A 115,343-nucleotide genomic window follows, 5' to 3' on the forward strand; every position below is an offset into this window, starting at 1 on the left:
AGCGGCCGCGTACATGATTGGCTCGCATCTGTCGCAGGAGCAGGGGCATGCGATGCTGCTGCGCAAACTGGGACTGTCGCCCATGATTCAGCTCGATATGCGGCTTGGCGAAGGCACGGGTGCCGTGCTGGCCTTTCATTTCGTCGATGCGGCCGTGGCCGTCATGCGGGAAATGGCGACGTTCGAGAGTGCGGGCGTATCACGGGAATAGCGCGAGATCAAGAGCGAGGTGAGGGCATGGCAGTTTTCATAACGGGCGGCGCAAGAAGCGGGAAGAGCGGGTTTGCGGAAGCATACGCCGCGAAGCTCTCGGAACGAGGCATCTACATCGCAACGGCCCAAGCCTGGGACGAAGAAATGAAGGAGCGGAGAGCGCATCATCGGCTCGAGAGGGAGCGTTCGGGTTATGTCTGGCAGACGGTTGAAGAACCGCTTGCGCTGGCGGAGCTGCTTGTGTTTCTGGAAACGGAGCATCGGTCGGCTGCAGGACGGCCTGCGGTTCTCGTGGACTGTATGACATTATGGCTGACGAATTGGATGCTCCGAACGGATCAAGCCGCTGAAGGGCAGGAGTCGAATGCATCCGCTGAATTAGAAGCGGAAATCGGGAAGCTGCTTGCCGCCGTCACGGCTTATTCGGGGCCGCTGCTGCTCGTCACGAACGAGGTCGGCAGCGGCATCGTGCCCGCGTACCCGCTCGGGCGGCGATTCCGGGACGAAGCGGGACGGTTGAACCGCAAACTGGCTGCGCTATGCAGCGAGGCTTATCTCGTGGTGGCCGGGATACCGCTCGATCTTAAGAAGCATGCGTTCGCGTTCGAGGTGGACTGACTGGTTTAGAATATCACGGAGGTGCTTGCGGTTTGGTTACGGCTATTCTGAAACGCGAACTGCAAGCGGCAGGCGCGGCGTTTCAACTGTTAACGCGCATTCCGATCCCGGTCGCGATTCCGTTCACGCCGGAGCTGCTGGCGCGAAGCGTCGTCTATTACCCCGTAGTAGGCGTCGTCATCGGGGGTATCGTCGGGGCTGCGGCGGCGGGCTTGGACGAATATGTCCCTTCGATGCCCGCGTCGGTCATTCTCTTGGCATTGTGGCTGCTCTTAAGCGGCGGACTGCATATGGACGGTCTGATGGATACGGCCGACGGGGTCCTCAGTCACCGCTCGCGCGAGCGAATGCTGGAGATCATGAAGGACAGCCGCGTCGGTGCGATGGGCGTGCTTGCGGCGATCATTTTGACGATGTTCAAATTCGCCTTGCTCGGCGCATGGCTCGACGGAGGCAAGGATTGGCTCGCGGAGATTCCGCTGTTCGCATTGGCATGCGGACTGAGCCGATTGTGGGTCGTCATTGCCATGGCATGCTGGCCGTTCGCGCGGCCGGAGGAAGGTCTCGCTTCCATGTTCAGACTGGTCCGGCCGCGGCAAGCGGTGCTTGCCGCGTTGGTGCAGGCGGTACTGACGGCAGGCTGCGCATGGGCGTTTCCGTCTGCTTCATTTGGCGCGCTGCCAGCGTATCTGCTCCAGGCGGGACTCGCACTCGCTGTCGGCATCTTGCTGTCGGCGTGGCTGAACCGCAAGCTTGGAGGGCTGACAGGAGATACATACGGTGCGATGACCGAGGTCATCGAAGCAGCGTTGCTGCTGGCGCTTCTGATGGGATTGCAATCGCAGTGACGAGAGTTTTCGATTATGTTCGGCGTTTAGGCGCGCGACCTCTGAGGTGCGCGTTTTTGTTTTCTTATGAAGCAGAAGTCTTCGCCGCAATGTCGTTTCAGAAGCTGGAGATTGGCTTCAATGAAGGCATCGGGCCGATGGATCTGGATGGTATGCCTGTCTATAGTAGGTGTTGGGGCATGGATAAACTCGCCGGAGCGGCATCACGGAGAGGACGTTCGAACCTGTTCTTTGACGGCTTAAGCGTCCAGTCCCTATAATGAAGCATAGGAAAAGACAAGACAGGGGAATTAAGATGAACGAACAAGACGCTATGCATATTGGGCCGGACGCCGGACGGCTGCCGATCGACAGTCTGCTGCCGGAGCTTCGCGCGACGCTTGCCGAGCGGAACTCGGCGGTGCTCGTGGCGGCGCCGGGCGCGGGAAAAACGACCCGCGTGCCGCTGGCCCTTCTTCATGAGCCGTGGCTGGCCGGTCGGCGCATCCTCATGCTTGAGCCGCGGCGCCTGGCTGCCCGCGCGGCAGCGCGCTTCATGGCGGCATCGCTCGGCGAGCAGGCTGGCGGAACGGTCGGCTATCGCGTGCGCATGGACACGAAGGTCGGCCCGAGCACGAGAATCGAAGTCATCACGGAAGGCGTTTTAACGCGCATGCTGCAGCAGGATCCATCGCTTGACGGCGTCGGACTCGTTATTTTCGACGAATTCCATGAGCGGCATCTGAACGGCGATCTCGGGCTCGCGCTCTGCCTGCAGACGCAGTCGGTATTCAGGGAAGAGCTGCGTCTGCTCGTGATGTCGGCAACGCTCGAAGCCGAGCCGGTCGCGCGGCTGCTGGGCGGAGCTCCTCTTCTCGTTAGCGAAGGCCGGGCTTATCCGGTCGAAACGTACTATGCGCCGAAGCCGATCTCCGGCCGGCTGGAAGACGCCGTCGTTCGCTGCACCATCGAGGCCATGCGCAGCCATGACGGCAACGCGCTCGTGTTTCTGCCCGGCATCGGCGAGATTCGCAGGGCGGAACATTTGCTTCTCGCCGCTCGTGCCGGCAGCGGCGGTCTGGGGGCAGACATCATGATCCTGCCTCTGTACGGCGCGCTGACGGCTGAAGCGCAGGATCGCGCGGTTTCCGCGTCGGCTGGCGGCGAGCGGAAGATCGTGCTCGCCACGTCCATCGCGGAATCCAGCGTTACCGTTCGCGGCGTGCGTATCGTCGTCGACGGCGGCCAGAGCCGTGTGCCCCGGTTCTCGCCGCGCACGGGAATGGCGCGGCTCGAAACCGTGCCCGTATCGGCGGCATCCGCCGACCAGCGGCGCGGACGCGCGGGCAGGGAGGCGCCGGGCGTCTGTTACCGGCTGTGGACGGAGGGAGAGCACCGGCAGCTGAAGCCGCAGAGCGATCCGGAGCTGCTCGGGGCGGACCTCGCGCCGCTTGCGCTGGAGCTCGCGATATGGGGAATTAACGACCCTAGCGAGCTGGCGTGGCTGACGCAGCCGCCGGCAGCCGCATACGCCCAGGCGCTCGTGCTGCTGCGGGAGCTGAACGCGCTTGACGCCGAGAGCCGCCCAACGGCGCACGGGCAAGCGATGGCGGAGCTCGGGATGCATCCGCGGCTCGCGCATATGGTGCTGGAGGCGAAGCCCCTCGGGCTCGGCGCGCTGGCCTGCGAGCTTGCCGCGCTGCTCGGCGACCGCGATCCGCTGCGGAGCACGCGCAGCATCGACATGCGGCTGCGCCTCGATGCGCTGCACGGGCGTGCCGCCGGAGATGCCGCGGATCCCGCGGCCATCAAGCGGCTTGCCGCGGAAGCGCGCGAGTGGATGCGCGCGGCGGGCATCGCTTCGTCTGCAGCCGCGAGCCGCGCGGATGACGCCTGCGGGCTGCTGCTCGCGCTTGCCTACCCGGACCGCATCGCGCAGCGGCGCGGGGATGGCCGCTTCCTGCTGCGGGGCGGCCGGGGCGCCGCCGTCCAAGAGCTGCAGCCGCTCTCGACGGCCGCGTATCTGGCTGCCGCCGAGCTGGAGGACAGCGGCACGGACAGCCGCATTTTGCTGGCTGCCCCGATTTCGTTGGAAGCCGTCGAACGATACTTCGCCGATCAGATTCAGGACGAGAAGGAAGTGAGATGGGATCGCCAGGCGGAAGCCGTCCGGTCGCGCCGCCGGCTCCGGCTCGGAGCGCTCATCCTGAAGGAATCGCAGCTGGCCGATCCGGATCCGGCGCTTGTCGCCGAAGCATTGCTGGGCGGCATCGCCGAGCAGGGACTGGAGCTGCTGCCATGGTCCAAGCAGGCGAGGCAGCTTCGAGACCGCATGAATCTGATGCATGCGCATAATCCGGAATGGCCGGACGTGTCCGATGAAGCGCTGATCGCCTCGCTTCCCGAATGGCTTGGCCCCTACGTCGGGGGCATGCGCAGCAGAAACGACCTGACGCGTCTGTCGATGGCCGCCATCATGGAATCGCTGCTGTCGTGGCAGGAGCGCCAGCGATTGGAGGAGGAGGTGCCCACACATCTTACCGTTCCGAGCGGCTCGCGCATTCCGCTGGATTACGGCGATCCGACCGCGCCGGTGCTGGCCGTCCGGCTCCAGGAGCTGTTCGGTCTCCGGGAGACGCCCCGCATCGCGGGCGGCAAGCTGCCGGTGACCATTCACATGCTGTCGCCCGCGCATCGTCCGGTGCAGGTGACGCAGGACTTGGCAAGCTTCTGGCAGCATGCGTATTTCGACGTGAAGAAAGACCTCAAGGGCCGGTATCCGAAGCATTATTGGCCGGACAACCCCCTTGAAGCGCCGGCGACGAATCGGGCAAAGCCCCGGCCGTCCAACTAAGCGGCTCCAGCACCGCCTGCCTAACCACCTGCCCATCCAGTCGGCGGCAGGCTTATTTCACTGGGTATCTAAGCAGCTGCACGCCATCCGCCTATGAAAGGAGAACCACTATGTCACCGATCGAGAAGCTGGTCGCACTTTATCTCGTTATCATGAACGTCTATGCATTCGCGCTGATGCGCATCGATAAGATCCGCGCGGTGAAGGACCGCAGGCATCGAATACCCGAACGCAGGCTCCTCGGAGCCAGCGCCCTAGGCGGTTCGCTCGGGGCCTTCGCCGCCATGCGGATGTTCCGACACAAGACGAAACACGCGGCCTTCGCGGCAGGCATTCCCGTTATGCTGGTCGTACATATCGCGCTCCTCATTTGGCTCGAAAGCTTATGATTCGCACGCACGGCTTACCTTCAAGCGAGCACTCAAGGCCGTCGGCTGCATACGCTCAGGGAGCGGATTATCGGCTGTATCCGGCCAATTGACAGTCTTTTGCCAACTATGCTATAGTGTTCACTCATGCTCCGTGCGAGCACTAGTATCCATACACTTATACGAACAGACCAAGCCGCATGCGAATGCGGCTTTCGCCGCCTTCACTGCGCTTATCGGAGGCTGCGCGGGCCGCAGATGAGCTGGGTTTGCAGTCGCAGAGGGAGGTAACTGACTTGACCGTTCAAAGTGCCTTTCAAGAAGAGGCGAAGCGCATCGACGAGGTGCTGGACAATATCCGCAGGCAGCTGCGCGAGATCGGACCGCGATATACCGGCAACGATTTCACGGAGCAGATGTTGGAGGTCCAGCGCGAGCAGCGGGAGCAGCGGCTCACCGTCGCGGAGCGCGAGCCTTATTTTGGCCGTATCGATTTTCAGGAAAACAAATTGCCCGAACCGAAGCCGCTCTATATCGGCAAAGCCGGCGTCGCGCATGGGAACACGAACGAGGTGCTGGTCGTCGACTGGCGCGCGCCGGTCGCCAGCCTGTTCTATGCGTTCAGCGGCGGCGAAGCGCCGGTCGTCTATGAATCGCCGGACGGCGACGTGGAAGGAACCGTGCATCTGAAGCGCAACCTGATGGTGCGCGACGGCAAGCTCGAGCGCGTCGTCGACAGCTATGTCCGCGGCCAAGAAGACGAGAGCGTCACGGACGAATTCCTCCTCTACCGGCTGGGCGAGAGCAAGGATAATAAACTGCGCGACATCGTATCGACGATTCAGCAGGAGCAGGATCGGATCATTCGGACGGATAAGAACAAAGCCGTCTTCATCCAAGGGGTGGCGGGAAGCGGGAAGACCACCGTCGCCCTGCATCGGCTCGCTTACCTGCTGTACCGCTATGCCGGCAGCATCCGGGCGGACCGAATGGTCATCTTCGCGCCTAACCGCATGTTCCTCGATTATATTTCAGGCGTCCTGCCGGAGCTCGGCGTCGGCGACATTCAACAGACGACGTTCGCGGATTGGGCGCTGGAGCAGCTCCAGCAGGCCGTCCGCCTCGACGAAGCCTACGATCCGATGGCCTATTGGTTCGAGCAGCCGCGGACGCGGGAAGAGCTGATGGCGTCTACCGGCCGAATCAAGGGCAGCCTGGCGTTCAAAGCGCTCATCGACGCCCAATTGATGCATACGGAAGCTTCGCTCATTCCCGAAGAATCGTTCGACCCCGCGGCCGGCTGGCGCGTGACGCCGGCGATGATCACGGAATGGCTCGCGACCGACGACGTCGGGGAGCCGTACATGAAGCGCCGCGCCCGCCTGGTCAGCCGCCTCAAGCGCTGGCTGGAATCGGAGTGGAAGACGCGCCGCTTGACGGACTCCAAGCTAAAGTCGAAGCTGACTTCCAAGCTGAACGCGTACACGAAGAAAATTCCCGCGCCGACCGCCGCTCAGCTGTACACGGAGCTGCTGGGCAGCGCGAGCGCCCAGGCGCTGCTGCCGGCCAAGAGCTGTGCCGCGGCGATCAAGCTGTTGAAGGGCAAGCAGGCCCGGCCGGAGGATTTGGCCCCGCTTGTGTATATTCAAGTTCGCCTAAACGGATTCGACGGCTCGCCGTACGACCACATCGTTATCGATGAGGCGCAGGATTACTCGCCGTTCCAACTGGAAGCCTTGAAGCAATGCCAGCGCCAGCCTTCCATGACGGTGCTCGGCGACTTGCAGCAGGGGATCCACGGCTACGCCGGCATTCACAGCTGGACGGAGCTGACGACGCTGTTTCCGGAGGCGGATACGGGTTATTTCGAGCTCGATCGGAGCTACCGGTCCACGATGGAAATTATCGATTTCGCCAATCGCGTGCTCGGCGGCATGGGCGACGGCGTAAAGCCGGCCGTGCCCGTGTTCCGGAGCGGCGAAGCCGTCGACGTCGTGCGCATGGAGAACGATGACGTGCGGCTGCAGGACGTTGTCCGGACGGTGCAGGAATGGCAGCAATCCGGCCATTACCGCACGATTGCCGTACTGGGGCGCAATATTCAGTCCTGCGAAGCGATCGCGCAAGCCTTGTCGCAGGACGGCATCGCGGCCGCGCTCGTGCAGAGCAAGCAGGAAGCATACGGCGGCGGTTTGACGGTCGTGCCGGCCTATTTGGCCAAAGGACTGGAGTTCGATGCGGTCTTGGTGGCGGACACCGACGCCGAGAGCTTCGACGGCAACGATGCCAAGCTGCTCTATGTCGCCTGCACCCGGGCGCTGCATAAGCTGAAGCTGCTCTACTGCGGCGAACTGACTTCGCTTGTCGCGGAGCCGGCCGCAGTGTAGCTTGAATTTTCATCTGCGGTGAAGCGTCGTCAGCTAACCAGGAGCCGCAAGCCCGTCTGCCGCAAGCAGGCGGGCTTTTTTACATGCTACGATCCTGAAAATAAGAAAGATCGCGGCGGAATTGTTTCTCTTTTTCATAAACGGTTATTCCGGTATCGTCCAAGAGAGCGGATGGATGCAGAAAGCTGCCGCCAGAGCTGGAATCGTCTCGGATGCTCACGACAGCCAGAGTTGATTATGCTATGCTATAGGCTTGGAATTCTATCGAACGCGCAAGCGGATTATACAGGCAAAAGGGGTTATCGACCGAATGGATTTTATCGTGGAATACTTGTCGTTTTTCGTTATCCAAGGTGAAGGCGGCGACACGAACGCCGCCAAGACGTTTTCGCACTATCAAACGATGGATCGGTACGACTACGCCGACAGCGAGCTGAAATCGTTCCTGGACGGCGAGTTCGCGCGCATCGTGAAACGCAAAGCGGAGCGGCATCCGAATACGGACGCGGCACCTACCAAGATCGGCCGGTTCATTACGGAGCCCGGCTACGAGCTCGACAGCAATCCGAACTATAATACCTTCCAGCGGCTGCGCACGGCGGAGTCGGCGACGGAATTTCACGGCTTTGCCGACGAGCTTGTCCGGCTTTACATGGAAGCGGCGGCGGTTAGGGGCGGCGCTTTTATCGTCGTGCACGCCACGCCGAACCGGTACACGGATCAGCCGATTCTATTCGTGCTGAAATGCGACTTCGAGCCGAAGATCGCGCGGATCACGGACGAGCGCAACTTGATCTCGCATGTGGAGATGGCGATCAGCGCGCGCAATATGAAGTCCATCCAATATCCGCATATGCCGGAAGAGGGGATGCTGGAATACTGGGAGCTGAAGATTCACCAGGCATCGCATGCCCGTTATTTCGAGGACTTCCTGCGCTTCATCAGCTATGAGAAGGCAATGCCGGAGCTGCTCAGCGATCAGGTCTTGACGATGGTCCATGAATATATGGAGGACAAATGGCAGGGACACGAAGGCGAGGAGCGTCAACAAGAGGCGCAGCAATTCGAAGTCTGGGCCGCCAGCGAGAAGCGCGAGCTGCAGGAGTCCTGGCCTCAGGAGCGGGTAGTCGCCGCGGCAGAACGGCTCGTGGAGCTGCAGCCGAATCTTAGCGTGGCGTTCAAGCTGGGCGATGTGTCGGTGAAGGGACCGCTGTCCGACTTCGGGCAGACGATACATTTCGCAACGTATAACGGGAAATATATCGCGCTGATCGAAGGAGATTTCTTCCAGTTCGACCGCGGCATGTCGCCGGTAGAGCTTCTGCAGCCGCCGGACTTGCTGGAAGTGCTGGAGCAAGTAGGCCGCAGCAAAGAGAAAGAACAGCCGAAAGACAACCTGCCGTACTAGCAAGAAGGGGCGTCATTGGAATCAGGCTGGCAGGAGGTTAGCAAGATGGCGAGGCGACGAACGATAGACAGCGCCGGACGCGGCTTGAAGAGAATCGGTTACGGGATTGCGATGGTTGTTGCGATCGTACTGGGGCTTGCCTCCCGGCACTATGCTGATCGGCTGCCGGCGTGGCTGGCGAGTCATGCAGGCGACGCGCTGTGGGCGGCGATGATTTACGTTGGCTTTCGCTTGCTATGGCCGCAGCGACGACTGCTATTCTCGGCAATCGGCGCACTCTTGTTCAGTTATGCGATCGAGTGCAGCCAGTGCTACCAAGCAGACTGGTTGAACCGAATCAGGGCGACGACGCTCGGCGGCCTCGTTCTTGGTCATGGCTTCCTGACGGTTGATTTGGCCAGGTATACGGTCGGCATCGCCGCGGCATTCCTGGCGGATGCTGCCGTACGGCGAATTGCTCGCCGAAAACGTCCGTAGTCCATGAAAAGGAGCGGTGTGCATGTGGACAGACAAGCGATTCGATACTGAAATGCTTCGCCTTCGGATTCCCGAGCTGAACGGTACGTCCGATCTCGTTCGCCTCGACAAAGGTTATTCCAGCGATGTCAAATACGCGGTGTACGGCGCCGGAAGTCAACCGGTCCAAATCCTGCGTACCTTCGATCATGGACAAGAAGCCGGCAAACGCATCGAATACGAGAACCTTCAGCTCGCGGCCGGTCATGGCGTGAAGTGTTCCGAGCCGATCGCGTTCGGGATTCTCCCGGATTTGGAGCTTGGCTATATTCTCGTTTCCTATATCGAAGGGGACGAGGCTTCCGAAGCGCTTCCGAGATTAAGCGAACGTGCACAGTTCGATATCGGCTTGCAGGCTGGCGAACAGCTGAAACTTATGAATAGCATCGACTGTCCCGTGCAGATGGCTTCTTGGCAGGATCGGATCATGGCCAAGTATCGGAGATACCGGAGCGACTATGCCGACTGCGGCGTGTCTATTCGTAGGGAATCCGAGCTGTTCGCCTATATCGACAAGCATCTGTCAGGGCTAGAAGGTCGGCCGAACCGGTTCCAGCACGACGATTTTCATCCTGCGAACCTGATCGTGAAAGACGGCGCCTTGTCCGGCGTCATCGACTTCAACCGGTGCGATTGGGGCGATCCCGTCCATGAATTCGTCAAAGTCGGGATGTTCGGCAGCGAGGTCAGCGTGCCGTTCTCGGTCGGGCAGATCCGAGGTTATCATGGCGGACGGGAGCCTGCCGAGGAATTCTGGCGATTATACTCGTTGTACTTAGCGACGACGATGATATCTTCGGTCGTATGGACGTTGAAGGTCGTTCCGGACCAAATGGAAGAGATGCTGGGGCGTATTCATCGCGTACTCGAAGAGGATCATGACGGTTTCGCCCAAATGATGCCGAAATGGTATCGCGAGGCGGATTTCGCTTGACTTTTGGCAGCGGCATTCACTATGATTTGGAATAATCAGAAAATTCAACTGGCGATGAAGAGAAGAGTACCTCGGCCAAACGTCTTTGAACAGAGAGCTCCGGCAGCTGAAAAGGGGCAGGGACGAACCGAGGGAACATGGTCTCCGAGCTGCGCACCGAGACCGCTAAGGTTGTAGGCTGCGCCGGGTTCCGCACCCGTTACCGTGCTAGGGTATACCCGCATTCCTGCCTGGCATGCGTCGTACCTGAAGAGGTTCGTGCCGCAAGGCATGATCGAAGTTGGGTGGTACCGCGCGAGCACAGCTCTCGTCCCTTTGGGATGAGGGCTTTTTTGCGTTCCGCTGCCAATACTATTGAAGATGCCTGGAGGTAGCGGCGCTGCTTCGCACAAAACTAAGCCTATGCTTCCGATGTCAGTTTTGTTTAAAGCGCCCGTCAACGCGGCGCTGCTTCGCACAAAACTAAGCCTATGCTTCCGATGTCAGTTTTGTTTTAGGCGCCCGTCAACGCGGCGCTGCTTCGCACAAAACTTTTAGGAGGGAAACCACCATGCCAAAAATCTTTATCGGCGGCGCTTGGCCTTATGCGAACGGTTCGCTGCATCTCGGACGGCTGGCCAGCCTGCTGCCCGGCGACGTGCTGGCACGTTATTATCGCTTGAAAGGCGAAGACGTGCTGTACGTCTCGGGCAGCGACTGCCACGGAACGCCCGTTGCCGTGCAGGCGCTGCAGGAGGGCGTGCCGCCGAGCGCGATCGCGGACCGTTACCATGCGGAATTCGCCGCATGCTTCGAACAGTTGGGATTTACGTACGACCTGTATACGCGGACGGATCAGCCCTTTCACCACAACGTCGTCAGGCAGCTGTTTCTCGACTTGCTGGCGAACGGTTACCTCTACAAGAAAACGACGCTGCAAACGTATTGCGAGACGGATCGGCGGTTCCTGCCCGACCGGTACGTGGAGGGGATATGCCCGGTATGCGGCAGCCGGGCGCGCGGAGACCAATGCGACACCTGTTCGACGCTGCTCGATCCGTCGGATTTGACGGACAAAACATGCAAGCTATGCGGCAATCCGCCCGTCGAACGAGAGACCGAGCATTATTATTTGGCGCTGTCCAAGTTTCAATCGGCCTTGTCCGAGTATGCAGCGAAAGCCCGGGGCTGGAAAGACAACGCGGTGCAGCAGACGAAACGATATCTCGAGGAAGGCTTGCAGGACCGGGCCGCTACAAGGGATTTGACATGGGGCGTCGACGTGCCTTTGGACGGCTTCGAAGAGAAGAAAATATACGTATGGATCGAAGCGGTCAGCGGCTACTTGTCGGCCTGCAAGCAATGGAGCGAACAGACCGGTGGCAGCTGGGAGGATTTTTGGCTGGACGGCCCTGACGGCATCTTGGCCTATTACGTGCATGGCAAGGATAACATTCCGTTCCATTCGCTGGTATGGCCGGCTATTCTGATGGGTGCCGGCGGCTATCATCTGCCTGATCGAATCATTTCAAGCGAATATATGACGCTGGAAGGGAAGAAGTTTTCCACGAGCGGTAATTGGGCCGTATGGGTGCCGGACGTGCTGAGCCGTTACCAGCCGGACTCGATTCGTTATTTCCTGCTGGCGAACGGCCCCGAGAAGCGGGATACGGATTTTTCGTGGCGGGAATTCATTCACAGCCACAACGGCGAGCTGCTGGGCGCATTCGGAAATTTCGTCAATCGAACCCTTGCTTTCGTGGACAAATCCTTCGAAGGCATTATCCCCGAGGGGAGCTTGAGCGAGGAGTGGCGGCGCAGCATCGAAGCGCTGTATGCGACGGTAGGCTTACTCATTGAACAAGGCCGCTTCAAGGAAGCGCTCGAATCGATCTTTGACTTCGTCCGCAGCTGCAACAAATTTTACGATGAACGGAAGCCGTGGGTGCAGATCAAGACCGATCCGGCAGCATGCGGGGATACGCTTCACGTCTGCACGCAATTCATCGTCAACCTGTCCCGGCTGCTCTCGCCGTTCCTACCGTTTGCCTGCGAGCGAATTCGGACGATTCTCTCTCTCGGCGAGGCAGCATGGGAACCCGTCAGCATTCCGGCTGGCAGACGCGTCGAAGGCCTGACGCTCCTGTACCAGCGCATCGACGCCGGCCGAATCGAGGAAGAAACCGGCCGCTTGGATGGACGGCGATAAAGACCTCTAAATCGCTGCTGCTTATGTTACAATTACTGGATAATGGCGAACGCAGCAACTTTATACAAGGAGGCAGCACCATGTCGATATTTCGCAAAACCGCCGTCATCACCGGTACTTCGAGAGGCATAGGGGAGGCGTTGGCCGCCGCGCTGCTCGCGCAGCAGTATCGCGTATACGGATTATCCCGGACTGCATCGGTCCGATTGGCGGAACTGAAGGGTTTTACGGCTGTTCCTTGCGATCTAACGGACGCTGCGCATACGGGAAGCTACTGCCGATCGATTGTTCCGCGACCTTGCCGCCGGCGCGGGCGAAGAACTGCTGCTCATCAACAATGCGGCGATGCTCGAGCCGCTCGGTCCGATCGAAACGCTGGCCGCAGCGGCTATGTCGGCGCATCTGCAGACCAGCCTGACCGCCCCGATGATTCTATGCGGCGCGTTCGTCCGGCATGCGCAGCGGCTTCCGATCGCCAAACGCATCGTAAACGTCACGTCGGGCTTGGCCGTCCATTCCGCACCGTCGATGAGCCTGTATTGCAGCAGCAAGGCGGCGCTGAACATGCTGACGCGCTGCATTGCCGACGAGCAGCGGGAGCGGCCGTATCCGGTCTTCGCGTATGCCTTGGACCCGGGAATGACGGATACGCGGATGCAAACGACGGCCAGAACCAGAGATGCGGCCGAATTTCCGCTGCAGCGCTTCTTCGCGGAGAGCTTCGAGCAGGGCAAGCTGCAGTCGCCCGAACGGGTTGCAGCCGAGACGCTTCGTCTTCTGGAAGACGACCATCCGAACGGAGCCGTGCTTCGAGCCTACGCCTGACCTTGGATGCAGGACGGGGCTGTTCATATTCCGTTCACGTAACGATTCTATAGTAGCTGGTATAACGTCCGCGAGAAGCGGGCGGTCAAAGGATTCGAGGTGGAGAGCATGGCAGTGACAACGATATTGGTCGTGGATGACGATCCGCATATTCGTGAGCTCGTGCGGCTGTTTCTGACGCGCGAAGGCTTTCATATCCTAGAGGCGGAAGACGGCGAGGACGCCCTGCGCGTCCTAGAGCATACGCCGGCGCAGCTAGTTATTCTCGACGTGATGATGCCGAACATGGACGGCTGGGAGCTCTGCAGGGAGCTTCGCCGGGATACCGAGCTTCCGGTGCTGATGCTGACGGCCAAGAGCGAGACGAGCCAGAAAATCAAAGGCTTCGATCTCGGGGCGGACGACTATCTCGTCAAGCCGTTCGAACCGCTCGAACTGGTGGCGCGGGTTAGAGCGCTGCTGAAGCGTTACCGGATCGCGACCTCGCAGAGCGTACAGGCCGGCAACGTGCTGCTGAACCGGGAAACCTACGGGGTTAGCTTGGACGGGGAATCCATGTCGCTTCCCCTGAAGGAGTTCGAGCTGCTCTTCAAGCTGGCCAGCTATCCGGGCAAAACGTTTTCCCGCGAACAATTGATCGAGCAGCTGTGGGGGTTCGATTACGAAGGCGACGAACGCACCGTCGACGTGCATATCAAACGGGTACGGGAGAAGTTTCCCGAGGAGCGGAGCGGGCTGCGCATCCAAACGATTCGCGGCCTCGGTTACCGGCTGGAGGTCTGATCGATGAACGAGCCTCCCAATAGCAAGCGGAATAGGGCCGACCGGGCACATAGACGCAACGACGGGGATCGCGGCCATGGTCATGTCAACGGTAATCATAGCGGCGACAACGACAGCCCCTCCAACCATAAAAGCAATCGCAAGGACCGCAAGGACCGAAAGGACCAGGGAAACAACCGCGGCCGTGACGCGAACGCATCGAGCAAGAAGCCTGCGCTTTGGCTGCAGACGCTGAAGATCATCGCAGGCATGCTTCTGATGAATCTGATGACGTATTTTTGTTTTAGCGTTTCTTATACGGTCGTCGGTGTCGTTCACGAGAAAAAAGGACATACGCCGGTGACGGAACGGCAGCTGCTGGACGGGCGCTTGATTGCGTCCGCCTATGAAGGGAAGCCGGAAACGGCGGAATTGACGAAGATGCTTCAGGCCTTGTCGAAGGAACGCCGCTATACCGTGACGTTCGCGACGGCGGACGGCAAACCGGTGGTTATTGCGCCGGCCGGCGAAACGAAGACGGTCAGCAAGCTCACCGAACAAGATAAAGAGCAGGTGCTCGGCGGCTCCGAAGTAAAGCATGTTTATCGAAAATATCCGTTCTCCGAAGGCACGGCAGTCGCCGGGGTTCCGATTACGGTCGGAGGCGAGCGGCATGCGATTTTCCTGGAAGAGAAAGCGCCGAGCCTGTATCAAGGCTTCTGGCAGCAGGTCATGACCGTCTTCTTCGGGTTCCTGCTCATGTTCATTCTCATGCTGCTCATCGGACGACCGTGGCGGGAGAGGGGCGGCGTCTACGTCTACATTTCGGCCATTCGGAAGATGTCCAAGGGAGATTTCACGGTCATGATCGACAAACCGGAGCGGATGCACGGGCATTTCGGAGAGCTGGCGACCAGCATCAACGATATGGCCATGGAGCTGAATCAGATGGAGCAGATGCGCCAAGCGTTCATCTCGAACGTCTCGCACGAAATCCAATCGCCGCTGACTTCGATTCGGGGGTTCGCCCGCGCGCTTCAGCAGGATGGACTGGAGGAGCAGCAGCGGCAGCATTATGCCGGCATCATCGAATCGGAGAGCGTTCGGCTGTCGAAGCTGAGCGACAATCTGATGAAGCTGACGACGCTCGAGGCAGATCAGCAGAGCCTCCATCCGAAGTCTTACCGGCTGGATCATCAGCTGCGCTCCACGATTCTCGCGCTCGAGCCGATCTGGACGGAGAAGGACATCTTGATGGACGTTCATCTCGAGGAGCGCGTGCAGTTAAACGGCGACGAGGAGCTGCTCTCGCAGGTTTGGATGAATTTGATCGCCAACAGCTTGAAGTTCACGGACGTGGGCGGAAGCGTTTCGGTCGAGGTCAAGCGTATGCCGGAAGGGGCAGTCGTTGTCGTATCGGATAACGGCATCGGAATCGCGGAGGAGGATCTGCCGCATATCTTCGAGCGTTTCTTCAAAGCGGATAAATCGCGCAGCAGGCGGGAGAACGGAAGCGGGCTTGGACTGTCGATCGTCAAAGTCATCGTGGATATGCACGGCGGGCAGTTAACCGCAAGAAGCAAGCTGGGCGCAGGAACGACGATCACCGTCGCGCTGCCGAACTTGGCGGCCGGGCAGGCCGGTGCCGAAATCGATCGCTGATAGCCCGGCCTCGCAAGCGCATTGCGCGTCGGCGCTGGAATTGCGCGCTGGACTATGCTATAACATGAAGACGGCGAATTCCGGTTCGCTGTCCGATCGTTATAGCTATTTTGCGTCCTTCGCGCGTTCGTTATGTATCATGCCGCCATTGGATTCGGTTAATAAAAGGCATTGCCGCCAATAAAACTCGTCCTGGCATGCGCTTCCCCGCTACATGGTTCACTTCCTTGCGGAACAACCTATGGAGCGTGTCAGTCATTCTATTGCAGAGGCAGGGATCGCATCAAATATGGCGAAATTATTGTACATTACCGCGCATCCGCATGATCATCAAGTGTCCATTAGCATGGCTGTAGGACAAGCGTTCATCGATGCTTACCGCGATTCTCATCCTCAGGATGAAATCAAGCATTTGGACCTGTATAACATGAATATTCCGCATATCGACGCCGACGTGTTCAGCGGCTGGGGCAAGCTTCGGGGCGGCAGCCAATTTACGGAATTATCATCCGGGGAACAGCAGAAAGTAAGCCGGCTGAACGAGCTCGTCGATGAATTCGTCGCCGGCGACAAATACGTGTTCGTCACGCCGATGTGGAACTTTTCCTATCCGCCGATCATGAAGGCCTATATCGATTCCATCTGCGTCGCCGGCAAAACCTTCAAATATACGTCGGAAGGCCCGGTCGGGCTGCTGCCGGACAAGTCGGCGATTCATATTCAAGCGCGCGGCGGTATATATTCTGAAGGTCCTGCCGTCGGCATTGAATCCGGTCACCGCCATTTAGCGAGCATTATGTCGTTCTTCGGCATCACCGATTTCAGCGGCATATTCGCCGAGGGCCACGCGGCGGCGCCGGATAAAGCGGACGCTATCAAAGCCAAGGCAATCGAGGAAGCGAAAAAAGCCGCGGTCAGCTTCGGCAGCGCAAAAGTCAAGGCATAGCATAGCGGATCCCGGCTCCCCTTCCGTCCTTCGTCATGCACGAAGGATGAAGGGGAGTCGTATGTATACATAACGAATTTCGAGCGAGGATATAGGAAAGGGTGTTGCAGGTGAGCGAGAAAGAATCCGAATGGACAGCCGAGCAGGAGCGCGTGGATCTCGTCGTGGGGCAGGTCGAGACACGCATCGCGGGCCTTGAGCTGCAGACGTCCGACATGTACTCGGAGATGGTCGATATCCGCAAAAACTTCTGGGATGACGTCACTGTCAATTTCGAGGATTCGGTCGAAATGGCCGAGTCGTTCGCGAGCTTGAAACAGCAGGCGGAAGTCTTGTCCGAACGGGAGCGCACGCATCGCCATGCCGCCAGGCAGCTGAAAACGCTGCGAAAGCTGAAATCGTCGCCGTATTTCGGCCGCATCGATTTTATGGAGAACGGCGAAACGGCAGCGGATCAAGTTTACCTCGGCATCGCTTCCCTGCGCGATAGTGCGGACGAGGCGTATTTGATTTACGATTGGCGGGCGCCGATTGCCAGCTTGTATTACGACTATCCGCCAGGGCCCGCTCAATTGCGGACGCCGGCCGGACTCATACAAGGCGAGCTGCTGCTAAAGCGGCAATTCGTCATACGCGACGGCGAAATCGTCAGCTTATTCGACACGGGCGTGACCATTGGCGACGAGCTGCTGCAGGAGGTGCTGGGCAGGCACTCGGATGCGCAGATGCGCAGCATCGTCGGCACGATCCAGCGGGAGCAGAACCGGATCATCCGCAATGAACGAAGCCGGCTATTGCTGGTGCAGGGGGCCGCGGGAAGCGGCAAAACCTCAGCGGCGCTGCAGCGCGTCGCGTATTTGTTATACCGCTTTCGCGGAACGCTGAGCGCCGATCAGATCGTCTTGTTCTCGCCTAATCCGATGTTCAACAGCTACGTATCCACCGTGCTCCCGGAGCTCGGCGAGGAAAACATGCAGCAAACGACGTTCCAGGATTACTTGGCGGCCCGGCTCGGCCATTCCTTCAAGCTGGAAAATCCGTATGCGCAGCTCGAATACGCGCTCAGGGCGGAGAAAGAGCCTGGCTATGAATCCAGAATGGCGGGAATTCGTTACAAAGCGACGACGGGTTTCGTTCGGCTGATCGACGGGTATCTCGGCGTCTTGGCGTCATACGGAATCATTTTCAGAGACGTGCGGTTCCGGGATGAGCTGCTGATGTCCGGCGAGGATATCCGTTCTTACTTCTACGGGCTCGATCGCTCCATCGCGGTACCGAACCGGATGCGCTTGACGGCGGAATGGCTGCTCGGACGGTTGAAAGAGCGTCAGAAGAGTGCGCTGAAGGAAGCCTGGGTCGACGAAGCTGTGGAGCTGCTGGATAAGGATACGTATCTGAAAGCCTACCAGACGCTGAAGCGTCAGAACCGAAAGCTGAAAGACGATTCCTTCGACGATTTCGACCGGGAGCGCGAGCTGCTGGGCCAGTATATCGTCCTGGAGGCAGTGAGACCGATACGATCGCGGATCAAGAAACTGACCTTCGTCGACGTCCGCTCGACGTTCCTCAAGCTCTTCTTGGATTCGGAAATGGCGGCGGCCGCGGCCGCGCATGCAGGGATCGAGCTTCCCGAGAAGTGGGAGACGATCTGCAAGGATACGATCGACCGCCTGCTGCTGAAGAAAATGGCTTACGAGGATGCGACGCCGTTCCTCTATGTCGTGGAGCGGATTCGCGGTTTCCAGACGAATACGTCCGTGAGGCATGTGATCGTCGACGAAGCGCAGGACTATACGGCGTTCCAGTTCGCGTATATGCAGCGATTGTTCCCGTTCAGCCGCATCACGGCGCTCGGCGATCTGAATCAGTCGATACAGGCGCATGCGGTTAATAACGATTCCGATACCGGCTTCGCGGCGCTTGCAGCGTTATTCCCGGCATCGGAATCGGAAACCATCGTGCTCAGGCAAAGCTACCGTTCCACGCGTCCGATCGTGGAGTTCACGAGCATGCTCATTCCGGGCGGCGAGGGAATCGAGCCTTTCAACCGCGATGGGATGAAGCCGATCCTGACGGTCGCCCAAGACCGCGATGATCTGCACCGCTCCATTCGAGAACGGCTGCTTTCGCTCGCGGAGCAAGGGAACCGCACGATCGCCGTCATTTGCAAAACGGCCGCGCAAAGCTTGATGGTGCATGAAGCGCTTCTCGGCGTCGGACCGATCCGGCTCGTCGAATCGGAAACCTCGACGTTCGAGCCGGGGATCGTCGTCATTCCGTCCTATCTCGCCAAAGGCGTCGAGTTCGATGCGGTGCTCATCTACGACGCTTCGGGCTCGCAGACCGGCTACGGCAAAGAAAGCGAACGTCGATTGTTCTACACCGTGTGCACCCGAGCCATGCACGAACTGCACATCTTTGCGCTGGGAAGCGCAGGGCCGTTCCTGCAAGGGCCGGTCGAGGCTTATTATGGTACCGCAGCCGATTCCGCGGATTTGCAACCGAACGAACGTACGTGATTCGACGAGAAAGAGAAAGAGGTTATTGAAGTGGACTATATACGCGTTACATCGCAAGACTTGCTGGAAGAAGCGATTGCCGTTCGTTTTACCGTGTTCGTCGACGAACAGAAGGTGCCTGCGGATTTGGAGCGGGACGAATACGACGATTCGCCTGCCGCCTGCCATCATTTCGTGGTCAAGGATAATGGCAAAGCCATTGCTGCTGGCAGATGGAAGGAATACGAGCCGGGCATTGCAAAGCTGCAGCGAATCGCCGTCCTGCTTCCTTACCGGGGTACCGGCGTGGGACGGAAGCTGATCGCCGCCATGGAAGCCGATGCGAAGGAAGCCGGATATACGGCATCCATACTCGGCGCGCAGTGTACGGCGGAGGGCTTCTATCATAAGCTTGGCTATGAGACGGAGCCGGGCGAGCCGTTCCTGGATGCGGGCATTCCGCATGTGAACATGCGCAAGACATTATAACCGATTAAGGACGAGGCAGTATGGGCTGCTTCGTCCTTTTTTGCTTGTGCCTCCCCAAGACCGTTTTCGTTCTCATTGTCATCCTAACGCCGCTTCTTCCATGCGGAGCAAAACGTTATAATGGATTCATAGGTTCTATTCGAAAGCGAATAGAGGATGTCGAATGACGATTGAGGCTGATGCTGGACCATGGACCAAGGAGGCAACTCAAGCAAGGTCAAGAAAGCTTGGCGGCGATGGCTGCCGCTTCCCGTATATCTCGTTATGCTTGTCGCTGTGTGGACGAATAAGACCGAGCTGCTGGATTGGCTGCGGTCGGGCGACGTCTCGCCGGAGATTCTGCTGCTCTGCGTGACCGTGTTAGCCTGCGTGCCCGTTATTCCGTTCAGCGTCGTGATCGGCACGATGGGATATCTGTACGGACCGCTTGCGGGCGCGCTGATAAGTTTGGCCGGCGCATGGCTGGCGGCGCTGCTTATGTACGCGCTGTTTCGCTACATGCTGCGTGACCGGGCGCGCGCGCTGCTTCGGCGCTATCGGGTGACGGAACGCTGGACGGCCCTGGTCGAGCGGTATCCGTTTCGATCGATCCTGCTGGCGCGGCTGATACCGATCGTCTCGCAGCCGGCGGTGAATGCCTACGCGGCTGCGGTGGCGATTCCGTTCCCGGTCTATGCTGCAGGCTCGCTGCTCGGCAAACTGCCGGCGATGTTCGTATTCGCTTTTATCGGCGGCCGGATATCGGGCGATCGTCGGTCGCTGCTGGCGGCCGTCGCGGTGTATGCAGCCTTCCTGCTGCTCGTGTATGCGGGGAATCGGCTGTGGCTGCGGAGGGGAAGGCCGGAGCGGAAGCAGGGAGACTGAGATTTACTCCATTCTTCTTATTTTCCAATATTTAGAATGCCGCTATAATAGGAGAGTACGAATCGAGAGATGGAAGAGTTCGAGGTGGATGCTATGAAACGGTTGATTACCGGTGGATTGATGATGTTTGGCGGGATTGCGTTGTATATTTCATCGACAAATGCAGCCGTTCACTATTTGCCTTTGGTTACCGAGTGGCGTTCGTCGGTATTTCAAGAAGCGCTTCGCAAGACGGGCGGAGCCGGGGCTCATACGGCCGGTATATGGCTGATCGCGGTTGGATTGCTGATTCTTCTCTATGTCAGTTTCTTCGAGGGCGTTATTCGACGTTACGCCGGCGCGTCGATGCGCAAGATGCACGAAGCGAACGAAGACTGGGAGAAGCGGGATACGAACTCGAACGTCGGCCCTTAGCCATGTCCGAACGAAACGGAGGAGAAAGATCATGTTGAATTTGAAGCTGCCCAGGGAAGAAAAGGAAAACCTCATTCAGAGCGTTCAAGCGTATTTCGAGGAGGAACGTTCCGAATCGATCGGATCGATCGGCGCGGAGGCGTTGATCGATTTTATGCTGAAGGAACTTGGGCCCTATGCGTATAATCAAGCCCTCGCGGATGCCAGGAAAGCCATTCAGGATCGAGCGGCTCAACTCGAGGATGACCTGTACGGGCTTGAAAAACCGATCCGCCATCTTCGTTAAGGCGTGAGGCAGGAAACGGCGGAATGCTGGAAGGGAGGCATGGGGATGTTCTCGCAGCGGGCCTTAAGGGACGATGATCTGGAGACGATCGCTTCGTTCCCGCAATCGGCGGACGAATTGTTCTATATGGGGCCGAGGTTTGTTTATCCGCTCACGGCAGAACAGATCGTACGGAAGCTTGAAGATCGACATGCGCCTACCGTCGTTGTCGATGAATCGACGGAATCCGTCGCGGGCTACGCCAATCTCTACGATTGCAGCGAGGAGCAATGCTGGCTCGGCAACGTCGTCGTTGCGCCTGAATATCGCGGCACGGGCGCGGCGGACCGCCTGATCGAGACGATGAAGCAAAACGCCCGAACGAGGTTCGGCGCGCGGCGTCTGGTGCTCTCGTGTCATCAAACGAACGCGCGCGGGCTGGCGTTTTATCATAAACGCGGCTTTAAACCGTATGACCTGAAAATCATCCCATTCGAAGGCAGAGGCATGGTCATCACGATTCAGATGGGCATTGATCTCTGAAGTGGAAGGGATCGGTCCGATGAACCCTGCACCGCAAATGATCGCGTACGGCCGAACGGCGGAAGTATTCGCGCATAAGGACTGGCGCGCCCAAGGAGGATCAAGATGAGACAATTAGATCGTAATCGCTACGCGACCTTGGCTTCGCCCGTGGATTGGGGGCCCGTGATCGGGCGATTTACCCTGCACGAGGAGGCTGGCGACGAATCCCTCGTCAGCAATGTCAGTATGATCCCGTTCGTCGGCAGCCAGGTCGTCATGATGCAGGTAGACAACGGGCGGTGGGAGCTTCCCGGTGGTACGCTTGAGGCTGGCGAACATTACTTGGACGGCTTGAAGCGCGAACTGATGGAGGAGCTGGGGGCAGCGCTGATCCATTATCGGATCTTCGGCTCATTCCATTGCGAGTCCAGCGCATCGGCGCCGTATCGGCCTTATATCCCGCATCCTTATTTCCGGCGGCTGGTCGGGTATGGCGAAGTGGAGATCGTCGGGTCCCCCCTTAATCCGGAAGATGGCGAGCAGGTGACGCGCGTGGAGACGGTCGAGATCGAGGAGGCCGTGCGAAGATTTCAAGAAGGCGGCCGCTATGATTTGGCCGAACTCTTTCTCCTCGGCTATACGTGTCGAATGGAAGATTCGGAGCGGAGCGGTTGAGAGGGGAAGAAGGATGAAAAAGCGCTGGCGCACGATATCCGCTGGAGCAGCGATAGCGGTCCTATTTCCCGGGATTGCCTATCTGGCGCTCCTCGGCATTCAAACCGTGCTGCAGCATGACCCAGGAGATTTTCAATATCGCGATAGTTACTTCTTGGTCGTGCATTTCGGCTGGGCAGGTTATTTACTAAGTACGGCGGCAATGGCGTTATTGTACACGGCCGTCTGCGTATTGCATGCGGCCCTAAGGAGGATAAAATCATGAAAGAACAGGTTGTCATCGTTCCCTATGATTCGAATTGGCAAGCCGAGTTCGCGCAGATCGGCGCATCGCTTAGGCAGGCGCTGGGCGAGAAGGCGCTGCGAATCGATCATGTCGGTTCGACCTCCATCGTTGGCTTGGATGCCAAGCCCGTCATCGATATTCAGATTTCCATCGCAACGTTCAATGAACTGCATGCCATTTCGGATCCCTTGGCAGCGCTTGGTTATGCGCAGCGGGAAGACAATCCGGATCTAACGAAGCGATATTTCAGGGAAGCCGAAGGCATGCGAAGAACGCATATTCATGTCCGGGAGCTTGGAAGCTTCACCGAACAGGTATCGCTTCTGTTCAGGGATTACGTGCGTACCCATGCGCACGAGGCCAAACGTTACGCAGCCGTCAAGCATTCGCTGGCAAAGTCGCTTCGCCATGATCGCGATCGTTATACGGAGGAGAAGGAGCCGTATATTTGGGATATCCTGCGCAGCGCGAGCAAATGGAGCCAGAAAATCGGCTGGAAGGCCGGAGCTTCGGATGTTTGATCGATCCTGCGGTCTTCGTTCCGGATCTTCGAAGGGACGGGGGCTGCCGACATGACCGCACTGTCAGAGGCTGTCGCGCTTCGAGAACAAGGCCGGTTGGAGGAAGCGCGTACGGCACTTCGTTCCTTGATCGACATGGAGCCGGACAATCCGGAAGTCTGGTATCACTATGCATGGGTGCATGACATGATGGAATTGGAGCGGGAAGCGGTTCCTTATTATGAGAAAGCGCTTCGGTTGGGACTTGCGGGCGAAGCGCGGCAGGGCGCCATGCTCGGACTTGGCAGCACGCTTCGTACATTAGGCCGTTACGAACAGGCGAGAGAGGTATTGGAAGCGGCGATCGAGGCGTATCCCGATCGGCGGGGATTTCAAGCTTTCTATGCCATGGTACTGTACAACTTGAAGGAGCATGCGGCATCCATGCAAATTCTGCTGCATCTGGTCGCCGAGACGAGCGGTGATGAAGGAATACTGGCCTACCGCAAGGCAATCGGCTTCTATGCGGACAAGCTGGACCGCATTTGGGAGACCTAGGAGACTAAGAGAGGGCGAGGGTAGAGCATGACGAATGCACAGCGAAAGCCGGAACCCGCGCGTTCCCAGGAGGAGAGCGCCTATGTGCGTAATCAGCTCATCGCCTATAACGCAAGCCGGCTGCCGGAGTCGATTCGAGACCGTTACGAAGAGATTCATCTCATTCAACGGGATGCGGAAGGCACAATCGTCGGCGGATTGCTAAGCGAGTACTGCTGGCAATGGATCGAAGTCCATATTCTATGGGTAGACGAGAATTGCCGGCGCGAAGGGCACGGTACGGCGCTGCTGGAAGAGATCGAGCGCATCGCGCGCGAGAAGCAGTGCAGCTTCATCAAACTGAACACCTTCTCGTTTCAGGCGCCGGATTTTTATAAGAAACACGGCTATGCCGAATTGGCGGTCATCGACAATGCCCCGTTAGAACACCGGCATTACTATTTCATCAAACGGATCAGCTAACAGAGGAGACCTTCAACCATGAGTCCTTTAGTCGCAGCCTTCGTTCCATTCCTCATGTTCATCATGCTGATTGGCTGGCTATGGAGAAACCAACGGAAAAACAAACGATTGACGAAAACCAAGCCGCAGGGATTCCCGCTCTATCCCGTAAGCTTCGAGGATGCGCCCGACATGCCGAGGCCATTCGGCTACAAAACCCAATGGTTCGCAGTACGAACGACAGATACGCGGGTGGTGGCAGATGCCCTGCGTCTCGGGCAGCTGCGGCGAGCGAACTGGCGGACGGGGATGGCCGGCGCCGAGGCCGGCTACTACTATGTCTCGCCGCCCGTTCAGGGGTGGACGCTGGTCGTGAATCCGTATATGCCGGATCTTGGCGGATCGGAGGAGAGGGGTCCGATTCAAGTGCTGGAGCAGCTCAGCCTTGCTTTCGGCGAAGCCTGTTATTTCGCTTCCCACCGCATCATCGGCTATTACGCTTGGATAAAGGCGCAGCAAGGCGCTATCGTCCGCGGTTACGCGTACATCGGCGAGCGGGGAGAGACCATTCTCGACCAGGGCGGCCTTAGTCCCGCCGAGCGCGAGGCGAATCTGGCTTTCGCCGAATCCGATGCCGAAGATCCTTCGCTGCCGGACGAAGAGGACGTGCTCGTGATGGCAAGGAAATGGACCGTGGATCCAACGTTCGACAGCAACGGCAGCGAAGCGGGGACGGGGCTTGCCGGCGTTCTCGAAGCGGCGGAGTAACGGATCGGAATGAAGGAGGGGATTCAGGATGTGGGTCTTCGTGATTTGGCTGTTGAGCGTTTTCTTTGGCTGCTTTCTGCTCAACTGGATCATCCGTTCGGCCATCGACGGCTCCGTAATCGGCTCGATGTTTACCGAATTGCAGACCATGAGCAGCAGCATCCAGCGCGAACAGCAGGAGATGAGGAAGCAGATGGCGGAGTTATGCGCATTCATTCATGCGCAGAACGAGGTTATTACATCCATGAGAGCGAATGAAAGCAGCGGAACCGGAAGCTCTTCTTCAAGCCGAACGCCTTCAATTATCGAACCAACGAGCCAAGATCCTTCAAGCCATGATCCATCCAGCTTATAGCTGATGCAGGCTGGACATTGCCGCGTATCAACAATTCATCCCCTAATTCGAAGGCAGGAAAAGCGATGGAGCGTATTGCTTATATTCGAGCGCAGGAGAAGCGCTATCATGATGCGTGTTACTCGCGGCATAAGTTATTTGAACCCGGATCCTGGCTGCATAAGCCTGTACGTACTGTAATGGAGCTGCTGGCCGAATTCGAGGGTTACGATGAATTGCGAGTGCTCGACCTGGGATGCGGCATCGGCCGCAATAGCATCCCGATCGCGCAATCCTTGCTAGACCGGCGGGGCAGCGTCGTATGCGTGGATCTGCTGGAATCCGCTATGGCGAGCCTTGCCGTATATAGCAGGCAGTACGGTGTGGAATCCTATATTCGGCCCATCCACGCGAGCATCGAGGATTATAGAGTCGAGCCGGAGAACTTCGACTACATCGTCGCCGTATCCGCGCTGGAGCATGTCTGCTCGCAGAAGGCGCTTCGGGATAAGCTTGCCGAAATAACGCGCGGTACGAAGCCGGGAGGCATTAATTGCCTCATCATCGGTACGGGATCGACCGAAACGGCGGCGGATACCGGCGAAATGCTCGATCCGTTGTTTGAAGTCAATCTGCCGACGGCGGAAATGCTCCGACTGCTCGATGAACAGTATGCCGGGTGGGAGTTCTTGCTCCGAACGGTGAAACCGCTCGTATTCGAGATCGACCGCCAGGGAAGGCCTGTCAAGCTGGCATCGGATTGCGTAACGTTCGCAGCGAGGAAGCCCGCGGTCTAGGGTGGTCGGACCGATCGGCCCGCTCTTCATACGGCTTAGAAGTAACGGTTCCTAAAGCGCGCTGCTTATCTCGCAGCGCGCTTTTTTTGTCGTGCGAGGCAGTGCGGACGCAGGCGATCCACTAAAATATGGGTTGCTTTTTTCGGGTTATACAGTATACTTTAATCATTAGGTATATTGATTGTATGGTTTTCCTGAAAATCAGTATACTTATTACACGAAACGACAAAGACTTACACCAATCGTCAAGGGGAACGTCATGGAAGCGAGGGATGCTGTAGAAGTGTCGGAAAGCATGATCGTATTACTGTTTTTGTAAGCGTATACAAGTTTGGTCGACAATCCACGATGAGGTGAAAACATGCCAAAGAGAAGGATTCGAAAGCTTTCGATGGTGTTGGTCTTTTGCCTAATGGCAACGCTGCTTTATGCATGCGGCGGCAATAACTCCAACAACGCAAACACAACGACGACAAACGACGCAAACAGCAATGCGAATACCGCCACGAACAACAGCACTACGCCGGCCGATACCACTAACGACACCGCTAATAATGACGCGGCTGCGAATAATGGTTCGGGTAACGAACCTGCGGAGCCGGCCGCCGAATGGCAGGGCGAGATCAACATCAACGTCAGCAGCACGAACAAAGCCGGATGGAACGCCGTTGCGGCTGCCTATACGGCCAAGAATCCGAAAGTGAAAATCAATGTCGACCTGAAGCCTGACGGCTACGCGGATTGGCTTCGCGCCCAGCTGACGTCGGCAACGCCGACCCCTGATATCGTTAACGGCAACGTCGTTGCCGATCTCATCAAGACGAAATTCCTCGGATACAACTCCTACCTGCAGCAGCTTAATCCGTACACCAATAACGTGTGGATCGATGATTTCAAAGATTTCGCCACGCAAAGCAAGGACATTACGACAGGCGATTATTACAACTTGAACTTGGAGACGGTCCAAGTAGCCTGGTTCTATAACAAGTCGATTTTCGAGAAGGTCGGCGTTACGCCGCCTACGACGTGGGATGAACTGGTCGAGGTTTCCAAGAAAATCAAAGCGGCCGGCTATATTCCGATCGCGCTCGAAGGCGACTATGACAGCTTCTGGTCCGGTTCGGTCGGCTGGCTGATGCGGATTTACGCGGATTCCTACCTGCGCAGCAAGTTCAAGGACGTTCGCTGCCAGCCTGGCGATTTCTGCTACGACGAAGAGGTCGACGGCACTTGGCAGGAGAACATCGCCGATCCGCATAACGACGACGATGCACTGGTTAACAAGAATCCGCTCCGTCAATGGAAAGCCATTCAGGATCATACGCTGAACGTTACCAATGACGATTACAAAGAAATGTACACGAATTTCAAGAAGCTCATTCCGGAATACGTGGAGAACGGCTTCTTCGGCACGAAGAAAGCTTACCCGCTCTTCCTGAGCCAGAAAGCGGCTATGCGGCTTGACGGCGCTTGGCTGATCACCTCGTTCGACAAGGATCTGACGGACAGCGAGAAGAACGGCGGCAGCAAAACGGCGCTCCCTGCATTCGAATACGGCGTCTTCCCGATGCCGAAGATGGAAGGACCGAACGTGGACGCTCCCGTTCGCACGATCGAAGTGCCGATCGGCTTCCTGTCGGTCGTGAAGAAGGATCAAGCGCATAACGATCTGGTCATGGACTTCATGAAATTCTATGCAAGCGCTCCGGGCTACAGCGTATACCTGGACGCGACGCTGAAAGACGGCCAAGGCATCTCCGGGCCGCCGATCCTCAAAGGCGTACAGGTCGATCCGAAGATTCAAGAGAAATTCGATAACCTGACGCTGCTCGGCAACTCCGAGAAAGGCAACGCGATGGGCGCGGTATCCCGCGGCGTAGCCGACTTCCAGCCTTCCGTTCGCGAATGGGTCAGCTTGGCGCAGGAATATTTCTCGGGCAAGAAGACGGTGGATCAATTCCTCGAAGCCTACCAGAAATCGCTCGACAAGAACTTCGAAGGCGCGCTGAAGTCACAGCATCTCGAGCTTTCCGATCTGACGACACCGGAGAAGAAGCCGCCTGAACGTAAATAATCTTCTGCAGCGCAGCAAGGCAGAGTGGGATGTGTTCCCTGACACCCCACTCTGTTTTAATTATGATCGGCGATGGAGGATATATTCATGATCATAGCCCGCACGAATGAATCGAAGCCTTTCCCACTGCGAATATGGACGGTTACGGCCGTTGCCCTGCTGATCGTCGGCATAGGATTACTCGTCAGCGCGCTGCTCGTGAAGCAGCAGCTGAAACAGCCGGTAGAATGGAGCGCGGATACGGGGATCCTGCAAAGTGCCATCGCTCTCGGCGGCGATCAAGGTTTCGTCGTCGGCAATAAGTCCAATAAGATCGTGAAGATGGATAAAGCAGGCAAGGAATTATGGTCGGTGCCGACGACGGGCACCGTGACCGGCCTTGATCTATCGCCGGACGGCAAGCGGCTCGCGGCCGTTACGGAAGATCGTAAAATGATCATCATGGACGTCGAAACGGGCAAGCAGACCGCTGCGTGGGACGTTCCGTATCCGGCCGTAGCCGTCAAATGGGGCGAGAACGGGAATATCGCCGTATCGACCGGGTTGGCCGTCAAATACAGGGTCTATACGTATTCCGACGCAGGCAAACGACTGACGACGTTCAATCAATCGATCGCGGTCCGGGCGCTCGCATTTTCGGATTCGGGCGATTTGGTCATCGGGACGAACGCGTCAAGAGTCATGGTGATCGACGCCGAAGGCGCCAAGAAATGGGAGTATCTATCGCGCGCGCCGATCGTCGGCGTAGCCGTAGAGGGCAAAACCATCTATTATCTGGACAATGCAGGCAATTACGGCGCGTTGAACGACAAAGGGAAGCTGCTGTGGAAACGGCATGTGTCCGGTTCGTTCGTCGGGATGAATCTCTCGCATACGGCGTCGCGGCTGGTCTTCGTCACCGAATTCGGCGGCGTGCAGCTCGTCTCCGCCAAGGACGGCGCGTTCGTGACGAAGCTGGATATTCCGGAATTGAACAAGGATGGCGCTACCTCGGGAATCAGCATTGCGCCGGAAGGCGACAAGGTGCTCGTATTCGGCAATTTGGCCGTGAAAGTCAACGTCGATGCGATGGCAAACTACGATTCCAAATCCGGCATTCATGACAGCTTGACGACGATCCTGATCATCGTTCTCGTCTTGTTCGTTCTCGCGGTCGTCTTCCGTTTATTGATGGGCAATCCCAAGAGCCGCAAGAAGACGCTGCTGCTGTTCAAACGGATCTGGCAGAGCAAAACCGCTTACTTGCTGCTTGTCCCGACCGTTGCGCTGCTGCTGCTGTTCAACTATTATCCGGCGGTCTCGGCCTTCTATCATGCGTTCACCGACTGGAGACCCGGCGCCCGCACGCATTTCATCGGCTGGGACAATTTCAAGAAAGTCGCGGACAGCCATTATTTCTATATCGGCCTGAAGAATTTGTTGTACCTCGTCGTGACGCATTTCCTAAAGCTGGCCGTTCCGCTCGCCGTTGCGGTGATCGTATTCCATATCATCTCCGAGAAGGTGCGGTACTGGATTCGCAATCTGTTCGTATTCCCGATCGTCATGCCGTCGATCGTCGGCGTGCTGGTCTGGCAGTTTATCTATGATCCGAACTACGGCTTGCTGAACAACATTCTGACGGCCGTCGGGCTGGATTCGTGGACGCATTCGTGGCTCGGAGAGACGAATACGGCGCTGACGTCGATTATATTCATCGGGATTCCATGGATTAGTCCGTTTGCTTTCCTCGTCTTCTATGGCGGGTTGATTGGTATACCAAATGAAATCTACGAAGCGGGCAAGCTGGACGGCATCGGCCGATTCAGACGCTTCTTCAGTCTGGAACTCCCGCTGTTGACCGCGCAGGTCCGGCTGCTGCTCGTGCTGACCTTCATCGGCACGATGCAGGAATTCAACGCGATCTATCTGACGACGGCCGGCGGACCGATGGACAGCACGTACGTGCCTGCGCTCGAGCTGTACTATTCCGCGGCGAAGTTCAGCGATTACGGCTACGCCTCGGCGATTGGGGTCGTGCTGTTCGCGGCCATCCTGGTCGGCACGCTATTCCAAATGCGGATGAAGTCTTCCGTCGAATACGACGCGTAGCGAAAGGGGAGATCGGACATGGAAAAATCGAGCAAAGCGCTGAAAGCGGGCACCTGGTCCATTCTGGGTCTGTTGATCCTGTTGACCTACGTGCCGTTCGTCTTGATGATCGTCATCTCGTTTCGGAACAACGGCCAGATTTTCACGCATTTCTGGTCCTTGCCGGATCCCTGGATCTGGCGCAATTACGCGGACGTGTACAAAGAAATATCGCGGAACATCTTTAATTCGGTCACCGTCTCCACGATTGCCACGGCCGGCGTCATCTTCTTGTCGTCGCTCAGCGGCTACGTATTCGGACGGCTCCGGTTTCCGGGGAAGGAAGCCATCTACTACCTGATTCTGTCCTTGATGATGGTTCCGGGCATCCTGACGATCATACCCTTGTTCATTCAAGTAACCGGCTATCACCTGGAGAATACGTGGTATGCGCTCATCCTCCCCTGGGTAGCGGGCGGACAGGTATTCGGCATCATCCTCTGCCGGACGTTCATCGGCTCGCTGCCGGGCGAGCTGTTCGAATGCGCGCGCATGGATGGCGCCTCGGAATTCACCAGCTACTTCCGCATCGCGCTGCCGCTGATCCTGCCGGTCCTGATCACGCTGGCGGTCATCAACATCGTCGGTAACTACAACGATTTCATATGGCCGCTGCTCGTCATCAACAGCGACGAGAAGCAGATGGTCACGGTCGTCCTGAATTCCATCGGACAGAAGTCCGGCGTCAACGTCACCCAGTACGGACTCCGCATGGCCGGCTATATCATGTCCAGCCTGCCACTGCTCATTCTGTTCTCGTTCGGGATGAAATACTATATTTCGGGCGTCACGTCGGGTGCAGTGAAGGGCTGACCGCCAGAATGCATAAGGAACCGGCGACAGTACAAAAAAACCTTCGATCCCATGTGTAGCGGGATTGAAGGTTATTTTGCTTGCACGATTTGATATCCGTCTTACGTGAGCGGCGAATCGATCAAGGTAGCAAAGTTGAAAGGATGGACGACTTCCGCATAATGGAAATCGGTCCTTTTTTTATGTTTTCACGACGGCATTAAACCTGTAAAACTGATTGTTAATCCTGTATTTGAACGCTTATCCAGGTAGCCGGTCCCTATATATAATAGGCTTACGACTTCTTTAGAAGTGATTGGCATCCAAACTACATGGAAGAATCGGAGTGAACGCGGTTGAACACGATCAAGGTAGGCATCGTAGGTACGGGCTTCTCGGCAAGCTTCCATTTGGAAGCTTTGCGCCGGCTCCCTTATGTAGAAGTAGCCGCCATTGCGGGCAGTACGCTCGCGAAGGCGCAAGAGGCTGCGCATAAATACGGCATTCCGCGGGCTTACGGCACGCCCGAGGAACTGATCGCCGACGGCGATGTGCAAGTGGTGCATAACTGCACGCCGAATCACTTGCATTTCGAAATCAATGAAGCGGTGCTGCTTGCCGGGAAGCATCTGTTATCGGAGAAGCCGCTCGCCATGAACGCCGAGCAATCGGCAAGGCTCGCGGAGCTGGCCAAGCGGCATGGCGCGGTCAGCGGGGTCTGCTTCAATTACCGGCATTACCCGCTCGTGGCCGAGACGCGCCGCCGGATTCAGAACGGTCAAACCGGACCGGTTCATCTCATTACGGGCGGTTACCTGCAGGACTGGCTGCTCGAAGAGACGGATTATAACTGGCGCCTGCATACGGACCTGTCCGGCGAGACCCGCGCGATCGCGGACATCGGCTCGCATTGGTGCGACTTGGCGCAGCATCTGACGGGGCAGCGCATCGTGGAAGTGTTCGCGGATCTGAAAACGCTCTATCCGACCCGCAAGAAGCGCCTGCCAGGGCTCGGGCCGGACGGGAAACCGCAGTACGAGGACATTGCCATCTCGACGGAAGACTTCGGCAGCGTGCTCGTCCACTTCGAAGGGGGCACGCACGGCGTCTTTACCGTCTCGCAGGTCAGCGCCGGGCGCAAGAACAAGCTGTTCATCGATCTGTCGGCCGAGAAAGAATCGCTGCATTGGGACCAAGAGCTGGCGAACAAGCTCTGGATCGGCCAGCGCGGCACGGCCAGCCGCGTCGTCGGCTGCGATCCGGGGGAGCTGTCGGAGGAAGCCGCAGCCATGGTCCACTACCCGGGCGGGCATGAAGAAGGCTGGCCGGACGGCGTGAAGAACCTCTTCATCGATTTCTATCAAGCGATTCGGAATAACGAGGATGGGCGCAAGGCGGGCCAAGCGACTACATTCGCTTCGATCGAAGAAGGGCATTACATGATGCGCATTCATGATGCGATAGTCGAAAGCTGTCGTAATAAGTCATGGGTTCGGGTATAATGAGCCTGTAAAAGTGATAACTATCCATAAATCCGTGATAAGGACATCTTCCTAAAAGCCCGATATACTTGGGTTGTAAGCGATACCAGATAACTCAATAAATGATTAGTATCAAATCTTTGGAAACGACAATCGGAGGTCAACAACATGCCAAAACAACTACTCGCGGCGGCGCCGCGTAAAGCAGCGATCGGCGATTACGAAGAACGCCAGCTCCAACCGAACGAAGTCAAGGTCAAAGTCGAATACGCATCGCCGAAGCATGGCTCGGAGCTTGCCGGATTCCGCGGCGAGAGCCCGCATACAGCCGATTATTTCGACGAAGAATGGAACATGTTCCTGACGCGCGAAGCGAGCGACAAAGAGACGGACGGCGGCTTCGGCAGATGGAACCTCGGCAATCAATGGGTCGGGATCATTACGGAAGCGGGAGCGGACGTAACGGAGTATGCGATCGGCGACCGCGTGTGCTGCTACGGCGGAGTTCGCGAGACGCATATCGTGAATGCCGTCAATAACTATTACCTGAAGAAAGTGCCTGCAGGCATGTCGTGGAAAAACGCGGTCTGCTTCGATCCGGCTCAATTCGCGCTCGGCGGCATTCGCGACGCGCATGTTCGCGCAGGCGACCGGGTTGCCATCTTCGGTCTCGGCGCAATCGGCCAAATCGCCGCGCAAATGGCCAAGCTGGCCGGCGCGAGCTGGGTAGCCGTCATCGATCCGATCGAGAAACGCCGCGAAGTCGCGATTCGTGCCGGCGCGGACGCTGCCTTCGATCCGGTTAACCAGGACGTAGGCTTGGAACTGAAGAAAGCGACCGGCAAGCTCGGCGTCGACGTTATCATCGAGACCAGCGCAAGCGAATTCGCGCTTCAATCGTCGCTTCGCGGCTTGGCGTACGGCGGTACGATCGCGTTCGTCGGCTGGGCGAGAGCCTTCAAGGGCGGACTCGACTTCGGACGCGAAGCGCATTTCAACAATGCCAAGATCGTCTTCTCCCGCGCATGCAGCGAACCGAATCCGGATTATCCGCGTTGGAGCTGGAGACGTATCGAGGACGTTTGCTGGGACATGCTGCTTAAAGGGCAAATTAACTGCGAAGAAGTCATCAATCCCGTCGTGCCGTTCCTGGAATCCGCCGAAGGCTACGAGCAATTCGTGGACCAGCGTCCTGACCTCAGCATCAAGCTGGGCGTAAATTTCGTTTAACAGCAACCGATATACTCGAAGGGGGGAGACACGATGAATCATCAGCTGGATTATCTGCTGCAGAACGCCGAACTGAAAATCGTGGAATTCGACATGAATTGCCGAACCGAAATGCGGACGTTCAAGCGGACTCTCCCCTGTTATATGATGTCCTATCACAAGAAGGGCAGCGCAAAGCTCCGGATCGGAACGGAAACGTACGATATTCAGCCGGGGTCCATCATTTACGTACCGATGAACGTGGAGCATGATCACTATAAGACGCGGACGGACGAAACCGAGTTTCTGTGGTGGCATTTCACGCTTCAGATCGCCGGCGTCATGGACGTCATGAAAATGTTCCAAATTCCGTTCATCTTCAAGCTGAACGATGCCGAGACGTTCGAGAGGACGTTCATGCAGTTCATGGAGGCGACGTCGGGCAGCCGGCCGCTGCTGCTGACGGCCATTCTCAAACAGGCGAAAGCGCTGGAGCTGCTCTATATGATTCTCGACAGCGCGCTCAACCAGCAGGAGCTGATGGGAAGCCTGAACCAATCGCAGAGCTTCCTCAATCTGCTGGCCCGCATCGTGCAGCATCCCCAGGAGCAGCTGTCGCTGCAAAGCCTGGCGGAAGAACTCCATATGCACCCCACATACATTTGTAACCGCTTCAAGGAATTGTTCGGCAAGTCGCCGATGCAGGTGCAGCGCGAAATGAAAATTCAGCGGGCGAAGACGCTGCTGGAGACGAGCGAAATGTCGATTACCGAGATTGCGCAGGCTTTGGGCTCCAACGAACCTCAAAACTTCACGCGGCTGTTCAAATCCTATGTCGGCGTCTCGCCGACGCAATATCGCAATTTGAAACTCAAATGGAGGGATACGAATTGAAATTAGCAACGCAGGATAGATCATTCTTCGGCTCCACGTACGAGCAGAAGCTCAACTCCTTGAAGACGCTGGGCTTCGAAGGCTTCGAGATCGACGGCCGCAACCTGATCGACCGCTATGACGAAATCCGCAGGGCCGTCCTGTCGACTGGCATTCCGATCAGCTCCGTCTGCGGCGGTTACCGCGGCTGGATCGGCGATTTCGACGCCGAGGAACGGGCGAAAGCCATCGCGGACATCGGCGAGATTCTGAAATACACGGGCGACATCGGCGCTGCCGGCGTCATCGTGCCCGCCGCCTTCGGCATCTTCTCGAAGAAGCTGCCTCCGTTCCAATCGCCGCGCGCCGCGGACGAGGAACGCCGCATCCTGCTCGACTCGCTCGCGCAATTGAACGAGCACGCGCTGAAGGCCGGCAGCTTCCTGCTCCTCGAACCGCTGAACCGCTACGAGGATCATATGATCAACCGTTTGGACGAGGCAGGAAGTCTCATCCGCGAGGGCGAGTTCGCTGCCGTCGAGATCATGGCCGACTTCTTCCACATGCAGATCGAAGAGCCGGACGTGAACGCAAGCCTGCGCGCGGAAGCGGACCTGATCGCGCACGTGCACTTGGCTGACAGCAATCGTCTGCAGCCTGGCTACGGCCATACCGATTTCACGACGTACTTCCAAACGCTTCGGGAGATCGGATTCGACGGCTATATGGCCGTGGAATGCGAGCTGGCGCCCGGAGACGGCATGCAAGCCTACGCGGAGATGGCGGCCTACTTGAAGTCGTGCATCAACGCTGACTAAACAGACGAAACTAGGGAGGGTCATTCTATGAATAATCGTTTTCCGAAATTGTTGACCGTACTATCGTTATCGGCCATGCTGACGCTGTCGGCGTGCGGCTCGTCATCCAATAATAATGGAAATGCCGCGAACGCCGGCGGCAACGGCGCGGGTCAAGAGGAAGAATCGTTCACGCTCAAGGTGCCGGACGCCGAAATTTGGGGCGAAGAAAGCTCGGCGCTCCAGACGATGTACGACTTGTACGAGGACAAGCATCCGAACGTCAAGCTGGAGCAAGTGACGATGAAGGACGATCAGACGCTGGCGGCCGCGCTCGTCTCCGGCGAAGCCCCCGATCTCATGCTGATGGATCCGTCCGCGGCGAAGGAACGCTTCAAGAGCAACTACATCGCCCCGATGGACGAGTACTACACCAAGTACGGCTGGGACCAAACGATGTACAAGTGGGCGAAGAACGCCTACGTCGAGGATGGCAAGGCAATCGGCATTCCTTGGAACTACGAAGGGCTGATCGTGATGTACAACGAGTCAATGTTCAAGGAAAACGGTTGGACCATCCCGACCAATTATAACGAGCTGATGGCGCTGGTGCCGAAGATCAAGGACAAGGGCATCATGCCGTTCGCTTGGGGCTCTTCCGACAATCCGGGCGTGGATGACTGGTGGGTAACCAGCATCGTCAACAGCGTGCTCGGTCCGGAAGGCACGAAGCAGCTGTTCTCGGGCGATACGAAATGGACGGACCCGACCATCGTGGACGCCATTCAGCGCTACAGCGATTTCTGGAACGCCGGTTACGTCACCGACAAGAAGTCGTACGCGATCTCCCAAGAGGACAGCATGCAGCTGTTCCTGACAGGCAAGGCAGCGATGCGTCTTGACGGCACCTGGGCCTTGGCGAGCGACAACGAGCCGGACTTCGATATCGGCTTCGCTCCGTTCCCGAGCTGGAAGAAGGACGGCACGCCGGTCATTCCGCTCGGCGTCGGCGGCGGTCTCGTCATCAACGCGCAATCGGAGCATAAGGATGCCGTCGCGGAGCTGTTGAACGATTTCTTCAGCCCCGAGGTCGTGAAGGAGATGGCCGCGCATGGCATTCCGGAGCCGGTCGAGACGGATTTCAGCACGATGGAGCTGAAGCCGAACGTATCCAAGGCGCTTGATATGATCAATGAAGCGGCGCAAGCCGGGTCAAGCGGATACGTGGCATGGTCGTACGGACCGCCGCGCGTCGTGCAAGTGCTCGAATCGGATTTTCCGAGCGTTTACCTGAAGAAGACGACCGTTCAGGATTGGCTGGGCAATCTTCAGAAGTTGAAAGAACAGGATGTCGCGGAGAAACGCCTCTTCGACTTGCAGAACTACTAATAGACGGCATCCTCGGGGGAAAAGGCGCGGCGCGGTTCCGCGAACCGCGCCTTCTTCCGTCATGCCCGAAAGGAGAGGTAGCGCGTGAACGAAGTTAAAAGAGCTTCAAGGTTCAGGAATGCACGCGGCTGGCTGTTCGTGCTGCCCGGCCTGCTGTTCCATATTTTCGCGGTTGCGATTCCGGCCGTCCTATCGCTGTATCTGCCCTTCACGGAGTGGAACGGGCTCAGCATGCCGAAATTCAACGGACTCGATAACTTCAAGCAGCTGATTCATGATTCCATCGTCGGCACGGCATTTCTGAACAATATCAAGTGGGCTTTATTCTGGGTGACCATTCCGACTATTTTCGCTTTCTTCCTTGCCTATCTGCTCAATAAAATCAAACGCTGGCAAACCGTGTACCAGTCTATCTACTTCTCAACGTCGATCATAACAGTTACGGTTGCTGGACAGATTTGGCTGTGGCTCTACAATCCGTTCAGCGGCATGAACTTTTATCTGGATAAAGCGGGTGTCGGCTTCATCGACATTCCGGGGTTGACCATTCCGTCCCTGTCCATCTTCTTCGTCTTGATCGCGGATATGTGGAAGGGCTTCGGCGGCAATGTCGTCTGGCTGCTGGCGGCGATGACCCAGAACGACAAGTCGCTCGAAGAAGCGGCTAAGCTCGACGGCGCGGGACGCTTCCGGATTATCTGGAACGTCATCCTGCCGCAGCTGCGTCCGACGCTCGTCATCGTCACGATGCTGACGGTGCTCAATTCCTTCGGCGCCTTCGAGATGGTTTATGTCATGACCGGCGGCGGGCCGGCTCATGCGACGGAGACGCTGTCGACGTACTACTATGTACTCAGCACGACAGGCCGGCAAGCGGGCTACGGCTCCATGGTCGCCTTGCTCCAGACGTTTATCGCCGTCGTATTGATCGGGGCTTACGGGTATCTGCGCAAGAAGAAAGGATGGGATGTCTAATGCGCATTCGGCTCAATTGGCGCCATATTCCGCTGCTGCTCGCCGCAGCCTTCTCGCTGTTCCCGATGGTCTTCCTGTTTCTGAATGCGTTCAAGAAGAAGGCCGAAATCATTAAGAATCCGCTCGGCTGGCCCTTGCACTGGACGATGGACAACTTCGTGAAAGCCTGGGAGAAAGGGCATTACAACATCGCGTATCTAAACACTTTCATCGTGACGGGCCTTACGGTCGTTCTGATGTGCATTGTGTGCGGGCTTGCGGCATATGGACTCACGTACATGAAGACGCCCGGCGGCGGGATCTTCCTGGCCTATCTGTTCGTCACGATGAGCATGCCGATCGGTTTCATTCCGATCTTCTTCATGACGGTAAAGCTCGGCCTGATCAATAACTACTGGGGCGTTATCATCCCCTATGTCGGCGGGGGATTCGCCTTCAACGTCTTCCTGCTTCGAGCCTTCATGATCGGCATTCCGAAGGATCTGCTGGAATCGGCGACCGTGGACGGCTGCAACCAGATGAGAGCGTTCTTCGCCATCATCCTGCCGCTCGCGAAGCCGGCGTTCACGGTCGTGGCGCTGTTCACGACGCTCAGCAGCTGGAACGAGATCTTCTTGTCCAATGCGATTCTGCAATCCGACGGCATGAAGACCGTATCCGTCGCGTACTTGAATTTCACGAGCAAATACGGAACCAACTGGGGCCTCATGGCTGCAGGCGGCGTCCTGACGGTTATTCCGATGATCGTGCTCTTCCTCAGCATGTCGAAGAAGTTCGTATCCGGTTTGCAAGAAGGCGGCGTGAAGTTCTAGCGTCTCCCGGCGGCAAAATCCCCTCCGAGTTATCGGAGGGGATTTTTGCATCTAACAGGATACGCGGGCATGGGATGCGTACAGGGACGCGTAAGCATCCATCTCGGCGTCGAGCGCCGGCTGCTGCATGCCCGCTATGTTGGCTTTCAGCGTATTAAGAATCGCCGGATTGCGGAGAAGCAGCTTCAAGCGCGCTGCCAGGTGACGGGCATCTCCGATGCGGAACGTAAAGCCGTTCAGACCGTCGACGATCTTCTCGGCCATGCCGCCGGCGCCGGACGCGATGACGGGCACGCGGGATGCCAGTGCTTCGCGGAGCGTCAGCGGTGCATTCTCGTACCAGACCGAGGGGACGACGGCGACGTCAGCTTCATGGTAGATGCGGGGGAGATCGTCTTCGGCATACGTCCCGCGGAACGAAATGCGGCTGTCGCCGGCCGCGGCTCGCTTCAGCGCATCCGCATAGACCGGGTCGCCTGATCCGTAAATATGAAGCCGCAGCTGGCGGGAGCGTATCATGGCCATCGCGGCCAAGAGGACATGCACGCCTTTATGCTCGCCCAGCGAGCCGCCATAGACGAGCGTGATCCGGTCGCCGGCGCGATACGTCCTGGCATTCGGGACGAACGCTTCGAGACGCATGCCATGGGGCAGGATGTCCACGTCGATGGAGGGCATGGCGCCTTTCATGTACGAGGCGAGGAAGGTAGAGGGAGCCACGATGCGCCGGGCGCCCTGCAATAGAGGCGCCAATGCCTGCAGACGCTCGGCAGCACCCGGCAGGAGGCAATGGAGGGCACAGGCGGAGCCGCCTTCCGGACCCGCGCACAGCTGGCGATCCGTCCGCAGCAGCGTCGATTTCGGGCAAGCCAGCCAGTAATCGGTTAAGGTCATGACATAAGGAATTCCGAGCTTAAGGGCGGAACGGATGAAGCCCGTACCGTTCATGGCATGCGCGACATGAAGGATATCCGGCTGTTCGCGCAGCAGGACGTCGTCGGCGAAGGCTGCAAACCCCGGATCTCTGAACAGCGGCATCAGCTCGCCTTCGGCTTCCGCGGCTCCACGGTAGGCAAGCACCGGTATGCCCTCATGCTCGTATTCGACGCTTGCGATGTCTCCCGATGCGGATGGCTCCGCGAGCGATTCGCTGCAGGCGATTACTTTCACGCGATGCCCGCGCTGCTGCATCGTGCGCGCGAGCTGCAGGACGAACTTCTCGGTGCCGGTATAGGATTCCGGATAGAAGGCATGAACGAGATAGAGGATCTTGAGCGGTTCTCCGGGCTGCCGGCCGGAGGCGATCGGCTCCGCGGCATATGCCGAAGCGGCAGCCAGATTCAGAGCGGGTATGCGAAGAGCGGCCGTCTGCACGTTCGGCGGGGAGGCCATTCTTGCGATCCGACGGCCGGTTGTCCTCTTCGCCGCACGGCGGCGCGAGCGCGCTGTGCCCTTAACGGACCGCTTGCGCCGCGAAGGATGAGCCGCCGGCGAAGAACGTCTTACCCCCGCGGCTGCGCGCGTTCCCGCTGACCGCGCGAATGCGCGCTTGCCGGCGGCAGCGCGGGATAAGGCTCGAGTACCGGCAGCGGTCCGTGTTGTCCGTGTCCGTTTCGGTTTGCTTTTCATAGGATGTGCACCTCCAGGGGAGCGCTGCGTACGATGATCGGTTTATCCTATGTGAGCGGAGACCGGATGTCGCGGGCTATGGACCGGTGTCCGATTGTTGGAACGGCAGGAAAACATTGGACAACATATATAGCCGGCGATATAATAATCACCCGGGTTACGGAACGATACAGATTAGAAACGATGCAATGCTTGATTATATCCCTGCCAATCGGCGAAAAGGAGCGTGGGCACGCAATGCCTTCCGAGATGAGAGAGACCTTTAATGAAGTGGCGTCGGTGTACGATCAAGTCCGCAATCATTATCCGGCCCGGCTGTTCGAGGACCTGTTCGCCTGGACGCAGCTGTCTCCCGGAGCCCGCGTGCTCGAGATCGGCGCAGGCACAGGCATCGCGACGCTGCCGCTCGCCGAATGCGGATGCCGCATAACGGCGATCGAGCTGGGGCCGGAGATGGCTGCTATCGCAAGAGCCAAACTCGAGGTTTATCCGGATGTCGAGGTCGTCACCGCACCTTTCGAAGCGTGGACGGCGCCCGAGGAGCCCTATGATCTGATCCTGTCGGCTACGGCGATCCATTGGATCGATCCGGAGGTGCGCTACAAGAAGCCGGCTTCGCTTCTTCGTGCCGGCGGACATTTTGCCATTCTTAATTACGTGCATGCCGATGGCGGGGATCAATCGTTCTTCGATCAAGCTCAGCGGTGTTATGAAACATTCATTCCTTCCTCGGTGAAGGCCAAACCCCCGGACATCAATCCGTATGTAAACGAGCTGATCGCGAGCGGTTATTTCGAGGAGCCGCAGACATCGGTGCACCTCACGGAAGAACGCTATAACCGGGACGATTACGTACGGCTGTTATCGACCTATTCGGATCACCGGATGCTCGACGCCGACATCCGCGAACGGCTTCTAGCTTGCATCGGGTCCCTGATCGATGACGGCTACGGCGGATCGATTCGCAAATGCTACCGGAATGAACTGATCGTCGCGCGCAAGAAATAGGCTGCACCGGCTGATGGCTAGAATGGAGAGTCGTGTATGCATGGCAGCGGGAATCCGAACAGTGGCAAGGCCGTTATCATCAAGGATGAACCGTTGCTCGTCTTGAGGCGCTCCGTCGTTCAGGGGAGTTTTTCGTACTCCCTGGCGGCGGTCGAAGAGCTGCTCTTTATTAACGAGTTCATCGGCAAGCGGGATTCTTCGATCCCCGAACTGGAACGGGATGTTCATCAGATTGAATATACGTTCGCATGCCGCATGGTCTCTATGTATGAAGCCCGTTCGGGAGACAGGTCCGACGCACACTAACTTGGCCTTGCATGGATTCCGCTTGAAGAGATCGCCGACTATCGGCTGTACCCGTCCGGTGACCTAGCAATTCATTATTGGAACTCCGACCCGCGATGCATTGGCTGGCTGGATCGGGAATCGGAATCTCGGACATATGCCGGCTTTTATCGATGGTTGAAAGGCCCACAGCGCAGAGCGCTATGGGCCTTCAGCATGTGCGCCTGACTCCGGACAATCATCTTACCAGCCTGAACGCAGCGCGGAGTTCCGACGTGAACAGCAATGGCACCTCCCAAGCCGCGAAGTGCCCGCCCCTGTCGACCCTGTGGTAGTAGAACAGATTCGGGTAGGCTTGCTTCGCCCAACTGAGCGGGGCTTGATAGAGCTCGTAGGGAAAGACGCTCACCGCGACCGGGAGGGTGACGCCCTTGGCGGCGAAGAAGGAGAATTTGTTTTCCCAATAGAGACGCGCCGATGAAATCGCCGTTGTAGTCAACCAGTAGAGCGTCACGTCGTCAAGGACGTCGTCCCTGGTCAGACCATGGGGGTGTCCGGCGAAAGCCTGCGAGATGATCTCCAGACTGTACGCGTCATGGTCGATCAGAAAAGCGGCCAAACCGACGGGGGAATCCACGAGGCCGGTCAGCGTCTGAGGGCGTGTTCCCATGATTTTGGCATAACCGATATGACCGTATACGAAAGCCAATTGCCGGCATGCGCGCAGCTCCTCTTCCGAGAGACCTGGGGGAAGCGGGTTACCGGCCTGGAGCGCCTGATCGATGTAGGGCGGAACCGCGCCGGGCATATTGGTATGCATGGCGATCAGTCCCGGCGGTTTCTGCAGCGCCATCAGATCCGTGATGATCGCGCCCCAATCGCCGCCTTGGGCGACGTACCGCGTGTAGCCTAGGCGCGTCATCAGCTCGATCCAGGCGCACGCGATGCGGACGGGACCCCAGCCCGTCGTCGTCGGCCTGCCCGAGAACCCGTAGCCGGGGAGGGACGGGATGACCAGATGGAAAGCGTCCGCTGCGGTGCCGCCGTATGCCGTGGGATCGGTTAGCGGTTCGATCACCTTCAGCATCTCGATGATCGAGCCGGACCAGCCGTGCGTGATGATGAGCGGTAGCGCGTCTTCGTGCTTCGAACGTATGTGCATGAAGTGAATGTCCACGCCGTCGATCTCGGTCAAGTATTGCGGGATCGAATTAAGCCTCGCCTCGCACCTGCGCCAATCGTACCCGTTCGCCCAATAGCTCGCGAGCTGCTGGGCCGTTTCAAGCTTTACGCCTTGCGATTGATCCGGTACGGTCTCCCGGTCCGGCCATCTCGTCGCGATGACCCGCTTGCGCAATTCGATCAGGTCCTCTTCCGGAAAATGGATATGAAACGGACCCCGTATGGCATGCTTATCCGTAAGCTGCGTTTGTGACATGGCGATCTCCTTTTGATACGTTATGGTTGTTCAGCAAGTCGGTAACCGTGTATTCCACCATATTCATAGGCTGGGCTATTCGTACCTCGGTCGTCAGCGTCGAAGATCCCCTAGACAAGCTTCTTGAAAGTGATGGATGTTCTTAATTTGTAAGATATAGGAACTTTTCCGTTCTCCCACCGTCTAAATGCTTGATGACGCCATCAAGGCTCATGGAACGAGAAAGGGGAAGAGGAATGAAGTCCAACGTCATGCATCGCGTCTTTGCGGTTCTTGCATCCTTGGCAGGTGCGATGATGCTAACCTTCCTTGCTGCTCCGGCAGCATCGGCGGCAAGCAGCGTCTACTTGACAGTGAACGGCGTACCGACGAACCAACCTTCGCTAGTGCCGCTTCTGATCGAGGGTCATGCGTATGTGCCCGTTCGCGCCATGGCTGAGCTTGCCGGAGAAGCCGTTGAATGGGATGGCGGCTCCTGCAGCGTGCTTATTCGCACGAAACCGGCAGCTGCCGAGGGAATGTCTTGCAGAGGCGTTCAACTGTGGATCGACGGCAAACGGACATCCGAGGAATTAAAGCCGATCATCCGTAATAATCGTGCCTATGTACCGATTCGAACGGCGACTGCGGCATTCGGCATGCCCGTTGCTTGGGATAACGTCAAACGGAGCGTCAATGTAACGAAGAAAGCGGTTGATTCATTGGCCGCCTATCATCTGCTTCCCGATGGACGATATCGGATAGAGAAACTTGCCGCCAGACAGATCGAGAGGATCCAAGAGCCGGTAACGACCAGCCAGCTGAGGAGCATCGGCGCTGATGCGTTAGCGCGCTCGGAGAAGTTTGAAGCCACGGTGATGACCGGGCATGGCGACGTCTTGGTTAAGCTTCAAAAGGTATCGCTTGCGGGGCGGTCGATCGTCATGCCGCAGGATATCGATCAGTTCCCGCTGGAATACGTGATTACGCCGGATGGAAACAAATCGTTCGTGGTCGCCGACAATGGAATCTGGCTCATTAACAGTGCCGCCAAGAAGCTCCAGCGTATATCGCCGCTTGCGTATAAGGGGAAAACCTTCAGCATGATCGCAAAGGAAGGTCCAACGAACGACGAACATTGGATGCTCTATTGGAATGGAGGCGTCCGGCCTAGTCCCGACGGCACCAAGCTGATTTATACCTCTAATAAAACCAACCGGAGTCCTATGGAGGCAGCGCTATTTACTTACGATCTCGCGACTGGCGCAGAAACGAGGATCGGCAAGACGGATGGAGCGATGTACGAGATCATCGGATGGTTGGATTCTCAGCGCGTCCTTTGCATCAAGGAATACGATTCAGTCCGAACCACTATCGCGGTAAACATGCAGGGCGAAGAGCGCGAATTGGATCTGCCGGATATAGAAGCGCAGCTATTTGCCGTCCAAGACGATCGGATTGCCTATTACGTCCCTCATAACGACGGGGATGAATTTCATATTGCCAGCATTGACTCATCCAGCGAGCTTCACGACATTGCGACCCTACGATCCCAAGGCTCTATCAGAATGCGCGGAGGTCAAGCATTCAGCCTGCACGGTTCGTATCTAGCTTTCATCTATGTACCGAACGACGAGCCTATGGCGCGATACTTGAAAGTGATTCAATTGAATACCGAAACAGTAACGGACATTGATACGTTTCCGCTAGGCGCTCAAGCCTCGGCTGCCATCTTGGAATTCGCGTGGGCGGATGATGACACGATTGTTGCGGTCATACATGAAGATGAGGCCTAGCATTTCTGCACAAGAAACGCGGCTGAAGGTTGAAGGGGGAATTCGATGACAACGATCATTGGACTTATCAGACACGGGGTGACCGATTGGAATCAACAAGGCAAGGCGCAAGGCATCTCCGACATACCTCTGAACGAAGAAGGAGTAAAGCAAGCCGCTGCGCTGGCTGACAGACTCTCCGGCGAACAATGGGATGCTGTCTATTCCAGTACGCTAATGAGAGCCAAGCAGACGGCAGAGCGGGTACGGCATTCCTTGGGAATAGCGTCAATCGTGACCGACGAGCGAATAAGGGAAATCGATTGCGGCCGAATCGAGGGTACCACGGAGGCCGAACGCATCGCGCGCTGGGGAGCGAATTGGCGCGAGCTGGATCTGGGTATCGAGGATTCACGCGCTGTCGCCGGGCGCGGCTTGAGTTTCCTGAACGAACTGCTGGGGAATACGAAAACAAAAAAGTATTAATGGTCAGTCACGGCGGCTTAATCGGCTTGTCCTTGCAGCATCTCCTGCCGGATCGCTTCGCGACGACGTATCTGGGCAACGCTTCATTAACCATTCTGAATTACAGCCAAAGCGAGTGGACGTGTCCGTTATACAATTGCACGAAGCATCTTTAAGAGGAGCGTAAAGGTTTGCTGCAGCAGCACGATTGAGAGAAAAGCAAACCTAGAGAAAAGCAAACCTGGGGAAGAGCGAACAGAAAGCCGATAAATGGCCGACTGTTCGCTTTTCCTGTATCGGCGAATTTGAACTTCCCGTACCGATGACGTAAGGAAGTTAGAAAAATAAACAGCTTGACTTTCATCGGGGATTCGACAGGTACTTGACTGCCATATGCTATAGTAAAACAAGAAAATTACGCCTTCAGTCTTGCGAGATGCATGCATCCGATGGACTCGCGCTCAAGTTGGAGGATGGCATACAGGAGGTTTCTAATGTTTCAGCATCGCGGCCAGCATTACGAGGAAGTAAACTTTGGATCGCAGGACTTAAGGTACGGCGAGCTCCTTAGCTGTACGTTTATACGCTGTGCGTTTGCGAACGGATCGCTCGAAGAGATTGTCTCGAGCAGCTGCCGTTTCGTCGAGTGCGATTTTCGCGGGGCGTCCCTGAACGGATCGATCCATACCGAATCCGCCTTCGAGAACTGCATCTTCAATGGAGCGAATCTGTTTTCTTCCAAATTCGAGCAGTGCAAAATGACAGGCTCGGATTTGACGAACGCCACGTTGGACGGGATTACGATCGTTCAAGGGGATTGGTCGTATACGAATATGAGAAATACAAGACTGGCCAGGCAGGACCTGCGAGGCGTTAAGTGGGTCGAAGCGGATTTGACGGGAGCCAATCTGGAAAAAGCCGATCTGAGGGACGCCGACCTGACCATGGCCGTCCTGGCCAACGTCAAATTTCAAGGGGCCGACGTCCGCGGCGCGATGATGGAAGGCGTGGATTTGAAGACCTTTTCCATGACGGGGCTTAGAATCGATCATGATCAAGCTGTTTTGTTCGCTATTTCTCATGGAGCCAAGGTAGGAAGCAAGTAAGAACGCATTTCAACATCATTCTAACTGCGAAGGAGCGAGGACAATGACCGACTTTCAACCGAAACGTCAACAACCTCATAGGAACTCCTCGCGGTGCTGCTGCTAACCCATTCGCATCTGTCTACGCAAGCCCTGAGGAGCTGTTTGTCCTCAGGGCTTTTTATTTGCGTGCGGGTCCACTCTACCGTGTAGAGGGATGCTGCGCGCTAAAGCCACTGGTTCGTTAACGGTGGCTTTTGCGTTGACTGGAGAAGCGGGGCAACGTTACGACGACCGCAGGAATAGGGCTGGCAATTCGTTCCATCTGGGAGGCGGCGCAATCCGAGCGGCTGCGAAGCTATAGGAAGCGTGAAAGGGCAACGGCTCCGGCAAGTGAAGCGGGCGGGGGAGCGGGAGACAAGGCTGGGACGGAGGATGTCGTCCGGCTCGCGCTCATCGTTGGCTAGCCCGCTGCTTCCGGGTCGCAACGCCGGATTATTTCAGATTGACCGGGCTGGAGATCTGAAGGAAGCCGCGGTGGGTGATATCGAATGGGCCTTCGCTGACGGTGAGCTTCGGCTGCTTCAATGCCGGCGAATTACCGGATTGAATTAGGGCGCCGAGGTATTGGAAATTATCATTTACAAGCAAACATACATTCGCTATTCTATTCATATAGCTTCCAAAATTAGGGTTATAATTTGACTCGAACCATTCCGACGACTACTGAAAAAGGAGCTGATCGCTTTGGGTGAACATTCCGCTCAGGAGGAAAAACGGGATGAAACGTCCGTAGGGAAAGATCGGGCGCGAATCAAAAACGCTTCGTTCGTCTTATTGGTTGCCCATATTCAGGATGCAGTCGACTTTTACGAGGGGATCGGATTCACGACCGAAGACATTGGCGGCCATATTCACGTCAGTCATGGCGGAGCTACGTTTATTTTGCACGAGGCTGCTAACCCAAGCGATATCCGACCGTGCTCTTCTGCCGAAGGTGGCGTCTATTTCGATGCGTTCTGCTATACCGACAAGCAAGGGCTGAGACAGTTATACGACCTGTTCATCGCCAATCACATCGAGATTGCGAGAGGTCCGATTTGGTCCGAAGGTTGGAGCGAGCTCACCATACGCGATAATAATGGGTACTGCATTGCATTCGGCGCGTAAATCATGAGGATCTCATTGGAAGCAAAGCAGCGCAACTTTGAACTCGAAATAGTATGGCGTCATTGGATAAGAATGCGCCCTTCATGCCAACGACATGGCTGCTGGTGCCGGCAGCCTTTTTCGGGTTGCTTTAAAGAAATTGTTGAGAGCTTGCACGAATAAGAGGATACTGTCATTCATAGCTCAGTCATTTCCCAAGAGACTGTACGAGGCGCGTAAAACCACGCCAACCGGCGGTTAAACAGGGATTTACATAACACGAACTCGAAGCAACGCACCAGAGTACCAGAATACTCGCGTAAAGGAGCTATCGCGCATGATTGTGATTCCGGAGGCATTTTTGAATAGAATGCACGAGCTTCACGGCGAACAAGGGGACGCATGGTCAAGCGAGCTGCCAGGACTGATTGCCGAATGCGCAAGCAGGTTCGACTTTCGTCCGGAGTCGCCGTTTTCTAATTTATCCTATAACTTCGTACTCCGCGGGAAGCGCGGCGACGGGAAGCCCGCCGTTCTAAAATGCTCGTATTTGAAAGACGAGCTTGCTAGGGAAGTGAACGTCCTTCGCGCCTATGAGAGCCGAGGGGCGGTCGGGGTGCTGGAAGCAGACGAGGAGCTTGGCGTTGCTCTGCTGGAGGGAGCCGATCCCGGCACGCCGTTGTCTTCCATTGAAGATGACCTGCAAGCGACGAATATTTTCTGCGAAGTATTTCACCGGCTGCAGCTTCCGGCACCGTCCGGAAGCCAGTATCCAACCATGAAGCAGCATTTCGCGGCAATGGAACGTTATCGCGAGAGATATGAAGGCGTTAGTCTTGACGCGCCGCTGCCGGAGAGCTGGGTAGAGAATGCCGAGGAATGTCTTGCTTATCTCATCTCGACCACGGAAGAGAACCTTCTTCTGCATGGCGATCTGCATCATCAGAATATTCTCCGCCAAGGCGAGGAACAATGGAGCGTCATTGACCCTAAAGGCGTCATCGGCGACATTCATTTCGATACGATCCAATATTTGCTGAACTACGAGGATCGAGGCGGTGACTGCGAGGTCGTGCTGCGGAGGCGAATTGCGATCATGGCCGGTCGCTTGGGCTTGGACCCTCGCCGAATCGCGATGTGGGGCGTGGCGCGAGGCGTTCTTGAGGCCTGCTGGACGCTTGAAGACGGGGGAACGGATTGGCAGGCAGGCATCGCGATCACGGAGCGGTTCGCGAACTGCTTGAACTAGAAGCACCGAAGCTCGGTATCTCATTATAGGGGATGACATAACCATTAACTTGACCAAAGAACTCCATGACAACTTCAATTCGCTTATTTCTTATGCCGACGAGATAAATAGGCTGCATTTCGGCTCCGCGATGGCGGCCCTGATAATGATCGCTTTTATTTAAGAGAATTTGGAGTCAAGCTCATGGCGTGCCTGGATAGAACGGCAGGATAAATGAATCGCATAACGAATAACATGGAGTGTTTCGTTTTTTAGTCATTCATTCTTTAGTGTTTCGTTCTCTAATTGGTCACGAGGGGTAAAGTGATGCCTAAGCTTGGAAATGCAATTCACGTTTCATTAGGGACCCGCATGATCGCCTTTTTATGGGATTACGTCATCATTACGGGCTACATCATCCTGCTGGTAGGCCTGTCTTTTCTGATACGACCGTGGCTCACTCCCTTGTTTTCGACAGATCCCTTATTGGCGGAGCTCATGGGGTTTCTATTCATTACGCTGCCTGTCTATCTTTATTTTGCTATATGCGAGGGATCCGAAGCGCATGCGACTTGGGGAAAACGAAAAATGGGAATCGTGGTTACCCGTAAGGATGGTCAACCCATCAGACTCGGAGCCTCGATGATTCGTTCTGCCCTGAAATTCATCCCTTGGGAGCTGGCCCATTTCACCATTTGGCATATGGTCATTCCTACGGACTACCCCGATGTCTTGCTGAATTCATTATTGGCAGCCGTCTATGGTCTGGCACTGATCTATTTGATCAGCGCGTTATTTAGCAGAAATAAACAAACCGTCTATGACCTTATGGCAGGAACCGTTGTCAGGCATAAAGAATAGGACGCCGCTCATCCGTACTTGACCAAAACATGCCACATTAATTTCAACTCTTGAAGAACTTCCTGATACGTTCCTCTGTCGCTCCAAGCATGCGGATGTCGTTTCAAATCCATGGCGGCAGCGCCAATCATGCTTGCATCAATCCAACCGCCTTGTGCAATTCTTTGGGCTAGGGAGGGCATGGACGGACCTCTAAAATCCGCCGGAACCTGTTCCGCCGAAAGCGAAAAGCCCCTATGCCAATAAAGATCAATCGCATACTTTAGGCAAAGCTGCTCTAAAATTTCCCCTACATGAGTGCCCTGAAATGACGGGTCGGCCACAAGCATGCTCACGTCTTCTTGCAGCGAAATATCCCCATGAACCTGAGCTTCGATATAATGGTTGAGGTTTCGGCAGGGTTGTTCTTGCGACGGGTCTTGGAACGGCAGCTCGAGATTGACGAGCAAATGCCGGACCAGACTTCCCGCAGTCAGGTTTCGTTCACCTAGGGCACACTCGCTAACGAATGCATCCCTCATCAGAGCGGCTATTACGAGATCGAACTCCTCCAACGTCCCCTTGTCCTTGGGGTCTTGGTGGGAATCCAAATAGGTGTACGTGCAGCGCCGAGACACTTCGGGGTATAGAAGGAAGTAGCAGGATCCAAAGCGCGGCGCAGGTCCATCGGGATGCAGCATGACATCCAGCGCCCCGTACTTGGGACGTTCGTTATCGGTTGCGCCGTCTATTTGGTAGGCTCCGCCAAACAAGTTCTTCTCCCATAGGTCGCGTTCGCCGCCGGGATAGGCGGATACGCTTCCATTCGATATGAAGGTCTCGAACTGGCTTTTATACGTTCCATTCTCCAGGAGCGCTTCAGCTATGCTTCTCATGGCGGCATCCGGCCGGTCGGGGTGGAAATGAAGCGCGACGCGAGCATGGGTTTTTAGTTTCATTACCGCATCCTCATACGTTTCCCGCTCGACGTTCGTCATGTGAAGAATTTCCCTGATGGTCCGCTCCGCGTCATCTTTACGGCTTCTTGCGTAATTCGTTATATGCGTTAGCGCTAATCGTTGAGCTTGTGACAGATCCGCAGACAAGGATGTCACCTCCCGTTTTTTACAATCATAATACATGTTAAATCGTAGTGAAATTAGATTACGAGACGTAGGTGATCATGTTTGTTTCTCTTTGATTACATCGTGAATCTCTCGATTTTTTCGCTCTTTGTCAGTACGCCTTTCGTGCTTCGTTCGTTTATCAACCTCAAGCCGCTCAAGCATCCGCTGATTTGGTGCGGTCTATACGGGGGCATCGTTTCGATTGTCCTCGTTCTATTAGCCGTGAAGCAGCAAGGTTATGTATACGATATCCGGTATGCCCCCGTTATTTTGACGTTTGCTTATCTTGGCCCTGTTGCGGGAATCATTACCGGCCTTTTCGCCTTAGCCATCCGATTGCTTTCAAGCGGCAATTGGTTTCCCGCCATCGGCGGCTGGATGTTCATTATGGTCGTGTTCTCCATCCTACATATCTACTTCTCCCGTCGTCGGCTGCCCCTCTTCAAGAGAAGCCTGGCGTTGTCGGGCGCTTATATCGTGCTGTACATGTGTACGGTATTTACATTCGGCATTCTGGTGGACAAGCCGCTCTTTCATCTGCAGTATTTATGGTTCGTCATACTCGGAGTGCTTTTAGGCGGGCTGCTCATCGAATCCCATGAACGGCTGCGACGCATCATTGCCGAGCGAGACGAAATGGAATTGTCATTGAACGCAAGCGAGTACCAATACCGGCTCATTGCCGAAAATACGTCCGACCTCATCATGGTGTTGGATCCGGACCATGCGATCCGGTATTTTTCTCCTTCCCATGCGTTCGTGCTCGGATATCCCAGTCTGTCACAGGATTGCGCGGCGCTCGACAGGATTATCAGTCCCGATGATGTGAACACGTTTCATCAGACGGTTAGAAAGATCATCGAGCAGAAGACATCGCAATCCATGGAGATTCGATTCCGACATCAGGAAGGACGTCTGATTCCTTTCGATTCCCTATGCAAGCCAGTCGAGGGAAATGGAGGACGGATCGAGCATATCGTGATCATCAGCCGAGACATCTCCGAGCGCAAGAAGGCGGAAGAATTTCTCCTGCAGTCCGAGAAGCTGTCCGTTGTCGGTGAATTGGCGGCGGGCGTGGCCCACGAGATCCGCAATCCGCTGACGACAATCAAAGGGTTTCTCCAATTATACAAAGTGGAGAACGGCTCCATGAAATACGGCGATTTGCTGCAAGACGAGTTGGAACGCATTGAAATCGTCACGAGCGAGCTTCTCTCGATGGCTAAGCCGCAGGCCCTTGCGTACACGCTCGAGAACGTCAAAGACGTCATCGAACAAACGCTCGAGTTTCTGACGCCGCAGTCGTCAGCAAACCACATCGCGTTCAAACGCGATTACCGGGGAGAATTCTTTCCCGTGATGTGCGTCAAAAATCAATTAAATCAGGTATTTCTAAATCTATTAAAAAACGCGATCGAATCCATGCCGAGCGGAGGAGAAATCAACATCGGGCTGCAATTGGACGCGAACGGGGAATGCCTCATTTCCATTCAAGATCAAGGCTGCGGCATTCCGGAGGAGCATCTTCATCGTTTGGGCCAGCCCTTCTATCGTTTAAAAGAGAAAGGGACGGGACTCGGTCTCATGATCAGCCATAAAATCATCAAACAGTATCATGGCCGCATCGCCTATCAGAGCAAGGTCGGCGAAGGCACGCGTATTGAAATCAGGCTGCCGATCCATGGATAGGGCATCGTGACGGCGCTTGGCATGAGGAAGGAACCCGATCCCCGGACAGGGATACGGAGAATAGGATGTACGAGGAGGATAAACGAGATGCGGAAGCTATTCGAATATAATTGGCAAGTGCGGGATGACTGGTTCGCATGGTGCCAAGACGTTCCGGAAGAAGAGCTGCTCAAGAAACGGACAGGCGGGATCGGCGGCATATTGCATACGTTGTTTCATATCGCGGACGTGGAGTTCAGCTGGCTGTCCGGACTGCAAGGAAAGCCGGATTTCACGGAACCGTTCGAAGCCCATGCCAGCCTTGAGAAAGTGATGGCGTTGTCGGCCAGGTTTCACGAGGAAGTTCGTCCCTTCGTCTTGGCGTGGAGCCCTGAGATGGAAGAAAAGGAATTATCGGAACCGACGCCCCAAGGGAAACCCGAAATCTTCAAATACGGCGAAATCATGCGACATGTTATCGCTCATGAGATCCATCATATGGGCCAATTGTCCGTATGGTCGAGGGAAGTGGGCAAAGTCCCCGTGACGGCGAATCTCATTCGCCGCGGATTATATTAACGATGGCGGTCGCAGCGAAGGACTCGCAGGAGACTGCATGCGGCGAGGTTAGCCAATGAAAAAACGAGGGCATCCGGCTGGATGCCCTCATTTCGTAGCCCAAATTCGAATGAGCGGTCCTTCATCGCCGTAGACGGGATCCCGGTCGGGCAATGGGACGCGCATAATGTCTTCCAACGCCTGGGGCCGTTCGCCGGACTGGCCGGTCTTCGTATTATAGCTCATCCCGTCCGGATAGGCGCCGGTTACGGAGAAGCTGCCGCTTGAGCGGATTTTCTTATGCCCCGTTCCGGCCGGCAGCACCAGCACATCGCCGGCTTGCACCTCGATTTCTTTTCCTTGCTCCCCGCCGATCGCCAATAAGGCGGTTCCGCTGAGCACGGCCAGAACCTCATGCGAATTGCTGTGATAATGATGGTAACCAAACACGCCGTTGACCCAGCTGTTCCGCCAGTTGTTCTCCTTCAATCTAGCTTCGGCCTGGAAGGGATCTTCTTGAAAGGCCCCGGCGTACAGAAGTACGGGTAAGTTCGGGTTATTGGGAATTTGCCCGTCGTCTTCGAAGAAATACGTCACTACGTTCAAGGTTATCATCTCCTCATTCTGACTTTACTCGTTATTTCCTCCTATATGGGCGGTAGAAGCACTTGTTCATAAATTATATCACCATGTGGTTATTTACTTACGCACACTTCGGCGCAAGAATGAACGGTTCAGTAAACGCAAATTAGCGCAGCCGGCATGTAAGAGCCGTCGATTCTCAAAACATGGCAGGATCGATTGATTGCTACTCGAATTACTCATGGTGGGAGTCATTCAGGGATTCGCACCTCAGGCGTCACGGAAGTTAACGAATGACTGAACAGTAAGTCAAATTACTTATGAAGCGTGCTGGAAATTCGAGTGACGCCGCCATTTGCGGTTCGGTGGCTGGTCTTTTGCAGGAGTGGAGGATACCTAGTGAATATTCGATTGGCTGCATTGGAGGATGTTGCGCAACTGGTTCAGATGCGCTGGGACTTTTCGGAAGAAGAACACCTTATGAATACGGCAGGCTTTGACGAATTCAATCGCGATTGCAGCGAGTTTTTGATAAACGCCATGGGAAGTGGAAATTGGTACATATGGGTGGCTGAAACCGAGCGTACGCTCGTATCGCATATGTATCTGCAGCTCATTCATAAAGTTCCACGACCAGGGAAGTCGCGTCACCCGCATTACGGCTACGTTACCAATGTCTATACTCGTCCCGCGTATAGAAGTCAGGGCATCGGATCAAGGCTTCATAATGCCATGGAAATATGGTCAAAAGAGAATGAGGTCGAGTTTCTTGTTCTCTGGCCCAGCAGAGATAGCGTACGGTTCTATGCAAGAAATGGTTTCTCCCATTGCAAAGAAGCGATGGAGAAGCATTGGGATTAGACACGGCCGGCCTGTATCACGCATCGTTGCAACCGCTACAAAGTTTTAGGGGACTTGTTGGATGAAATTAAAGCTCACGATCGGAATATTGCTCCGTTATTCCAAAAGGAGAAGATATGAAATACAAAACGATCATCTTCATCGTTCCTGTCTTAGTTAGCGTAGAACTTTTGATCGGCGAGAAAAGCGGGCCCGCTTTCGCGCAGGCGGGGACGGGATTGCGCTCAGATGAGACGGACTTCACTGTTCCATCGCCGGCGATTCCTTTATAATGAAATGCGAACGCTTTACTGGCTTGCTGGTCTCTATACTTCATAAAGGAGCGTGAACATGGAAAACAACTTGAATTGGGCCGGAAACTACCGGTTCGGCGCCACGGAGCTGCTTGTTCCCGAAACGATGGAGCAGCTGCAAGAAATGGTCGTCCGCAGCACTCGCATGCGGGTGCTCGGCACGCGGCATTCGTTCAACGGCATCGCCGATTCCGCAGGAAGCCAGCTCTCGCTGCAAAAGCTGAATTGCGTCGTGTCACTGGACCGCGAGAACGGCAGAGTGACAGTTGAAGCCGGCATCCGGTACGGAGAACTGGCGACCTACTTGCACGCCAACGGCTATGCGCTGCACAACCTCGCCTCGCTGCCGCATATTACGGTTGCGGGCGCATGCGCGACGGCCACGCACGGCTCCGGCGACAGCCACGGCAACCTGTCCACGGCGGTTCATGCCCTCGAGATCGTCCAAGCCAGCGGAGAGACGGTCGTCTTCTCCCGCGATCAACAGGACGGGCTGCTGGAGGGGGCGGTCGTCGGCTTAGGCGGCCTCGGCGCCGTGACGAAGATTACGCTGGATGTCGTTCCGGCTTTCGAGATGAGCCAGCGCGTGTACGAGAACCTGCCCTTAGCGCAGCTCGAGCGGCATTTCGACGCCATCTTCTCCAGCGGCTACAGCGTCAGCCTGTTTACGGACTGGAAGCAGTCGGCGTTCAATCAGGTGTGGCAGAAGCGGCAGCTTGCGGAAGATGGAAACGGTGCTTCCGTACAGGCGGAGCCTGACTTCTTCGGCGCGGCTCCGGCGCTTGAGCATCGGCATCCTGTACCTGGCCATACGGCGGAAAATTGCAGCGAGCAGCTCGGCATTCCGGGTCCGTGGCATGAGCGCATGCCGCATTTTCGAATGGACTTTACCCCGAGTGCGGGGAAGGAGCTGCAGAGCGAATATTTCGTGCCGCGCTCGCATGCATACGAGGCGTTACGAGCCATTAACCAGCTGCGGGAACGGATCGCGCCGCTTCTCTATATTACCGAGGTGCGCACGATCGCGGCGGACAAGCTGTGGATGAGTCCCAGCTTCGGCCAGGATTCGGTCGGGATTCATTTCACGTGGAAGCCGGACTGGGAGAACGTACGGCAGGTGCTGCCGGATATCGAAGCTCAGCTTGCGCCGTTCGGCGCCCGCCCGCATTGGGCCAAGCTGTTTACGATGCCGCCGGCCCGCGTGCAATCGCGCTACGCGAAGCTGCCCGAATTCCGGCGCCTGCTGCTGCAGTGCGATCCGGAAGGCAAGTTCCGCAATGATTTCTTGAATGCGTATATTATGGAGTAGCAAAGTGGGACAGCCGCGCGCCGGCTGTCTTTTTCTTACTTTCTTTCTCTCTTTTTCTTTATTTCTCTATTTCTTTCTATCTTTCTATCTTGCTATCTATCTATCTATCTTTCTTCTTTCTATCTTTCCTACTTTCTCTCTTCTTTCCCTCTATCCTCATTTCTTTCTTCCTTTCCGGCAGGGAATCGGACGGCGAAGGGGAATACATCAGGCATCGGCTGCGTGCACGCGGAATTTCGGCCAAAGCCGAACGATCGGAAGGAGGCGGTTGATCTGCGTCATGACGCGCCCGCATTCATTGAAATCGCAACGCCGGCCGTGCGCGCGAAGCTGCTGCCGAGACCCGGCGAGCTGCGCTTCGAGCTTCCTTTTGGCCCGCAGTATTCGGGCATCGTGTACATCGATCGGCTGACCGACCCGGCTTGGTTTACGCCCATGCAAATCCATGACTACTTCGAGCTGTGCTGCGTCTCGGAAGGCAGCGGCTGGTTCATCCTCGACGGCGCGAAGCACGCCGCGGAAGCGGGGGACGTCTTCGTCACCAAGCCGCACGAGGTGCACTGCGGAGGCGCATCCGGCCAAGGCCAGTTCACGCTGTACTCGCTCGGGTTCCGCTTCCAGGAGCTGACCCCGCTCGAGAACGGCTATTATTTGCTGGGCCAAAGCCGCGTGGTCAGGGACTCTTCGGGGGCCGTCGCGCAGTGGTGCGAGCGGCTTCTGCGGGAGTGCGAGCATGAAGCGCCTTACGGGCCGATCATGGCGAAGTCGGTGCTGACCGCGCTGCTGACGGATATTCTCCGCTGCTACGCCAATCACGAACCGGCTCGGGAGAACGCGGCCGATCCTATTCCGTCCTATATCAAATCGGCGCTGTCGATCATTCACGCCCAGTCCGCGTCCCGCATTCCCGACGTCATCCGGCAGGCCGGCGTAAGCCGCGCGCACTTCGATCGCAATTTCAAACGGCTGCTCGGCGTCACGCCGGGCGGTTATCTGAGAAGGCTGCTGATGGATCGCGCCAAGAGGGCGCTGCTCGAGACCGACCGCTCCGTCACGGAGATCGCCGATCTGCTCGATTTCGAGTCGGTGCAGGCGTTCTGCTTGTTCTTCAAGCGCCAGTCCGGAGCCAGCCCCCTGCAGTTCAGGCGTCAAGCCGCGCGGATTGCCGCGCCTGGCTCCGATCAGGAGGAAGAATGTTAAAAACAACCGCGAAAACGACACTGCAATTCCGCCGAGCTGCTTCTATAATGGTGGTAAAACCCGGCAGAAACGCCGCCAAAGGAGAGATACGATGCCGAGATATTTCAGCTCGGAGGCCGCTTTGCGGAAATTGAAGTCGCTGTTCTCGCTCGAGTACGATCTGGTCCGCCACGCGATTGGGATCGTCCCGCAGCTGCCCGAATACGCGGTGAAATGCCAGCTCGTCCGTCATCTATACGAGGATTGGAAGCGCTGCCGCGCCCTGCGCGAGCGCATACAGGATTTCGGAATTCCTCATCCGGACAAGCAAATCGACGCCAGCCGGACGAATCTCGTCCGGCATCTGCTGACCGCGCCGGATACGGTCTGCTTCATCGGCGGTTTCTACCGCGTCGTCAAGCGGGAGCAGATCCGGGCCTACCGCGAATATGCCGAGACGACGCTGCGCTTGAACGATGCGCCTTCCGTGGAGGCGATCGAGGATCATCTGCCCGCGCTCGAGCGGCAGGTCGCCTGGGGGAAAACGTATCTGGAAGCCGGGCGCGCGACGGTTGCGCAGGAGCGCGCGGCGGAAGCGTTCGAGGACGCGCTGCGCGTCCATATCCGCAGTCTTGGCGGACTGTGCCATGAAGTTCTTCCGGAGCAGTCTGCCGGGGCAGAGGCGCCGCAGACGTATCCGGACTATGCGGTTCCGGCGGAAATGCAGCTGGAGCCGGCGTTCCAATGGCGGAGCGCCAACCGGATGTACGACGCCATTCTGGGCGCCGGCTTGGATAAGGAGGAGCATCCGGCCCACCATTCGTACACGCATTTTACCGAGCTGCCGATTATCGACCTGTGCGCGACGATCGTATACGACGGCCGCCACCTCGGCTTCGATTACGTATCCGATTTCGTCCGCCAAACCTGGGACGAATCGCGCCACTCCCTGATGGGCTTCTCGCGGCTGGAGGCGATGGGCATCAATCCCTATCTGGTGCCGATTCCGGTCGGTCATTATCAAGCCTACACCGCGCAGCCGCTGCTGGATCGGATCGCGGCGCTGACCCAGGTCGGAGAGGCTTGCTCGTTCGCGCCCAAGAAGCAGTGGACCGAGATGGCGATCGCGCAGGGCGACGTCCTGACCGCGCTGGAGCATGATTTCGACGTCGTCGACGAGAAGAATCATGTGAAATTCGGGGCGAAATGGATGAAGGCCTTGATCGCGAAGCAGAACGAGGCGCGGCCGTTCAAAGAGATCGTCGCGGATGCCGAGTGGAACGTGCGCCAAATCATGAACGACCTGCAGCGCGAGAAGGGCGAGAAATGGGAAGCGGAGCCCGGAGAACGGTTTGCCGGCTGCCAAGCCAGCGAATCCATGCTCAATTTGGCGCCATCCATCATTATTTCGTAACGGAAGGGAATCAGCGCAGAGGCTGTTTCCGGCGACGCCTGCGGGCGTTGTCGGGAGCAGCTTCTTTGTCATGCGGCTGACCGCAGCAGGAGCGGCCGATGCGGCCGGCGAATACTGGATGTCGGAAGGGGAGGATCAAGATGAAAGAGATTAAAGCGGTGCTATTCGATTTGGACAATACGATTCTCGATCGCACGCGCATGTTCGGCGGGTTCGCTCATGCCTTCCTTGATGCGCACTTCGGGCATGTCGGGGACAAGCAGGGGCTTCATGCCCGCATCATGGAGCTGGACAGGGACGGCTATAACCCGAGGGAAACGCTGTTCGCGGAGCTGCTGGACGAGCTGCCATGGGAGCGAAAGCCGTCTCTCGAGGAGCTGGCGGCTTATTACTGGGACCATTTTCTGCAGCATGCGGTATTGATGGAGCGTGCACGGGAGGTGCTCGCGCATGCGCGGGCGAAGTACCGGACCGGCCTGATCACGAACGGCAGGATGAAGACCCAATATGGCAAAATCGATCGTCTGGGCATCCGGGATGCCTTCGAGCTGATCCTTATTTCCGAGGAGGCGGGCGTCAAGAAGCCCGACCCGCGGATCTTCGCGCTGGCGGCCGACCGGCTGGGGCTGCGCCCGGAGGAATGCTTGTTCATCGGCGATCATCCGGCGAACGACGTGGACGGCGCCGCCCGCTTCGGCATGGCGACGATCTGGCTGCGCTCCGGCCGGCCTTGGCCGGACGGCCTCGCGGCGGTGCCGCTGCATACGATCGACCGGCTGGACGAGCTGCTGGCGCTGCTGTAGCGGACGGAATTGGTCAAGTCCCGCCGGGAATGACGAAGAACCGCAAGCGATCGAAGCCGACCGCTTGCGGTTCTTTTTGTCGTTTGCGTCCGGAACCCGGTACGGAGGGATGCGGATGATGCCGGACGATAGGCTGGGTTTCCTTTGGCCCTTGAGGGCGTTGTCGACGGGGGCCCCCCGGCATGGCCCGACCTTTCGGCATTGCTTCGCCGGCCGCGCAGCGGTAAAGTAGAGCTAACGCGGCAACACGAAGGAGAATCACGCACAATGAAACAAAGTCTCGACAACCCATTCATGCTCGGCGAGGACGTCGCCTACGAACAGACGATGTTCGGCGCGCTCGGCATGCGCATCATCGAATGCACGCCGGAGCGCGTCGTCGCCACCATGCCGATCGGTCCGGCTTCCCGTCAATACTTCGGCGTTCTTCACGGCGGAGCGTCGGTTGCCCTCGCCGAGACCGTCGCAAGCGTAGGCACGTACGATTTGATCGACAAGGACAAGCAGATGGCCGTTGGCATGGAGATCAACGCCAATCATATCCGCCCCAAGCGCGACGGCGTCGTGACCGCCGTCGGCACGCCGCTGCACAAGGGACGGACGACGATGGTCTGGGACATCAAGATCAGCGACGAGGAAGGCAAGCTGGTCTGCGTCTCCCGCTGCACGGTCGGCATTATTCCGAAGGCCCGATAAACCGGATTGGGTCGCGACCGATTATTTCCCGCGTGCAGTCGATCCCGGTTATTTCGAGCTTGATTTCAAGGAATAAAGCATCGCGGCAGCAAGCGCTGCGATGTTCAATCAGGCAAAACAGAGAGGCCCTCGCGGGCCTCTCTGTTTTGCCTTCAGGCGGTTTGGCATGCGGATGCGGACGATGGACAAACAGTCATATTTTTCCCTTGCATTGCGAACGTGCATTCGGTATATAATAAGGACATACGAACATGTATTCGCATATTCGAGGGGGATTCATCGATGTCGAGACATATTTTCCTGATCGACGGACAGTCCTTCTACGCATCCGTGGAGAAGGCGGCTCATCCGGAGTACCGCGACAAGCCGGTTGCCGTCGGAGACCCTTTAAGAATGAACGGCATCGTGCTCGCGGCATGCCCCATCGCCAAGGCCAAGGGCGTGACGACGGCGTCGCGCGTCGGGGAGGCGATGGCCCGGTGCCCGGACCTCGTCGTGATCCGGCCGCGAATGGGAACGTACATTCAAGTCTCTTTATTAATTACCGAAATATTCGAATCCTACACGGAACGCGTGGAGCCGTACAGCATCGACGAGCAGTTTCTCGACGTGACGGGATCCTTGGCTTATTTCAACAATTCCCCGCAGGAGCTGGCCGCAGCCATTCAGCAAGCCGTCCTGCTGTCGACGGGCGTCTGGTCGCGGGTCGGCATCGGCCCGACGAAGATTCTGGCCAAGATGGCGACCGACAATTACGCGAAGAAGAGCGAGGAGGGCGTCTACGAGCTCTCCTACGACAAGCTGGAATCCACGCTGTGGACGCTCCCCGTGCATCAGATGTTCATGGTCGCCTCGGCGATGACCCGGCACTTCACCCGCATGGGCCTATCGAGCATCGGCGATATCGCCCGCATGGAGTTCGGCGAGTTCAAGCGGCGCATGCGGCGCGAGATGGGCAAGCAGAGCGACATCCAGGCGGGGTATTACTGGCAGACCGCCCGCGGGATCGATCCGAGTCCCGTGGAGCCCGGCATCCGGCGCCAGCTCAAGTCCGTCAGCCACGGCAAGGCCCTGCGCTGGAATCTGTACCGCGAGCTGAAGGATATCGAGGTCGTGCTGCTGGAGCTGGTCGTGGAGGTATGCCAGCGGACGCGGCGCAGCGGGTTCTTGGGCGCGGTCGTGTCGGTGGCCGCGGCGGAGACGGACGGCGTCCGTTCCTGCTGGTTCAGCCGGCAGATGACCTTGCTGGAGCCGACATCCTTGACGCACGAGGTGGCGGCCGCCGCGCTGAAGCTGTTCAAGGAGCATTGGAACGGGCTGCCCATCAGCCGCCTCAGCATCGCCCTGTCGCAGCTGACCGACGACAATGTTATTCAGCTCACGCTGTTCGAGGACCGCTCCCGCGCCTATCGCAAGGAGCGGGCGATCGACGCGATCAAAGAGCGGTACGGAAGCACGGCCATCATGCGCGCCTCGTCGCTGCTGGAAGCCGGCGTAGCCCGGGAAAGGGCGGAGCAAATTGGAGGACACTATAAATGAACAAGCTGGACGGCAACGAACGATGGAAATCCAAAATGCTGTTGACCGAGCACGTGGAACGGTATGACCAGCAGCATTCGGCGGGGGAAACCGCGCCGGGCGCGGCGGCGGACGCGCAGCCGCGCCCGGCCAAGGAACGGAACCTCATCACGCTGGAGGAACGCACGATGCTCCGCGACTACATCCTGCTGCCGCATATCGTGAAGATGGTAGAGAAGAGCATCGCCGACGTGGAGCATACGACGACGATTTTGAAGCGCGCGTTCCTGATGGCGGGTCAGATGATCCTGGACCGCGTCGCGCAGGACCTCTACGGCCTGCGGCGGGAGCTGAAGCAGCGGAACATCCGCATTCTGAACGAGGAGCAGGCGGACCTCGTCGTGTATCACCGCTACTATTGCCGCGGCTACGAGGACCGCTTCGGCATGACGCGCGACGTGATGCGCTCCGAGATCAGCGTGAAGCTGGCCCGCTACACGTCGGAGCTGGGGACGCTCCTGAAGGAAGGCTCGAGGAGACCGACGCAATCCCGCTAAGCGCCCGCCCGCGTCCGTGCCGCTCGCCGCTCATGGCCGCCGCGAGTACGTGGCGCGTGGGGATCGAGGGGCGGGACGGTCGTTTGCGGGCGGCAGCCTGCCGCTCCGGCAAGGTTTACCAACCATGATTAGGGCAAGAATAGGAGTATCGCATGCATGCGCGGCCGCTCCCCTGTTTGATGCGGATTCGCAGGTTTGGTTTCAGGCTTGGCCCACGGCCAAAATCCAAGAATGACCGGTGTTCGGGCGGTCATTCTATTTGATTTTGCGATCATCAATGGCAGCCACGCAACGAAAATTGCCGATCTGTTCGGGAAGGTGAGAGTCGAGATGGAGTCCAACAGGCAGCTGGACGTGAACGAATGTATCCGGATGAATCACGATGCCCTGCTTCACGTTTTTCGTAATTGCGCGGATATCGTATTTCGACCGTTACGGCTGACGGACGACTCGGAGATTCTCCTCGTCTACATCGAAGAGCTGACGGATTCGAATAAATTGGAGCAGATTATTTCGGCATGCATGATTAGCCGGGATTTGAATCGATTGGCGCAGTACGAGAGCGTTACCCGCATAGCGGAAGTCGTAGCCAAAGTGCTGAAGGGCGGTACGGCGATCTTTCTGGATGGCCGGCCGTTTGCCTATCTGGCCGATCTGACCGCCTTCAAGCAGCGCGCGATCAACGAACCTTCGAACGAGGCCGCGATCCGCGGGCCGCGCGAAGGATTCACGGAGGACCTCAAGACCAATTTAAGCTTGATTCGCCGAAGAATAAGCCATCCGAGCTTGAAGTTCGAGAAGCATCAGGCGGGCGAGCTGACCAATACCGAGTTCGTCGTCGCGTATATCGAAGAGCAGGTCAAGCCGGAGCTGCTTCAAGAGGTCGGGAGAAGACTGCAAGCGATAAGCACGAATCAACTGCTCGATTCCGGCTATCTGGAAGAATTCATAGAGGACAAAAGCCTATCCCTGTTTCCGCAAATTCAAAATACGGAACGCCCGGATACGGTATCCGCGAGCTTATTGGCCGGCAGGGTAGCCATTATCGTGGACGGCTCTCCCAATGTCTTGCTGCTGCCCATGACGTTTTGGGCCGGACTGCAGGCGGCGGAGGACCATTATGAACGCTTCATCTACGTCTCGGCGGTCAGACTGCTGCGGTTGGTGCTCGCGATCCTATCGTGCCTGCTTCCTTCCGTATACGTCGCGCTTACGACGTTCCACCCGCAGATGATCCCGCTGGCGTTGATGCTGAGCATATCGGCCTCCAGGGAAGGGATACCGTTTCCTACCGTGATTGAAACGCTGCTGATGGAGTTGATGTTCGAAGGGCTGCGGGAAGCGGGGCTCCGCCTTCCCAAAGCGATCGGCTCGGCGGTGAGTATCGTCGGCGCGCTGGTGATCGGGGAAGCTGCCGTCCAAGCCGGCTTTATCTCGGCGCCGATCGTCATGATCGTTGCCGGCACCGGAATCGCGTCGTTCGCTTTTCCGAGTTACAGCCTGGCGCTGCCGTTTCGGATGCTGCGGTTTCCGCTGCTGCTCGCAGGCGGATTCCTGGGTCTGTACGGGGTCGCCATCGGGGTCATGTTCATCATCATCCATCTGGTGACGCTGAAGTCGTTCGGCATGCCGTATTTGAAGCCGGTAGCGCCCATCGGGAAAAATTTCTGGAAGGATGCGTTCATGCGCATGAACAAACGATTCGTGCCGGCGCCCAAAAAACAATGAAGCGCATCGGCGCGTTAATGGTGCTGCTGCTCGTCACATTGTTTATCGCCGGATGCTGGGACAGAAATGAAATCAACGATTACGCGTTCTGGATCGGCACGGCCCTGGATGTGTCGGAGAACGGCAAGATTGAGAAAACCGCGCAGATCGCCGTTCCCGCCGGCTTCAAGAGCTCGGGCGAAGGAGCGGGGGGCGGACAACGGGGGAATATCGTCATCTCGGCATCCGGTTCCTCCATCGTGGATTTGGAGCAGCAGGTTCAGGACAAGCTGCCGCGCAAGATTTTTCTCGGACACCGCAGATCGATCTTCATCGGCGAGAAGCTGGCGCGTCAAGGCATCGTCAAGATCATGGATCAATTCACGCGAAATACCGATACGCGGATGCGCACGGACATCTTTGTCGTGAATAACGGAGAGGGAAGGGATCTCTTGAATATCAACAGTCCGTTCAATCCGTTTTCGGCGATCGTGGCCGTGGATCAGGACCGGTTTTGCCGCTTGGGGGACACGGCCTTGCGAGATGTCCTGCTCGACGTAGGGCGGGACGGCATTCGGCCTTCCATGCCGATGGTCGAGATTGCGCCGAAGAATAAACAAGAGAAGAATGAAATCATCGAAGTCAAATCCGTCGCGATTTTTAATAAGCATTTGCAGATGGTCGGAGAAGTGAGCGGCCGCGAATCCTTGGAATTGTTCTGGGTGAAGGGCGTATTGAAGAACGAATTCCTTACGGAGGAGACCGGGGAAGGCACCGTATCCTTATATGAATCCAGTTTGAAGAAATCCGTTCGCACCGAAATAAAGGGCAACCGCTTGAAAGCTTACGTCAAGCTGGAAGGCACAGGCAGAGTGCTCGAAAACAACACGGATATCGATATTTCCGTCTCCTCCGAGCGTATTCCGTTGGAACGCAAGCTGAATGCCATCAAAGCCAAGCAGGTAGCGGCAACGATCAAGAAGCTGCAGCAGCAGTACGGACAGGACGCGTTCGGAATCGGAGAGGAATTTCACAGAGAACATCCTTATCAGTGGAAGAAGCTTCGGAACAGGTGGGATGAACTATTCCCGAAGGTCGAGATATCGGTGACCGTCAAATTGAAAATCCAAAATACGGGGGGGATCGGCAAGCGTGTCCCGGGAATAGGAGAACGAGGATGAAAATATCGCGTTGGCAGTTGTTCTGGATGTTCTTGACGCTGGAAATATCGATGAGCGTTTGGCTGACCGTATCGCCCACGATCGCGATTGCCAAGCAAGACGCCTGGATCTCCCTTGCGATCTCCGGCGTCATCGGTCTGTTCGTGACGCTGATATTCATCCTCGTGTGCCGACGGCATGCTTCGCAGACGCTGGTGGAGTTCGCGCAATCGCTATTCGGCAAATGGATCGGAAGGCTGATCGGCGCGTCGTACATCCTGATGTGGTTCTCGGTTTCGGCGGATATATTGCGCATATTCTCCTTGTTCATTAAGCAGTACCTGTTTCATGATACGCCGCTTTGGGTGATCGCCTTCCTTATGATTGCGGCTATGGCGTACATTAACTACGCGGGGAGCGTCGAGGCGATCGCCCGTTTCAGCGAGCTGGCCGGGCCTTTGCTTCTGATCGGCATCGTCATTACGTTCGGCTTGAATCTATCCAACTTGCACCCGTCTCTGATTCTGCCCGTATACGCGGACTCCGGCGCATTCTCCATCTTGAAGGGGTCGTTCGTGAATGCCTCTTTCCTGGGGGAGTCCATGATGATTATGATGTTGACGCCTTTTATCGCCGATTCCAAGCAATTGCTGAAGCCGGCTTTGCTCGCGATTTGCATTCCGTCGGCGGTCGCCGTCGTTACGTCGGTGATGGTGATCATGACGTTCGGAACCAACATCGGATCAACCTTGGTTTTTCCGTATTTCAGCATGGTTCGGTTTATTAATTACTTGGAATTCATTCAGAATATGGATGTTTGGGTGATGTTCATTTGGATTTTCAGCGTATTCGTGAAGCTGGCCAGTTATTTATTCATCAACAGCCACGGAACCGCTCAATTGCTCGGCATCAAAAACGGGCGGATCATGATCGGAATCGTCGCGGCCATCATCTTCGCGTTATCCTTAGTGCCGGCGAATAAGATCGGGATGCTCGATTATGCGAAATTGGTCTGGATCCCCTACATTTTCCCGATCTTCATCGTAGGCTTGCCGATTATTTTTCTGATAGTCAGCCTTATCAAGACCAACGACCCGCACGTGAAGAAAGCCACGTAACCGCCTGCGCAAGAGCATGGCGAGAAAACCGAAAACCGAAAACCGAAAACCGAAAACCGAATCGGCCGTAAAACATCCATGTTCGCGTCCTAAATCGGCAGCTGCAGGCCGTTCGTTCGCGATATTTATTGAACATGAGGGAAGCGCCATGTAAGATTAGTCTTACAACAGCAAGAAGAAAGGCGCAGCATGTGGACGTATATCATTCATTTGGTTCGTGATTTATCCCCTGGCGTGAAGAGGTTCATAGCAACCGAAAGCTTGTTCGGCATCGGAGCGGGCATCTTCAGTTTGATTTTGAATTTGCATCTGCTCGATCTGGGCTACTCCAAGGCCTTCATCGGCCAGCTGACGTCGCTCGGCGCGCTGACGGTCGGTCTGACGAGCCTGCCTGCAGGCCTGATCGTCAAGCGCGTCGGACGTAAGCCGATGCTGGTAACGGGGATGCTGCTTGCGTTCGCATCCCTGATTTTGTTCGGAATCGGCACGACCGCGGCATCGTTGACCGCCGCGCAGCTGATCTGGTCGCTTGGCATCGCGGCGGTCGTCAATTCGGAGATCCAGCTTATTTTCCAGTATTGCCGCAGCAAGAAAGAAGAGACGAGCGCGTACTCGCTGCTGTTCGCCGTATTTACGTTTTTTACCGGCGTCGGGACATGGTTGGCCGGCTATTTGCCGGACTGGATGCCGGGTCACACGACGATGTATCAGTACGCGTTCTTCGTGGCCGGCGGTTGTCTCGCGCTCTCCGGCCTATTGCGCGGCGTGCTGCTTCCGTCCGTGCATATGAGGGAGGAACTCGCCGCGGCGGAAGACGACGGAACGAACGCCCCCGCCGAAGCGGGCTCTCCGCCGGAGAAGTCCAAGAAGCGGCCGGCAATCGGCTTCCTGCTGCTGCTGTCGCTGCTGATTTTCAGCTCCGGATTCACGTTCGGGCTGCTCAGTCCGTTTCTGAACGTCATTTTGAAATTCCGGTTCGGCATGGCGGATGGCAGCATATCCGGCCTGCTGGCGCTGTCCGGCTTTTTCTTCTTCATCGGTTCCATCGCGATGCCGTACATCGTCGAGCGGTGGGGCAGCCGCCGGACGTTCGTCGTCTTGTTCCTCTACAATGCGCTTGTCGTGGCGCTCATGGCAGTCGCGATGCCGGTCGCGGCGTTCGCCGTCTTGCTGCTCCTGCGCGGGACGGGCTTTACGATGCTGAACAACCTGACGGACAGCGAATGCATGTCGGCCGTTAATGAAGAAGACCGTAATCTGTTCGCGGGCATGAGAACCGTGTCCCGCAGCATCGGCAACACGGTGGCTTCTTATTGGGCGGGCTATATTTTGGCGGGAAACCATTATTCGCTGCCTTTCGTACTGACCGCTGCCGCCGTGATCGCCGGCTATGCCGTCTATGCTTGGTTCGTGCAAGGCAAGCTGGATCGCAGGCTGCAAAGCCAATCTTGACGCAGCTGCGCGATTGTTCGTTCGTAAAGGAGTGATCGAAATGAATCGCAAGATTCCCCAGCAAATCACCCGCAGAGCGTTCTTAAGCACGACCGCCAAAGTGGCGATCGGTGCCGCCGGCCTCTTGGCCGGCTCCACGGGACTGTTCTATTACGGAGCCGTGACTCATCGGAAGGTCGGCAGCGAGGCGCGGCCGAAGAGTGTGGTGAAGCTTGGCAGGGTCGCGGACCTGAAGCTGCTTCAAGGCGTCGAGCGGATAAACTATGAAGCGGAGTACGTGGACGCCTGGTACACGAAGCCGGTGAAGGACTTCGTCTATGTCACCATCGACGAAGCCGGCAAGCTGCTGATCATGTCGCCCGCATGCTCCCACTTAGGGTGCTCGGTCGTGCCCGCGAAGGAAGCCCAGCAAGGCGGCAACGCCGACATGTTCTTCTGGTGCCCCTGCCACGGCGCGGGCTTTGACAAGCAGGGCGGCGCCGTGTACGCCGTCACGCGGGGCTTGGATCGATTCGAGCCGATCATCTCGGACGGCAGCGTTTATTTCGACATCATGAAGCCGATCAGGGAGACGGAGAAAGCCTAGCAGCGCGGTCGCGCGCCCCGGGGAAGCGCATTGCAGGAAGCGCCAGGAGCAAGCAAGAGCAACAAGAGCAAGAGCAAGAGCAAGCAAGAGTAACAAGAGTAACAAGAGTAACAAGAGTAACAAGAGTAACAAGAGCAACAAGAGTAACAAGAGTAACAAGAGCATGAGCAGCTAAAAGCTGTAATTAGCAGGGCACCTGACATAACGAGAAGGAGCGTGCGACATGAACAGCAAAGAACGATTTTCCGACCGGGTGGATACGTACGTGAAATATCGGCCGAGCTACCCCAAGGCGGCCATCGATTATTTATACGATATCGTCGGCTTGGATGCGGGATCGACGGTGGCGGATATCGGCGCGGGAACGGGCATCTTCTCCCGGCTGCTGCTGGAACGCGGAAGCCGCGTCATCGCGGTGGAGCCCAATAACGAGATGCGGTCGGCCGCGGTCGAGGTGCTGACGGAGGAGACGAATTTTCTTGCCGTCGCGGGCTCAGCCGAGGCTACGACGCTTACGGAGCAGTCCGTCGACTATATCGTCTGCGCGCAGTCGTTTCACTGGTTCGACCGGGCAGCGGCGCAGAAGGAGTTCAATCGGATTCTGAAGCCGGACGGGAAGGCGGCGCTGATCTGGAATTCGCGTTTGACCGAGGGCACGCCGTTCAGGGAAGGCTACGACCGAATGCTGAAGAACTACGCGACGGATTACGAACAGATGACGCATAAGAACATTTCGCCGGCGGATCTGGCATCCTTCTTCAAGGCAGGAACCATGCGGGAAGAGCGCTTCCCGATGACGCAGGCGTTCGATTACGAAGGCCTGAAGGGGCGGCTGCTGTCTTCTTCCTACGCCCCGATGCCGGGTCATCCCGATCATGAGCCCATGATTGCGGCGCTTCGGCAGCTGTTCGACGAGACGAGCGAAGACGGAACGATCGCGTTCGATTACGAGACGGAAGTGTATTGGGGCGAGGTTTGACCTCGCCCGATTCGCATAGCGGCTTATCTACTAGTCCATAGTAACGGCCAGTCATCGCGTCATTTGACGTACCAATAAAGCGCGAGTTCCGTCATCACCGACGCATGCCCCATTTGACGCAGCATGGCGGATAGGTTCCCGCGGTGGTAGGTGCCGTGGTTGACGATCTGGAGAGCCAGCTCCGAGAGCTTGACGTCTCGGATGCCCGCATACGGATTGTCGAGCGTGAGGATGGCGTCCAAATCGTCTTGACGGACCAGGAAATCATAAATATCGTCACTGAGCGCTTCGAATGCGGATTCCAGATCCGCCAGGCTCAGATCCCGCATGTCGGTCTGCAGCGACCCGGTTTCGTTCATGGCGTCGGCCATGCCGGTGCCCTGCATGATCATGAACCAAGTGCGGTCAACCTTGTAGATGTGCGCTAATCCTTCGGCCAGCGTCGGAAATGAGCTGATAACTTCCCGGCGATACATCTCGGCGGGGAGTTCCTTCACATGTTGAATCATCGTCAGGTTTGCCCATTTGTGAAAGCGGATCATTTCAAGGGCGTGATGGGTTGTTTTCATGCTTGGCTGCCTCCGATACTGGAATAATTTGTTTGAAGCTGACTCTAGTATACATCAACAATGCTGACAACTTACTGTCAGTATTAGGATCGGCACCTTAAATAAAGGTTACCGCTGGGGCAGAGATGCATCACATACGATGTGAGATAAAGAGGAAGGGGCTGATGCTCCTTCCTTTTTGCGCTGCCGGCATGGCCGGAATCTTTCTTCCAAGCGTGAATATTTCAATCCATAGACTAATAAATTTGGGTATGACTTTCAAACGTGAAGGAAGTGTGGCTATGAGGGGATATCGATGGAAGCAGTGGCGCAAACGTATCCTCTGGCTGCTCGTGATCGGCCTAGTGATCTGGTACGTGGCTACCGGCGGGCCGACGGTCTTGTCGGTAGCGGTGAGCATACTCAGTCTGCTGCTGCAGCTCCTGTTCGCCATGATGTTCATGATCGTCCAGTTCGTCGCCCTTTTCTGGTTTTTGGCCAGGGGAAGAACGTATTGGGTGCTGCCCGGGGAGACGGGCGCCACGTGGGACGATTACCGGGGCAATCCCGAGATCGTGGACAACGCGAAGCGGATCGTGACGCTGCTGCGAGGCGTGAAGGATTTCAAGGAAATGGGCGGCGAAGCGATCCGGGGATTTCTGTTGTGCGGTCCGCCGGGTACCGGAAAGTCTTATCTCGCGCAGGTCATCGCCAACGAGGCGCAGGTGCCATTCGCCTATGCTTCGGCGCCAAGCTTTCAGAACATGTTCTTCGGCGTCGGCAACATGAAGGTCATGCGGCTGTACAAGAAAGCGCGCAACTTGGCGAACGTGTACGGCGCCTGCATTATTTTCATCGACGAGATCGATGCGATCGGCATGAAGCGAAACGGCGGCGGCGGTGGCGGGATGATGGGCATGATGGGCATGGGCGGAGGCTCGGGGCTTCTCAACGAGCTGCTGCTGCAGATGGACCCGCCCAATCTCGATAACGGCAAAATCGCGAAAATGCTCCGTTCGATGGGTTTGCGGCGCAAGAAGGCGGAGCGTCCGGCCGTGCTGACCGTGGCGGCGACGAACTTGCCCGAGGTGCTGGACTCGGCTCTGCTGCGGCCGGGTCGGTTCGATCGGCAGCTGTGGGTCGATTCGCCCGATTATGATGGACGCGTCGACATTTTCCAGTACTATTTGAAGAAAGTAAAAGCGGATGAGACGCTGACGCCGGAGAAGGCCGCGCTCGACACGATCGGCTACAGCCCGGCTCAGATCAAGCACATCGTGAACGAATCGGTCGTCATCGCGCATCAGCGGGGCGCCCCGAAGGCGAGTTACTTGGACTTCCGCGTCGCGATGGAAACGTATGAATGGGGACTCAAGCAGCCGTTGCGTTCGATGAGCGAGGACGAGAAACGCAACGTCGCTTACCACGAAGCGGGCCATGCGGTCGCGCAATATTTGCTCAAGCCGCATGAGCGGGTCTGGAAGGTGACGATCATCCGCCGCGGCAGCGCGCTTGGCCTCGCGGCGACGAAGCCGACGCATGAACGGTATAACCGAAGCGACAGCGAGATGTTGGCCGCCATTCAGGTCTGCTTGGCCGCCCGGGCGGTCGAGGAGGAGTTTCTCGGGAAGAAGCTGAACGGCGTGACCTCCGATCTGCAGCAGGCGACCAACATGGCAGGCGCGTATCTCGGCGCGGTCGGCATGGGCGACGAGCTGTTCAGCTTCCTCGCGGCGGGCTCGCATCAGGAGGCGCTGAAGTCGCTGCGGCCGAAGATCAATGAACTATTGAAGGACCAAATGCAGCAGGTGAAGAAGCTGGTGAGGGACCATGCTGAATTCGTCCACGTCATCGCCGATGAGCTGCTGAAGCAAGGCGATCTGACCGGCGAGCAGATCGAAGGGATCTATCTGTCCATCTATGGGCGCACGCGGCCGGACCCGCCGAAGGTCATGACGCGGGCGGACAAGGAGACGGAGCGGGCGGAGGCCGAAGCGGGGATGAATGCGGAGCCGGGGACCGATGGGAAAGCGGTTGGCGAGTCGGCAGCTGAAGCGCAGTCAGATGCGGGAGAGAAATCCGAAGCGAAAGTGGTCGCCGAGCCGGGGACCGAACCGGGCGAGACGGAGTCCGAAGCGAAAGCCGGTGCGAAGCCGGAAGCGGAACCAGTTGGCAATGGGGAGGCAGCGGCGGGACCGACGACGGAGGAGAAGGCGGATGCGAAGCCGAAGGCCAAGGTGAAGGCGGAGGAGGAGCATGAAGCCGAATCCGTGGAAGCGGAGGCGGAAGAAGACCAAGAGGACGACGCGAACGATGGCGCGGTATCTGGCGACGATGGTTCCGACCGCGGTCGTGGAAAGGAATGATTGGAGGCTGGCAAGGGTGCAAGCCTATACGCGCCGCTCGTGTAAGAACCCGCTGAAACAGCGGGTTCTTTGCCGTATGGGAAGCGTCCAAGATGTGCGGGCGATGAGCTGCCTTTACCGGGTCTTGTCGTGCATGAATGGCGAAAGCTGACTTCCGAGCAGTTTTTCCGAGCTGTTCGGCGAGGCCTGATGTCGCAAAGCCAGCTTATTTTCGATCAACTTCGTGCGCAGTGCGGTAGGATTGAATGACGAAAGCTGACTCCGCAACTTTCGTGGCCGTTCGGCATGATTTCAGCTAGAAAAGCTGCCTCTTGATCAACTTTTCGGGCTGGTTGTCCGAATTCCGCGGTTAAAGATGATTGAAAATCAACTTTTCGAACGGTATGGACGGGTCAACCGTGCGAATCCGGCCGAGTGAAGCGAATCGAAGCCAAACGAAACGAACTAGCGAAACCGTACTCGCGGAGTGAATAAGCTAAATAAGGCATTTTTGCGTGGGAATCGGAAGAGTGTGTATAATCGTAACGAGAATGGCAGTCCAGATTGGATATTGGCAGCGTTGATGCAGTACAGGAGGATAAGGATGTCGGGAATCAAGTACATAAGCAGGGCTTGGATGGGATGCATGGCGCTGGCTGTCGTTCTGGCAGGCTGCGGGAACAGTGACGGGAATAGGGGATCGGCGGTCGATCATGGACCGGCATCCGCGGGGCAGGGAGCATCGAATGATGCGGATCAGCCGGAGGGGCAGGTTGAGCTGATCGTCTCGGCCGCGGCCAGCATGACGGATGCGCTTGGCGAAATCAAGAAAAATTACGAGGCGGTTCATCGCAACGTCGCGATTCGGTTCAACTTCGGCGCGTCGGGAACGCTGCAGAAGCAAATCGAGCAGGGCGCGCCTGCCGATCTGTTCTTGTCGGCATCCCCGAAGAACATGGAGCCGCTGATCGATAAAGGCTTGATCGATACCGAACATGAAGGAGAGCTGCTCTCGAACGAGCTCGTCGTCGTCGTTCCGGCAGGGGCGAAGACGCGGATCGACGCGTTGGCCGACCTGGCCGCGGCAAGCGTGAAGCGGATGGCAGTCGGCATTCCGGAGAGCGTGCCGGCTGGCGTTTACGCCAAGGAAGCACTAAGCGCAGCCAAGCTGTGGGACGCCTTGCAGGCCAAGACGGTTCAGGGCAAGGATGTCCGTCAAGTGCTCCAATACGTGGAAACCGGCAATGCGGACGCGGGGTTCGTCTATAAGACGGACGCGCTGACCTCGAAGAAGGTCAGCATCGCCTTCGCCGTCGATGCAGCCGCGCATGCGCCGATCCTATATCCGGCAGGCGTCGTGAAGGGAACCAAGCAGATGAAGCAAGCAGAGGAATTCTACGCATATTTGCGGTCGACAGAAGCTATGAAGGTGTTCGAAGCTTTCGGCTTCGCCGCTGCGACCTAAACAGCTGCATCCTAGAGAAAGAGGCTCGCCCCGATCGCGTGGCGGGCCTCCTTGCGTTCGTTTCGCGATGAGGCGACCATTAAGCACGCGGCAGCAGCAGTAGTTCAGGCTCCGCCGTTCCGTCATGCTGTCCCGCTGTTCCATCATGCTGACTTCTCCGCTGTCCCGGCGCACGCTCCGGTTTCTCTCATAACCGATGCGTACGGTCGGAGAATCGCAATTAAAAATCTGTTGAGCGGCCAGGATGCCGCTCATTTCGCTCTTGTTTCCGACATAAACATACGTATGCTCCACAGGAGAGCCGTGTTTTCATGAAGCGTCGCGATGCTCGCTCCGTATGCGCGTGCTTCCTCCATGACGTTTGCTTCGCACGAAGCCTCATCCCGCGTTTGCCGCCGTTATTTTCCGAACCTTTGGAACCGCTTACCATAGTCAACCAGAGACATACATAGATGAATTCAAGACGAGGCACAAGCCGAGAGGAGTGAGAGACCGTCTACTGATAAATAAGCCTGCTGTGCTTACAATGGAAGGGAGAGGGACATTTGGATCGTTCTGTTCATCTTATGCAAGGGATCAAATGGCTGCTTGCCGCCGCGCTGGCTTTGGCGCTCGTCATCGCAGCTTCGAACCGCGCGAATGCCGATGGCACGGGGACTTTCGAGGTCGGGAGTTACTGGCAGCCGCCCAAGTATATCGGCGCGGACTATAATACGAACGCGAACTGGGCGAATATGGCCGCCGCGAAGATCGATATGGCGACCGCGATTCGGGTACCCGCCGGCACGAATCTGGATAAAGCGGCCAACGAGACGGGCATTGCCAACAGCTCGGCGAATAACGTGAAGCTGCTCGTCACGGATTCAAGCATTTATGGGCATCCGGTCAATTCGGCGGCGGAGATTGCGGCCTTGCAGGCAGCGGTAACGCCGTATGCCGGCGATTCGCGCGTCAAGGGAATTAATTTGAAGGACGAACCGATGACGCACGAATTGCTCGGCTATGCGAACGCCTATAAGGCGATCAAAGCGCTCGATCCGGATTTGGACGTTTACGTGAATTTATTGCCGGGCATAGCCGGCATGAATCCCTACCCGGGCAAGCTTTTCTATGCCAATTCGACCGCACAGGGCTTTGGGAATTATATTACGCCGAGCGCGCCGATCGGACAAACGATCACGATCCCCGCGAACGTAAGCTATTTGGACGGCGTCGTTTTCTACATCGATTCGCTGCAATGGGCTTCAAACGAGACGCTGACGTTAAAGCTTTGGAATAGCCCTGCGAAGACGAGCCTGATCGGGCAAGGAAGCATTGCAGGCAACGGCAGCGGCAATGCATGGGAGTATTACAAGTATTTCATGCTTGGGAAAACGGTAACGCCGGGAGGCACGTATTATCTCGAGCTCGTCCATAACGGCGGCGGCGACAACTCCGTCGGTTGGGCGATTCGGTCCAACACGGACACTTATGCCGGCGGTCAAGCGTACGAGAACGGGGCGGCCAAAGCCTACGATTTCAACTTCCAGTTGTTCACGGAGCGAACGAACGGAGGTACGCCTTTCGAAAATTACCTCGACGATTGGCTGCAGTACAGCGGTGCCGACACCTTGCTTTACGATAATTATCCGTTTCGGACCACCGGAGACGATGCCGGGTATTTCGACCGGATGGAGTCGGTGCGCGGCAGGGGACTTGCGAACGACGTGATTTACGGCGCATTCCTGCAAAGCGTCGAAATTCCGGGGGCTTACCGCAATACCAGTTTGAACGAGAAACGCATGAACGTGTATTCGTACTTAACCTACGGCTTTAAAAAGCTGAACTGGTTCACCTATTGGACGCCGGATGCGGCGGGAGGAGAAACGTTCCAGAACGCGCCGGTCAGCGCTTCGGGCGGGCTGCAAGCGGGTTATGCGCAGATTCAGACGCTGAATACGGAAATGCGGAACCTGGGCGGAACCTTGAAAGACCTCGTCTCCGTACGCGTATATCACTCGGGTTCCTCGATTCCGTCCAAGACGATCGCCGTCCCCGACGATTTCTTCGTGAAGCCGAGCGACTTGTCGCAGCCGATCATCGAAGGTTATTTCACGAACGCGGCGGGGCGCAAGTACGTGATGCTGACGAACCGCGATTATGCGAGCGCGAGAACGCTGACCTTCCAATTCAGTCCGAAACCGGCTTCGCTCACGGAAATATCCAAGTCCACGGGCCTGGAAGTCGGCGTGCCCGGCTATAACGCGGCAACCGGAGCGCTCAGCATCACGCTGAATCAAGGCGAAGGAAGATTGTTCGCGCTGCCGGCCGGATTCTCGCCGTATGCCAACCTCGCCGCGGAAGCTGCCGTATCGGCCACGAGCTCTTACGAGAGCACGGCCGACGACGGATGGGGCGTGTCGAAGGTTCACGACGACAATCGAGGCTCCGGTACGGTCAACGGAGTGATTTCATCCGGCTGGAGCAGTAAAAACAACCTGGGCGCCAACCATACCGAGTCGATTACTTTCGACCTCGGCGCGGCGAAAACGGTCGGCGAGGTCGTCCTGTTCCCAAGGGGAGGAGGGGGCGCGTTCTACCCGGTCGACTTTACGATTCAAGTGGCGGCGAATGCCGGCGGTCCTTGGACCACGGTGGCCGCGAAGACGGGACAGCCGCAGGCATCAACGGCCCAGTGGATCCCGTTCGCGCCGGTAACGGCCAGGTATGTCAAGGTCGAGGGCACGAACCTGAGGCTGGGTTCCGGCCAATACCGGATGCAGTTCGCGGAGGTTGAAATCTATGCGGCGCCGAATTTGGCGAAGGGCGCGACGCTGTCTGCCAGCAGCTCCGTCGAGGATTCCAGCTGGGGCTTAGCCAAAGCGAACGATCATATCCGCAGCGGCGTTCCCGGTTCGAACGGCTGGTCGAGCAGCGCGAACTTGAGCGCGAACCATACCGAATCGGTTACGTTGAATTTGCAGGCGACGAGATCGGTCACTAAAGTCGATCTGTATCCGCGCAACGACAACGGCAACGTCGGGGCCGGTTTTCCGGTTGATTTCACGATTCAAGTGGCGGCGAATGCCGGCGGTCCTTGGACGACGGTCGTCACGCAGGCCGGGTACGCGCAGCCGGGCGGCACCGTGCAAAGCTTCTCGTTTGCGGCGCAGACCGCGCGTTACGTGAGGATTGAAGGCACGAGTCTCCGACAGATCGCGGCGGAAGCGGGAACGCCGTACCGCATGCAATTCTCGGAGATCGAAGCGTATGGCGGACTGGGCGCGAGCATCCCGCTCGCGAACGCCGGTTTCGAGTCGCCGGGCATCTCCGGCTTCCAGTACGGTCCGTTCACGAACGGCTGGACGTTCGCCGGGACTTCCGGCATTCAGCACAACGGCAGCGCCTTCGGAGCCGCGTCGGCTCCGGAGGGCGCGCAAACCGCGCTTATCCAGAACGCCGGAGAATTCAGCCAAACGGTGAATTTCGCGGCCGGCACGTATGCGGTCACGTTCAAAGCCGCCAAGCGCCCGACGGGCGGCACCCAAATCTTCAACGTGTATTACGACGCGGCGCTGATCGGAACCTTCTCGCCGACGTCGACAGGCTTTGCCGCATTCACGACGAACAGCTTCGTGGCGACGGCAGGCAGCCATACCATCAAATTCGTAGGCACGGTGCTGGGCGACACGACGGACTTCGTGGATGACGTGCAGATTAATTAACGTGAACGAATGCAATAGGAACGAAGTCGGAAGCCGCCCTTGTTGGGCGGCTTCTTTGCCGGTCGTATAGAACGCATGTGCTTAACGCGCTTTGAATGACATGCGCGCGTATGGGCGCCTCTGCACGAACGGATTCCCAAATCCTATATCCCGATGGGTAAACGCTATGTTACGATTGGGGCAACGAATACATAGAGGCAGAGGTGGCATTTGGCGATGAATGAACATTCCAGCATCATGGGCATTCCGGTTCCGAAGCTGACGATGGCGGAAACGGTGGCAAGAGTTGAAGGCGCTATTGCGGATAGGAAGCAGGGGCTTGAACCCGGAGATCGCGATGGCCTGCCGGCACGACCGTCAGCTGCGCGGCATCGTCGACGGGGCGGACCTGCTTACGGCGGACGGCATCGGGATCGTGATGGTATCCCGCCTGCGGAGGGACCCGCTGCCCGAACGGGTGACCGGCTGCGATCTGCTCTTCGAGCTGCTGGAAGCCGGCAGCCGCGAGCGTTGGTCATTCTATTTGCTCGGCGCAAGCGAAGCGACAAGCAAACGCGCGGCGGACGTTATTGAAGCGCGCTATCCGCGGGCGAAGGTGGTCGGCAGGCAGCATGGCTTCTTCGACCCGTCGGAGGACGAGCGGATCGTAGCGGACATTGCGGCGAAGAGGCCCGATGTCCTCGTCGTCGCGCTCGGCGCACCGAAAGCCGAACGCTGGATTCACGCCTACCGGGACCGGCTGCGGGCTGCGGTCGCTGTCGGCGTGGGCGGCAGCCTGGATATCGTGGCCGGAACCGTTCGGCGCGCGCCGCGGATCTGGCAGCGGCTTCACGCGGAGTGGCTCTATCGGCTGATCAACCAACCGTCGCGCTGGCGCCGCCAGCTGATTTTGCCCAGGTTCGCTCTTCAGGCGCTGCGGTATAAGGACAAGCCCCGCGCGCGACGTTCGTAGCCGCTGCCGGGCATGCCGGAAATCGGGGCAGCGAGAGCGGCGTATCGGCTTTCGCTGCCCATTCGGTTGCGTGCAGAGAAAGTCAAGGAAAACACGAACTCAGACGGGTTGGTGATTGCCGATGCAAAACCGAAATAGTTGCTCCATAGTGCTTCCAATGACAAACTCTAACCCCAAAAAAAGCTAACGGTTGCGAGGATCGCTAATCTGCTCAAAATGGCCCGTTAATATCGCTAACGGTTGTCAGAGGGCTTATTGCGAGTTTTTTTCCATGCTTATCAGCTCCTTGACGCCTGATAACGTCTGTGAGAAACGTTAGAATTTCAAAAGCGGTTATATTCGTGAATTAGCGATGCTGACAACCGTTAGGTCCCGGGTCACGTTCATGTCGCAAGTGCGGCTCGCCATCAGCATGCTCGGCAGTCAGCGCAGCATGCTCAGTAGTCAACGTAACATGCTCGCCGTCTTATGCAGGATGCTCGGCATCTAAGCAGCATGCTCTGCTGCCAACGCACCATGCTCGCCATCTAAGCAGCATGCTCGGCAGTCGTTAGTAACCGAGACCAGTTTGAATAGATGCGCAGGGGTCGGCACTTGTCGCAGCTTGCTGATGCGGCCCGGCTCCTTCCGCGGCTAGCTATGCTGCCGGATCGTAAATACGGTCAAGAGACGTTACCGTTAGGCAGAGCGGCGAAAGAAGGGATATTCGGCATGTTGTTTGTTTGACGGTTTCCCGCGTGTCGAGCGCTCCTGCACGCCGTATTATCTCTAAAACTCAAAGGCGGAAGCGAGAGCAGAATATCTGCTTCGCTTCCGCCTTTTTTGTGGTGCTTGCTCAGAACGTTGTTGGATGTCGGAGTAATTGCCTTCACCTGCGCGTTTCAGCCGGAATCCGCTACTCGGCTACCCGTACATAGACCCGTTCGCCATGCTTCTCCACCGTTACCGGCGATTCGAAGAAGTCGCTTAGCCCATCCGTCGTCAGCACGTCTTCCGTTCGTCCGCTGCGGACGATTTCGCCGCCCCGGATGAGAAGCGCATGCGTGAAGACCGGCAATATCTCTTCCGTATGATGGGTGACGTAGATCAGCGTCGGCGCAGCGGGCTTTTCCGCCAAGTCGCGAATGCTGGCGAGCAGCCGTTCGCGGGAGAAGAGATCGAGGCCGTTGCATGGCTCGTCCAGAATGAGAATGCGCGGCTTCGCCATAAGCGCGCGCGCAATAAGCAGCTTCTGCTTCTCGCCCTGCGAGCAGGTCCGGAACTCGCGGTCCCACAGATGGGCGCAGCCCAGCGTTTCCATTAAGGAGCGGGCGAGGTCGAGATCCTCCCCGGAGACGAGATCATACAGCCCGATCGTCGCGTGCTTGCCGCTGATGACGATGTGCTGCGTCCGGTCCGAGGCGTACAGCTTCTCCTGCAAGGACGTGCTGACCCAGCCGATTTCCTTGCGCAGCGCCCGCAGGTCGACCTCGCCGAACCGATGCCCGAGCACGCTGACGGAGCCCTCCGACGGCCAGAAGTAGCCGTTCACCAGATTGAGGAGCGTAGTTTTGCCGGAACCGTTCAGCCCAAGCAGCGCCCAGTGTTCGCCGGGAGCGACCTGCCAGCTGACGTCCTTCAGCAGCGTTAACTGCTCGCGCCGCCAGGTCACGCGTTGAATGTCGATCATCATAGAATTTCCGTGAATCTCCTTTCGTGAAGCGAGCTTGCCCGCATGCGGAAGTCAACCAATACCGTCTATTGTACGCCCGCAGGCGCGTTTACTCAATCGTTCACCCCGCGTCCGAGCCTCGCATCAGCTTGGATTCGAGCGGCAGCAGGAGGGCGAAGAAGCCCAGCAACGGCAGGAAGGAGCAGAGACTGATGACGAAATCGCCGCCGGCTTTGTCCATGTGCGAGCCTAGCAGCACCGAGCCGAGTCCCGCCATGCCGAACGCGAGACCGAAGAAGGATCCTACGCCTAAGCACCCTACAGCTCTGCAGCTAACGGTTGTGAGGACGGCTAATCGGCTCAAAATGCGCACTTTATATCGCTAATGGTTGCCAGGAAGCTTATTGCGCGATTTTTTCGTGAAATCGGCCTCTGTACGCCAAATAACGCTTGTCAGAACCGTTAGGATTTATTTAGCCGTGTTTTTGGGGGATTAGCGACGCGTGCAACCGTTAGAAGTTTGGAAAAAGGCCAAACTCACGTGGAACGATCGGCAGCGTCCGCCGCTTGCTCACGTGCCTGCCACCGTCGTATACATCGCCCCTAATTGGGCTTGAAACGAAGAGAAACCTGCCGTTTAAAGAAGCGCAGGTTTCTCTACAATAAAAGCTGCCTGAAAGGCAGCTTTTCTGTATACTCGCCCCCATGCACCACATGGCCGGAAAACCAGCAAATGCCACGCAACCAGCTGAACCTCATCCACCTGCACTTCACCAATTGCCGGAACCTGCCGAATTTGGCCGGCTCAGAGCACAATGAGCTGCCAAGCAGCAACTTTCCGGCCCAGGCTGCCGCTTTAAGACGGCGGCAAGACGGCAAGCTGCCAAGCGCCAGCAGCGCAGCATCGACAACAACAGCTCCCGGAGCGTCTCCGGGAGCTGTGTTCTTTCCTGCGCGTTGCCGTACGATCAACGTATACGGCTAGCAGAATTACTTGACTTTCGGCAAACCGTTAGCCTCGCGCACCAGCGCGAAGTACTGGTCGGCGCGAACCGCCTGATACTCGCTGCCGAGCGATGCATTCAGACCGGCAACGTCGGAAGGCGTCATGCTCCAAGCGAGCAGGCCGAGCGATACGAAGAGCGGCGATTTGCCGTCCCATTTCGCTTTGGCCTCGTCGAGGATGCGCTTGCCGTCCTGCGCGGTGCTGATGCCTTGAATCGTCGACACCGGCAATTTGCCGCCCTCGATCGAGACGCCGTAGTGATCTTCCCAGCTCAGGAACAGCCCCGGAACATGGTACTCGTTCGTGTAGGCATTCACTTTCGCTTCGCTGAGTGGAACGTTCTGGCCGTCGACGCGGTTCAGCACGTACGGAATCGTCATGCCGGTTTTCTTCATATACGGATACGTTTGCTTCAGGAAGGACGTAAACGTGCTTTCAGGCCATGCGTTCGAGTAGAAATAACCGGAGCCGGAAGGACCCGCGATCAGTTGGTCGTTCGCGGTCGCCGTGCTCAGGTAATGATCGAGCATGACCGGCGCGCCGTCGTACAGCAGCGGACTCGAGGTCCAGTTGAGCGGAACCTTGCCGCGGTTCGGATCATCCCACAGCACGCGCATCCGATGCTCGTTGTACTGGAAGTTGTCGCCCTCGCTGAACGTATAGGTGACGTAGATTTTGTTCTCGAGCTTCGGCGTCTTCGCCGGAGCCGGAAGCTTCGCTTTCATCGACGAGCCGGAGAAGACGGTCATGTTGCTGAACCAATCGGCCGCCAGCACGTAGACGCTGTGACGCGACGTGATTTCGACGGAGTTGAACTCGCCCGCTACATCGTTGCTGAACCAGCCCAGATACGGCGTGCCCGGCTTGACGTCCGACAGAATGCGTTCGAACAGCTCGCGCTGCTCCGGCACGTTCGCGTCCAGCCAGAACACCATCGCTTTATTGGCCACCGCATAATCTCTTAAGTAGCCGTAAGGTTCTTTCTTCTCCGAGGAGAGCGGCTGTTCGTTCCCGGCGGATACCTTGTATTGGTTCCACATATCGACGGAAGCGGTCAGTTGTTTGGTGCCGGCCGGCGGCGTGAATTTGTAGACGAAGTAACGCCCGTTATCGGCAAAACGGTGGCCGCCGTTGCCATCGGAGACCTGCGAGCTTTGCGCGTCGTAGAGGAACGGTTTCTCTTCCTCGGTGCCCGGGATGAAATGAGCGATCGTCTGGCCGTCCGCCTTGACGGTCACTTCATGGACCGCCGAGCCCCAGCCGTCCTGCGTGAAGGCATCGTCGAAACGAAGGAATGCCGAGTCTTTGCCCAAGAAAGGCGTCAAATCGAGATCGTACACTTTACGGTTCTTCCCGTCGCGCTCCTGCGTGTCGTCCGCGGCGATCGTCTTGAAGGAAGCGGGCATGCCGTCCGGAATGCGGATGGACGTATCCGGGCTCAGGCCGACCAGCATGCGGTGCGTCGTCTGGCTCCATAGATGCTCGTACTGCCAGGTATAGGCATCGAGGCGATCTTTGAATTTGCCGCGCAGATCGTCCAGCGTCTTCAAGCCATAAGGCGCTGCGGCCAGCTTCTCCGCCAGCTCCGGACTTGCGACGACGGCATCCTTCAGACCTGCCAGCGTAGTGGCAACGTTAATGGAATCCGGAACGTTCGGATCATAGATAATCAAGCCTTTTACTTCTTTTTTGAAAGTACGGACGATGTCCCAGTAGTTGTCGCGAACTTTATAAGGTACATCCAGGTCGTTCAGCCACGTGAATTTGCCCTCTTCTTTGCTTTCGAGCAAGTAGACGCGCGGCTCCTGGCGATTGACGATGCCTTGAAGGGAAGCGAGCATGATCTTGACGTCGCCCGGTGCGTCGTAGATATCGGCGACTTCGAGCGATTTCACTTTGGCGAAGCTCGGCAAGGCTTGTCCGGACGGCCAGGATACGGCGCCGTCGTTCTTGCTCGCGGCAGGCTGCGCCGGCGCTTCCGCCGATGCGCCGATCGTAAAGGTCAGTGTACATGCCAGCGCAAGGCCCGCGGTCGTTAGCTTTCGAAACATGAATCGAACACCTCGTCTCGTGAATTTGGAATGATTAGCGTGCATCTGCTTCGTCAACCGTCATGCCTCAAAATCCCATGTCCTGCAAGTTCTCCGTCGCTCGCGCAGGCCGGCTGCCATGGAACGCGCTCTCAATCCAGCGCTGCCGCTGCCGGCGGTCCAGCATATTCCGGACACGTGCAAGGGCGACGGTTACGTCTTCCTGGATTCGCCTCCTTCATGTACGATCTTGAACAGTTGAAACGCTTTCATGTTCAATTAATGTTTAATATATTATATATAATCTTTCAATACTTTCGACAAAACTTCTTATGAATCTTTGCATAATCCCGGATGTGACTAGGTCGAAGGGGGCGGTTTTGTGCGGAAATAAGGGTGTTTAGGATCAATGAATCACTCTTGCATAGCTGGAGGTAAGAATATATTATATATACTAATATGATAACGAAACTTGGTGATGCGAAGTGAGTACGGCAGATCGGATACCGTTATATCAGAAAATCCAGGATTACATCCGAGATTTGATCGTATCGGAGGGCTTGAAGGAAGGCGACCGCATCCCGACGGAGAAAGAACTGATGGAGAAGTTCAATGTCAGCAAGATTACGGTCGTGAACGCGCTGTCCGGGCTTGCGAACGAGAAGTTCATTACGCGCGTTCCGGGACGCGGCAGCTTCGTGAGCGGGAAGGGGAGGGAGCAGGCGGCTGAAGTGCAGGCGGCATTATCCGCGGCCGGGACGGCTGGAGCGGGATCGTCCGGCCAGGGCTATGCCGACCACGGCGAATCGCGCCACCGGACGGGCGTCATCGGACTCGTGATGCCTTCCATCTACGACTTCTTCGCGATTCGGCTCGTGGAAGGCATTCGCAGCACGTTAGAAGAGAGGGGCTTCCGCTGTCTCATTCTATTGTCCGGGGGAGAGCTGCAGAAAGAGATCGACGCGATCAAGACGCTGAAGGACATCGGCATTGAAGGACTTCTGATCTTCCCGGTCGACGAGGAACGGTACAATGAGGAGATTCTCGCGATGAAGTTCTCGGGCTTCCCGTTCGTCTTGATCGACCGGTTCCTTCCGGGGGTAGAGACGAGCTACATCGCGGCGGACGGCAGAATGGGGGCGAGCCTGGCGGTCGATCACCTGTGGGAACTCGGCCATCGCGAAATCGCGATCTGCTCGGATTCGCCGCTGCAGACGATTACCGTGCAGGAACGGATCGAAGGCTACATGAACGCGCTCAAGAACAAAGGCGCGATGATCAATCCGGCGCATATCATTACCGAATTCCGCATGGACAATACGGAGGGCCCGGAGAAGCATCCGCTGTACCGCTACATTCGCAACCGGATGGCGACGGCGTATATCACGCTTAACGGACGCTTGGCCGTGGAGATCTACCAGATGGCGCGTCAAGCGGGCCTCGACGTGCCGGGCGACCTGTCGATCGTCAGCTTCGACGATCCGACCTCGATGGCCGAAGATTTCAGTCTCTTCACGCACGTGAAACAGTTCGAATTCGACATGGGCTGCCGCGCGGCGGAAATGCTGCTGCAGATCATTCGGCCGGACGGGAAGAACGGCGGCAAGTTCATGAAGACGCTCATCGAGCCCGAGCTCGTCGTTCGTCAGACGTCCGGACCGCCGCGCGGCACGCACGAATAGGTAAATTGCTGTAACCCGGCTTCCGCTGCGACGGAGGCCGGGTTTTTTTGTCGTTTAGCGGAGAGGGAAATGGACAATTGTCCAGAGAACGCGAGAAGGCGGGACGAACGGGGTTGAGAAAATTTTAATCAAATGAGTGCTAAAAGATTTCTAAAACATATTGAATATATATAATATTTAATATATATTGATAAATAGATAAGGAAGACATTGGTTCGGTCCCGCAGCGGGGCGAACGAACCAGTCATAACATTCGTAAGGAGGAGTCGCGATATGACCGCATCATTGCTTTGGAAGCGAATTTGGCGGCACAAGCTGTTCTATCTGTTCATGCTGCCCGGCATCATCTGGTTTTTCTTATTCTCTTACGTGCCGCTATACGGCGTACAGGTCGCTTTCCGCGATTTCAGATTCTCCGGCGGCTTCAGCGGAAGCCCATGGGCCGGCCTGAAATACTTCCATCAATTTTTCGACTACTACCAATCCAGCAAGCTCATTCGCAATACGATTCTGATCAGCTTGCTGAAGCTTGTCATCGGTTTCGCAATGCCGATCGTGCTCGCCATCCTGCTTAACGAAGTGAAGAACGTTCGATTTAAGAAAACGGTGCAAACGCTTTCGTACTTGCCGTATTTCGTATCTTGGGTTGTGGTCGTCACCTTGATGCAGCGTTTGTTATCGCAATACGGCGGTCCGGTCAACAATCTGCTCGTCTCGACGGACTTGGTCAAGGATCCCGTTCAATTCTTGAACAACACGAGCTGGTTCTATCAAGTCATCCTCGGCTCGGACGTTTGGAAGAACATCGGATGGAATTCCATCATCTATATCGCCGCCATCGCGGGCATCGACCAACAGCTGTACGAGGCAGCCAAGATGGACGGCGCCGGACGTTTCCGCCAAATCTGGCATATAACGATGCCCGGCATCCGCAACATCGCCGTCATTCTGTTCATCCTGGCAACGGGCAGCTTGATGAGCGCGGGCTATGAACAGCTCCTCCTGCTCAACGGACCGGCGACGGCGGCGATCGGCAGCGTACTGGACGTACACGTCATCAATGCCGGGATCAACGAAGGCCGGCTCAGTTATGCGGCCGCAGTCGGATTATTCCAAAGCGTTATCGCGCTCGTGCTGATCTTGACGGTCAACCGGGTCGCCCGCAAGGTCAGCGATGTGTCCCTCTTTTAAACCCGCAGGAAGGAGAATACCGACATGAGATTAAGACGTATCTCGCCATTCGATTGGCTCAATTATACGGTTTTGGCGCTGCTTGGCTTCTCGATGATTTATCCGTTCATCTACATCCTGGTCTACTCGTTGAACGACGGCAAAGATTCCATGATGGGCGCGCTCTACTTCTTCCCGCGCAAATTCACGTTCGATAACTACTCCCAGGTGTTCGACAATCCGAAGATATGGGCGGCTTACAAAATCACGCTCATGCGGACGCTGCTAGGGACGTTCCTCTCCGTGCTTCTAAGCACGCTGATGGCGTACGCGCTGTCGAAGAAGACGCTGCCCGGCCGGACGTTCTTCACCTTCTACATCTTCTTGCCGACGATCTTCAGCGCGGGGTTCATTCCGTACTTCATCACGCTGCAGAAGCTGCATCTCATCAATACGTTCTGGGTGTACGTCATTCCGTCGCTGTTCAGCTTCATGCATATCGTAATTATTCGTACGTTCCTGCAGGGCATTCCCGAGGAACTCGAGGAATCGGCGCGCATCGACGGATACGGCGATTTTCAAATTTTCACCCGCATCATCCTGCCGTTGTCGGGACCGGTGCTGGCGACGATCGGGCTGTTCGTCGGGGTCGCCCATTGGAATGACTGGTTTACCGGCGCGTATTACGTGTCGAATAAGGATCTCATTCCGGTTCAAACGATGCTTCAGCAAATGCTGACGGAAGCGGAAGCGTTGTCAAACGCTGCGCAGCAGGCATCCCAGAATGGCGGGCAGACGATTAACGTCAATGGGGCGGGTTCTACGCCGGAGTCGCTGCGAATGGCATTGCTCGTTATCGCCGTATTCCCGATTCTATGCGTGTATCCGTTCCTGCAGCGTTTCTTCGTTAAAGGGACGATGATCGGTTCGGTCAAAGGCTAATTTCGACGCAAGCGCAAGTTGATGCTCGGGTACAAGTTTCATGTTCGCTCCGTCCGGCTTCGCGGCCTGGACGGGCGGGCAAGAATCTTTATCATAAACCACGATAATGCGGAGGGGTTCATATGTGGAATGCAAGAGGCAAAGTGGCGGCGACCGTCTTGACGACGGCGATGCTGGGAAGTTTACTGGCAGCCTGCGGCAATAACGACAACGGGGACACGAACGGATCGACGAACGGAGCGAGCAACGGAGGAAGCGACAACAAACCGGTCACGCTCAAGCTGCTTCATAACTGGAACGGTTCGGGAGGCGGCAACGTCGAGCCCGACATGACGCCGATCGCGAAAGCCATCAAAGAGAAAACGGGCGTTACCGTGAAATTCGAGTACACGAAAGGCAGCGAGGTCGAGAAGATCAACACGATCTTCGCAACGCAGGACTTGCCCGATATTTATACCGGCCCGGCATGGGGCGGTGAACTGGACGGCGTAATCAAAGCGGCGAAGGAAGACCAATTGGTCGACCTGACCGGCAAGCTGGACAAATACCCGAACCTGGCGAAGGAAGTTCAAAAAGAGAACGTTCCGCCGGCGTTGTACGACAAAGCGATCGGCGGCATCGACGGCAAGCAGTACATGCTGTTCCAGAACCAGCCGGCCAGCGACAAGGATGCGATGGATTGGCTCTACGGCTTCTACGTGCGCAAGGACATCGCGACGAAGATCGGCGTCGATCCGCAATCGGTCAAGACGAAGGACGAACTGTTCAATTTCCTGAAGAAAATCAAAGACGCGAACCTGCAGGAGAACGGCATGCCGGTATTCCCGCTGGGCGGCTTCTCGAACGGCTGGGCGGTAGGCATCGGCAACACGATGTTCTACGGCTCCGATTATGCCGATAAAGGCGACGGCACGCTGGAGCATGTTTTCTTCACGAAGCCGTATGAAGACTACACGCTCTACTACCGTAAGCTCATCTCTGACGGATTGCTCGATCCGGAAACGTTCACGCAAACGGACCCGATCGCCAAGGAGAAAATCAACCAAGGCCGTATCGCGGTATTGGCTGCCCATTATCCTGCCATTCTCGATGCTTCCAAAGAGTACGTGAAATCGCATCCGGGCAGCGATTATATCCCTGTAGGCCCGCTGGAGCGCGCCGGCGCGGAAGACAACCGTCCGGTCGATCTCGGCATTCAAGGCAACAACGTGACGGTCATCACCAAAGAATGCAAGAACGTCGACGCCGCGCTGAAGCTGCTTGACTTCCTGGCTTCCGATGAAGGCTTCAAGCTCGTGCATTACGGCATCGAAGGCACCGATTACGACATGGTCGACGGCAAACCGGTAGCGAAGAAAGACGTGTTCGACAAGTTCAATGCGGATACGACCGGCAAAGCGAAGAAAGACGAAGGCTTCGGCATCGGTCTGGAATCGATGACCGGCCTCGATCGTACGAACACGCTCGGCGGCGACATTTGGGCCGACCAAGAGCGTACGGCTGCCATGGACAGCGCACGCAAAATTCTCCGTCCGAACGGCATCCAAGTCATTTCCGCTTACAACGCGGGCGACTTCATCTCGAAATCGCCGCAGTGGGAAACGCTCAAGCCGTCGATGGACCAAATCGGCGACGTATGGAAGGAAGCCGTGTTCGCGAAATCGGACGAAGCCGCGCTTAAGGTCATCAACCAACTGCGTTCGCAAATCAAGAAAACAGGCTACGACGACGCGATGAAATTCGTCAACGACAGCTTGAAAGGCAAAGAAGTCGTGAAGCTGCAAATGGCGAACTAATTCATTCCTGATTCATTCCTAAGTAGTAAGCATTGTAAGTAGTTGACTATGCTTGAAAGCGAACTTGCCGACCATTCGGTGTCCGGATGCACCGAGTGCCTAGCACGAACGCGAACGCGATACTAACCGCAAAGGCCGGGCCTGCATAACTGCCGGCCCGGCCTTTCTATGGGAGGCGAAGGATTTGAGCCGCAAGAAGAAAGCGAATCCCGAATGGACGGGATTTCAGGAATCGAGACCCTATGGAACGAAATACGATTTGCGCGCGGATTTCGTCATGGTTTATGGCATCGGCAATGATTTGCCGGCGCGCATCGAGGGCTGGAAGGAAGCCGGATATACGATCCATCTGATGACGGGCGTTTCATGGGGCGAATATCAGGACTATCTCTACGGCAAGTTCGACGGGCGGGATCACTGGGACGAGGCGCAGACGATTCGGGACGGCAGTCACATGCTGCATGGCAAGGACGTGCCCTACATGGTGCCGACGATTTCGTTCGCGGAATATCTGGCCACGTACATCAAGAAAGCGATCGACTGTGGCATCGAAGCCATCCATATGGAAGAGCCCGAATTCTGGGCGCAGTCGGGATACGAGGAAGCGTTCAAGCGCGAGTGGCTCAATTATTACGGCGAAGACTGGATCCCGCCGCATGTGACGCCGGACGCGCAGTACCGCGCATCCAAGCTGAAGGCGGCCATGTACTATAGAGCGCTCGACCGGATATGCAGCCAAATGAAGGAGTACGCGCTCGTCACCTACGGCCGGACGGTTCGCTTCTACGTGCCGACGCACAGCCTCATTAACTATACGCAGTGGCGGATCGTCAGTCCCGAAGCGCTGCTCGTATCCATGCCTTCCTGCGATGGATTCATCGCGCAGATCTGGACGGGTACTGCCCGTACGCCGAACGTCTACAAAGGCGTTCGCCGCGAGCGCACCTTCGAGACGGCCTACCTCGAGTATGGCATCATGCAGGAGCTGACGCGCGGCACGGGGCGGGAAATGTGGTTCCTCCACGATCCGATCGAAGATAATCCGCGTTATGCGTGGAGCGACTATCGCTTTAATTACCGCCAGACCGTCGTCGCCTCGCTGCTGCATCCCGGAGTCAGCCAGTACGAGGTATGTCCGTGGCCATGGCGCGTATTCTCCTTGCCGTATCCGCGAGAAGACGGCACGGGCAAAGAGACGATTCCGGGCGATTACGCGACCGTGCTGCTGACGGTCATGAACGTGCTGCGCGACATGCACAACCACGAGGAAGTCGACGACGGTACCGCGTATACGCGCGGCATCGGTCTTTGTTTGGCCAATTCGGCCATGTATCAGCGGGGGGATGTCATCGGCGAAGACGACGGCCGCGAAGCGTTCAAGTACGACGGGACGGAATCGGCGGACAAGCTGTCTGCGGAACAGCGCGACCTGCTGGACTGGTCGGCATTCTATGGCTTGGCCCTGCCGCTCGTGAAGAGCGGAGTGCCGCTGCGTCCCGTGCAGTTGGACAATATTCTGACCTTCCCGGGCTACATGGACGATTATCGCGTGCTGCTGCTCAGTTACGAGTTCATGAAGCCGGAGCATCCGGGCATTCACCAGGCGCTCGGGCAATGGGTGCGGGATGGCGGCGTGCTGATCTACGTCGGCGACGGCACCGACCCGTTCCATGAGGTGAGCGAGTGGTGGAATCGCGGGGCCGGCAGCAAAACGTACGATCGGGCAGAAGAGCATCTGTTCGAGTCGCTCGGACTCGGACGGGAACCGGAGCAGGGCGAGCATGTCGTAGGCCGCGGTGCCGTCATGAACCTGCGGGTTAATCCGGCAGCGCTCGCTCGGACTGCCGAAGGCGCGGAACGCGTAACCGCCAGCATCAAGCGGGCGCTCGAGATTCGCGGAGAAGCGGCGGATTATCGCGAGAGCGGCGTCCTGCGCATCCAGCGCGGACCTTACGTCATCGCGCAGGCGCTGGATGAGACGGGGTCGGACGCAGGGACGGAGCTGCCGGGCACATACCTGGATTTGTTAGAAGCTGATCTTCCGGTTCGCAGCGGCATCGTGCTCAAGCCTGGCGATAACTGCCTGCTCTACGACATGCGTCACGGATCGGGCGAGTCGCCGGCCGTGCTTGCGAGCTCGTCCCGCGTTCGCGACGAAGAGCGGGATGCCGCGGGCTTCCGTTATGTGTCGGAATCGCCGTCGGATATGACGGTCAGCACGCGCATTCGCCTCTCGAAAGCGCCGAGCGGAATCACGGCGGATGGCAAAGAGACCGCGGTACGGTACGATGCGGCATCCGGGACGCTCCTCGTCCGCCATGCAAGCAGTCCGAAGGGCGTGCGGATTGTAATTGCCTATTAAATTGAAGGAAGTCAGCAAGACGCCTCGATCTTCCCGCTTGAGTGGGAAGGTCGAGGCGTCTTTTCATTAGGAAGCTATTATAGTCCGGCTGCTGGTCGGTATTCTCGAATCCGCGAATATACTTATCTCGACTCCCATTGCCTGGATGGGCGGCGTGAGCATCTCATCGCCGGGAAAGATTGTTTATCCAAGCGGAATGGTTTATGTTATGTTATATAACATGAATGCTTGACGGGACCTTGTACACGAGGAAGGAGCAGCAAGATGAGCCAGGAACGATTGCCCAAACCGATCTACGAACAGCTTGCGTATTTCCGTTACCAGATACGCAAATTCATCCGCTTCAGCGAAGAGGCCGCCCGCAGCAAGGGGCTGACGCCGCAGTATCATCAGCTTATGCTGTCCATCATGGGTTTCCCCGGCCGGGAGCACGCGACGCCCAAGGAGCTGGCCGAACGGCTGCAGATTACGCCGAACGCCTGCATCGAATTGATTCAGCGCTGCGAGGAATTGAACCTCGTCCAGCGGTTCCCCAATCCGAGCGACCGCCGCAGCATTTTCATCCGATTGACCGAAACATCCAAGGAAATCCTGGAAGAGCTGTCGGAAATCCATATGGAAGAGTTGAAGCGGGCGGGCCTGTTGGAATTCAAGGAGCCGTACCCCGGCTCGAATGAGAAGGAAGCTTAGCGGCGACCGGGTATCCAAGCAAGAGCCGATCTTAACCCTTTTTTAATATTTGTACAAAAAGTGAACGCTTCGTGACGATTTTGTGGTATAGTATATCTATATTATGCCAACGGGAGTGTTGCACAATGAACGACAACCAACAACCGGCAAGTGCGGACATGCAAATTCCAACCCAAAACGATAAGATCAACTACTGGACGTCATTAATGCCGAAGCTGGGATTAGCGCTTATGATTATCGGCGTTCTGATGAGCGCAGGGTTCTCATACCAGTTCAAAGACACGAATTTGGGTCTCATGATCGGGTTCGGATTTATCATCGGCGGCATTCAAGTGTTGTTGCTGGGGTCATTGTTCCACGCCCTCCAGCCGAAATTCGTAAGCGGCTCCTCCGCGGTGCCGGCGCGTCAGCAAGTGGATCGCATTCACCAATAATCGTACGGCGTTCTTATGGGGCGCTTAGAGCAAGAGGCAGCGAATCGTCGCTGCCTCTTTTTGTTGCGTCCTGATTCGGGTCAATAAGGAAGCAGTTCTGCCGGCAGCCATCGACGGTTGGTCTCATTGGGCCATACGGAATATCGTTACGGAATATCGCCGAAGGAAGCCGATGCCAATTGAAAGCCCTTGCAGCCCTATTCTTGAACGACTATTGAACGAAAAGTGTCCGAAAAGAAACAGAACGTTGACGGAATTGTTAACGAGGGCGAACGGCGGTTCCATTCCCGCCGCTATCTGCTATGCTAGCGTCAAAGGGCCATACAAGGACGCTTGCATGTGTAAGGAGATGAGTAGCATATGAAGAAAAGATCCAACCTCCGCGGCTTGCTGCTGCTGATTACCGGGCTGCTGACGACCGTGCTCCTATCGGGCTGCGACAGCAAATTCGTCGTGTTCGATCCGCAAGGACCGGTAGCGCAGACCCAGTACAAGCTCATTATCTTGTCGGCGATCTTATGCGCGATCGTCGTGATTCCGGTTCTGGCCATTACGGTTTTCATCGTATTGCGCTACCGGGACAAACCGGGCAACACCGCGCCGTACAAACCGCATTGGGATGACAGCAAGGTGCTGGAGATTCTCTGGTGGGGCATTCCGATCGTCATCATCGTGATCCTGGGCGGTTACACGGCCCGCGATACGTATGCGCTGGCGAGAACGCCGAAGACCGCCGTCACGGACGTCAAGCCGGTCGAAATCCAGGTTACGTCGCTGGATTGGAAGTGGTTGTTCATGTATCCCGAGCAAAACATCGCGACCGTCAACTACGTTCACATTCCTGCCGGCGTGCAGGTGCATTTCGAATTGACGAGCGACGCGCCGATGAACTCGTTCTGGATTCCGCAGCTGGGCGGCCAGGAATATACGATGCCGGGCATGGCGATGTCGCTGTGGCTGCAAGCCGATAAAACGGGCAGCTTCTACGGCACGGGCGCTAATTTCAGCGGGAAAGAATTCGCACATATGCGCTTCAACGTTACCTCCGAGTCGCAGGCCGACTTCAATAAATGGGTTGACGGCGTCAAAGGCAAGTCGCACGAGCTGACGGAAGCCGGCTATAACGAGCTCGCGATACCGGGCAAATCCGAAGAACAAACGTTCTCCTCGTATCCGACGGAGCTGTTCGATTCCATCGTGAAGAAGAACGGCGGCCATCATATGGACATGGATATGGACGAGAACAACGACGACAAAGTCGATACGGACGAACAAAAGTCCGATTCGAAGAACGCTCACGACATGGACGACATGAGCGACATGGATATGAGCAATATGAATTCAAGTGAAATGAATCACAAGTAGCAAGAGGGAGGAGCACAACCTATGTATGCCAGTATAAAGTCTTTCGCCTCCTCGTTTTTCGTGACGGGCGACCCGCTGATCTACGGCGCGGACGTCTCCATCGCATTGACCTCCATCGCCATCTTGTTCGTCCTCTTCTATTTCAAGAAGTGGGGCTGGCTGTGGCGGGAGTGGCTGACGACCGTCGATCACAAAAAAATCGGGATCATGTATTTAATCGCTTCCTTGCTCATGCTTTTCCGGGGCGGGGTGGATGCGCTGCTCATGCGGACGCAGCTCGCGCTACCGAACGTGCATTTCCTGCAGGCGGATCACTATAACGAAGTATTTACCACGCACGGCACGATTATGATTCTCTTCATGGCGATGCCGATGATGTTCGGGTTGTTCAACATGGTCGTGCCGCTGCAAATCGGCGCGCGCGACGTCGCATATCCGTTCTTGAACTCCGTCAGCTTCTGGCTGTTCTTGTTCGGCGCCATGCTGTTCAACATCAGCTTCGTCATCGGCGGTTCGCCGGATGCGGGCTGGCTCAGCTATCCGCCGCTCTCGGAGCTGTCGGGCAGCTCGGGGGTCGGGGAGAATTTCTACATCTGGGGCATTCAGATCTCCGGGATCGGGTCACTGGCGACGGGGATTAACTTTATCGTCACGATTCTCAAGATGCGCGCGCCAGGCATGAAATTCATGAAAATGCCGATGTTCACGTGGTCGGTTTTCTCCAGCAGCATCATTATTATTTTCGCGTTCCCGATCTTGACGGTCACGCTGGCTTTGCTCTTCATCGACCGTTACATGGGCGGGCATCTGTTCACGATGGACGGCGGCGGGTTCCCGATGATGTACATCAACTTGATATGGATGTGGGGTCACCCCGAGGTATATATCGTCGTTTTGCCGGCGTTCGGTATCTTCTCGGAGATCGTCGCCACCTTCTCCCGCAAGCGGATTTTCGGTTATAAATCGATGGTATTCGCGCTGATGAGCATTAGCATTCTGTCGTTCTTCACCTGGGTGCATCACTTCTTCACGATGGGTTCGGGCGCGGACGTCAACGTTGCCTTCGCGATCGCGACCATGGCGATCGGGATTCCGACCGGGGCCAAAGTGTTCAATTGGCTCTTCACGATGTTCCGAGGGCGAATACGCCTGGAACAGCCGATGATGTGGACGCTCGCGTTCATTCCGTGCTTCGTCGTCGGGGGCGCAACGGGCGTCATGCTCGCCGTGGCCCCGGCGGATTACCAATACCATAACAGTTACTTCCTGATCGCACATTTCCACCAGGTCCTCATCGGAGGCGTCGTCTTCGGTTATCTGGCGGGCATCTACTATTGGTGGCCGAAGCTGTTCGGCTTCAAGCTGAACGAGCGGCTTGGCAAATACGCGTTCTGGCTGTGGAATATCGGTTTCTATGTCTGCTTCATGCCGCAGTACGCGCTTGGCTTCATGGGCATGACGCGCCGCGTGTATACGTACGGTTGGGACATGGGCTGGGGTCCGCTCAACCTGGTCTCGACGATCGGCGCCTTCCTGATGGGCATCGGATTCGTGTTCCAAGTATGGCAGATACTTTATAGCGTTAAATACGGCGAGCGCGACAAGACGGGCGATCCGTGGAACGCGCGAACGCTGGAATGGTCGATTCCGTCCCCACCGCCGATGTACAATTTCGCGGTCGTGCCGGTCGTCGACGAACGCGATCCGTTCTGGGAAGAGAAGGAGCGCCGCAACTTCGCTCCCGCGGAGCCTGTCCCGGTCGCGAAGCTGGAGCCGATTCATATGCCGCGAAACTCCGGCATTCCGTTCATCTTCGCCGCGTGCTGGTTCGTCGCCGGCTTCGGCTTCGTATTCGGCTGGAATTGGATGGCTTTCACGGGATTAGCCGGCGTAGGCATCTCGCTGCTTGTCCGTTCGTTCACCTATGATACGGATTATTATGTACCGTTGGAAGAAGTCATCGAGACCGAAAAAGCAGCAGGGAGGGCGGTTTAATATGCAGCATGCCATAGACAACGGCCATTCGCAGCACGCGGCCGGCTCGCATGATCACGGCCATCACGATCAAGAATCGATGAAAGTGCTCGGCTTCTGGATCTTCCTCGTCACCGACTGCCTGCTGTTCGGTACGCTGTTCGCCACGTACGTCGTCCTGAAGGGACATGTCGACGGCGGGCCGACAGGCAAAGAATTGTTCGAAATTCCGGGCTTCGTGGCGGAAACGTTCATCCTGCTCACGAGCAGCTTCACGAGCGGCTTAGCCGTGCTTGCCATGAACAAAGGCAAGGTCAATCAGCTGATCGGCTGGCTGATCGTAACCGCCGTGCTCGGCGCGTCGTTCGTCGGACTGGAGATCAACGAGTTCGTTAACATGGTTAATGAAGGCGCGAAGATCTCGACAAGCGCGTTCCTGACCGCCTTCTTCACGCTGGTCGGCACGCATGGACTTCACGTATCGGTCGGGTTGATCTGGATGATCGGCCTGATGGTGCAATTGAAGATGCGGGGAATTACGCCGGTCACGCGCCGTAAAATCACGGTAATCAGCTTGTATTGGCATTTTCTCGACGTGGTGTGGATCTTCCTCTTCACGATCGTTTACTTGATGGGGGTGATGTAGATGAGCCAGCATTCCGCAGGCGCGGCCGGACATGGCCATGGTCATCATGAGGAACACGAGGATCACGGTTCGCTGAAAGCATACGTCATCGGCTTCATCATTTCCATCGTCCTCACCGTTATTCCGCTGCTTGTCGTCTTCCAGACGAGCATGAACAAGACCGGCGTCATTATTACCATCATTACGATGGCCGTCATCCAGCTGATCGTTCAGCTCTTCTTCTTCATGCACATCCGCGAAGGAGAAGGCCCGAAGTACAACGTGATGGCGCTTATCGTGGGATTGTTTATCGTCGTCGTTATCGTCGCAGGATCCGTATGGATCATGTCGTTTAACTCGGTCGTTCAATAACGTAAGCCATGTTGTAAGGAAGCTGAGATGCAATAAAAGCGCGGTTCCCCTATTGGAGCCGCGCTTTTTGTCGTTTGCTAGTACCGGATCTTGTTTAACCGGAGAAGCAGGATGCAGAGCAGGTAGATGCAGCCGCACGCGCCGATCAGCGCATAGATGCTCGAGCTGAACAGCAGGGCGAGGTTGAACGGGAAACTCCATAGGAAGGCAATCACGAGCAGGATGACTCTGGCCCGCAGGAGACCGTAGAAGAATAGGCAGGCCGGCAGAACCAGCATCGCGAATGAAAGGGACGGATGGCTAAGCTTGTTCATGCCCTCGAAGTACGGATCGGTCCAGGCTAGAGGAATCCATAAGGCGATCGACGCCAGGGCGGCGGCGAAGCCCAGCCATTGAATGGGTTTGAAAGCTAACATTGCGGTATAGAGCCCCCTTCAAGTTGCGATTGGGATTTAATGCCAACCTTTTGATTATAGCCCAGCATACAGCCGATGCACAGGACGCGAATGCAGATTGCGCGTTTCTTTCGGGCAGTTGTCGGACTTGAAAAATCGATGCCTGCAGTTCGGCATGCTTGCGATTGTTCGACTATATTTCAAGAAAGAGGTTCTAAAAATATAGTTCAATCCCTGCTTGTCCGTCCTGTTTTCCCGACCTGGAGCTTGGTGAAATAGCTAGTAATCAGCTGAGAGCTGCTAGCAGGGGATCCGAATAAGAGACGGAGGGATAACCATGAAGACGCCAATTGTCGGTATATTTCGCAAGGAACAGCACGTGTTCGATGTCATCGAAGAGCTGAAAGCGATCGGTTGGAACGAGGAGGATCTCTCCGTGATCAGCCGCAGCCGCGAAGTCGTGCGGCAGGTGGATGTCGTAACGGGCACGAACGGCGCGGAGGGGATGGCGGCCGGGGCGGTAACGGGAGCCGTTCTTGGCGGTACGGTCGGCATTCTAGCCACGACGGGACTGCTGCTCATTCCGGGAATCGGGCCGCTGCTCGCAGCGGGTCCCGCAGCCGTATTCCTAGCCGGCGCGGCGGTCGGCGGGAGTACGGGAACGCTGGTCGGCGGTCTGGTCGGACTCGGCATTCCGGAGACGGAAGCGGAAAACTATCGGCTGATGATCGAGAATGATCATTATCTGGTGATTGCATCGGTTACGGAAGCGGAGCGCTCGAGCGTCGAACGGATCTTTCTGGCCTATGGCTCCTTACAGGACGGGACGTCATCGACCGCAGCGCTCGAGAGTGCGGCCAAGCGTCATGCACCTGACGATATTCGAGTCGTGATCGGTACGAAGGCTTCGGAATATACGTTGGATTCGCTTGCTCCGGTACAGGAGTTCATCGTTCATCCATCCGTTGGAGGTGAAGAAGGATGATCGCGGGCATCAGCGCGGCCGTCGCGGCCGCATCCTTCTCCTGTCTGGTCTTCTACGGCATCAAGACGATGAAAAAGCTCATGACCTCCTTGGACGAGACACAAAAAACGATTGCCGAGGTTCGAGTATCGGCCATGAGCGTCATTCAAGAAGCGACATCGACGATTCATACGCTGAACGATACCGTCAAAGACGTAAAGGTGCGGCTTAATAACGTCGATCCGCTGCTCGAGAGCGCTCATGATATGGGGGATGTGCTGCACAAGGTGACCATGTCGGTGAAGAAGGCTGTCGGACTGAATGACGTCATCGAGCAAGGCGATGTGTCCGTGCGGAAGAGCGGATTCAAGAAGTGGTAGGAAGTACGAAGAGAGCTTTGGATGATCGCGTTTAACCTAGACGATGGCATCCGGATAGACAATCCGCCAGTCGGGCATGGAAGCAATGCGCCAAAAGGGCAGCGTTCGTGTCGGAAGCCATCGTCACTTTGCCGAATAGAAATGATTACGATTACTCGGGCAGCGCATGGGTTGAAGCTCTTAAGCTCCAGCGGCAATTCCTTTAATACGCTTTTAATCCGCTTCGACAGGCCCTTGCTTCAGATAGAAACGCGCACTGGAGCCGCCGTCGACGGTAAAAACTTGCCCGTTGATATACGAAGAAGCATCCGAAGCGAGAAAAGCGACAAGCGGGGCGATATCGCCCGGTACGCCGACTCGTTTGACCGGAATTTGAACCGCATCGTACTCGCGCTCTTCCTCCGTGTCGTAGCTGTGCTTCTCGACCTCGACAAGGCCCGGCGCGACGGCGTTCACCGTGATGCCGAGCGGGGCCAAGTCGAGGGCCAGCTGCCTGGTGAGCGCGTTCATCCCGCCCTTGGAGGCGGCATAGACGGCATAGCCGTGCATCGTCGTGTTCGCATGAACGGAGCTGATGTTGACGATCCGCCCGAAGCCTTGCTTCTGCATATGTCTGGCACTTGCTTGCGACGCGAAGAACGTGCCTTTCAGATTCGCGTTCATGATGCTGTCCCAATTGGTCTCCGTTACGGATGCCCAGTGAATGACCGGGTCGATCGCGGCATTATTGACCAGGATATCGATACGGCCGAACTGCTCCACGACCGCCGCGACAAGCGCGGACGCTTGCGATGGATCCCCGATATCGGCTTGATAACTGAATGCCGGGCAGCCTTGAGCATGGAGTTCCCGAATAAGCCGTTCGGCGGCTTCGGCGCTTGTCGCGTAGTTCACGCAGACCGACGCGCCCTGGGCAGCCAGCTCGCGCACGATTCCGCTGCCGATTCCTTTGGCTGAGCCCGTTACCAGAGCGACCCGCCCTTGAAGCTGTTTGTGCTGACTTTGCATACGCTTTCACTCCTTCGTAGATAGAACAGGCGGGCGCTCGCAGCTGCGGAATCAGCCATCCTGACGGAAACGATTTCCTCTAATTCAAACAATAATGGACGTGCCTTGGACCGTCAATGTTTAATTGCAGGCCTTTGATTGCCGTTTTGCCTATTGACGGCAGCCTAACAATATCGCTATAATGACTTCAAACTTCACATGAACCACAAATTCGCCGACGAGAAAGAGTACGTCGTCCGTCTGATTCACAGAGAGTTGGGGCAGGTGCAAACCAACATTCAGGCGCTGACCGAAGCCATCTCCGAGAAGCCAGCTGAAATGACAGTAAGCGGTGCCGCAGGTCCAGCGTTAACGGGACGCGTATTGTTGGATACGTGAATGAGTGCCGCTTCTCCGGACGGAGAGCGGAACTAGGGTGGTAACACGGGTATAAGCCCGTCCCTTTTGGGGACGGGTTTTTTTGCGTTCTTAGGCTTCGAATCGAAAACAAACAAGGAGGAGAAACGGATGATCGGAACAACGTCGTTATCGGATTTATTGTCGCCGGCGGCTCGCGAGATGCAGCCATCGGGCATACGGAGGTATTTTGATTACGCGGCGGGCCGTAAAGACGTCATATCGCTCGGCGTGGGCGAACCGGATTTCGTGACGCCGAAGCCCGTGCGGGATGCCTGCATCCTGGCGCTCGAGAAGGGGCGGACGTCGTACACGCCGAATTCGGGTCTTCCGGAGCTTCGGGAAGCGATCGCGGACTACTTGTCCGTCTCGTTCTCGCTGCGCTATGAGCCTGCGGACGAAGTGCTGGTCACGAACGGCAGCAGCGAGGCCATCGATCTGGCGCTGCGGGCATTGATTACGCCGGGCGACGAGATCTTGATTCCCGAGCCGTGCTTCATCGCGTATTCTCCGATCGCGGCGCTGTTCGGAGGCGTGACGGTGCCGATCGATACGAGAGCCGAAGACCGGTTTAAGCTGACGGCGGATGCGCTTCGGAGCAAGCTGACGCCGCGCTCGAAGATTCTCCTGGTGAGCTATCCGAATAATCCGACGGGAGGCATCATGACGCGGGAAGACTGGCTGCCGATCGCGCAGCTTGCCGTCGAGCACAATCTGATTATCATTACGGACGAGATCTATGCGGAATTAACGTACGGAAGGAAGCATGAAAGCATAGCGGAGCTTCCCGGCATGAAAGAGCGGACGCTGCTCATCAGCGGGTTCTCCAAGGCATTCGCCATGACGGGCTGGCGCGTGGGATACGCATGCGGACCGGAAGAGCTGGTATCGGTCATGCTCAAGATCCATCAGTATACCGCGATGTGCGCGCCGATTCTCGGGCAAATAGCCGCTTTGGAGTCGCTGACGAACGGGCTGGAGGAGAAAGATCGCATGGTGGAATCCTATGACGGGCGACGGAAGCGCTTCGTGGCGGGTCTGCGGGAGATCGGCCTTCCATGCCATGAACCGCTCGGTTCGTTCTACGCTTTTCCGTCTATCGCGCCTACGGGACTCACCTCGGATGAATTCGCGAGACGCCTTCTCGACGATGCGGGCGTCGTCACGGTGCCCGGACAGGTGTTCGGCTCGCAAGGGGAAGGTTACATTCGCTGCTGTTATGCGGCTTCGCAGGCGCAGCTGGATGCCGCGCTGGAACGTATCTACACCTTCTTGCGCGCATTGTGAATGATCGTCGCGGGCGTTTGGAAATAATCGATAAAATGCTGCGCGCGCTTCGATAACAGATGATCCTTCAGCCACAGGATGCCGATATCCGATTGGAAATTGGCATCCCGAATCGGCAGCATGGTCACATTGCCGTACGGGAAGGAAGCGAGAATGGAACTGGGAAACACGGTCACGCCTATGCCTGACGCGATCAAGGACATGATGACGGTCACGCTGGAGCATTCGCAGATAATGTTCGGTTCCAGGCCATGACGCCTGAATTCGTTCACGACTTGCTCGTGCATGCGGATGGTATTGTCCGTCTTCAATGTCAGCAGCGGATACTCGGCCAGCTCATGCATGCTGATGCTTTGGTTGTCTTCGCCGGATTGCGGCACCCAGGAGCTGGGGAATACTGTTACATAAGGATCGGACGGCAGGGGGAGCGTCGCCAGCTTGGCCGGAAGGATGCCGGTTTCGAACGGCAGGCGCGAGACGACGAGCTCGATGGAGCGCTTCTCCAGCATTTCGCCGAGCAGGAAATGGTCGCCTTCGGTGATTTTGAACGTGATCTGGGGATAGGCGCTGCGCAATCGCTGGATCGGCTTCGGCAGAATCGACACGCAGGATACGACGGCGCCGATCGAGAGCGTGCCGCGGACGCCTTCTTCCAATTCCTTGACTTCGAGCATGGTCTCGTCGAGCTGGGCCAGCAGCGACTCGGCCTTGGAGCGGAGGAGCTCGCCGGCCGCGGTCAGCGTCAGCTGCTTCCGGCCGCGTTCGAACAGCTTGGCGCCGAGTTCTTCTTCCATAAGCATCAACTGGCGGCTGAGCGGCGGCTGTTCCATATGAAGCAGCTTGGCGGCGCGCGTGATCTGCTTTTCCTGCGCGATGGCGAGGAAATATTTCAGTTGCTTCAGGTCCATGGGTATTCCTCCGTTCCATACCTTCAGGGTATGCAAAATGGATAAAATAGATATTATTAATATAGCTACGGTCATAGTAAAATGCAATTAAACAACGAATATGACGAAAGAAGGGATCTCCATGATCGCATCCACACCGATCACGATCGAACGCACGACAACGCCCAAAGCAAAACCGCCGCAGGACAAACTCGGCTTCGGCATCCATTTTACGGATCATATGTTCATTATGAATTATTCGTCCGAGCAAGGCTGGCACCAAGCCCGCATCGTGCCTTACCAGCCCATCACGCTTGACCCGGCCGCGAAAGTGTTCCATTACGGCCAAACCGTGTTCGAAGGCTTGAAAGCGTATCGCACCGAAGACGGCCGCGTCCAGCTGTTCCGCCCCGACATGAACATGAAGCGCCTTATCCGCTCCAACGATCGGATGAGCATCCCCCCGATTCCGGTGGAACTCGGCATAGAAGCGGTCAAAGCCTTGACGAATATCGACCAGGAATGGATTCCGGACGGCGAAGGCAACTCGCTGTACATTCGTCCGTTCGTGATCGCGACCGAGCCGCTGCTCGGCGTTCATCCATCGCACGAATACCAATTCATCATCATCATGTCGCCCGTAGGCGCGTACTATCCGGAAGGCATCAACCCGGTCAAGATTTTCGTGGAGTCCCGTTATGTGCGCGCCATGATCGGCGGCGTCGGGGAAGCGAAGACGGCAGGCAACTATGCTGCCGGTCTTAAAGCGCAGGAAGCGGCCAACGAGAAAGGCTATACGCAAGTCCTCTGGCTTGACGGGGCGGAGCATAAATATATTGAAGAAGTCGGCAGCATGAACGTATTCTTCAAGATCGACGGCACCGTCTACACGCCGTCGCTGAACGGCAGCATTCTGGACGGCATCACGCGCAATTCGACGATCCAGCTGCTGAAGCATTGGAACATCCCTGTCGAGGAACGGGTGCTCTCGATCGAAGAAATCTATGAAGCGGGCCGTAACGGCAAGCTCGAGGAAGCATTCGGCACGGGCACCGCGGCCGTCATCTCGCCTGTAGGCGAGCTGAACTGGCTCGGCGAGAAGCTGATCATCAACGGCGGCGCAACCGGCGAAGTATCCGAGAAGCTGTATACCAATTTGACGGGCATCCAGTACGGCAAGCAGGAAGATCCGTTTAACTGGATGGTTGAAGTGAAATAATTCGACTGCGCATCGCGCGGTCCCGAAAGCGCCGGCAGGTCCAGGGGATCTGTTCGGCGCTTTTTGCATGAGCGGCGACTTGTCCGCGAATCGATGCTTTTACTTCTTGAAAATCAGAAGGTCGCGTAATTCCTCCCGAGGATTTGGGATAGATTGAGCCGGTTCCTGCCCGAGAGACCGGTTTTTTTGTCGGCTTGTCACCGAATTTCAACGCCTTTTTCGCCGTAAAGCTTGTTCTGACCGGGCTGAAAATGTAATAATAAACAACGGAATGTTTTTTGCAGGCTATCGAAATCCAAAGAAAGCGGGAATGAACCAAGATGGGTCGTAAATGGAATAATATCAAAGAGAAGAAAGCTTCGAAGGATGCCAATACGAGTCGTATTTATGCCAAATTCGGTCTTGAGATTTACGTAGCCGCCAAGAAGGGCGAGCCGGATCCGGAATCCAACCAATCCTTGAAATTCGTGCTGGAACGCGCGAAAACATACAATGTTCCCCGGGCGATCATTGACCGCGCCATCGACAAAGCCAAAGGCGGCGGCGACGACAACTACGTGGAGCTGCGTTATGAAGGTTTCGGTCCCAACGGCTCCATGGTGATCGTCGACGCGCTGACGAACAACGTCAACCGCACGGCGCCGGAGGTTCGCTCCGCCTTCACGAAATGCGGCGGCAGCATGGGCGTCAGCGGCTCCGTATCCTACATGTTTACCGCGACCGCCGTCATCGGCGTCGAAGGTAAATCCGTCGACGACGTGCTTGAGCTGATGATGGAAGCGGACGTCGATGTCCGCGATATCGTCGAAGAGGACGAAGCGGTTATCGTGTATGCCGAACCGAATCAATTCCAAGCGGTTCAGGAGGCGTTCAAGCAAGCCGGCATTACCGATTTCACGGTTGCCGAGCAGACGATGATGGCTCAGAACTACGTGTCGATTCCTGAAGAATCGCAGGCGCAATTCGAGCGCCTAATCGACATGCTGGAAGATTTGGAAGATGTGCAGCAGGTTTACCACAACGTGGAATTTGAAGAGTAGACATCTATGGTTGAATAGTTAAAAATATGAAAAAGCCGCGTATTTGCGGCTTTTTTTGTGCCATTCGTTGTAAATATGAGGTAATATAGACGGTAGAGGCAGCGTGATCAGGTTGGTAGATGAGTCATATTGCCTACAAGGTCATGCGTTCAATTTGTCGAATAAAGTCATATTTAGTCAGAGATCAAAGCAGTCCAAGTGAGGTCAATGGAAGTAACAGCGTAACTATTCGATGAGTCCGAGGTGCAGGTTCCTGATGAAGCTGAAAACGATGCTAACCGTATTGATCGCCGTGCTTTGCTTGATGACGTTCTTGCCGGGAGCGGCAGTATGGGCATCTTCTTCTCCCGATATGCCGAGCGTGTCATCGTGGGAATTGAGATGGGAACAAGCGGATCGAGTCACGACACTGCCCGATCAGGCGGATGCCGCCGGCGAATGGCAGACGGTTCAGGCGAGAGATGGATGGACGGGCTCACCGGAAGGGGTAGAATCGGCGTGGGTCAGAATGACGCTTCCGATGCTGCAAAACAATTGGGCGGCGTTGTTCCCGAAAGTATATGGTCAGGATATTACGGTCTACTTGGACGGAGAAGTCCTTTTTCATACCACTCGCGATATCGGGTATGATTTAAACCGCGTTTTGATTTCCCTGAAGAAGGAAGCGTCGGGAGAAACGTTATATTTGCATATGCAAGGCAATACCGAACGTTTAGGTCTCGATTCCGGATTCGAATTCGGCAATTATCAGAATCTGGTCAGAGCGTACGCGAATGAAGATTTGATCGATATGATTATTGGATTTGCCTATATTTTCGTTGCTTTCGTCATGCTTGTTTGCTCCGTGTTCTTGGTGCGGCAGCAGCTAAAAATGTGGTTGTCGCTTTGTTTCATCATATTGCCGATCGGCGGTCTCATGATTGGCTATTCTCCGTATCCGTATACTTTCTATGGACAGCACGGCTCGTTATTCCAAATGCTATTCGATACCTCGCTTAACGTATTTTTGCCGGCGTTGATCATCTTCTTCGAACAATTGTTCGGAAGAGGACATCGGAATATCATTACCTATTTCCGCAGGTTTTTGATTGTCTATTCGTCGCTTGTGCTGGCGACCATGGTCGTATATTATACATTCGACGTTTCGATTTATAAATTGTACATGTTCGTATCCGTGACGATGATGGGCTATGTGATGATCGCCCTATTCTTGTTGATTATTATCATGTTGATTCGTGAACTATGGAATCGCAATGTCGACTCCATCATCATTGCTTCGGGACTCGCCGTCTTTTCGGTCGTTAGCATCGGCGAGCTTGCGCTTTTCTACTCTTCCTCGCAAACGTATCAGTTATCTTGGTGGAAGTGGGGATTAATAGCGTTCGTGCTTTCGCTGATCGTAGTTCTAGGCCGAAGGATCGCTTATCAGCACAAATTGATCGTTTCCTATTCCCGCGATTTGGAGATATATAACTCGGAAATTCAACGATCGGAGAAAATGGAAATCATCAGCCAGCTTGCTGCCTCGGTCGCGCATGAAGTGCGCAACCCGCTTCAAGTTACGCGCGGCTTGCTGCAAATTCTTGGCGAAAAGAACAATAACGGTTCGAGAAGCAGCACTGTCTCGGAGGAGAATTATTATCAACTCGCCATTGACGAGTTGGACCGGGCATCCGTGATCATTACCGACTTCTTGACCTTCGCAAAACCCCAAATGGAACAAATCGTCGAGTTGAATTTGGCGGAAGAATTCAAACATGTCGAAGGCATTATCGTGCCGCTCGCGAACTTGCAAGGAGGGAAATTGGAAGTCAACATGCCGCGCTCATTGCGAATTATGGGTAATTCCTCCAAACTAAAGCAAGCGATCATCAATTTGATCAAGAATAGCATTGAAGCGCTCGAAGGTTCTGGTATCGTTCGCGTCTGGGCATACGAGGAACGGGAACATGTCGTCATTCATATTGCGGATAGCGGCAATGGGATGGATGAACAAATGCTGGCGCGCTTAGGGGAACCGTACTTCTCGAATAAATCCAAAGGAACCGGGCTTGGATTGATGGTGACTTTCCGAATCATAGAACTGATGAAGGGCACGATTACATTCAAAAGCGAACTCGGGGTAGGCACGGAAGCAATGATCCGATTTCCGGCAGCTCGGTACATGCAAACAAACGCGAAGGTCATCTGACCTTCGCGTTTGTTTGTATGTAAGGAGTCGCATTACCAGGTGGCCTGAAGATTATGGGGCGGGTTAGTAGACTTGGATGGGTTCTCCGGGATGACAAGCGCTACTTTAGTCCCTGTTTCTTCGATAACGACGATCTCGAAACCATCGGGAATGGAGATGCCGAACGCATCGTTCAGCGCTTTCTTGGGATCCGCGATCAATTGGGCTTTAAATTCTTCGTCGGTCCATGCCTTCTCGATAATCTGCTGCTTAAGCTCCTGCTCGTTCATCTCGTACTGCACCTCGTTATTAGGAATATAGAATCAGGTATATTGTACCATCTTCAGGAAAATAGTTCTATCATTTATCGCTAACATTCGACATGTTATACAAAAATATTAAAATATGAAAAAAATTAGAATGCCGACACGCTATCATCAGGGCTCTACTCCTAATTATAAGTTCATTAAGAAGATAATTGAGTCGACAAATAAAATGAAAACCCGCCATCTAATAATAGCCGCTTATTCCGCTCCAAGTGTTCCGCTGATTGCACGAGATTTCGAGCCAAATTTTCTTGAAAGGCGGCGAGATGAGGTAGAGGAAGTTGAAGGGATTCAAGCGATTCGCAGTTAACCTCGGCCATACGAGAGAATCTGCTTAAGGCTCCATGAATATAGATGGCATTTTGAATGTCTTTCTTCGAGATAGGCGTGGATGAAGGGGCTTCCTCCGAAACAATCATGCTGATTAAGCTGTTTGCGTTGCGCGAGTCGAAGTCTTCTTCCCAATCCGCCCAATCATCGGAATACTGGAGGGTGGCCAAGGCAAGATCGACGGCTTCGGATACGACAATTTCGAGATCTTGCCGGCCAGCCAAATACAGGGCTCCGGTGCTCGCCAGCTTGACCGGAGCGGCTTTTAGAGCGAGAGCTGAAGGCGTCAAAGCGACGAATGGCTTTTCATACGCTACGGCTAATGACCAGTTCGTAACGTATTCACGGTAGTGCTCCCAAAATGGAGAGGAGCTGTCGAACATACCGCGATACAGCTCCAACATACTGAGATGAAAGAGATTCCCTAAGGCCAATTGTTCTTTCCAGTCCTCAGGAGCAGTGTCCATCAAATCGTCTTGAGTAAAAAAATAAAGCATGACGAAGACGTTCGCAAGCGACAAGTCACGATATTGCCGCGCGGGCAAAACGGTTACGGGTTTCATCCAAAAGGGCAGCAGATAGCAAATGTGATTCTTGGTTCCGGAAGGATTCAGGGGATTAAAAGCTTGCAAATACGCGCGGCCTTTAGCGTTCAAAGGTGCAGGGTAGGCATCTATCCTGCGTTCCGCTTCTTCGAAGACATGAACGAGTTCGCTCTCGTAATCCGTACTCCAATTCATAGGTATCCCATCCTCTCGCGTCTGTCATACGTTTCGTTGCACGATGCAGCCGAACATGCTTACTCCGTAGGAAAGAGTTTCGTCTATCAGCCACTCGTCCAGTTCCTTTTTTTGCTCCTGCTGCAGCCTGCAGTTTTGCAAGGTTCGTATTACGGTCTCCATGTAACGGTGCATGATCGTTTTGATTTCTGGATTATCCGCAACAAGACGGTAACTTTGCGGTTCTATCCGGCTATTGCCGTCATTTGCGATTGCATTCATGAGTCTCGCTGGGAGCGGAACCGCGAAGCGATCTAACAAGTTCTTGCGGGAAGCTTGAAACAAGGATTCGAATAGGGGCAAGCGGGCGTCTTGAAGGCCGGCCGACGCATCGTCATCGTAATCCAGAATAATGATCGTCGACGATCCGTGGGTGATGCGTCGCAGCCAAGCCAGAAAATGTTCAAGGTCCGGTAAATGCATGATAACGAGCCTAGCGATGACAACGTCGAATGTTATATCCCAATTCGGCAAATCCCGATAATCGGAATGGATGAACGAAAGTCCGGCTGTTGATTGGAGGGAAGCGTATTGATATATGCGTTGGTTCATTTCCAGGCCGGTACAACTAAGATGCGGGTAATGAAGTTTAATGGCTGCCAAGTAAGCGCCGTTGCCGCAGCCAATATCGAGCACGGTGGATGCGGTCGTTAAATGATCGCGAAGAAAACAATCATTTTCCTTCTGAAAGAAGAGTTCCGTGGTCAGCGTGAGCATATCGTTGAAAAGCGGCGTCGTATCGAAGCGTAATATTTTCTCATCGCCTCCAATTCATGACAGTGGTTAATCGTATTATAAGTCTTTAAGCCTATGTCGAACAATGCAAATATTCATATATTCATGTCGAATATAGTAGTTATGTCCTGGTTGAGAGATAAATTATATAGAAATAGCCCGTTCATTATTGAACGGGCCGCTGCAGATGACGCTAGGCCAATCTAACCGCTTCGCTGCTCTGCAGATTATCATCCCTTTATTCGTGGTTATAGACATCGCTGGAAGAGCCGGCTGAAATAAGAGAGGGACATTGAAGCCGCACCGCTCCGCGATGTGAATAGGAGCTGCGCTGCAGCCACTTCTTGGCCTGATTCAGCCATATTCGGATGACATAATCGACGGGACTGAAGCCGGTCGCTTCTCTGAACCGGGCGATGAAATACCCGCTGCTTAAATTTACGCCCGCGGCGAGGTCCTACACACGAAGCGGCTCGGCGTAATGCGCATGAATATAGGCCAGCGATTCGTCGATCAACGAATCGCCGCTTAGTGTTCTGCTAGGACTTTGATTCCGCATCGCTTCGCGCGCGAGCGAGGTCAGCAGCAGACGGAGATGGCCTTGGGCCGCGGCGAAGACCGCATGCTGTTCTCCGAGCTGATCGGCTTCCAAGGGCCGTGCGCAATCTGGGCGGAACGAAGGATCTGCTGCCCCGAGGATCTTATCTGTAGCTAATGCTAGCTTCCTAGGGCTGCCGTTTGAGGCGGCCTTTTTCCATGCGATCCATCTGGCGCTGCCGTTGACGTTGACGTTAGCTATACCGGTTGCTTATAGTAGGACAAGGCTGTCGCGGAGTGGTATGATTTCATCATAAGCAACGAATGACGGTTGCCGCATTGGAACGGTAAACGATCGTTAAAAGACGGCAATGCCGGTTGGAGGGAATGGAATCATGGCTGTATTAGACGTAGAGATTCGGAAAGCCGGATACGCGGCGGATGCGGATGTTATCCGAAATATCGTGTTCGCGATTGAAGCGGGAGAGTTAGTCGGCCTGATCGGCCCGAACGGCGCTGGCAAGAGCACGACGATCAAGTCGCTGCTCGGCCTTCTGCGCAGCGTCGACGGGACCGTGGCGTTCGGCGGCGAACAGGGACGTTATGCGTATGTGCCGGAGCAGCCGGTGCTTTATGAATATATGACGCTGTGGGAGCATCTGCAGCTGGCCGCATCCGCTTACGAGCTGGATGAGCAGACGTTTATGGAGCGGGCGGAGCGAATGCTGGAACGGTTCCGCATGTCGGGGGAGCGGCATAAGCTGCCGACCGGGTTCTCGAAGGGGATGCAGCAGAAGATGATGCTTATCATCGGCTTCCTGCTGCAGCCGGACGTGTACGTGGTGGACGAGCCGTTCGTCGGTCTCGATCCGCGGGCAACGCGGGATTTTCTCGAGCTCCTGCAGGACGAACGCCGCCGGGGCGCCGGGGTGCTGATGTGCACGCATGTGCTCGACACCGCCGAACGTATCTGCGACCGGATCATCCTCATCAACGATGGATCCGTCGTGGCGCAGGGTACGCTGGGCCAGGTCCGGGAGCAAGCAGGGTGCGCCGTCGACGCGCCGCTGACCGATTGCTTCTATGCGTTGACATAGGGGGTACAGAATGGAAAAGCAAATGGCGAATTGGCGCATAGGCACCTTGTTCAGGCGAAGGCTTAGCCGGTTCTGGTCGGAGCAGTGGAAAGTGTGGCGGACGGCGCTGGACTGGACGGTATGGGTATATTTCATTCTTCCGCTGCTGTGGATCGGCGGCGGCACGTACGTGGACTTATGGCATCATCCGGCGGATTGGCTCGTCAAGCTGCCGCTTTGGACGGGCGAGCGGCTGCCGCTTGTCGTCATCTTTGTCGGCCGGCTGCGAACCTTTACCGAAGAAGCGGACGTCCTCTTCTTATTGCAGAAGCAGTCTTGGGGCAGAGGGCTGCTGCGGCGGGGGGCAGTCTATACGGCGCTGATGCTGCTCGTCTTGACGGCGCTCGTCTACGTTTTATTGTTCCCGTTCTTCCTTGCGGTGCATCATTTCCCGGCATCGGCGATCATCGCGATGGTGCTGTATACGTGGATGTGGGCCATGATCGGCGCCATGGGGAGAAATATCATCGAGGCGAGGTTCATTGGCTTCCGCAAATGGGCGATGAAGACGGCGGCCATGCTCCTGCTCGCGGCCACCTACCTTATTCCGATGATCGTGCTTGGTACTTCGCCGCTCGACCTGCTCGTTCCGATACTCGCCGGTGCAGTGGCAGCCGTACTCTTGCTGCGCCTCAAGCTGCGCGCAAGAGATGCCTTCGAATCCGACGTGCAGCAGGAACAGCTCGCGAGGCTGGCCAGCACGCAGCTCTTGCTGCGCAACGTCATCCGGCGGAAACCACGCGTCAAACTCAGCCGGCCGATCTTGCTCCGCCGCTCCAATCGGATCTTCAAGAAGTTCGACGGCGAGACGATACTCGGCGAGATGATCATCAAGGCGTTCATTCGGCGGCTGCCGCTCGTTCGCACGTGGCTGATCTTTATCTTCCTGTCCGCGGCAGCCGTGCTCCTATCGCCCGGGGTGATCAAGCCTTTTGTCGCCGTTGCGCTGATGCTGCTGCTGTCAAGCTGGGTCATCTCGCACTGGCGCGGCATGACTGCCGAACCGTATTTCAAACAATTCCGTTGGACGGATGCAGCGCTTCGCGATTCGGCCAAGCGCGTACGGTTCTGGCTCGTCGTTCCGGCAGCGGCGCTGTTCGGCCTGATCGACGGCATGCAGACCTATGGTCCGGGGGGATTCGTTGCCATCGTACCGGGCGTATTGATCTGGCTGCTGATCTGTAACCTCGTGTCGTCGACGATGCTGCTCCGGACGGAACGGAAGGAAGAAGAAGCTTAGGAGCTGTGACCATGTACTTGAGAAGCATAACGATAGACCGCCAGGAGGAGATGAATCAGCGCCAATATCCGTTCTCGATTCCGGTTATTCGTTCATTAACGTCATTAACGTTCGATACGAACGTGACGTTCTTCGTCGGGGAGAACGGCTCCGGCAAGTCGACGCTGCTCGAGGCGATCGCGTATCAATGCGGCTTCAACACGGCCGGGGGCGGGCGCAATAACGCGTATGACGTGGACGCTTCCGGCTCCGCGCTCGGGGGGCATATTCGCCTGTCCTGGCTGCCGAAGATCACGAACGGTTTCTTCCTCCGGGCCGAAACGTTCTACAGCTTCGCCTCCCACATCGACTCGATGCCGGAGTCGCTCCCCTACTACGGGGGACGTTCGCTGCACGCGCAATCCCACGGCGAAGCGTTTCTCTCCTTGTTCAAGCATCGTTTCGGGAAACGGGCGATTTATCTGCTCGATGAGCCCGAGGCGGCATTGTCGCCGGCCAGGCAGCTGGCGCTCATGCGCATCATGCACGATCTGGAGGGAGAAGCGCAGTTCATCGTCGCGACGCATTCGCCCATTCTGCTTGGCTATCCGGAGGCGAGGATTTATGACTTCGATTCGGTGCCGGTCCAGGATATCCGATACGAGGATACGCTTCATTACATCGTGACGAGGCGGTTTCTGGATAACCGGGGACGGGTATTGAAGGAGCTGTTCGACGATGCAGAGGACGAAGACGAAGGGGACTGAGCCCGGCAGATTAAGGCCGGTCGCGAACAGCGAGTGAATATCGACCAGTCACTAACGGCGAGTCAATAACAGTCAGTCAATAACAGCAAGTGAATAACAGCAAGTGAATGACAGCAAGTGAATGACAGCAAGTGAATGACAGCGAGTGGATAACAGCCAGTCAATAACGGCGAGCCATAAAGGTTAACTTGCGAATGCGAACACAAGGAGGACGACACCATGAACGATATCATCTCCCTCATGAAGGAGCATCGCTCCATCCGAAGCTACGCGCCGGATCCGGTGACCGACGAACAGCTGACGGCAATCTTAAGCGCCGCGCAAGCGGCATCCACCTCTTCGAATATTCAAGCGTACAGCGTGATCGGCGTTCGCGGCGAAGAGAAACGAAGGCGCCTGGCGGAGCTCACGGGCCATCAGAAGCATGTCGAGCAGGCGCCGCTGTTTCTCGTCTGGTGCGCGGATTTGAACCGGCTGCAGTCGGCGGTCGGCGGGGCGATGGAGACGGAGGAGCCAGAGTTCGAACTGCCGTCGAATATGGAGGCCTTCATCATGGCGACCGTAGATTGCGCGCTTGCGGCTCAAAATGCGGCCATTGCCGCGGAATCGCTGGCGCTCGGCGTCGTCTATATCGGCGGCATTCGAAATCGGCCGCAAGAAGTCTCCGAGCTGCTGCAGCTTCCGAAGCTGGTCTATCCCGTGTTCGGCATGTGCGTCGGTACGCCGACCCAAGCGCCCGATGTACGGCCGAGACTGCCGTTACCGGTCGTCTATCACGAAGAGGCGTATTCCGAAGCAGGCTTCAAGGAGGGAATCGAAGCCTACGACGCGGTCATGGCCGAGTATTACGCGCAGCGCACGGGAGGAGGGCGAGCCTCCGTCTGGTCGACGGAAATGGCTGCCCGTTTCCGCTTGAAGAATCTTCGTCCGCATATGCGCGACTTTCTGTTAAGCCAGGGCTTCCGCTTGGACTAGGAAAAGCAATTCCGAACGTGCAAAAAGCCTTCTTCGGCGCTCGGCGGCCGAAGAGGGCTTTTTGGGTTTGCTCGGGATGATTCCATTCATCCCGCACAATGAATATCGACGATACATGCTGCTTGGTAAATGGAAGCTAGCCGTCGCGACTCCGTTATGGACTAATTGCCGGCAGCTTTCTCTTGCGGAGTCGGCATGACGTGGACGGTCTTCAGCTTGAGCAGCGGGACCAGAACCGCGGAGCCCGCGAGGACGAACGACCCGCCGAGAACGTAGACGGCGGCGAGCGAGAACGCGTCGCTAATGCCGCCGGCGAAGAGCATCATGACGACCATGGAGCCCGTAAAGAGCGGGCTCAATATGCCGTTCACCCTGCCCACGAACGAATCCTCCGTGTTCTTCATCATCATCGTGTTGATGCCGATATTGATGCACGGGAATGCCAGTCCGCTTACGAACTGCAGTCCCAGCGTCAGCCCGTAGCTCGTGGACAAGCCCATGGCGATGATCGTCAAGCTGACGATCACCATGCTGAACGTAAGCAGCTTTTGCGGCGATACTTTGCTCGCGAAGCCCATCGCCAGCACGCCTCCGGCAATCATGGCAACGCCATTGATCAGCGAGAACCACTGCAGATCGGAATCCGGCCTTCCGAGCCGCTCCGTTATGAGGAAGATGCCCATCGGCTGGATCAGGCCAAAGCCGAGTCCCACGGCAAAGAAGCTGCCGCCGAGCTTGCGAAGGATCACGTTATTCCGAATATAGCGGAACCCCGCCTTCATGTCTGCCAGCACCTGCGTCGTCTGTTTCTCTTCTTGCTCCCGGCGATCGCGCGGAAGGAAAGAGAGCGATGCGGCCGATAGCAGGAAAGCGATGCCCATAATTCCGATGGACGTCTTGATTCCATAGGTCTGGAAGACGAACATGCCGACGACAGGACCGAAAATCATGAAAACGGCGAACAGCGTTTGATAGACCGACATGCCCTTTTGCACCAGATGCTCGGGCACGTGCAGCTTGAACAGCTTCATGCCCGCAGGCTGAGAGAATTGCGATAGTATGGACGACACCAGCGTTGCGAAGAAGACGACCTTCCACGAGCCGTACGTCAGGGCGACAAGAATCCCGAGAATGGAGCCCGCGCTCAGCAGGTCGCAGCCGACCATCGTTCGTTTCGGCCGCCAGCGATCCGCGAACGTGCCGCCGATGAACGAGAAGATGAAGATGGGCGCATACTCCGCGACCGAGATGAGCGACACGGCGAACGCATTGTCGTGGGTCATTTCTTTGACATACAGCAAGATGGCGATATTGCGCACCCAGATCCCGATCTGCAGAAACAACGTGGACACCAGAATCGATTGCACGAACCGATTGGCGAGCAGGGAGGGGGCGGGGGCGGCTTGATTGGACGACATGCATATCACCCTTTCGATTATCCGGATTTCCTGTTCTCCTAGCATTGTATAAGACTTCCATAGCGTCGAATAGCTTCGCCGGAATGATCGTTACTCCGTCTTGGGACCGATTCATTGTCAATTATTGAAACATGGAACCTTGTATATAGTTCGCGTCCATGCCGCGCGCAAGCCTTCTTTTCATTTTTACAGGCAGCATCCAATCATAAATCGCTTTCAACCCACATATGAAAAGATCCACGCGAGTTTCATAACGGGAGCGGTAGGATGTGCAATGCGCAAGCACCAGGAATTTGTTCCGCGGCGATCGGCGTTAGCACGCTGGCGAACTGGCGAGCCTCGCATGCGGAGGGATGCCAGACGGCCCTACTAAGACCAGGTTGCCGGTAGGAGGAATTTCCCATCCATCGGCAGTCTGTCTCATTTACGCGCCATGAACTTGACTTCGAGTGAACTCGAAGTGAGATAATAGCTGCGACTCGTACATAAACCATCACCAAGTAGACAAGAACGATTGCGTAAGCAATAACGAAGAATCGGAAAGCAGGGAAGCAAATGGACTACGTGAAGCTCGGAAATACCGGATTGGACGTCTCTCGCCTCTGCCTGGGATGCATGAGCTACGGCGTTTCGGAACGTTGGACGCATCCGTGGGTGCTTAACGAAGAGAACAGTCGTCCCATGATTAAGCGCGCGCTCGAGCTCGGCATTAATTTTTTTGATACGGCCAATATCTACTCGGTCGGCTCCAGCGAAGAAATCGTCGGACGAGCATTGAAGGACTACGCCAACCGCGACGAAATCGTCATCGCCACGAAGGTTCATTTCCGCATGGAGCAAGGACCCAACGGTGCCGGATTGTCACGCAAAGCGATCATGAGCGAAATCGATAAGAGCCTGAAGCGGCTGGGAACGGACTACGTGGATCTGTACCAGATTCACCGCTGGGATTACGGCACGCCGATCGAAGAGACGATGGAAGCCCTCCATGACGTCGTGAAAGCTGGCAAAGTCCGGTACATCGGCGCTTCTGCGATGTACGCGTGGCAGTTCCTGAAGGCGCTGCATGTCGCGGAACGGCATGGATGGACCCGGTTCGTCTCCATGCAGAATCACCTCAACCTCATCTATCGCGAAGAGGAGAGGGAGATGATGCCGCTCTGCAAGGAAGAGAAAATCGGCGTGATTCCGTACAGTCCGCTCGCCTCCGGCAGGTTGTGCCGCGATTCGTCCGAAACCACGTACCGTTCCCAGACCGACCAAGCGCAGAAGATGAAATACGATGCAACCGCGGCCGCAGACCGCCTAATCGTAGATCGCGTTGCGGCCATCGCTGCGCAGCGCGGCGTTCCCCGCGTTC

104 protein-coding genes, 2 pseudogenes and 1 other annotated feature (2 of these 107 cut by a window edge) are annotated in these 115,343 nt (G+C 56.5%); of the genes and pseudogenes, 90 read left to right on the forward strand and 16 right to left on the reverse strand.

Annotated elements, in window-relative coordinates:
• The 39 genes and pseudogenes from cobT to GT003_RS09870 all read left to right on the forward strand — a co-directional run.
• A protein-coding gene (cobT, locus tag GT003_RS09680) for a nicotinate-nucleotide--dimethylbenzimidazole phosphoribosyltransferase (protein WP_161696916.1) crosses the window boundary here: on the forward strand, nucleotides 1–211 show its final stretch. Its footprint begins 845 nt before the window's first position; 211 of the gene's 1,056 nt are visible here — the last part of the coding sequence; its start codon lies off the left edge, out of view; the stop codon is at nucleotides 209–211.
• Nucleotides 212–237: 26 nt separating this feature from the next.
• Nucleotides 238–831 carry a bifunctional adenosylcobinamide kinase/adenosylcobinamide-phosphate guanylyltransferase gene (gene cobU / locus GT003_RS09685; protein WP_161696918.1) on the forward strand — a complete coding sequence of 198 codons (594 nt, stop codon included), beginning with the start codon at nucleotides 238–240 and terminating at the stop codon, nucleotides 829–831.
• A 32-nt stretch (nucleotides 832–863) separates the two neighbouring features.
• Nucleotides 864–1,679 (forward strand): adenosylcobinamide-GDP ribazoletransferase, encoded by an 816-nt coding sequence (gene cobS / locus GT003_RS09690; protein WP_239565739.1) that lies wholly within the window; start codon nucleotides 864–866, stop codon nucleotides 1,677–1,679.
• Nucleotides 1,680–1,974: 295 nt separating this feature from the next.
• Nucleotides 1,975–4,512: an ATP-dependent helicase HrpB gene (gene hrpB / locus GT003_RS09695; protein WP_239565740.1), complete on the forward strand. Its 2,538-nt coding sequence runs from the start codon at nucleotides 1,975–1,977 to the stop codon at nucleotides 4,510–4,512.
• Nucleotides 4,513–4,622: 110 nt separating this feature from the next.
• Complete coding sequence (locus GT003_RS09700; protein WP_161696920.1) at nucleotides 4,623–4,901, forward strand: DUF1294 domain-containing protein; 279 nt, start codon at nucleotides 4,623–4,625, stop codon at nucleotides 4,899–4,901.
• 275 nt (nucleotides 4,902–5,176) lie between these two features.
• Entirely contained in the window at nucleotides 5,177–7,267 is a 2,091-nt protein-coding gene (locus GT003_RS09705; protein ID WP_239565741.1) for a HelD family protein, read from the forward strand.
• A 310-nt stretch (nucleotides 7,268–7,577) separates the two neighbouring features.
• Nucleotides 7,578–8,675, forward strand: a complete 1,098-nt coding sequence (locus GT003_RS09710) for a DUF3900 domain-containing protein (RefSeq protein ID WP_161696922.1) — start codon at nucleotides 7,578–7,580, stop codon at nucleotides 8,673–8,675.
• 45 nt (nucleotides 8,676–8,720) lie between these two features.
• A complete protein-coding gene (locus tag GT003_RS09715) occupies nucleotides 8,721–9,152 on the forward strand; it encodes a DUF2809 domain-containing protein (RefSeq protein WP_161696924.1) in 432 nt (143 codons plus the stop codon).
• A 22-nt stretch (nucleotides 9,153–9,174) separates the two neighbouring features.
• Nucleotides 9,175–10,125 (forward strand): aminoglycoside phosphotransferase family protein, encoded by a 951-nt coding sequence (locus GT003_RS09720; RefSeq protein ID WP_239565742.1) that lies wholly within the window; start codon nucleotides 9,175–9,177, stop codon nucleotides 10,123–10,125.
• A gap of 550 nt (nucleotides 10,126–10,675) precedes the next feature.
• On the forward strand, nucleotides 10,676–12,313 hold the full coding sequence (metG, locus tag GT003_RS09725) for a methionine--tRNA ligase (RefSeq protein WP_161696926.1): 1,638 nt from the start codon (nucleotides 10,676–10,678) through the stop codon (nucleotides 12,311–12,313).
• Between the two features lie 80 nt (nucleotides 12,314–12,393).
• Nucleotides 12,394–12,564, forward strand: a pseudogene (locus GT003_RS33130) (SDR family NAD(P)-dependent oxidoreductase); the annotation flags it as partial.
• 10 nt (nucleotides 12,565–12,574) lie between these two features.
• Nucleotides 12,575–13,138: an SDR family NAD(P)-dependent oxidoreductase gene (locus tag GT003_RS09735; protein ID WP_338045890.1), complete on the forward strand. Its 564-nt coding sequence runs from the start codon at nucleotides 12,575–12,577 to the stop codon at nucleotides 13,136–13,138.
• Nucleotides 13,139–13,252: 114 nt separating this feature from the next.
• Nucleotides 13,253–13,921, forward strand: a complete 669-nt coding sequence (locus GT003_RS09740) for a response regulator (protein WP_161697315.1) — start codon at nucleotides 13,253–13,255, stop codon at nucleotides 13,919–13,921.
• 3 nt (nucleotides 13,922–13,924) lie between these two features.
• Nucleotides 13,925–15,562, forward strand: a complete 1,638-nt coding sequence (locus GT003_RS32465) for a HAMP domain-containing sensor histidine kinase (RefSeq protein WP_239565743.1) — start codon at nucleotides 13,925–13,927, stop codon at nucleotides 15,560–15,562.
• A 289-nt stretch (nucleotides 15,563–15,851) separates the two neighbouring features.
• Complete coding sequence (locus tag GT003_RS09750; RefSeq protein WP_161696930.1) at nucleotides 15,852–16,508, forward strand: FMN-dependent NADH-azoreductase; 657 nt, start codon at nucleotides 15,852–15,854, stop codon at nucleotides 16,506–16,508.
• 110 nt (nucleotides 16,509–16,618) lie between these two features.
• Complete coding sequence (gene helD, locus GT003_RS09755; protein ID WP_338045883.1) at nucleotides 16,619–19,027, forward strand: RNA polymerase recycling motor HelD; 2,409 nt, start codon at nucleotides 16,619–16,621, stop codon at nucleotides 19,025–19,027.
• Between the two features lie 30 nt (nucleotides 19,028–19,057).
• Nucleotides 19,058–19,495, forward strand: coding sequence for a GNAT family N-acetyltransferase (locus tag GT003_RS09760; RefSeq protein WP_420831426.1), 438 nt, complete (start codon nucleotides 19,058–19,060; stop codon nucleotides 19,493–19,495).
• A gap of 189 nt (nucleotides 19,496–19,684) precedes the next feature.
• A complete protein-coding gene (locus tag GT003_RS09765; protein ID WP_161696932.1) occupies nucleotides 19,685–20,359 on the forward strand; it encodes a TVP38/TMEM64 family protein in 675 nt (224 codons plus the stop codon).
• A 93-nt stretch (nucleotides 20,360–20,452) separates the two neighbouring features.
• Nucleotides 20,453–20,773 (forward strand): hypothetical protein, encoded by a 321-nt coding sequence (locus tag GT003_RS09770; RefSeq protein WP_161696934.1) that lies wholly within the window; start codon nucleotides 20,453–20,455, stop codon nucleotides 20,771–20,773.
• Between the two features lie 31 nt (nucleotides 20,774–20,804).
• Nucleotides 20,805–21,059: a DUF2164 domain-containing protein gene (locus GT003_RS09775; protein ID WP_161696936.1), complete on the forward strand. Its 255-nt coding sequence runs from the start codon at nucleotides 20,805–20,807 to the stop codon at nucleotides 21,057–21,059.
• Between the two features lie 45 nt (nucleotides 21,060–21,104).
• Nucleotides 21,105–21,581, forward strand: a complete 477-nt coding sequence (locus GT003_RS09780) for a GNAT family N-acetyltransferase (RefSeq protein WP_161696938.1) — start codon at nucleotides 21,105–21,107, stop codon at nucleotides 21,579–21,581.
• Between the two features lie 105 nt (nucleotides 21,582–21,686).
• Nucleotides 21,687–22,238, forward strand: a complete 552-nt coding sequence (locus GT003_RS09785; protein ID WP_161696940.1) for an NUDIX hydrolase — start codon at nucleotides 21,687–21,689, stop codon at nucleotides 22,236–22,238.
• 13 nt (nucleotides 22,239–22,251) lie between these two features.
• Entirely contained in the window at nucleotides 22,252–22,503 is a 252-nt protein-coding gene (locus GT003_RS09790) for a hypothetical protein (protein ID WP_161696942.1), read from the forward strand.
• On the forward strand, nucleotides 22,500–23,045 hold the full coding sequence (locus GT003_RS09795; RefSeq protein WP_161696944.1) for a GrpB family protein: 546 nt from the start codon (nucleotides 22,500–22,502) through the stop codon (nucleotides 23,043–23,045). Before GT003_RS09790 ends, GT003_RS09795 begins: the two co-directional genes overlap by 4 nt.
• 51 nt (nucleotides 23,046–23,096) lie before the next feature.
• On the forward strand, nucleotides 23,097–23,582 hold the full coding sequence (locus GT003_RS09800; protein ID WP_161696946.1) for a tetratricopeptide repeat protein: 486 nt from the start codon (nucleotides 23,097–23,099) through the stop codon (nucleotides 23,580–23,582).
• A 27-nt stretch (nucleotides 23,583–23,609) separates the two neighbouring features.
• Nucleotides 23,610–24,044: a GNAT family N-acetyltransferase gene (locus tag GT003_RS09805; RefSeq protein WP_161696948.1), complete on the forward strand. Its 435-nt coding sequence runs from the start codon at nucleotides 23,610–23,612 to the stop codon at nucleotides 24,042–24,044.
• Between the two features lie 18 nt (nucleotides 24,045–24,062).
• Complete coding sequence (locus GT003_RS09810; RefSeq protein WP_161696950.1) at nucleotides 24,063–24,791, forward strand: hypothetical protein; 729 nt, start codon at nucleotides 24,063–24,065, stop codon at nucleotides 24,789–24,791.
• Nucleotides 24,792–24,800: 9 nt separating this feature from the next.
• The gene (locus tag GT003_RS09815) at nucleotides 24,801–25,049 is read left to right on the forward strand and encodes a hypothetical protein (protein ID WP_161696952.1); all 249 of its coding nucleotides are present in this window, start codon (nucleotides 24,801–24,803) and stop codon (nucleotides 25,047–25,049) included.
• A gap of 162 nt (nucleotides 25,050–25,211) precedes the next feature.
• Complete coding sequence (locus GT003_RS09820) at nucleotides 25,212–25,922, forward strand: class I SAM-dependent methyltransferase (protein WP_161696954.1); 711 nt, start codon at nucleotides 25,212–25,214, stop codon at nucleotides 25,920–25,922.
• 361 nt (nucleotides 25,923–26,283) lie between these two features.
• A complete protein-coding gene (locus GT003_RS09825; protein WP_161696956.1) occupies nucleotides 26,284–27,996 on the forward strand; it encodes an ABC transporter substrate-binding protein in 1,713 nt (570 codons plus the stop codon).
• A gap of 87 nt (nucleotides 27,997–28,083) precedes the next feature.
• Nucleotides 28,084–30,087, forward strand: a complete 2,004-nt coding sequence (locus GT003_RS09830) for an ABC transporter permease subunit (protein ID WP_161696958.1) — start codon at nucleotides 28,084–28,086, stop codon at nucleotides 30,085–30,087.
• 18 nt (nucleotides 30,088–30,105) lie between these two features.
• Nucleotides 30,106–30,939, forward strand: a complete 834-nt coding sequence (locus tag GT003_RS09835; RefSeq protein WP_161696960.1) for a carbohydrate ABC transporter permease — start codon at nucleotides 30,106–30,108, stop codon at nucleotides 30,937–30,939.
• Nucleotides 30,940–31,274: 335 nt separating this feature from the next.
• On the forward strand, nucleotides 31,275–32,420 hold the full coding sequence (locus GT003_RS09840; protein WP_161696962.1) for a Gfo/Idh/MocA family protein: 1,146 nt from the start codon (nucleotides 31,275–31,277) through the stop codon (nucleotides 32,418–32,420).
• Between the two features lie 147 nt (nucleotides 32,421–32,567).
• Nucleotides 32,568–33,629 (forward strand): zinc-binding dehydrogenase, encoded by a 1,062-nt coding sequence (locus tag GT003_RS09845; RefSeq protein ID WP_161696964.1) that lies wholly within the window; start codon nucleotides 32,568–32,570, stop codon nucleotides 33,627–33,629.
• A 33-nt stretch (nucleotides 33,630–33,662) separates the two neighbouring features.
• Entirely contained in the window at nucleotides 33,663–34,502 is an 840-nt protein-coding gene (locus GT003_RS09850; protein ID WP_161696966.1) for an AraC family transcriptional regulator, read from the forward strand.
• The gene (locus GT003_RS09855; protein WP_161696968.1) at nucleotides 34,499–35,299 is read left to right on the forward strand and encodes a sugar phosphate isomerase/epimerase family protein; all 801 of its coding nucleotides are present in this window, start codon (nucleotides 34,499–34,501) and stop codon (nucleotides 35,297–35,299) included. Before GT003_RS09850 ends, GT003_RS09855 begins: the two co-directional genes overlap by 4 nt.
• Nucleotides 35,300–35,326: 27 nt before the next feature.
• Nucleotides 35,327–36,667 carry an ABC transporter substrate-binding protein gene (locus GT003_RS09860; protein ID WP_161696970.1) on the forward strand — a complete coding sequence of 447 codons (1,341 nt, stop codon included), beginning with the start codon at nucleotides 35,327–35,329 and terminating at the stop codon, nucleotides 36,665–36,667.
• Nucleotides 36,668–36,751: 84 nt separating this feature from the next.
• A complete protein-coding gene (locus GT003_RS09865) occupies nucleotides 36,752–37,642 on the forward strand; it encodes an ABC transporter permease subunit (protein WP_161696972.1) in 891 nt (296 codons plus the stop codon).
• On the forward strand, nucleotides 37,642–38,454 hold the full coding sequence (locus GT003_RS09870) for a carbohydrate ABC transporter permease (protein WP_161696974.1): 813 nt from the start codon (nucleotides 37,642–37,644) through the stop codon (nucleotides 38,452–38,454). Before GT003_RS09865 ends, GT003_RS09870 begins: the two co-directional genes overlap by 1 nt.
• A gap of 51 nt (nucleotides 38,455–38,505) precedes the next feature.
• Here the strand turns inward: GT003_RS09870 and GT003_RS09875 are convergent, their stop codons facing one another.
• Nucleotides 38,506–40,083 carry a glycosyltransferase gene (locus GT003_RS09875; protein ID WP_161696976.1) on the reverse strand — a complete coding sequence of 526 codons (1,578 nt, stop codon included), beginning with the start codon at nucleotides 40,081–40,083 and terminating at the stop codon, nucleotides 38,506–38,508.
• 237 nt (nucleotides 40,084–40,320) lie between these two features.
• On the opposite strand from GT003_RS09875, the gene GT003_RS09880 reads away from it, so the two are divergent.
• Entirely contained in the window at nucleotides 40,321–41,091 is a 771-nt protein-coding gene (locus tag GT003_RS09880; RefSeq protein WP_161696978.1) for a class I SAM-dependent methyltransferase, read from the forward strand.
• A 36-nt stretch (nucleotides 41,092–41,127) separates the two neighbouring features.
• Entirely contained in the window at nucleotides 41,128–41,397 is a 270-nt protein-coding gene (locus GT003_RS09885; protein ID WP_161696980.1) for an NUDIX hydrolase, read from the forward strand.
• A 217-nt stretch (nucleotides 41,398–41,614) separates the two neighbouring features.
• Here the strand turns inward: GT003_RS09885 and GT003_RS09890 are convergent, their stop codons facing one another.
• Nucleotides 41,615–42,814, reverse strand: a complete 1,200-nt coding sequence (locus GT003_RS09890; RefSeq protein WP_161696982.1) for an epoxide hydrolase family protein — start codon at nucleotides 42,812–42,814, stop codon at nucleotides 41,615–41,617.
• Between the two features lie 236 nt (nucleotides 42,815–43,050).
• Between GT003_RS09890 and GT003_RS09895 the strand changes: the two genes are divergently transcribed.
• The 6 genes and pseudogenes from GT003_RS09895 (at nucleotide 43,051) to GT003_RS09920 (ending at nucleotide 49,356) form a co-directional block, all read left to right on the forward strand.
• Nucleotides 43,051–44,589 carry a copper amine oxidase N-terminal domain-containing protein gene (locus GT003_RS09895; protein WP_161696984.1) on the forward strand — a complete coding sequence of 513 codons (1,539 nt, stop codon included), beginning with the start codon at nucleotides 43,051–43,053 and terminating at the stop codon, nucleotides 44,587–44,589.
• Between the two features lie 45 nt (nucleotides 44,590–44,634).
• Nucleotides 44,635–45,209, forward strand: a pseudogene (locus GT003_RS09900) (histidine phosphatase family protein).
• Nucleotides 45,210–45,527: 318 nt separating this feature from the next.
• Nucleotides 45,528–46,139, forward strand: coding sequence for a pentapeptide repeat-containing protein (locus tag GT003_RS09905; protein WP_161696986.1), 612 nt, complete (start codon nucleotides 45,528–45,530; stop codon nucleotides 46,137–46,139).
• Between the two features lie 726 nt (nucleotides 46,140–46,865).
• Complete coding sequence (locus tag GT003_RS09910; RefSeq protein ID WP_161696988.1) at nucleotides 46,866–47,288, forward strand: VOC family protein; 423 nt, start codon at nucleotides 46,866–46,868, stop codon at nucleotides 47,286–47,288.
• Between the two features lie 316 nt (nucleotides 47,289–47,604).
• Complete coding sequence (locus GT003_RS09915; RefSeq protein ID WP_161696991.1) at nucleotides 47,605–48,516, forward strand: aminoglycoside phosphotransferase family protein; 912 nt, start codon at nucleotides 47,605–47,607, stop codon at nucleotides 48,514–48,516.
• Nucleotides 48,517–48,822: 306 nt separating this feature from the next.
• Complete coding sequence (locus GT003_RS09920) at nucleotides 48,823–49,356, forward strand: RDD family protein (protein ID WP_161696993.1); 534 nt, start codon at nucleotides 48,823–48,825, stop codon at nucleotides 49,354–49,356.
• A gap of 8 nt (nucleotides 49,357–49,364) precedes the next feature.
• On the opposite strand, the gene GT003_RS09925 is transcribed toward GT003_RS09920, so the two are convergent.
• Nucleotides 49,365–50,477 carry a DUF3626 domain-containing protein gene (locus GT003_RS09925; RefSeq protein WP_161696995.1) on the reverse strand — a complete coding sequence of 371 codons (1,113 nt, stop codon included), beginning with the start codon at nucleotides 50,475–50,477 and terminating at the stop codon, nucleotides 49,365–49,367.
• Between the two features lie 45 nt (nucleotides 50,478–50,522).
• Here GT003_RS09925 and GT003_RS09930 point away from each other — a divergent pair, with 45 nt between their 5' ends.
• Nucleotides 50,523–52,151 carry an ATP-binding protein gene (locus tag GT003_RS09930; RefSeq protein ID WP_161696997.1) on the forward strand — a complete coding sequence of 543 codons (1,629 nt, stop codon included), beginning with the start codon at nucleotides 50,523–50,525 and terminating at the stop codon, nucleotides 52,149–52,151.
• Between the two features lie 87 nt (nucleotides 52,152–52,238).
• The gene (locus GT003_RS09935) at nucleotides 52,239–52,709 is read left to right on the forward strand and encodes a DinB family protein (protein ID WP_161696999.1); all 471 of its coding nucleotides are present in this window, start codon (nucleotides 52,239–52,241) and stop codon (nucleotides 52,707–52,709) included.
• Between the two features lie 87 nt (nucleotides 52,710–52,796).
• Here GT003_RS09935 and GT003_RS09940 read toward each other — a convergent pair whose 3' ends face one another.
• Entirely contained in the window at nucleotides 52,797–53,303 is a 507-nt protein-coding gene (locus tag GT003_RS09940) for a cupin domain-containing protein (RefSeq protein ID WP_161697001.1), read from the reverse strand.
• A 366-nt stretch (nucleotides 53,304–53,669) separates the two neighbouring features.
• On the opposite strand from GT003_RS09940, the gene GT003_RS09945 reads away from it, so the two are divergent.
• The 15 genes from GT003_RS09945 to GT003_RS10015 all read left to right on the forward strand — a co-directional run bounded on the left by GT003_RS09945 (nucleotide 53,670) and on the right by GT003_RS10015 (nucleotide 68,902).
• Nucleotides 53,670–54,131, forward strand: coding sequence for a GNAT family N-acetyltransferase (locus tag GT003_RS09945; RefSeq protein WP_338045884.1), 462 nt, complete (start codon nucleotides 53,670–53,672; stop codon nucleotides 54,129–54,131).
• 116 nt (nucleotides 54,132–54,247) lie between these two features.
• On the forward strand, nucleotides 54,248–54,403 hold the full coding sequence (locus GT003_RS09950; protein WP_161697003.1) for a hypothetical protein: 156 nt from the start codon (nucleotides 54,248–54,250) through the stop codon (nucleotides 54,401–54,403).
• A gap of 58 nt (nucleotides 54,404–54,461) precedes the next feature.
• A complete protein-coding gene (locus GT003_RS09955) occupies nucleotides 54,462–55,733 on the forward strand; it encodes an FAD-binding protein (RefSeq protein ID WP_161697005.1) in 1,272 nt (423 codons plus the stop codon).
• Nucleotides 55,734–55,955: 222 nt separating this feature from the next.
• A complete protein-coding gene (locus GT003_RS09960; RefSeq protein WP_161697007.1) occupies nucleotides 55,956–56,933 on the forward strand; it encodes a helix-turn-helix domain-containing protein in 978 nt (325 codons plus the stop codon).
• A 91-nt stretch (nucleotides 56,934–57,024) separates the two neighbouring features.
• Entirely contained in the window at nucleotides 57,025–58,326 is a 1,302-nt protein-coding gene (locus GT003_RS09965; RefSeq protein WP_161697009.1) for a DUF455 family protein, read from the forward strand.
• Nucleotides 58,327–58,466: 140 nt separating this feature from the next.
• Complete coding sequence (locus GT003_RS09970) at nucleotides 58,467–59,129, forward strand: HAD family hydrolase (protein WP_161697011.1); 663 nt, start codon at nucleotides 58,467–58,469, stop codon at nucleotides 59,127–59,129.
• 267 nt (nucleotides 59,130–59,396) lie between these two features.
• Nucleotides 59,397–59,825, forward strand: coding sequence for a hotdog fold thioesterase (locus GT003_RS09975; protein ID WP_239565744.1), 429 nt, complete (start codon nucleotides 59,397–59,399; stop codon nucleotides 59,823–59,825).
• Nucleotides 59,826–60,107: 282 nt separating this feature from the next.
• Nucleotides 60,108–61,364, forward strand: coding sequence for a DNA polymerase IV (locus GT003_RS09980; RefSeq protein WP_161697013.1), 1,257 nt, complete (start codon nucleotides 60,108–60,110; stop codon nucleotides 61,362–61,364).
• Nucleotides 61,361–61,900 (forward strand): YhjD family protein, encoded by a 540-nt coding sequence (locus tag GT003_RS09985; protein WP_161697016.1) that lies wholly within the window; start codon nucleotides 61,361–61,363, stop codon nucleotides 61,898–61,900. The genes GT003_RS09980 and GT003_RS09985 overlap by 4 nt, the downstream gene beginning before the upstream one ends.
• 330 nt (nucleotides 61,901–62,230) lie before the next feature.
• On the forward strand, nucleotides 62,231–63,628 hold the full coding sequence (locus GT003_RS09990) for a spore germination protein (RefSeq protein ID WP_161697018.1): 1,398 nt from the start codon (nucleotides 62,231–62,233) through the stop codon (nucleotides 63,626–63,628).
• Entirely contained in the window at nucleotides 63,625–64,788 is a 1,164-nt protein-coding gene (locus GT003_RS09995; protein ID WP_161697020.1) for a Ger(x)C family spore germination protein, read from the forward strand. Before GT003_RS09990 ends, GT003_RS09995 begins: the two co-directional genes overlap by 4 nt.
• Entirely contained in the window at nucleotides 64,785–65,885 is a 1,101-nt protein-coding gene (locus GT003_RS10000) for a GerAB/ArcD/ProY family transporter (protein ID WP_161697022.1), read from the forward strand. Before GT003_RS09995 ends, GT003_RS10000 begins: the two co-directional genes overlap by 4 nt.
• A 189-nt stretch (nucleotides 65,886–66,074) precedes the next feature.
• Nucleotides 66,075–67,337, forward strand: a complete 1,263-nt coding sequence (locus GT003_RS10005; protein WP_161697024.1) for an MFS transporter — start codon at nucleotides 66,075–66,077, stop codon at nucleotides 67,335–67,337.
• A gap of 40 nt (nucleotides 67,338–67,377) precedes the next feature.
• Nucleotides 67,378–67,923 (forward strand): QcrA and Rieske domain-containing protein, encoded by a 546-nt coding sequence (locus GT003_RS10010; protein ID WP_161697026.1) that lies wholly within the window; start codon nucleotides 67,378–67,380, stop codon nucleotides 67,921–67,923.
• Nucleotides 67,924–68,146: 223 nt separating this feature from the next.
• Nucleotides 68,147–68,902: a class I SAM-dependent methyltransferase gene (locus GT003_RS10015; RefSeq protein WP_161697028.1), complete on the forward strand. Its 756-nt coding sequence runs from the start codon at nucleotides 68,147–68,149 to the stop codon at nucleotides 68,900–68,902.
• A 59-nt stretch (nucleotides 68,903–68,961) separates the two neighbouring features.
• Here the strand turns inward: GT003_RS10015 and GT003_RS10020 are convergent, their stop codons facing one another.
• Nucleotides 68,962–69,471 (reverse strand): DinB family protein, encoded by a 510-nt coding sequence (locus tag GT003_RS10020; RefSeq protein ID WP_161697030.1) that lies wholly within the window; start codon nucleotides 69,469–69,471, stop codon nucleotides 68,962–68,964.
• A 281-nt stretch (nucleotides 69,472–69,752) separates the two neighbouring features.
• Here GT003_RS10020 and GT003_RS10025 point away from each other — a divergent pair, with 281 nt between their 5' ends.
• The 4 genes from GT003_RS10025 (at nucleotide 69,753) to GT003_RS10040 (ending at nucleotide 77,916) form a co-directional block, all read left to right on the forward strand.
• Nucleotides 69,753–71,816 carry an AAA family ATPase gene (locus tag GT003_RS10025; protein WP_161697032.1) on the forward strand — a complete coding sequence of 688 codons (2,064 nt, stop codon included), beginning with the start codon at nucleotides 69,753–69,755 and terminating at the stop codon, nucleotides 71,814–71,816.
• A 583-nt stretch (nucleotides 71,817–72,399) separates the two neighbouring features.
• Complete coding sequence (gene modA / locus GT003_RS10030; protein ID WP_239565745.1) at nucleotides 72,400–73,260, forward strand: molybdate ABC transporter substrate-binding protein; 861 nt, start codon at nucleotides 72,400–72,402, stop codon at nucleotides 73,258–73,260.
• A gap of 545 nt (nucleotides 73,261–73,805) precedes the next feature.
• A complete protein-coding gene (locus GT003_RS10035; RefSeq protein ID WP_161697034.1) occupies nucleotides 73,806–76,964 on the forward strand; it encodes a discoidin domain-containing protein in 3,159 nt (1,052 codons plus the stop codon).
• A gap of 319 nt (nucleotides 76,965–77,283) precedes the next feature.
• On the forward strand, nucleotides 77,284–77,916 hold the full coding sequence (locus GT003_RS10040) for a WecB/TagA/CpsF family glycosyltransferase (protein ID WP_239565746.1): 633 nt from the start codon (nucleotides 77,284–77,286) through the stop codon (nucleotides 77,914–77,916).
• 895 nt (nucleotides 77,917–78,811) lie between these two features.
• On the opposite strand, the gene GT003_RS10045 is transcribed toward GT003_RS10040, so the two are convergent.
• From GT003_RS10045 to GT003_RS10055, 3 genes are all read right to left on the reverse strand, one after another.
• Nucleotides 78,812–79,588 (reverse strand): ABC transporter ATP-binding protein, encoded by a 777-nt coding sequence (locus tag GT003_RS10045; RefSeq protein ID WP_161697036.1) that lies wholly within the window; start codon nucleotides 79,586–79,588, stop codon nucleotides 78,812–78,814.
• A gap of 100 nt (nucleotides 79,589–79,688) precedes the next feature.
• Nucleotides 79,689–79,826: a hypothetical protein gene (locus GT003_RS10050; protein WP_161697038.1), complete on the reverse strand. Its 138-nt coding sequence runs from the start codon at nucleotides 79,824–79,826 to the stop codon at nucleotides 79,689–79,691.
• A gap of 731 nt (nucleotides 79,827–80,557) precedes the next feature.
• Nucleotides 80,558–82,624: a GxGYxYP domain-containing protein gene (locus tag GT003_RS10055; protein WP_161697040.1), complete on the reverse strand. Its 2,067-nt coding sequence runs from the start codon at nucleotides 82,622–82,624 to the stop codon at nucleotides 80,558–80,560.
• Nucleotides 82,625–83,088: 464 nt separating this feature from the next.
• Between GT003_RS10055 and GT003_RS10060 the strand changes: the two genes are divergently transcribed.
• The 11 genes from GT003_RS10060 (at nucleotide 83,089) to cyoD (ending at nucleotide 96,015) form a co-directional block, all read left to right on the forward strand.
• Nucleotides 83,089–84,285: a substrate-binding domain-containing protein gene (locus tag GT003_RS10060; protein ID WP_161697042.1), complete on the forward strand. Its 1,197-nt coding sequence runs from the start codon at nucleotides 83,089–83,091 to the stop codon at nucleotides 84,283–84,285.
• 273 nt (nucleotides 84,286–84,558) lie between these two features.
• Nucleotides 84,559–85,476, forward strand: a complete 918-nt coding sequence (locus GT003_RS10065) for an ABC transporter permease (RefSeq protein WP_161697044.1) — start codon at nucleotides 84,559–84,561, stop codon at nucleotides 85,474–85,476.
• A gap of 24 nt (nucleotides 85,477–85,500) precedes the next feature.
• Nucleotides 85,501–86,397 (forward strand): carbohydrate ABC transporter permease, encoded by an 897-nt coding sequence (locus tag GT003_RS10070; RefSeq protein WP_161697046.1) that lies wholly within the window; start codon nucleotides 85,501–85,503, stop codon nucleotides 86,395–86,397.
• 122 nt (nucleotides 86,398–86,519) lie between these two features.
• Nucleotides 86,520–88,193 carry an extracellular solute-binding protein gene (locus GT003_RS10075; protein ID WP_161697048.1) on the forward strand — a complete coding sequence of 558 codons (1,674 nt, stop codon included), beginning with the start codon at nucleotides 86,520–86,522 and terminating at the stop codon, nucleotides 88,191–88,193.
• Between the two features lie 184 nt (nucleotides 88,194–88,377).
• Nucleotides 88,378–90,555, forward strand: a complete 2,178-nt coding sequence (locus tag GT003_RS10080; RefSeq protein WP_161697050.1) for a PDZ domain-containing protein — start codon at nucleotides 88,378–88,380, stop codon at nucleotides 90,553–90,555.
• A 264-nt stretch (nucleotides 90,556–90,819) separates the two neighbouring features.
• Nucleotides 90,820–91,245, forward strand: coding sequence for a MarR family winged helix-turn-helix transcriptional regulator (locus tag GT003_RS10085; RefSeq protein WP_161697052.1), 426 nt, complete (start codon nucleotides 90,820–90,822; stop codon nucleotides 91,243–91,245).
• A gap of 125 nt (nucleotides 91,246–91,370) precedes the next feature.
• Nucleotides 91,371–91,679 carry a hypothetical protein gene (locus GT003_RS10090; protein WP_161697054.1) on the forward strand — a complete coding sequence of 103 codons (309 nt, stop codon included), beginning with the start codon at nucleotides 91,371–91,373 and terminating at the stop codon, nucleotides 91,677–91,679.
• Between the two features lie 360 nt (nucleotides 91,680–92,039).
• The gene (locus GT003_RS10095) at nucleotides 92,040–93,044 is read left to right on the forward strand and encodes a ubiquinol oxidase subunit II (protein WP_161697056.1); all 1,005 of its coding nucleotides are present in this window, start codon (nucleotides 92,040–92,042) and stop codon (nucleotides 93,042–93,044) included.
• Nucleotides 93,045–93,065: 21 nt separating this feature from the next.
• Nucleotides 93,066–95,039, forward strand: coding sequence for a cbb3-type cytochrome c oxidase subunit I (locus GT003_RS10100; protein ID WP_161697057.1), 1,974 nt, complete (start codon nucleotides 93,066–93,068; stop codon nucleotides 95,037–95,039).
• A 1-nt stretch (nucleotide 95,040) separates the two neighbouring features.
• Entirely contained in the window at nucleotides 95,041–95,664 is a 624-nt protein-coding gene (gene cyoC, locus GT003_RS10105; RefSeq protein WP_161697059.1) for a cytochrome o ubiquinol oxidase subunit III, read from the forward strand.
• On the forward strand, nucleotides 95,665–96,015 hold the full coding sequence (gene cyoD / locus GT003_RS10110) for a cytochrome o ubiquinol oxidase subunit IV (protein WP_161697060.1): 351 nt from the start codon (nucleotides 95,665–95,667) through the stop codon (nucleotides 96,013–96,015).
• A 77-nt stretch (nucleotides 96,016–96,092) separates the two neighbouring features.
• Here cyoD and GT003_RS10115 read toward each other — a convergent pair whose 3' ends face one another.
• The gene (locus GT003_RS10115) at nucleotides 96,093–96,431 is read right to left on the reverse strand and encodes a hypothetical protein (protein ID WP_161697062.1); all 339 of its coding nucleotides are present in this window, start codon (nucleotides 96,429–96,431) and stop codon (nucleotides 96,093–96,095) included.
• 316 nt (nucleotides 96,432–96,747) lie between these two features.
• Here GT003_RS10115 and GT003_RS10120 point away from each other — a divergent pair, with 316 nt between their 5' ends.
• A complete protein-coding gene (locus tag GT003_RS10120; RefSeq protein WP_161697064.1) occupies nucleotides 96,748–97,395 on the forward strand; it encodes a general stress protein in 648 nt (215 codons plus the stop codon).
• Nucleotides 97,392–97,754, forward strand: coding sequence for a DUF948 domain-containing protein (locus tag GT003_RS10125; protein ID WP_161697066.1), 363 nt, complete (start codon nucleotides 97,392–97,394; stop codon nucleotides 97,752–97,754). Before GT003_RS10120 ends, GT003_RS10125 begins: the two co-directional genes overlap by 4 nt.
• 213 nt (nucleotides 97,755–97,967) lie before the next feature.
• Here the strand turns inward: GT003_RS10125 and GT003_RS10130 are convergent, their stop codons facing one another.
• Nucleotides 97,968–98,762, reverse strand: a complete 795-nt coding sequence (locus GT003_RS10130) for an SDR family NAD(P)-dependent oxidoreductase (RefSeq protein ID WP_161697068.1) — start codon at nucleotides 98,760–98,762, stop codon at nucleotides 97,968–97,970.
• A gap of 205 nt (nucleotides 98,763–98,967) precedes the next feature.
• Nucleotides 98,968–99,208, forward strand: a binding site (T-box leader).
• A 61-nt stretch (nucleotides 99,209–99,269) separates the two neighbouring features.
• On the opposite strand from GT003_RS10130, the gene GT003_RS10135 reads away from it, so the two are divergent.
• Nucleotides 99,270–100,445, forward strand: a complete 1,176-nt coding sequence (locus GT003_RS10135; RefSeq protein ID WP_161697070.1) for an aminotransferase class I/II-fold pyridoxal phosphate-dependent enzyme — start codon at nucleotides 99,270–99,272, stop codon at nucleotides 100,443–100,445.
• Here GT003_RS10135 and GT003_RS10140 read toward each other — a convergent pair.
• Nucleotides 100,421–101,353: a LysR family transcriptional regulator gene (locus GT003_RS10140; protein ID WP_161697072.1), complete on the reverse strand. Its 933-nt coding sequence runs from the start codon at nucleotides 101,351–101,353 to the stop codon at nucleotides 100,421–100,423. The genes GT003_RS10135 and GT003_RS10140 overlap by 25 nt on opposite strands.
• Nucleotides 101,354–101,474: 121 nt before the next feature.
• Here GT003_RS10140 and GT003_RS10145 point away from each other — a divergent pair, with 121 nt between their 5' ends.
• The 3 genes from GT003_RS10145 to GT003_RS10155 all read left to right on the forward strand — a co-directional run bounded on the left by GT003_RS10145 (nucleotide 101,475) and on the right by GT003_RS10155 (nucleotide 105,782).
• Entirely contained in the window at nucleotides 101,475–102,551 is a 1,077-nt protein-coding gene (locus GT003_RS10145) for a branched-chain amino acid aminotransferase (protein ID WP_161697075.1), read from the forward strand.
• A 320-nt stretch (nucleotides 102,552–102,871) separates the two neighbouring features.
• Nucleotides 102,872–103,591 (forward strand): YebC/PmpR family DNA-binding transcriptional regulator, encoded by a 720-nt coding sequence (locus GT003_RS10150; RefSeq protein WP_161697077.1) that lies wholly within the window; start codon nucleotides 102,872–102,874, stop codon nucleotides 103,589–103,591.
• Between the two features lie 256 nt (nucleotides 103,592–103,847).
• Nucleotides 103,848–105,782 carry a sensor histidine kinase gene (locus GT003_RS10155; RefSeq protein ID WP_161697079.1) on the forward strand — a complete coding sequence of 645 codons (1,935 nt, stop codon included), beginning with the start codon at nucleotides 103,848–103,850 and terminating at the stop codon, nucleotides 105,780–105,782.
• 32 nt (nucleotides 105,783–105,814) lie between these two features.
• Here GT003_RS10155 and GT003_RS10160 read toward each other — a convergent pair whose 3' ends face one another.
• The 4 genes from GT003_RS10160 to GT003_RS10175 all read right to left on the reverse strand — a co-directional run bounded on the left by GT003_RS10160 (nucleotide 105,815) and on the right by GT003_RS10175 (nucleotide 108,583).
• Nucleotides 105,815–106,051 carry an NHLP leader peptide family RiPP precursor gene (locus GT003_RS10160; protein ID WP_161697081.1) on the reverse strand — a complete coding sequence of 79 codons (237 nt, stop codon included), beginning with the start codon at nucleotides 106,049–106,051 and terminating at the stop codon, nucleotides 105,815–105,817.
• Between the two features lie 176 nt (nucleotides 106,052–106,227).
• Nucleotides 106,228–107,157, reverse strand: a complete 930-nt coding sequence (locus tag GT003_RS10165) for a hypothetical protein (RefSeq protein WP_161697083.1) — start codon at nucleotides 107,155–107,157, stop codon at nucleotides 106,228–106,230.
• Between the two features lie 24 nt (nucleotides 107,158–107,181).
• The gene (locus GT003_RS10170; protein ID WP_161697085.1) at nucleotides 107,182–107,913 is read right to left on the reverse strand and encodes a class I SAM-dependent methyltransferase; all 732 of its coding nucleotides are present in this window, start codon (nucleotides 107,911–107,913) and stop codon (nucleotides 107,182–107,184) included.
• Between the two features lie 475 nt (nucleotides 107,914–108,388).
• Nucleotides 108,389–108,583, reverse strand: coding sequence for a hypothetical protein (locus tag GT003_RS10175; RefSeq protein ID WP_161697087.1), 195 nt, complete (start codon nucleotides 108,581–108,583; stop codon nucleotides 108,389–108,391).
• A gap of 280 nt (nucleotides 108,584–108,863) precedes the next feature.
• On the opposite strand from GT003_RS10175, the gene GT003_RS10180 reads away from it, so the two are divergent.
• The 4 genes from GT003_RS10180 (at nucleotide 108,864) to nfsA (ending at nucleotide 112,565) form a co-directional block, all read left to right on the forward strand.
• Complete coding sequence (locus GT003_RS10180; RefSeq protein ID WP_161697089.1) at nucleotides 108,864–109,565, forward strand: ABC transporter ATP-binding protein; 702 nt, start codon at nucleotides 108,864–108,866, stop codon at nucleotides 109,563–109,565.
• Between the two features lie 10 nt (nucleotides 109,566–109,575).
• The gene (locus tag GT003_RS10185; protein ID WP_161697091.1) at nucleotides 109,576–110,844 is read left to right on the forward strand and encodes an ABC transporter permease; all 1,269 of its coding nucleotides are present in this window, start codon (nucleotides 109,576–109,578) and stop codon (nucleotides 110,842–110,844) included.
• A gap of 11 nt (nucleotides 110,845–110,855) precedes the next feature.
• Nucleotides 110,856–111,590, forward strand: a complete 735-nt coding sequence (locus GT003_RS10190) for an AAA family ATPase (protein WP_161697094.1) — start codon at nucleotides 110,856–110,858, stop codon at nucleotides 111,588–111,590.
• Between the two features lie 219 nt (nucleotides 111,591–111,809).
• The gene (nfsA, locus tag GT003_RS10195) at nucleotides 111,810–112,565 is read left to right on the forward strand and encodes an oxygen-insensitive NADPH nitroreductase (RefSeq protein WP_161697096.1); all 756 of its coding nucleotides are present in this window, start codon (nucleotides 111,810–111,812) and stop codon (nucleotides 112,563–112,565) included.
• 161 nt (nucleotides 112,566–112,726) lie between these two features.
• Here the strand turns inward: nfsA and GT003_RS10200 are convergent, their stop codons facing one another.
• Nucleotides 112,727–113,983 carry an MFS transporter gene (locus GT003_RS10200; RefSeq protein ID WP_161697098.1) on the reverse strand — a complete coding sequence of 419 codons (1,257 nt, stop codon included), beginning with the start codon at nucleotides 113,981–113,983 and terminating at the stop codon, nucleotides 112,727–112,729.
• A 555-nt stretch (nucleotides 113,984–114,538) separates the two neighbouring features.
• Here GT003_RS10200 and GT003_RS10205 point away from each other — a divergent pair.
• On the forward strand, nucleotides 114,539–115,343 hold the 5' portion of the coding sequence (locus GT003_RS10205) for an aldo/keto reductase (RefSeq protein WP_161697100.1). It continues 176 nt past the right edge of the window; the window shows 805 of its 981 coding nt (coding positions 1–805); it begins with the start codon at nucleotides 114,539–114,541; its stop codon lies beyond the right edge, outside the window.

Origin of the sequence: Paenibacillus sacheonensis, assembly GCF_009909195.1 — a bacterium.
Classification (GTDB): domain Bacteria; phylum Bacillota; class Bacilli; order Paenibacillales; family Paenibacillaceae; genus Paenibacillus_Z; species Paenibacillus_Z sacheonensis.

Coding starts and splice junctions, on each gene's coding strand:
- cobU (WP_161696918.1), top strand. CDS start 238: ATGGCAGTTTTCATAACGGGCGGCGCAAGAAGCGGGAAGAGCGGGTTT.
- hrpB (WP_239565740.1), top strand. CDS start 1,975: ATGAACGAACAAGACGCTATGCATATTGGGCCGGACGCCGGACGGCTG.
- GT003_RS09700 (WP_161696920.1), top strand. CDS start 4,623: ATGTCACCGATCGAGAAGCTGGTCGCACTTTATCTCGTTATCATGAAC.
- GT003_RS09710 (WP_161696922.1), top strand. CDS start 7,578: ATGGATTTTATCGTGGAATACTTGTCGTTTTTCGTTATCCAAGGTGAA.
- GT003_RS09715 (WP_161696924.1), top strand. CDS start 8,721: ATGGCGAGGCGACGAACGATAGACAGCGCCGGACGCGGCTTGAAGAGA.
- GT003_RS09720 (WP_239565742.1), top strand. CDS start 9,175: ATGTGGACAGACAAGCGATTCGATACTGAAATGCTTCGCCTTCGGATT.
- metG (WP_161696926.1), top strand. CDS start 10,676: ATGCCAAAAATCTTTATCGGCGGCGCTTGGCCTTATGCGAACGGTTCG.
- GT003_RS32465 (WP_239565743.1), top strand. CDS start 13,925: ATGAACGAGCCTCCCAATAGCAAGCGGAATAGGGCCGACCGGGCACAT.
- GT003_RS09750 (WP_161696930.1), top strand. CDS start 15,852: ATGGCGAAATTATTGTACATTACCGCGCATCCGCATGATCATCAAGTG.
- GT003_RS09765 (WP_161696932.1), top strand. CDS start 19,685: ATGGACCAAGGAGGCAACTCAAGCAAGGTCAAGAAAGCTTGGCGGCGA.
- GT003_RS09770 (WP_161696934.1), top strand. CDS start 20,453: ATGAAACGGTTGATTACCGGTGGATTGATGATGTTTGGCGGGATTGCG.
- GT003_RS09775 (WP_161696936.1), top strand. CDS start 20,805: ATGTTGAATTTGAAGCTGCCCAGGGAAGAAAAGGAAAACCTCATTCAG.
- GT003_RS09780 (WP_161696938.1), top strand. CDS start 21,105: ATGTTCTCGCAGCGGGCCTTAAGGGACGATGATCTGGAGACGATCGCT.
- GT003_RS09785 (WP_161696940.1), top strand. CDS start 21,687: ATGAGACAATTAGATCGTAATCGCTACGCGACCTTGGCTTCGCCCGTG.
- GT003_RS09790 (WP_161696942.1), top strand. CDS start 22,252: ATGAAAAAGCGCTGGCGCACGATATCCGCTGGAGCAGCGATAGCGGTC.
- GT003_RS09795 (WP_161696944.1), top strand. CDS start 22,500: ATGAAAGAACAGGTTGTCATCGTTCCCTATGATTCGAATTGGCAAGCC.
- GT003_RS09800 (WP_161696946.1), top strand. CDS start 23,097: ATGACCGCACTGTCAGAGGCTGTCGCGCTTCGAGAACAAGGCCGGTTG.
- GT003_RS09805 (WP_161696948.1), top strand. CDS start 23,610: ATGACGAATGCACAGCGAAAGCCGGAACCCGCGCGTTCCCAGGAGGAG.
- GT003_RS09810 (WP_161696950.1), top strand. CDS start 24,063: ATGAGTCCTTTAGTCGCAGCCTTCGTTCCATTCCTCATGTTCATCATG.
- GT003_RS09815 (WP_161696952.1), top strand. CDS start 24,801: ATGAAGGAGGGGATTCAGGATGTGGGTCTTCGTGATTTGGCTGTTGAG.
- GT003_RS09820 (WP_161696954.1), top strand. CDS start 25,212: ATGGAGCGTATTGCTTATATTCGAGCGCAGGAGAAGCGCTATCATGAT.
- GT003_RS09825 (WP_161696956.1), top strand. CDS start 26,284: ATGCCAAAGAGAAGGATTCGAAAGCTTTCGATGGTGTTGGTCTTTTGC.
- GT003_RS09830 (WP_161696958.1), top strand. CDS start 28,084: ATGATCATAGCCCGCACGAATGAATCGAAGCCTTTCCCACTGCGAATA.
- GT003_RS09835 (WP_161696960.1), top strand. CDS start 30,106: ATGGAAAAATCGAGCAAAGCGCTGAAAGCGGGCACCTGGTCCATTCTG.
- GT003_RS09845 (WP_161696964.1), top strand. CDS start 32,568: ATGCCAAAACAACTACTCGCGGCGGCGCCGCGTAAAGCAGCGATCGGC.
- GT003_RS09850 (WP_161696966.1), top strand. CDS start 33,663: ATGAATCATCAGCTGGATTATCTGCTGCAGAACGCCGAACTGAAAATC.
- GT003_RS09860 (WP_161696970.1), top strand. CDS start 35,327: ATGAATAATCGTTTTCCGAAATTGTTGACCGTACTATCGTTATCGGCC.
- GT003_RS09870 (WP_161696974.1), top strand. CDS start 37,642: ATGCGCATTCGGCTCAATTGGCGCCATATTCCGCTGCTGCTCGCCGCA.
- GT003_RS09875 (WP_161696976.1), bottom strand. CDS start 40,083: ATGAAAAGCAAACCGAAACGGACACGGACAACACGGACCGCTGCCGGT.
- GT003_RS09880 (WP_161696978.1), top strand. CDS start 40,321: ATGCCTTCCGAGATGAGAGAGACCTTTAATGAAGTGGCGTCGGTGTAC.
- GT003_RS09885 (WP_161696980.1), top strand. CDS start 41,128: ATGCATGGCAGCGGGAATCCGAACAGTGGCAAGGCCGTTATCATCAAG.
- GT003_RS09890 (WP_161696982.1), bottom strand. CDS start 42,814: ATGTCACAAACGCAGCTTACGGATAAGCATGCCATACGGGGTCCGTTT.
- GT003_RS09895 (WP_161696984.1), top strand. CDS start 43,051: ATGAAGTCCAACGTCATGCATCGCGTCTTTGCGGTTCTTGCATCCTTG.
- GT003_RS09905 (WP_161696986.1), top strand. CDS start 45,528: ATGTTTCAGCATCGCGGCCAGCATTACGAGGAAGTAAACTTTGGATCG.
- GT003_RS09915 (WP_161696991.1), top strand. CDS start 47,605: ATGATTGTGATTCCGGAGGCATTTTTGAATAGAATGCACGAGCTTCAC.
- GT003_RS09920 (WP_161696993.1), top strand. CDS start 48,823: ATGCCTAAGCTTGGAAATGCAATTCACGTTTCATTAGGGACCCGCATG.
- GT003_RS09925 (WP_161696995.1), bottom strand. CDS start 50,477: ATGTATTATGATTGTAAAAAACGGGAGGTGACATCCTTGTCTGCGGAT.
- GT003_RS09935 (WP_161696999.1), top strand. CDS start 52,239: ATGCGGAAGCTATTCGAATATAATTGGCAAGTGCGGGATGACTGGTTC.
- GT003_RS09940 (WP_161697001.1), bottom strand. CDS start 53,303: ATGATAACCTTGAACGTAGTGACGTATTTCTTCGAAGACGACGGGCAA.
- GT003_RS09950 (WP_161697003.1), top strand. CDS start 54,248: ATGAAATACAAAACGATCATCTTCATCGTTCCTGTCTTAGTTAGCGTA.
- GT003_RS09955 (WP_161697005.1), top strand. CDS start 54,462: ATGGAAAACAACTTGAATTGGGCCGGAAACTACCGGTTCGGCGCCACG.
- GT003_RS09965 (WP_161697009.1), top strand. CDS start 57,025: ATGCCGAGATATTTCAGCTCGGAGGCCGCTTTGCGGAAATTGAAGTCG.
- GT003_RS09970 (WP_161697011.1), top strand. CDS start 58,467: ATGAAAGAGATTAAAGCGGTGCTATTCGATTTGGACAATACGATTCTC.
- GT003_RS09975 (WP_239565744.1), top strand. CDS start 59,397: ATGAAACAAAGTCTCGACAACCCATTCATGCTCGGCGAGGACGTCGCC.
- GT003_RS09980 (WP_161697013.1), top strand. CDS start 60,108: ATGTCGAGACATATTTTCCTGATCGACGGACAGTCCTTCTACGCATCC.
- GT003_RS09985 (WP_161697016.1), top strand. CDS start 61,361: ATGAACAAGCTGGACGGCAACGAACGATGGAAATCCAAAATGCTGTTG.
- GT003_RS09990 (WP_161697018.1), top strand. CDS start 62,231: ATGGAGTCCAACAGGCAGCTGGACGTGAACGAATGTATCCGGATGAAT.
- GT003_RS09995 (WP_161697020.1), top strand. CDS start 63,625: ATGAAGCGCATCGGCGCGTTAATGGTGCTGCTGCTCGTCACATTGTTT.
- GT003_RS10000 (WP_161697022.1), top strand. CDS start 64,785: ATGAAAATATCGCGTTGGCAGTTGTTCTGGATGTTCTTGACGCTGGAA.
- GT003_RS10005 (WP_161697024.1), top strand. CDS start 66,075: ATGTGGACGTATATCATTCATTTGGTTCGTGATTTATCCCCTGGCGTG.
- GT003_RS10010 (WP_161697026.1), top strand. CDS start 67,378: ATGAATCGCAAGATTCCCCAGCAAATCACCCGCAGAGCGTTCTTAAGC.
- GT003_RS10015 (WP_161697028.1), top strand. CDS start 68,147: ATGAACAGCAAAGAACGATTTTCCGACCGGGTGGATACGTACGTGAAA.
- GT003_RS10020 (WP_161697030.1), bottom strand. CDS start 69,471: ATGAAAACAACCCATCACGCCCTTGAAATGATCCGCTTTCACAAATGG.
- GT003_RS10025 (WP_161697032.1), top strand. CDS start 69,753: ATGAGGGGATATCGATGGAAGCAGTGGCGCAAACGTATCCTCTGGCTG.
- modA (WP_239565745.1), top strand. CDS start 72,400: ATGTCGGGAATCAAGTACATAAGCAGGGCTTGGATGGGATGCATGGCG.
- GT003_RS10045 (WP_161697036.1), bottom strand. CDS start 79,588: ATGATGATCGACATTCAACGCGTGACCTGGCGGCGCGAGCAGTTAACG.
- GT003_RS10055 (WP_161697040.1), bottom strand. CDS start 82,624: ATGTTTCGAAAGCTAACGACCGCGGGCCTTGCGCTGGCATGTACACTG.
- GT003_RS10065 (WP_161697044.1), top strand. CDS start 84,559: ATGACCGCATCATTGCTTTGGAAGCGAATTTGGCGGCACAAGCTGTTC.
- GT003_RS10070 (WP_161697046.1), top strand. CDS start 85,501: ATGAGATTAAGACGTATCTCGCCATTCGATTGGCTCAATTATACGGTT.
- GT003_RS10075 (WP_161697048.1), top strand. CDS start 86,520: ATGTGGAATGCAAGAGGCAAAGTGGCGGCGACCGTCTTGACGACGGCG.
- GT003_RS10085 (WP_161697052.1), top strand. CDS start 90,820: ATGAGCCAGGAACGATTGCCCAAACCGATCTACGAACAGCTTGCGTAT.
- GT003_RS10090 (WP_161697054.1), top strand. CDS start 91,371: ATGAACGACAACCAACAACCGGCAAGTGCGGACATGCAAATTCCAACC.
- GT003_RS10095 (WP_161697056.1), top strand. CDS start 92,040: ATGAAGAAAAGATCCAACCTCCGCGGCTTGCTGCTGCTGATTACCGGG.
- GT003_RS10100 (WP_161697057.1), top strand. CDS start 93,066: ATGTATGCCAGTATAAAGTCTTTCGCCTCCTCGTTTTTCGTGACGGGC.
- cyoC (WP_161697059.1), top strand. CDS start 95,041: ATGCAGCATGCCATAGACAACGGCCATTCGCAGCACGCGGCCGGCTCG.
- cyoD (WP_161697060.1), top strand. CDS start 95,665: ATGAGCCAGCATTCCGCAGGCGCGGCCGGACATGGCCATGGTCATCAT.
- GT003_RS10115 (WP_161697062.1), bottom strand. CDS start 96,431: ATGTTAGCTTTCAAACCCATTCAATGGCTGGGCTTCGCCGCCGCCCTG.
- GT003_RS10120 (WP_161697064.1), top strand. CDS start 96,748: ATGAAGACGCCAATTGTCGGTATATTTCGCAAGGAACAGCACGTGTTC.
- GT003_RS10125 (WP_161697066.1), top strand. CDS start 97,392: ATGATCGCGGGCATCAGCGCGGCCGTCGCGGCCGCATCCTTCTCCTGT.
- GT003_RS10130 (WP_161697068.1), bottom strand. CDS start 98,762: ATGCAAAGTCAGCACAAACAGCTTCAAGGGCGGGTCGCTCTGGTAACG.
- GT003_RS10135 (WP_161697070.1), top strand. CDS start 99,270: ATGATCGGAACAACGTCGTTATCGGATTTATTGTCGCCGGCGGCTCGC.
- GT003_RS10140 (WP_161697072.1), bottom strand. CDS start 101,353: ATGGACCTGAAGCAACTGAAATATTTCCTCGCCATCGCGCAGGAAAAG.
- GT003_RS10145 (WP_161697075.1), top strand. CDS start 101,475: ATGATCGCATCCACACCGATCACGATCGAACGCACGACAACGCCCAAA.
- GT003_RS10150 (WP_161697077.1), top strand. CDS start 102,872: ATGGGTCGTAAATGGAATAATATCAAAGAGAAGAAAGCTTCGAAGGAT.
- GT003_RS10155 (WP_161697079.1), top strand. CDS start 103,848: ATGAAGCTGAAAACGATGCTAACCGTATTGATCGCCGTGCTTTGCTTG.
- GT003_RS10160 (WP_161697081.1), bottom strand. CDS start 106,051: ATGAACGAGCAGGAGCTTAAGCAGCAGATTATCGAGAAGGCATGGACC.
- GT003_RS10165 (WP_161697083.1), bottom strand. CDS start 107,157: ATGAATTGGAGTACGGATTACGAGAGCGAACTCGTTCATGTCTTCGAA.
- GT003_RS10170 (WP_161697085.1), bottom strand. CDS start 107,913: ATGCTCACGCTGACCACGGAACTCTTCTTTCAGAAGGAAAATGATTGT.
- GT003_RS10180 (WP_161697089.1), top strand. CDS start 108,864: ATGGCTGTATTAGACGTAGAGATTCGGAAAGCCGGATACGCGGCGGAT.
- GT003_RS10185 (WP_161697091.1), top strand. CDS start 109,576: ATGGAAAAGCAAATGGCGAATTGGCGCATAGGCACCTTGTTCAGGCGA.
- GT003_RS10190 (WP_161697094.1), top strand. CDS start 110,856: ATGTACTTGAGAAGCATAACGATAGACCGCCAGGAGGAGATGAATCAG.
- nfsA (WP_161697096.1), top strand. CDS start 111,810: ATGAACGATATCATCTCCCTCATGAAGGAGCATCGCTCCATCCGAAGC.
- GT003_RS10200 (WP_161697098.1), bottom strand. CDS start 113,983: ATGTCGTCCAATCAAGCCGCCCCCGCCCCCTCCCTGCTCGCCAATCGG.